A 115,343-nucleotide genomic window follows, 5' to 3' on the forward strand; every position below is an offset into this window, starting at 1 on the left:
TTGAACAGGCCCGCCCCCGAACAAACGGGCCCGGATCAGCCGCTGATCCGCTGTCAGGGGCTGAACCTGCGCCGGGGCGCGACCCATGTGCTGGGCCCGATTGATCTTGGCATTGCCCAGGGCGCGATCACCGCGATCTGCGGCCCCAATGGCAGCGGCAAGACCACGCTTCTGAACGCCCTGACCGGGGTGCTGGCGCCGCATTCGGGCCAGGTGCTGTTTGCGGGCCAGCCGATTGGCCGTCTGAGGGGCCGCGCCCTGGGCCGTCAGATCGCGGTTTTGCGCCAGCATCAGGACAGCGTCAGCGGCCTTTCCCTGCGCGAACTGGTGGCCTTTGGCCGCTTTCCCCATCGCGGGTTGATGCAGCGCCAGACCGCCGCAGACCGGGCCGCGATCACGGCAGCGCTGGAGATGTGCGGGCTTGAGACGCTGGCCGGGCGCGATATGGCCGCCTTATCGGGGGGCGAGCGGCAGCGGGCCTGGCTGGCGCTGGCGCTGGCGCAAGAGCCGCGCGTGCTGATCCTGGACGAGCCGACCTCTTACCTCGATGTGCGCTACCAGGTTGAGATCCTCAGCCTGCTGAAAGGGCTGAACCGCGACACCGGGCTGACCATCCTTGCCGTGCTGCATGATCTGGACCAGGTGCTGCAGCTGGCAGATGCGGTGGTTTTGCTGCGCAAGGGGCAGCTGTTTGCGGCAGGCCCCGCGCCCCGCGTCATGACGACCGAAATCCTGCGCGAGGTTTACGACCTGCCGCTAAGTGTCGAGACCACCGCCCCGGGCCGCGCATCGGTGCGTATCGACTGGCTGGGGGCGCTGGCGTGAGCACGAGGCCATCTGGCGCAAAACGTCTGGCCGGGCATCCGCTGCTGCTGGGCCTTGCCGCCGGGTCTGCCGTGCTGATCCTGGCGTTTCTGGCGCTGTTTGTCGGCAGCGAGGGGCTGATCCAGGCGGGTGATGTGCTGGCAATGCCGTCACGCCCCGACACCCTGGCCCAGGTGCTGATCGAGACCAGCCGCCTGCCGCGCCTGGTGGCGGCGCTGGCGGTGGGGGCGGCGCTTGGGCTGGCGGGGGCGGTGATGCAGACCCTGCTGCGCAACCCGCTGGCCGCGCCCGATATCCTGGGTGTCTCCAGCGGGGCCTTGCTGGCTATGGCGGTCAATGCGCTGATCCTGAACGAGATATTTCCGCCGCTGCTGGCAACCGTTCTGGGCGGAGCAGCGGGCGGCGGGCTTAGCATCCTTCTGGGCGGCGGGCCCTCTGCCGGGCCGGTGCGCCTGGCGCTGGCGGGGGTTGCGGTTTCGCTTTTCATCTCGGGCCTGTCGAGCCTGCTGATCCTGCTGGCCGATCAGCGTGCCTCGGGGCTGATCCTGTGGTCGGCGGGGATGATGGATCAAAGCGACTGGCCGCAGCTCTCTGCGGTTTTGCCGCTGATCGCGCTGGCCTGCGCGGTGATGCTGGTCTGCGCCCGCGCCCTGGATCTGCACGCGCTTGGCGCCGGGCTGGCAAAGGGGCTGGGGCTGTCGCGCGGGCCTGCAATTCTGGCGGGGCTGGCGGCGCTGATCTGCGTCGGCGGCTCGGTGGTGATTGCCGGGCCGGTGGGCTTTGTCGGCCTGGCGGTGCCCAATATCCTGCGCTATCTGGGGCTGCGGCGGCATCTGGTCGTTTTGCCTCTGGCGGCGCTTTTGGGGGCTATGCTGGTTCTGGGCGCGGATGTGCTGGCCCAGGGGCTGGGGCGCAATGGCGCCTCGCTGCCGACCGGAACCGTGCTGGGCCTTTTGGCTGCCCCGGTGGTGATCATGATCCTGCGCCGCAGCCGCGATCTGCGCCCCGAACCAAACACCAACCCAGGCCCCGGGCCAGCCGCGCTGCCCGCCCGCCGCCATTCCCTGGCGCGGCCCATGATCTTTGCTCTGCCTCTGCTGGGCCTTGCGGTGCTTGCGGGCCTGATGTTCGGCGACGGCACTTTGGGCCCGGGCGAAATCATCGCCAGCGGTTTTCAGACCCGTGGCCCGCGCCTCTTCATCGCCCTGGCTGCGGGCGCAATGCTGGGCGTGGCGGGGCTTTTGGTCCAGGCCCAGCTGCGAAACCCCCTCGCGGCGCCAGAGACCCTGGGCCTGCAGCAGGCGGCATCCCTGGCCTCGGTGACGGCGATGCTGGCCGGGGCGGCACCCGGCGGCACACCGATGCTGATCGCCGCCCTGGCGGGCACGAGCGCGACCTTTGGCGCGGTGACGGTCCTGGCGCGAAACAGCGCGGGCGCCAGGCTGCCGCTGATCGGGATCGCGCTTTCGGCCAGCCTGGCGGCGCTGACATTGCTGATCGTGATCCATATGGATCTGCACGCCGCCGAGGCGCTGCACTGGATCAGCGGCACCCTGCATGGGCGCGGCTGGCCCGATCTGGCGCGGCTTTTGCCCTGGCTGTTGCTGGTGCTGCTGGCGGCACGGCTGCTGGTGCCGATGCTTGATATTGCCCAGGTCTCAGACCGGCTGCTGGCCGATCTGGGGGGCCGCCCGCGCCTTTTGCATCTGCTGGCGGGCGCGGTTGTGGTCTGCGCGGTTGCCGCAACGACCTCGGCGATCGGGGCGATTGCCTTCGTCGGCCTGCTTGCGCCCAATGCGGCCAGAATGCTGGTGGGGGCGCGCCATCGCCAAAGCCTTTGGCTAAGCGCGGCGATTGGCGCGGTCACGCTTTGCCTGGCGGATACGCTTGGCCGCGCGATCATGCCGCCCTTCGATCTGCCGGCGGGGGTGATTGCCACGCTGATCGGTGCCCCGGCCTTCCTTTTGCTGCTGGCAGGCCGCCGTAGCTGAGCGAAAAGTGAGCAAAAAGGGAGGCGGCCGCGATGCCCCCTTTGCCGCACCGCATCGGACGGCGCAGTTCGGTGGAACAGGCTGATCTTTTTTCGCGCCGAATTGAAGGTTCTGTGCCGAAAACACGATCCCGCTGACCATTCTCTTCCCCGAACGCTTTAGCCCAGGTTGCATTGCCATATGATGGGGCTGATGGGGGCATGTCAGTTTGATTTAAAAATTACCCAGATATATCAGTACATTATATTAGGTTTGTGGCGTTCGTATTCGCCTTTTCTCAGGCGTCTGGCCATGCAATTTCCGCCCGCAGCGCAGCCCGTGTCTGCGTCTTTGGCCCGGATAGATCCGCCCTTTGATTCCCTGCTAGGAGAGATCCCCGGGACGGCCCCGGCAGGTGCGGCTCCGTATTTTTAAGGCCGGAATCAGGCGCGAGCGGACCAAAGAGAGAGTTAATGTGATGAAATTTTATGCAGCGTCAGAGTGGCCTGTCACCCCTGCTGAAACAGGCCGTCATGGCCTGTCGGGATGGCAAAAATCGGGTGGACGCAAATGACCGTCGCCGAGGCTGATTTCATCACATTGCAACAGGGCAGCCAGGTGTCTGGCCCTGCCGCCCAATCTGCCGACGCCCAATCTGCCGCCATCCGGCTGGAGGGCGTCTCGAAACGCTTTGGCGGCGCAGAGGCGAGGCCCGCGCTGCACAATATCAACCTTGAGATCAGGCGCGGAGAGATCTTCTGCCTGATGGGCACCTCGGGCAGCGGCAAGTCGACATTGCTGCGCCATATCAATCGGTTGATCGAGCCGGGCGCGGGCCGTGTCGCGGTGAATGGCCGCGATATCGGCAGCCTCTCTGCGCCAGAGCTGCGGCAGTTACGCAGCCATCAGGTCGGCATGGTGTTCCAGAATTTCGGCCTGTTGCCGCATCGAACCGCGCTGGAAAACGTGGCTTTGCCGCTGGAATTGCGCGGTGCCCCGCAGGAAGAGGCGCTGTCGGTTGCCCGCAAACAGCTGGCCCTGGTCGGCCTGGCCGAGGCTGCAGGGCGCTATCCGTCAGAGCTGTCGGGCGGCATGCAGCAGCGCGTCGGCCTGGCGCGGGCGCTGGTCGGCGAGCCCGATATCCTGCTGATGGACGAGCCTTTCGGCGCCCTTGACCCCACCATCCGCCGCGATCTGCAGGAACAGGTGCGCGAGCTGGTGCGCGCGCGCGGCATCACCACGGTGATCGTCACCCATGACCCGGCCGAGGCCATGCGGCTGGCCGACCGCATCGCGCTGCTGCGCGAGGGCGAGATCGTCCAGCTGGGCAGGCCGCAAGAGATCCTCGATGCCCCGGCGGATGCCTGGGTGGCCGATTTCTTCCGGGGCTTCGCAAGTGACGGCGCGGGGCCGCATCAGCCGCCTGCCGCCTCTGTGCCCGTTGAGACACCCGCCGCCCCAACCGCCGAAGCCCCCACCGTCGCTGCTCAGCCGCCGCTTGCGGGCTGGCAAAGGCTGCTGGCGGGGCCTGCTCGTTTCGCGGGCGCGGCCTGGGGGCTGTTCTGGCTGCTGGCCGCCGCCGAGGCCACGGGCATTGCGCTGCTGGCCGGTTCCGCCGTCGCGCCCGAGGGGGCTGCGGGCGGGCTGGTCGCGGGGCTGCTTTTGCTGCTGGCCAGCCGGCTTTTCTGCCTCTTTGGCCGCGCCACCATGGTTCCGGGCAGCCGCCAGTTTCTGACCGCCACAGCTGTTCTTCTGGCGGTCTGGGGGCTGGTGATCTGGCGGGCGGTTTACGGCGACCCGGGCGAGGCGCTCTTCGGCCCGCTGGCGGATCGTAGCCTCGCGATGAAGGTCAGCGCCCTGTTGGACAGCGCGATTTCCTGGATGCAGACCTCATTCCAGTCGGTTTTCACGCTGATCGTCATCGGGGTGCGCAGCGCCATCGAGGCGGTCGAGTGGCTGCTGACCTGGCTGTCCTGGCCGGTGCCGGTGATTGCGCTGCTTTACGCGGCCTGGCAATTCGCGGGGCGGCAGGTGGCGCTGCTGACGCTGGTCTCCTGCGCCTATCTGGTCTTTTTCGGCTTCTGGCCGCAGACGGTTTCGACGGTCTCGCTGGTCGGGGCGGCGGTGCTGCTGACGGTGCTGATCGGCATTCCGGGCGGGATCCTGCTGGCACGCAGCCCGGTTGCCGCGCGGATCGTCTCGCCCTTGCTGGACATCATGCAAACGCTGCCCAGCTTCGTCTATCTGATCCCGGCGGTCGCCTTCTTTTCGGTCGGCAAAACCCCCGCCGTGCTGGCCACGATCATCTTCGCCCTGCCGCCGATGATCCGGCTGACCGCGCTTGGCATCACCCAGGTGCCCGCAACCGTGACCGAGGCCGCGCTGGCCCATGGGGCCACGCCCCGCCAGGTGCTGACCCGGGTCGAGCTGCCCCTGGCCAAACCCTCGATCCTGCTGGGCCTGAACCAGACCATCGTCATGAGCCTTTCGATGGTCGTGGTCTCGGCGCTGATCGGCGCGGGGGGGCTGGGCTATGACGTGGTCAATGCGCTGCGCAATATCCAGGGCGGGGCAGGGTTCCTGGCCGGAATTGCAATCGTCATCTGCGCGATTGTCCCCGACCGCATCCTGCAAGGCGCCATGAAAAAGAACCAAAGCCATTCGCGCCCCTGAGGCAGCGAATGAAACAGAAACTGCATAATAAACTGAGATGGTAAAACAATGATCAGAAAACTTATCGCCACAGTCGCCGTCAGCGCGACCCTGGCAAGCCCGCTTTACGCCCAGTCAAAACCAAAACTGGTAATTGGCGAGCAAAACTGGACCGGCGCAATCGTCATCGGCAACCTGATCGCCGAGGTCGTCCGCACCCGGTTTGACGCAGATGTTTCTTTGCTGTCGGCAGATCTTCCGGTGCTGATGTCCAGCGCCGGAAAGAATGACGGCTCGGTTGATGTGCTGCCCGATATCTATCTGCCAAATCAAGCCACCGCCTGGGGCAAATATGTCGCCGCCGGCAGCGCGGAAACCCTGGTCCCCAACGCAAACCCCTATATCAGCGAGCAGGGCTTCTATATCCCGGGATATATTCAGGATGAATATGGGGTGACCTCGGTCGATGACCTGAAACGCCCTGAAATTGCTGAATTGTTCAAATCGCCTGCGGGCGGCAAGCCCGAGTTTCTGATTGGCCCTGCGGGATGGGAATCCACCTATATCAGCCAGATCAAAGCCAAGGATTACGGCTTTGCCCCTTTGTTTGAGGATGTCTCGACCGAGGCCTCTGTCACCTATGCCCGGATCGACGCCGCCTTCAAAGCAAAGACCGGGGTACTGTTTTATGGCTATACGCCGGACTGGATTTTCGTGAATTACGACCTGCGCCTTTTGCAGGAGCCGGAGTTCGACGGCTATGCCCAGGACAATAAAAAGGACGACCCGCTTTATAACCCCGATGGCAAATGGCTTTACGTCAGCCCGACCGAAGATCCCGACTGGCTGAACAAAAGCCGCATTACCAGCGCTTTCCCGCCCTCAAAGGTCTATGTTTTGCACGCCAAACGGCTGGAAACCGATGCGCCTGAGATTGCCGCTTTCCTGACCAATATCACAATCGACCCGAAGGTTCTGAATGAGCTGATCAAACAGGTCGAGAAAGACAAGGAAACGCCCGAGGCCGCCGCGCGCGCCTGGGTTGCCGCCAATGCCGCGATTGTCGATGGCTGGGTCAAAGGCACGCCTTAAGCCTGAAAAATACCATGCCCGCCTTACTGCCCCTGCGCAGTAAGGCGGGCATGGTCAGTAAGGGGCACCACAGACAGGCCGGTCGCAGGAAAAAAGTCATATGCCGGTTGAACTGAGACCTTCGGGGCAGGATGTTTTTGGGACGCCGGGGCGTTTTACAGGCAGCTGCCCGGCATCCTCGACAGCCGTGTCGGCTATGCGACCTGAACCGACGGCTCGACAAAGCCCGCCCGGATCGCGGTGGTCCAGGTCGATTTCGCCCCCGCGATCATCAGCTATGACGAGGTGCTTTCGCATTTCCGGGCGATCCATGATCCTGGATCCTTTGACGCCCAGAACGATGAGACGCGGCCTGGTGTAAGATCGGCGGTCTCTGTGCACAGCCCAGGCGCAAAGCGCCTCGCGGGCCAAAGCGGCGCTGCGCAGCCCGGATGCGGCCCCGAATTTGCATCCGGATCATCCCCTGTCAGACGATCGAACTGGCCGAGGAAAAGCACCCTAGGATCAGGACCCATTGATTGTGCTGCTGTTCGGTGATTCAGCAGGTGTCAGGAGCCCCTTCTGATGAGCAATCTATTCTGGCTGACTGACGCGCAGATGGCGCGGCTCGAGCCGTTTTCCCCACGAGCCATGGCCGTCCACGCGTCGATGATCGCCGTGTCTTGAGCGGCATAATCTTCATCAATCGCAATGGGTTGCGCTGGTGTGATGCCCCTCGCGAGTATGGTCCATCAAAGACGCTCTACAACCGCTGAAAGCGCTGAATCCGGATGGGGGTGTTCACCCGAATAATGCACGGCCTGGCTTCGGAGGCTGCCGACAAGAAGACCATCATGATCGATGTCGAGCCGGGGCAGCGCCACTGGTTCGAGCGCCCCGGCGAAGGGTACCTGAAAGCTCATCGCACGGCCTCCAGCTTGCGGGTGAAAAAGGGGGGCGTGGTCGCCTGATCGGTCGCACGAAGGGTGGTATGAATACCAAGCTTCACGCCGTTGCCGATGCCCAAGGCCGCCCGATCAGCCTGTTTGTCACAGCCGGTCCGGTCAGCGACTACTGCGGAGCCGCTGCACAGCTCGCGCAGCTTTCCAAAGGCAGAGTGGATGCCGGCGGATCGGGGATATCGAGCCGGTGACGCGCCACCGGTTCAAGCGAACCGGCGAGGGCCGATTGGTTCAGAGAGGCGTTGAAAGACAAAGGCATAAGCACCTGTATCCCGGGGCGGAAAACCCGCAAGAAGAAAGTTCGATACGACAGGTGCCCCATTGTCTTCCTCCCGGCCATAGCCCTCGCAGCAACCGTCCTCTTCTCGTTATAAAGTTAATGAGTCTAGAGCCTAGCAAAAACAAAAAGGGCGCCACCGGGGTTTATGATGTCAGCTGGAATGGCGAGACGGCTGCCCTCGATCTGGTTGCCCCGGCCGCCGCGCAGGATCCGCCTGAAGAGCCGCCTGCCCGGTAGCCCGCCCGCCAGTCCGGGCCAGGCAATTCTGGGCCAGACAATTCCGGCCCGGGTTTTGTCTGCTTTTGCTTAAAGGCGGATATGGCCCACATCTTTCTTCGCGGCCTCATCCAGCGCATCGCTATAGCCCGCATCGGCATAGCGGATCACCCCAAGCGCGGTGTCATTGGTCAGCGCCAGCTTCAGCCGCTGATCCGCCGCCGCCGTGCCATCGGCGATCACCGTCACCCCCGATGAGGTCATATAGCCCGCATAGCCGCCGCCGCCCGAATGCACCGCCACCAGGTCGGCACCCGAGGCGCAAAGCGTCATCGCGCTGATCAGTGGCCAGTCGGCAATCGCATCCGAGCCGTCGCGCATATTTTCGGTCATGATATTCGGATGGGCCATCGCGCCCGCGTCCAGATGGTCGCGCGAAAAGGCCACGGGGCCGGACAGCCTGCCATCCGCCACCATCTGATTGACCGCCCGCGCCAGCGCCGTTCGCTCGCCATGGCCCAGCCAGGCGATGCGGGCGGGCAGGCCCTCAAAGGGCACATGGGCGCGTGCCAGCCGGATCCAGTTGGTGACGATGGCATTGTCGGGGAACATTTCCAGCACCAGATCGTCGATCTGCGCGATATCACCCGGATCACCTGACAGCGCCATCCAGCGGAAGGGGCCGATGGCGCGGGCAAACAGCGGGCGCAGATAGGCCTCGGTGAAGATCGGGATGTCGAAAGCATGTTCGATCCCGCCCTGTTTCGCCTGGGTGCGGATCAGGTTGCCATTGTCGAAAACCTCGGCGCCCCGGGCCTGGAATTCCAGCATCGCCGCGACGTGATGGGTGATGCTTTCGCGCCCGGCCTCGATCAGCTCTTCGGGGTTTTGCTCACGCAGGCGGCGGACGCGGTCCAGGTCATAGCCTGCGGGCACATAGCCATAGACCAGATCATGCGCCGAGGTCTGATCGGTGACGATATCGGGGGTGATGCCGCGCCGGGCGATCTCGGGGTAGATTTCCGCCGCATTGCCGATCAGCGCGACTGAAAGCGCCCGCTTTTCCGCCTGTGCGGCGCTGATCATCGCAAGCGCCGTGTCCAGATCGGGGGCGATCTCATCGAGGAAGCCGATCTCTTTGCGCATCCTGGCCCGGGCCGGATCGACATCGACGCAAAGGATCGCCGCCCCTGCCATCCGCCCGGCCAGCGGCTGTGCCCCGCCCATGCCGCCAAGGCCTGCCGTCAGGATGAACCGCCCCGCCAGCGCGCCCGCAAAACGGCGCTCGGCGATGCGCATGAAGATCTCATAGGTGCCCTGGATCACGCCCTGGCTGCCGATATATTGCCAGGCCCCGGCGGTCAGCCCGCCCCAGCAGATCAGGCCCTTGCGTTCAAGATCATAGAAGTTTTCGGCCTTTGCCCATTGGCCGACGATATTGCAATTCGCCATGATCACCATCGGCGCGCCCGCATGGGTTTTCAGAATCCCCACCGGCTTGCCGGACTGGATGATCAGGGTCTCATCCTCGTCGATCTCGGTCAGGCTTTTTACGATGGCGCCATGCGCGGGCCAGTTGCGGGCCGCCTTGCCAAGGGCTGCATAGACGATCAGCTTTTCCGGGGCCTCGCCCACGGCCAGCACGTTTTCCAACAGGCGCAAAAGCCCCTCGGTCCGCCAGGATTTCGTGCGCAGCTCTGGTCCGCCGGGGATCGGAAAGTCGGGGTGACGCGGATTTGCCTCAGGCATTTGTTCCCTCCAGGGCGTATTTCGCCAGCTCGATCCCCATGGCCCGTTCGCAGGGCGGATAGACGGCGGGGTCAAGCACACCCGCGCCCAGCGGGATCACCGATTTCGGCACATGCAGCAGATGGATGCGCATCCCTTCATGCAGCTGGCCGACGGACAGCGGCTCTGCCGTCTCGGAGAGCGTTGTGATCACATCGGGGAAGCTGGCGATCCGGCGGCCCCCGGCATCATCAATCGCCATATATTCGTTCATCACATGCAGCGTCAGGGCGCGGTCGCCCTGGCCCAGGGTGACGGTGCCGATGTCAAAGGCCTCATTGGTATAGCGCACATCCTTTTTCGTGATCACACCCTCGAAAAGGATCGCGCCTTTGGTGCCCTCGACAATCGCGTCGATCACCGCCGCGGTGCCTTTGGGTTCAGCCGCCAGGATCGCATGGCCCAGATCCAGCGCCATCGAGATGCCGCCAAGCGCCGCATTCTTCGCCACGTAAGAGGCGGGCAGCGGGTTGCGGGCCGAGGCGATGAACCCCCCCGACATATCCGAGGCGGTGCGCAGAATGGGCGAGACTTTGGCCGTCGCGCCGCGTGTCACCAGCTCGATATAGCGGTGTTGCCCGCGGTTGCCGCCAACGGCGGTCTGGATCATCTGCGCATTGCTGCCCGCCATCCCGATCGAGCCCATATCGCCGGTCGGATGGGCGCGGATATCGCCCACCGCATCCACCACCTTGCAGCCAAGGATCGAGGCCGGAAGCCAGCCATTCAGCGTCGAGGATTTGCCGTTTTGCCCCACCATCAGCCCGGCAACCGGGGTGCCAAGCGCCTCATTCAGCAGCTGCACGGCCTTGATGTAATCGGTGCCGCGCATCTCCCAGGGGGTGGTCGAGGCGGGGGCGCCGATGGCGGCGGCGGTGGCGACCCAGTCTTCCTCGCGCAGCTCGTCGATGCTGACCAGTTCCGGCTGGCCCGCACCAACGGCGGCATAGCCCAGCTTGCGGCCATGATCGGCCCAGCCGCCGCCCCCGGCGGCATAGACCGATCCGCCGCGCACGGCGGGCTCGACATCTTTTTCGGTCAGAATACGGCGCATGTCTCTCTCCTTATCCTTGCGCATCAAAGGCGAGGATGGCCTCTGCCATCACCTCGGCCCCCAATGCTATGTCACTGATTTCACTAAACTCTTCCGGGCAATGCGAGCGCCCGTCCAGGCTGGGCACGAAGATCATCGCGGCAGGCGCGATCCGCGCGATAAAGGCCGCATCATGCCCCGCCCCCGAGGCCATGCGGATCCGGCTGGCCCCCAGCCTGTCGGCCGCGCCCTCTGAAAGCGCGATCAGGCCCGGATCCATCGGCGTCGGCGGGTTGTCCGACAGGATCTGATGCGCGGCGGTGATCCCTTTGGGCAACTGGCCCAGCCGCGCCTGCAGCCAGGCGATGAAACCCTCGATCCGGGGGCGCTCGACCGCGCGGGCGTCGATCAGCAGCCGCACGCTGCCCGGCACCACATTGGCCGCGCCCGGGGTGATCGAAAATTCGCCCACGGTGGCGGTGAAATGGCTGCCCAGCTGCGCAAGGCGGCCTGCCTCGGCGGCGATATCGGTGACAAGGCCCGCGCCCGCCACCAGCGCATCGGCCCGCAGGTCCATCGGCGTGGTGCCCGCGTGATCGGGGCGGCCCGTCAGCGTAACCTCGATCCGGGTGATGCCCGCAATGGCGGTAACGAGGCCCAGATCGGTGGCCGCATTTTGCAAGACAAGGCCCTGCTCGATATGCAGTTCAAAAAACGCTTTGACATCATCGGCTTTCGCGCTGACATCGGGATCGCCGCCGACATCGCGGATCGCCTGGGCAAGGCTGCGCCCCTGATATTCCAGCCCGCTCCAGGCGTCTGGGCGCACCCCCGCCATCGCACGCGAGCCGATGCAGGACACCCCAAAGACCGAGACCTCTTCCGCCAGGAAATCCGCCACGCAAAGGTCATGGCGCAGGCGCAGGCCGTGCTCGTTCAGCATCCGCGCCACCTCAAGGGCTGCAACCACGCCCGCGACGCCGTCGAAGCGCCCGCCATCGGGGACGGTGTCGGAATGGCTGCCCAGAAGGATGGTGCCCAAAGCGCCGGACCCGGCCCGCCGCCCCAGAAGATTGCCGCCCGCATCGGTTGTGACCGCCAGCCCGGCCGCGGCAAAGCGCGCCGCAAGCCAGCGCCGCCCCTCATCGAAACGGGGCGAGAAGGCGCGGCGCGTCCAGGGGCGGCCCGGGTCGGTGATCGCGGACAGGGCGGCCAGGTCATCGGCGATGCGGCTCTGGCTGATGCGCAGGTTTCTCATGCGCCAGATCCATTCTGCCAGTCATGATTCTGCCAGTCATGCAGGCTTTGGCGCAGGCCCAGCGGGTATTGCGGGCGCTGGAATGTCCCTGTGCCGGGCGGGGCGAGGGTGCTTCCGTCAAACACCTCCTGGCCGCGCAGCCAGGTGCCCGCCACCGTCCAGGGCAGCGTGATCCCGTCATAGGGCGACCAGCCCGCGACCGAGACGCGGCTGGCCTTCGCGTCATAGGTTTTCGCCACCGGCTCCAGCACGGTCAGATCGGCGTCGCGCCCGGTCCGGATGCCGCCCTTGGCGTGATCAAGGCGGAAATGCCGCGCCGGGTTTTCTGCCAGCAGTCGCGCAGCCCAGGTCAGGGGCACGCCGCGCTCGATCGCGCCTTTGACGAAAAGCGGCACCATCACCTCAAGCCCTGGCACGCCCGAGGCGTTTTTCAGCATATCGGGGTTGGTCTTGCGATCTTCCGACCAGCTGACATGATCGGTCGACACCATCGAGACATTGCCCGCCGCGACGTGACGCCAGAGCGTTTCAACCTCGGCGCGGGGGCGGATCGGCGGGTTGATTTTCGCCTTGCCGCCAAGGCGGGCGACGTCGTTTTCCTCATCCAGCACCAGATAGTGGATACAGGCCTCGATGCTGGCGAAATGCCCCTCATCGCGGTAGCGCCGGGCGATCTCATAGCCGCGCCCCAGCGAGCAATGCACCACATGCGCCGGACAGCCGGTCGCCGCCCCGGTTTCATAGATCTGCAAAAGCGCCAGGATCTCGGTCATCGGCGGGCGCGACAGACCATGCGCGCGCCAGTCGGTGATGCCTGCGGCCTCAACCGCGCGGATCGCATCGCGGACGAAACTGTCATCCTCATTGTGCACCCCCGCCGCCAGGCCGGTCTTTGCCACCTCGGCGAAACAGGCCAGCAGCAGCGCGGGCGGGATGCGGGGGAAGCGTTTGGGATCGGTGCCAAAGGTCGAGAATTTGAAGCCGCAGACCCCGGCTTCGGCCTGTTCGGCGATGCGGGTGGGGCCTTCTTCGGGGTGGATGGTGCCGTAAAGGGCCACATCCACCCGCGCTTCGGCCTCGGCCTCGGCGGCCTTTTGCGCCACCGCGCGGGCCGAGGCGACCAGGTTGCCCTCATCATAGGGCATGTCGACGATGGCGGTTACGCCCCCGGCGGCGGCGGCGGCGGTCGAGGCGGCAAAGCCCTCGGCGCCCTTTTGCGACAGCGAATGCACCTGGGCATCGACCGCGCCGGGCAGGATCAGCGCCTGGCCCAGATCATGGCGAGTGCGGGCGGCGGGCGCGGGGCCCTCGCCGATCAGCGCGACACGGCCATCGCGCACCGCAACAAAGCCCGCCTCGATTTCATGCGAGCAAAGGATCACTCGGCCCGAAAGGACCAGATCGAAATCTGACATCTGTTTACTCCGTTAATCCTGCAGCGCCTGTTAGTCTGACAGCCGCTGGCCTGTGCGGCGTGCTGCGGCACTTTCGGCCAGTTGAAACCCTTCATAGATCAGGACTGCGATCAGCCCGACGATCAGCCCGCCCTGCACCACAAAGGCGGTATTGGCAGACAGCAGCCCGGCGATGATCACCTCGCCCAGCGTTCGCGCCGCCACCGTCGAGCCGATGGTCGCCGTCGCCAGTGAGATCACCGCCGTCAGCCGCACCCCCGCCAGGATCACCGGCAGCGCCAGCGGCAGCTCGACCTGGAAAAGCCGCTGGCGGCGGGTCAGGCCCATGCCCCGCGCGGCCTCGGTCACCGAGGGCGGCAGGTTTTGCAGCGCGGTCAGCGTGTTCTCAAAAATCGGCAGCAGGCCGTAAAGGAACAGCGCAACCAGCGTTGGCCCCGCGCCGAACCCCATCGCAGGCACCGCCAGCGCCAGAACGGCCACCGGCGGGAAGGTCTGCCCGACCGAGGTGATCACCCGCGCCAGCGGCAGGAACTCGGCCCCGGCGGGCCGGGTGACCAGCACCCCCAGGCCCACCGCAACGATGGTCGAGGCCAGAACCGCCAGTGCCACCAGCCCCAGATGCGACAGCGTCAGGCTTAACAGCGCGGTCTGGGTATAGATCGGCGGGGCGCCATTCTTTGTCAGCGGCTGAAAGAGCGCGGCAAAGCTTTCGGGGCTAAGCAAAAACGCCACCAGAAACAGCGCCGCCAGCGCCAGTAAAAGGCGTGCGATCATCTCACCGCTCCTTCGGCGCGGGCCTGCAGTGCGGCAAGCGTCACCACGCCGCCCCCTTCCACCGCGAGGCGGTCACGCCCGTTCCACAGGCATTCGGCCAGGGCGTCGCGCAGGCTGGTTTCGGGGGGTAGGGCCGGGCCTTCGGCTGAACCAGGCTCGGCGATATCGGCGATGGGGGTCAGCGACAGCAGGCGGAAGGGCCGCTCGGATTTGCCGATCAGCGCCTCGACAAAGGGGGCGGCGGGGCGGGTCAGGATCTCGGCCGGGGGGCCATATTGCAACAGCACGCCCTTATCCATCACCGCGATTCGGTCGCCCAGCGTCACCGCCTCTTCCATGTCATGGGTCACGATCACCAGCGTGGTGCCGAGGCGGCGCTGGATCTCGCGCAGATCGGCCTGGGCGCGGGCGCGGATCACCGGGTCAAGCGCGCCGAAGGGCTCGTCCATCAAAAGCACCTCGGGGCGTGCGGCCAGGGCGCGGGCCACGCCGACGCGCTGCTGCTGCCCGCCTGACAGCTGATGGGGCATGCGGTCGCGGAACTGGCCGGGATCCAGCTGGAAAAGATGCAGCAGCTCTTCGACGCGGGCGGCGATTTCGGCAGGTTTCCAGCCCAAGAGCTGCGGCACGATGGCGATATTCTGGCCGACGGTGTAATGCGGGAAGAGGCCATGGCCCTGGATCGCATAGCCGATGCGGCGGCGCAGAAGATGCGGCGGGATGGTGGCCGCATCGGTTTCCCCGATATGGATCTGGCCCGAGGTCGGCTCGACCAGGCGGTTGATCATCCGCAAAAGCGTGGTCTTGCCAGAGCCAGAGGTGCCGACCAGCGCCGCGATCTGGCCCTGATCGACCGTCAGCGAGACATCATTGACGACGGTGTTGCGATCATAGGTCTTTGTCAGGTTCTGAATACGGATCATGTCTGATTACCCTTTTTGGGGCTGACCGCCTCGACCAGCAGATCAAGCGCGACGCCGGCCACCAGGGCCAGCATGATGGTGGGCAAAGCGCCCAGCAGGATCAGGTCCATCGCGGTCTGGTTCAGCCCCTGGAACACGAAAGAGCCAAAGCCGCCGCCGCCGATCAGCCCGGCAATCACCGCCAGCCCGATATTTTGCACCAAAACGATACGCACGGCGGCCAGGATCACCGACAGGGCCAGCGGCAGCTCGGCCTGCAGCAGCACCTGGCGGCGCGTCAGGCCAAGGCCAAAGGCCGCATCGCGCACCGCCGGATCAACCGCCGTCAGCCCGACCAGCGTGTTCGAGACGACAGGCAGCAGCGCGTAGAAAAACAGCGCCATCAGCGCCGGGAAGATCCCGATCCCGGCAACGCCGATCTGCGCCGCGCCGGGCACATTGGCGGCGATCCAGCCGAAAATCGGGATCATGATGCCAAAAAGCGCCAGCGACGGAATGGTCTGCAACAGGTTCAGCGCCCCCAGCACCCCGCGCCGCAGGGCGGGCGTCAGGAAGATCGCAATCCCGATCGGCAGCCCGACCACCAGCGCCATTGCCAGCGAGCCGAAAGCCAGCGTCAGATGCTGGCCCAGGCTGCGGCGAAACAGATCCGCCCGCGCGGCATATTCCACCATCACCGAGGTCTGGTCCAAAACCCCCGAGCCAAGGCAAAGCGCGATCAGCGCAAGGCTCAGCCCAAGCGCCAGCCAGCGGGCCGGGCGCGACAGCCCCATCCGGCTAAGCGCATCGGCCGCCATCAGCGCGAAGGTCAGACAAAGCAGCCAGAACCCCGCCGCAGGGGCTGCGCGGGCGATGGTATTGCCCTGGGGCACCAGCCCCTTTGCCGCAAACCCAAGCGCCAGCACCGTGCCCGCCAGCCCCAAAAGCGCCAGCCCAAGGCGTGGCATCAGCGGCAGCCGCTGCCACAGGGCGGTGCCCAGGATCAGCGCCAGCAAAAGGGCAATCGCCCAGCCCACGTCCGGCAGGGCTGCGGGCAGCAAAAACCCCTCGCCCAGCACGATACGATTGGCTTTGAACTGCACCAGCGGCAGGCAAAGGCCTGCGACGCCAAGCGCCAGGAACAAAAGGCCCGTCCGGCTAAAGCCCGGCTGGGATCGGGTTTTGGGGGGCCGGATCTGCGGGGGCAGCGAGGTCGTGATATCCGGGGATCGAACAGGATCGTTCACGCGAGGCCTTTCGGTTTTGGGTGAAAAGGCAGGTGAGGAAATGGCAAAAGAACAACAGCCGGGGCCGGGTGGCTGGAGGGCCGGGGGGGGGGGGGGGAGGCCGCAGAGAAAGGGGCAGGTGAGAGGCCTGGGGAAAGCACCTCTCACCTGCAAGGTTCGGTTGCAGGCTTACTGCAGGAACCCTTTGCTGGTCAGATAGTCACGGGCGACGGCCTCGGCAGGCTCGCCGCCCACCTGAATGCGGCCATTCAGCTCTTGCAGGGTGGTAAGATCCAGCGAGGCGAAGATCGGGGCCAGCACCTCGGCGATCTGCGGATGCTCGGCCAGCACCTCTTCGCGCACCAGGGGCGCGGGCGCATAGACGGGCTGCACCGCCTTGTCATCCTCCAGCACCACCAGACCCACCGCCGAGATCGCGCCATCGGTGCCGTAAACCATCGCGGCATTCACGCCCGAGGTCTGCTGCGCCGCCGCCGCAATCGTGGCCGCCGTATCGCCGCCCGCCAGCTGCACCAGCTGATCGGGGGTCAGGGTGAAACCATAGGTGGTCTGGAAGGCCGGAAGCGCTGCAGGCGCGGTCACGAACTCGGTCGAGGCCGCCAGTTTCACCGTGCCGCCGCCTGCCACCCAGGCGCCGAATTCGGTCAGGGTTTTCAGGTTGTTCGCCTCTGCCACGTCGCCGCGCAGCGCGATGGCCCAGGTGTTGTTGGCCGGGGCGGCGGGCAGCCAGACGATCTTGTTCGCGGCCAGATCCAGCTCGGCTGCGCGGGTATATCCGGCGGTGAAATCCTTCCAGACCGGGCTGTCGGCCTCATTGAAGAAGAAAGCCGCATTGCCGGTATATTCGGGATAGATGTCGATCTGCCCGGCGGTGATCGCATCGCGCAGGATCGGCGTGCCGCCCAGCTGCAGCTTGTTCTCGACCGGGATGCCGGCGTTTTGCAGCGCCAGATAGATCACATTGCCCAAAAGCCCACCCTCGGTGTCGATCTTGGATGAGACCACGACATCGCGGGCGAATGCGGCAGGTGCGGCCAGGGCAAGCGCTGCACCCAAAAGGGTTGCCCGCATCGCCGCGCCGCCGGATTTCGGTGACAATATATTGAAAACACTCATTTACATCTCCTGTCGGGAAGGGGTCAGGTGGTTTCTTTGTGTTATTGGATCGTCTCGCCCGGGGCGATTGTCTTTGCAGGGTCGAAAAGAGCAGAAAACTCTCCGCCATGGGTGGCCGACGGAAAGGCCATCTCCTGGTCGAAGGGCGCGAAGGGGGCCTGGGCGCGCATCATCGCGCGGCTGTCCGCAGCGGTAAGGCTGGCACGCAGGGCGGTCAGGGCGGCGGAAAGCGGCAGGTCGGCGGTGAAGGGCGGAATATGGCGGCGCACAATCGCGGTCTGAGCCTGGGCCAGAGCGCCCAGGTTCAGAGCCCCCGGATGCAGGCTCCCCGACTGGCCGCCCGATTTCTGACTGCGCAAGGCCAGGGCCTGGACGGCCAGCAGCGCCTCGATGGTCAAAAGCCAGTCCATCGCTTCCAGCTGGTCGTGCAGCCGCTCGGCGGCAAGCGGGATCAGCAGCGCCTCATCCTCAAGGCCCGCCGCCAGCGTCAGGTTCAGCGGCGCGACCGGCTGCGCGGCAAGGGTGATGCGCACCGTCTGTTCTTGCGCCAGTTTCATCAGCGGGCCATAGCCGGTGCCGACAACTCCGGCGGGCACCAGGTTCACAGGCAGCCCCGCCAGCCCGCCATTGACCAGCATCAGGCAGCGGTTGAAGATATTGCGCCCCAGCTGCGCGATGGCCAGTTGCAGCGCCGCGATCCGGGCTGACAGATCAGACAAAAGGCTGCCCCCCGAGGGCACGACCCGATCGCCGCAGATCACCGGATTGTCGTCGATCTGGGCGGTGTGGCGGATGACGGACTGCGCCGCCTCGCGCAGGGCGGTGACGCCCGCCGCCAGGATCTGCACCAGAAAACGCCCCGAAAGCGCATCATGAACAGAGGTCCGGGCGGGCCAGTCCGTCTGATCGGCCAGCGCGGTTTCCAGCCAGGCGGCCATCTCTGGCTCGCCCGGGATGTGGCTGGCGCGGGCCGCCTGCCAGACGGCGCGATCAAGGCCCCAGGCGGTGGCAGTCACCGCTGCCTGCGCCATGGTCTGGCGGATCGTATCAGCGGCGCGGATCACCGCCTCAGCCGCGCGTGCAAGGCCGAAGGCATTGGTGCTGACGGCGGCCAGCGCGTCACGGGGTTGCATCATGAAAGGGGCAAGCCCCGCGTTTTGCAGCGCCTTTGCGGCGGGCATCGGCTGCGCCTGCAGCAGGGCAGGGCCCTCGCCCGTCATGACGGCGGCCAGCTCGCCCATCTGGCCCAGATCGGCGCAACCGACAGAGCCGCGCCCATGCAGCAGCGGCAGGAGATCATGACCCAGCATCGCGGCCAGATGGTCGGCAAAGCCTTCGCTGACGCCGACCCGGCCGGAAAGCACGGTGTTCAGCCGCAGCGCCATGGTCAGCCGCGCAACGCCTGCGGGCATTTCCTGACCAACGGCGATCTGATGCGCAGGCGGCAGACCCGCATTCAGCGCCATGATCGCGGCATCGCTGTGGTGAAGGGTGTTTTTCATCGCGCCGACGCCGGTGGTCGCGCCATAGATCGGCTGCCCCGCCGCAATCGCCTGCAAAAGCACCTGGCGCCCGGCCGCCACGGCCTGCCGTGCCGCCGGGCTGATCTTTGGCTGCACCGGGCCCGCCAACAGGCTGCGCAGCGCTGCCATATCCAGCGGCGTGCCGTCGAACGCGATGATGCGGGGCGCTTTGGTCATTGGTGTCTCGCTTGATCCTGAAAGCAGGCTAGCGGAAAAGAACCAGCCGCAGTATATGCCTTTTTATGAACAGGTGATGCGGGAAAATCATGCGCAGCTCGACCCTGATCCTGGCGGGCCTGGTGATGCGGCATGGCGGTGTGCGGGCGGCGGCGCGGGCCATGGGGCAGCCGGTCTCCAGCGCCAGCACCGCCATCGCCCGGCTGGAGGATGCCCTTGGCGTGGTGCTGTTGCGCCGCACCGAAGAGGGGCTTGCCCTGACGCTGGAGGGCCGTCGCTGCCGCCCCGCCATTCAGCGGATCGCGGATCTGATGCAGCAGATCCATGCGGGCGCCTTTGGCAATATGGGCAATAGGGACAGCGTGCCAAAGGCCTCGGTCGGGATTGAGGCGCTGTTCCGGCTGGCCGAGGTGCTGCGCACCGGATCCATACGCCGGGCCGCGCTGGTGCTGGGGATCGGCCAGCCGCAGCTGACGCGCCAGGTCGCGCTGATCGAGCGCAGCCTTGGCGTAAGCGTTGCGCAGCGCAGCGCCTCGGGGCTGGTCCCGACGCCCGAAGGCCAGCGGCTTTTGTCGCAGATCGCCCGGCTGCAGGATGAATGGCGCAGCCTGACCGCCAGCCTGAAGCCCGAAACCGGGCGGCCTGCCAGTCTTGGCGCGATGATCCCGGCCTCGGCCGATGGTGATCTGTCGCGGATGCTGGCGCGGCTGGGCGCGGGGCTGCATCTGCGCCATGGCCTGCGGTTCTCGCTGGTCTCGACCCTGGCCGAGGATCTGCTGCTGGGTCTTGATTCGGGGCGTTTCGACTGCGTTTTCCTGGACGCCCGCCTGCGCGAGGCCGCTTATATCCAGGCCGAGGTGATGCGCGGCCCGGTGGCGCTTTATGGTCGCGCCCTGGCCGCTGCCCGCCCCACGCGTGAGGGGTTGCAAAAGCTGCTGCGCCACACGCCGCTGGTGCTGCAGTCGCGCCGCAGCGGGCTGCGCCAGCGGGCCGAGGCCTATTTTGAGGCCCGTATCGGCCAGGACTGGCGCAAAAGCGCCCGGCTGATCGAGGTGGAATCGCTGCCCGTCATCGTCTCGATGGTGCAAAATGAGGGGATGCTCAGTGTCTTGCCGGCCCATCTCAGCCCGCATCTGCACGATCTGCCGTCATTTGCGCTGCCGCCGGATCTGGATCAGCGGGTGCTTTTGACATGGCGCCGGGGGGCGCGTGCGACCAGGATCGCCGATCTGGTGCTGCGGGAACTGGGCTGCGCACCGCCTGGGCCCGCCTGACCCGCGGCTGAAAGGGGGCGGGCTGCGGAAATGGCTTGTGGATTGCCCGCCCGGGTTGCATCGTAACGCCCAGGGGGCATGATGCTGGCGTCAGGGGAGGGGCACCAATGCTGGAGACCGCGCTGCTGCACGATGGCCAGGGCCAGCCGCTTTTGCAGGGCAGGCTGAATGACAGCCGCGATTGGGCGGTGGTCAATGATTTCTGCGCCCGTGCCTATATGCCACTGACCAGCCGCCCTCTGACCCATGGGCTGGACCCGCGGGCGACGATGCGGATGCTGAAAATCGGCCAGATCACCTTCAGCCGCTTTTGCTTTGGCACCCCCACCCGCGCCGATGAATTCGACCCCGATTCCGGCAATATCATCGTGGTGAACACGCTGCGCGGCTCGGTCCGGCATCCGCTGGGCGGCAATGACGCCTTTGATACCCGCCCCGGTGACAGCTATGTGGTCGATTGCAGCCGCACCGATTACTGGAACATCGCCGATGGCCATGATCTGCAGCTGAACCTGACCATCCCGCATCGCCTGATGGAGGACACCGCCCTGCGCTGGTATGGCTTTGTGCCCGGCGATGAGCTGTGGCGCAAACGCATGGTCTTCGGCGTCGGGCAAAGCGCCTGGCTCTCGCTGCTGGACTATGCCACCCGCTCGCTGGATGCGCGGCGCGATGCGATCCCGAACCCGCTGATCGAGCGGCGCGTCGAAGAGACCATCTGCCTTGAGCTGCTGCGAAACTGGGCCGAATGCGCCGATCTGAACCTGGAGGCAGGCGCCCGCGCCGCCGCCCCTCATTACGTGCGCGAGGCCGAGCGGCTGATGACCGCCCAGGCCACAGAGGCGCCTGGCATCCTGCAGATCGCAGCGCAGCTGGGGATCAGCGCCCGCACCCTCTCAGAGGGGTTCCGCAGGTTTCGCGGCTTTTCCCCGCATGAGTTTCTCAGCCGGGCGCGGCTGCAGGCGCTGCAGCAGGCGCTGGTGGCGGCGCGGCCGGGGCAGACTGTTTCGCAGATCGCCACGGCGCATGGCTATGTGAACCTTGGTGCGCTGGCGGTGAAATATCGCCGCCAGTTCGGCGAAAGCCCGGGCGATACGCTGGCCCGGCGCAGGCGCGTTATATCATAACGCATCAGGGCGGTTTGCCAGCCCCAACACAGCCCCGCCTGCAATTTGCTGCCGTTTTCGAACGCGGATTGCCGATTGCGATACCTGCCCGGCATACCGCTGCATGCATTGCCCTCTTTCCCGCTGCTAAACCCATGGCACAGGGCCCGCAAAGCGCAGGCCCCGCGAAACGCAGCTGGCAAGGAGGAGGCCCGTCATGAAAGCGCTCGTATATCAGGGACCAGGCAAGAAAGACTGGATCGAGAAGGAAAAGCCCGGTCTGAACAAGCCGACCGATGTCATCGTCCGGGTGACCAAAACCACCATCTGCGGCACCGATCTGCATATCCTGAAGGGCGATGTGCCCGCCGTGACCGAGGGCCGGACCCTGGGCCATGAGGGCGTGGGCATCGTTGAAGAGGTTGGCTCGGCGGTGCGCAACTTCAAAAAGGGCGATCCGGTGCTGATCTCCTGCGTGACCTCTTGCGGGTCATGCGCGAATTGCAAACGCCAGCTTTACGCGCATTGCGCTGATGGCGGCTGGATCCTGGGCCATAAGATTGATGGCACCCAGGCCGAATATGTCCGCATCCCCTATGGCGACAACTCGCTTTACCACATCCCCGAGGGCGCCGACGAAGAGGCGCTGGTGATGCTGTCGGATATCCTGCCGACCGGGCTTGAGATCGGCGTCCAGGCGGGCGGCGTGAAGCCGGGTGATACGGTGGCGATCATCGGCGCGGGCCCGGTGGGGATGTCGGCGCTGCTGACGGCGCAATTCTACTCGCCCGGGCGGATCATCATGATCGACACCGACCCGGCCCGCCTGGCGCTGGCGCTGCAATTCGGCGCGACCGATACCGTCCAGGTCGGCGAGGCCGATGCGGTCGCCAGCGTGCTGGAGATGACCGGGGGCCTGGGCGTTGACGTGGCGATCGAGGCGGTGGGCGTGCCCGCAACCTTTGACGTCTGCCAGAAGATCGTGGCAGCGGGCGGCGCTATCGCCAATGTCGGCGTGCATGGCAAACCCGTAGAGCTGCATATCGAAGAACTGTGGATCAAGAACATCAATATCGCCATGGGTCTGGTCTGCACCAGCACCACGCCGATGCTGCTGAAAACGCTGCAGGCGGGGCGGATCAACGCAAAACAGCTGATTACCCACCGCTTTGATCTGCATCAGATTTTGTAGGCCTATGATGTCTTTGCGAATGCCGCGCGTGAAAAGGCGATGAAGGTCATTCTGACCGCCTGATCCCGGGCGCAGACAGCCCGATAGATCCCGGCCCCGGACAGCGTCACTGATGCCGTCCGGGGCCTTTTCATCTCTGCCGCCGCCGCCCATTCGGGGCGACCCGGGCGCAGGTTTTGGGGCGGCAAAAACGCCTGTATTTCAGGGTCCAGGAAAAAGCTTGACAGGTAATATTTCATATTCAAATGTTTTGAACATAAAGTAATGTAACGAGGACGCCCAGATGACCGAGTTGAAGCCGCCGCCCGTCTCTTTACTTGATCCCTATGAAGGAACCGAGGTTTTGCCGGTCTATACGACCAGCGTGACGGTTACCGGGGGCGCCGCCGGGCATGGCCGCGCCTCGGGTCATGCGCTGTCTGATGACGGCGCGACCGATCTGGCGCTGCGGCTGCCAAAGGCCATGGGCGGCCCCGGTGGCGGCCCCAACCCCGAGCAACTGCTGGCCGCCGGATATGCGGCCTGTTTCCACGGTGCGCTTGGGCTGATTGCGATGAAGCGCAAGATCAAACTCGACCCCGCCACCAGCATCCGCGCCGAGGTCAGCTTTGGCCGCGACCCCGAGGATGGGCTTTATGTGCTGACCGCCCATGTCACCGCGACGCTGCCCTCGCTGGACCGGGCGCTTGCGCAAGAGTTGGTCACCGAGACGGAAAAGATCTGCCCCTATGCGAAAATGGCCCGTCAGGGCATCCGGCATGAAACGGTGCTTGGCTAAGGGCCAGGCCTGACAGCGGCGCGGTTTCACGCAGCCCCGTGCCAGCCCGCCGTCGCTGTAAAGGCCGAAAAGGAGGTTCCGCCATGCCTGGTCCGTCAGGTCATATCGACACATTCACCCGCGACCGCCTGCCGCCTGGCGACAGCTGGCCAGAGATGCACCTTGCGGGGTTTGACTATCCCGACTGGCTGAATGTGGGGGTAGAGCTGACCGACCGCATGGTCGAACGCGGCTTTGGCGATCATGTCGCGCTGATCGGAAATGGCCGCAGCCGCACGTATAAGGAACTCAGCGACTGGACCAACCGCATCGCCCATGTGCTGGCGCAAGACTATGGCGTCAGGCCGGGCAACCGGGTGCTGATCCGCTCGGCCAACAATCCGGCGATGGTGGCCTGCTGGCTGGCGGCAACCAAGGCTGGCGCGGTGGTCGTCAATACCATGCCGATGCTCCGGGCGGGCGAGCTGGCGAAGATCGTCGACAAGGCGCAGATCAGCCACGCGCTTTGCGACACTCGCCTGATGGATGAGCTGGTCGCCTGCAGCCGCGAAAGCGCCTTCCTGGAGACGGTGATCGGCTTTGACGGCACCGCCAATCATGATGCCGAACTGGACCGCGCGGCGCTGAAAAAGCCGGTGCGCTTTGAGGCGGTAAAGACCGGGCGCGATGATGTGGCGCTGTTGGGTTTCACCTCTGGCACCACCGGAGAGGCCAAGGCGACGATGCATTTCCACCGCGATCTGCTGATCATCGCCGATGGCTATGCGCAAGAGGTGCTGGGCGTCACGCCCGAGGATATCTTCATCGGCAGCCCGCCGCTGGCTTTCACCTTTGGCCTCGGTGGGCTGGCGATCTTCCCGCTGCGCTTTGGCGCGACGGCGGCTTTGCTGGAACAGGCCAGCCCCGCGAATATGATCGCAATGATCGAAGAGCACCGCGCCACCGTCTGTTTCACCGCCCCCACCGCCTACCGCGTGATGCTGAAGGCGATGGATGAGGGGGCGGATCTCTCCTCCCTTCGCGCCGCCGTTTCGGCGGGCGAGACCCTGCCTGCCCCGGTCTATGAAGAATGGCAGGCGAAAACCGGCAAGCCGATGCTGGACGGGATCGGCGCGACCGAGATGCTGCATATTTTCATCTCGAACCGTTTTGACGATCACCGCCCCGGCTGTACCGGAAAACCCGTCACCGGCTATCAGGCGAAGATCGTCGATGAGGCGATGCAGGAAAAGCCGCGCGGCGAGACGGGGCGGCTGGCGGTGCGCGGCCCGACGGGCTGCCGCTATATGGATGACCCGCGCCAGAGCGTCTATGTCCGCGACGGCTGGAACCTGACGGGCGATGCCTTCTGGCAGGATGACGAGGGCTATTTCCACTTTTCCGCCCGCACCGATGATATGATCCTCTCGGCGGGCTATAATATCGCGGGCCCCGAGGTCGAGGCGGCGCTGCTGTCCCATCCGGCGGTGCAGGAATGCGCGGTGATCGGCGCGGCTGATCCTGAGCGCGGCCAGATCGTTCAGGCCCATGTGGTGCTTGTGCCAGGCCAGACGGGCGACGCGCTGATGGTGAAACTGCTGCAAGACCATGTGAAAGCGGTGATTGCGCCCTTCAAATATCCGCGCAGCGTGATCTTTACCGCCGCCCTGCCCAAAACCCAGACCGGCAAGATCCAGCGCTTTCAGCTGCGCAGCCCCCCTGCCGCCCCCGATCCGGGCTGACCCGCCCGCCGCGTGCGTGGGGCGGTGCCGGGGGCGTGCTGACATCCTCAAACATGCGATTGCATGTTCATCGATTCCCTGTTAGGCAGATCGCAGCCAGGAGTCTCTCTCAGCCGCATTGCCGACAGGAGATATTCATGGCCCCTTCCCGTAATTTCCGCCCCATCCTTGCAGCCCTTCTGGCTGGCAGCGCGATGGGACTTGCCGCCCCCGTCCTTGCGCAAGAGACCGCCGCCCAGGATGAGGATACCGCGCTTGGCACCATCTATCTGGACCCCGCGCATAGCCGAGCCCAGGACCCCGATGGCAATGCCGCCGACCGCGCCAGCAGCCAATATGTCGCCGAGGCTGAACTGGACCGCGCCCGGATGGGCGATCTGAAAGATCTTTTCGCAGGCATCGCCTCGGTCTCGGTCGGGGGTGCCATTCCGGTGGCGCAAAAGATCTATGTGAACGGTGTCGATATGCTGAACCTGGCGGTGCAGGTCGATGGCGTGGCGCAAAACAACCGCATCTTCCACCATGTCTCTGCCAATGCCTTTGACCCGGGGCTGATGAAATTCGTGCGCGTTGATGCAGGCGCCGCACCCGCCGATGCCGGGCCGCATGCTCTGGCGGGCGCGGTGGTGATGGAGACGGTCGATGCCGCCGATATCATCGGCGAGGGCCGCAATTTCGGCGGCAATTCGCGCCTGTCATATACCGGAAACGGCCAGACGGCGGCGGGATCTGCCACGCTGGCGGGCCGTCACAACGGTTTTGAATGGCTGCTTTACGGCAAACGGGCCAGTGGCCAGGATTACAAAACCGGCGCGGGCGACCGGATTGTGGGCAGCGCCGCCGATCTGACCTCGGCGCTGCTGAAGCTGGCCTATGAAACCCCCGACGGCCATCGGTTTGAGCTGTCTGGCCAGCGGATGGATGACGACGCGCTGCGCCCCTACCGCGCCAATTTCGCCAGCGACTCGGATGTGACCACCGCCCAGCCGCTGCGCCGCTATGACACGCAGCGCCAGACCGTCTCGTTGTCCTATGAGAATACCCAGGCCGAGGGCATCTGGGATCCGCGCGTCGTGCTGGGCTGGTCAGAGATGGATATCGCCGTCGATCAGCCCGATATCGGCCGCATCCAGGGGCTTGTGACCAGCCGGGGCCTGAACAAGACCTTTTCGGCCAAAATCGAGAACCGCTTTCACCTCTCGGACGTGAACACCATCACCGCGGGCGTCGATTTCTATGACAAGGAAAGCACCTACCGCGATGCGAGATGGGGGCCATATACCGAATCCGCCCGCAACCTGGGCCTTTACGTCCAGGCCCGGCTGGAACCGACCGAGCGGCTTTCGACCTCTTTCGGCCTGCGGTGGGACGATCAGCGCTTTACCGGGATCTCGGGCTGGAAGGGCAGCTTCTCTGGCCTCAGCGGCAATGCCTCGGTGTCTTATGCGATCACCGATGCGTTCAGCCTGCGCGGCGGGGCCTCTTCGGTGTTCGGCGGGCTGATCCTTGAGGACAATTTCGTCTATGACGACGCCTGGAATTACGGCAACCTGCGGGCCTCGCGGGCGACCAATTACACGCTGGGCTTTGATTATGAGGCCGGGGATCTCAGCCTGAACGGCGAGCTGTTCGTCACCAAAATCAACGATGCCCGCGACCGCCAGATCGTCAATGACATGGAAAGCCGTGGCTTCAATATCGGGCTGGGTTACGGCTGGGATGGCGGCTATCTGCGCGCCAGCTATTCGCACAGTAAGATTACCGTGAACGGCGCGGGCACCGACAGCTGGAGCGCGGTCGATCTGGGCATTCCGTTGGGCGGCGTGCTGGCGCTTGAGGCGCAGCATACCCCCGAGGGCAGCGATTTCACCTTTGGCGGCTCGATCGAGGCGGCCAAAAGCTATCGCCACACCGATGCCTGGGCCGATCAGCGGATCCCCGGCTATGCGGTGCTGAACCTCTTCACCGAATATCAGGCGCCGCAGATCGAGGGGCTGGTGATCCGGGCCGAGGTCAACAATCTCTTCGACAAGACCTATGCCGACCGCGCCACCTATGGCCAGGATTTCCGCTCGATCACGCCGCTTTATGAGCCGGGGCGCTCGGTGCAGATCGTGGCTTCGATGAAGTTCTGAGAGGCTCTGAGACCTGGGACAATGCAAAGGGGGCGGGTTTTCCGCCCCCTTTTCAGTCATACAGCCGGTTCAGCATCCGCAACACGGTATAGGCCTCGCCCGGCTGCAGGCGCGGGCCCAGGGCGCTTTGGATCTTTTCGACATAGACCGCCCAGATGCCATCCGCGATCCCCGTGCCCGCCGGGGCCAGCCGCACGATCTGGGCGCGTCCTGCATCGCCTGAGGCCTCGCGCTCGATCAGCCCGGCTTTCACCATCCGCGAGACATGGCGCGACAGCGCATATTGCGGCACGAAAAGCCGCTTTTGCAGCGCCAGCATCCGCACCCCCTCGGGGCCTGCCTGCTCGGCGGCCTCAAGGATCTCATACCAGATCGGATCCTGGATCCCGAGGGCGCGCAGGCTTTTCTCGATCTCTGGCATCAGGGTGCGCTGGATGCGCTGCAGCGCGAAATAAACGCGGTTATAGGCGATCGAGCTGTCGTCATCGCCGAAAAAAGCGGCCCCCTCTTCGGCGGTCAGAACCAGGTCCGTCGGATCTGTCACGGGCACTCCTGCTGGTGGCTGCGCGGCTGGCGGATCATAGGCCGGATCGCCCCCCAAAGCGAGAGCAACTAGCCGTAGTAAAAGGCAAATCGGTGGCCGTCGATCTCTTGCACTGTGATTTCCATATCGTAAACATCGCGCAGGATAGCGGGGGTGATGATCTGGGCGGGCGTTCCGGAATGGATCACCCGGCCCGCCTTCATGGCGATGATGCGGTCGGAATGGACCGAGGCGAAATTGATGTCATGCAGCACCATGACCACGGTTTTTTGCAAGGCCTGCACCGCCTGCCGCAGGGTCAGCATCATGGCGCGGGCGTTCTTCATGTCCAGATTGTTCAGCGGCTCATCCAGCAGGATATAGTCGGTCTCCTGGGCCAGCGTCATGGCGACAAAGGCCCGCTGGCGCTGGCCGCCCGAAAGCTGATCCAGAAAGCGGTCGGAAAGCGCGGTCAGGTCCAGCCAGGTCATCGCATGATTGACCGCCTCGCGGCAGGCCGGGGTCAGGCGGCCCTTGCTGTGGGGATAGCGACCAAAGCTGACCAGCTCTTTCACGGTCAGCCGGGCGTTCAGGTGATTGTCCTGGCGCAGCACCGCCAGTTTGCGGGCAAGCTCTGGCCCGGCTGCGCGGAAAATATCCTGACTGTCGATGGAAACCGCGCCGGAATCGGCGGTCAGAAGCCGTGAAATCACCGAAAGCAGGGTGGATTTCCCGGCCCCATTGGCACCGATGATGCTGGTGATCCCGCCGCGCGGCAGGGTGAGGCTGACCTCATCCAGCACAAGGCTGCTGCCATAGCTTTTGCGCAAAGCCCTGGTCTCGATCATCTGCGGCCGCCTTTCAGCAAAAGGATCAGGAACACCACACCGCCAAAGAACTCGATCACGATGCCAAGCGCGGTGTTGAAGGCGAAAAGGCGCTCCAGCAGGGTCTGGCCGCCGATCAGCAGCAGCATCGCGGTCAGGCTGGCGGCGGGCAGCAGCACGGCATGGCGCGTGGTGCCAACCGCAAGACGCGCAAGGCTGGCCGCCAGCAGGCCAAAGAAGGTGACCGGCCCGACCAGCGCCGTCGAGACCGCAACCAGCACCGAGACCAGCGCCAGCACCAGCAGCACATCGCGCCGCCAGCGGATGCCCAGATTGACCGCGACCGGACGGCCCAGCCCGATCACATCCAGCCGCGCCAGGTTGCGGGCCAGCCAGAGCGTGACCGCCAGCACCAGCGCCCAGCCAATGCCCATCAGCACCGGGTCGATTTTGGTGAAGCTGGCGAAAAGCATGTCGGACAGCACCATGAATTCATTCGGATCCAGCATGCGCTGCACGAATTCTGCCAGTGTCCTCAGGAAGATACCAAAGACCACGCCCGTCAGCAGCAGGCGGTGCAGGCTTTGCTCTTCGCCCAGAAACAGCCAGCGGTATAGCGCCATCGAGAAGAGGGTCATCACGATCAGCCGGGCTGCGAACAAAAGCCGCGGATCCAGGCCGGACAGCTGGACCGAGCCCATGAAGGCGATCAGCAGCGTTGAGGACAGCACGAAAAGCGCGTCAAACCCCATGATCGAGGGGGTCAGGATCCGGTTCGCAGTCACCGTCTGGAACAGCACGGTTGATACGGCGACGGCATGGGCGATCAGGATCAGCCCCAGCAGTTTCATGCCGCGAAACTGCAGCACAAAGGCCCAGCTGCCCCTGGCCCCCAGTGTCATGAAAAGCGCTGCCGCCAGAAAGACGCCACCGCCCAGCAGGATCAGCGCCAGTTGTGCCCGTGTTTCAGACTGGGCCGGTGTTACAGGCAATATCCGGGCCTCAGGCTGCATTGCGGCGGCCTTTCAGGATCAGGATCAGGAAGGTCAGACTGCCGATCACCCCCAGAATGGTGCCGACCGGGATCTCATAGGGGGCGCGCAGGATGCGGCCCAGGATGTCGCAGGCCAGCACCAGACCCGCGCCCGAAACCGCCACCCAGGGCACCGCGCGGCGCATATTGTCGCCAAGCGCCAGGCTGACCAGGTTCGGCACGATCAGCCCCAGAAACGGGATGATCCCCACCGTCACCACCACCACCGCCGTCACGCCGGAGACGATGCTCAGCCCAAGCGCCAGCACCCGCCCATGCGCCAGCCCCAGCGAGGTGGCCATATCGCGCCCCAGCCCCGCCAGGGTGAAGCGATCCGCCGCGATCCAGGCGACCGCCGCCATGGCCGCGCCCAGCCACAACAGCTCATAGCGGCCGCGCAGCACGCCAGAAAGGTCACCCTGCGTCCAGGCCAGCACCGTCTGCATCAGATCGGCGCGATAGGCGAAGAAGGTGGTGGCGGCATGCAGCACCCCGGTCAGGATGATGCCGATCAGCGGCACTATCATCTGATCGCGCAGCGGCACCCGGCGCAGGACCAGCAAAAACAGCCCCGTGCCACCAAGCGCGAATACCGCCCCCACCGCCATTTTCACGATCACCGGCGCGCCAGGCGCCAGCAGCGTCATGACCAGCAGGCCAAGGCCCGCCGCCTCAACCGTGCCGGTGGTTGAGGGCTCGACAAAGCGGTTGCGGATCACGATCTGCATCAACAGCCCCGCAATCGCCATCGAGGCCCCGGCCAGCAGCAGCGCCAGCGTGCGGGGCACCCGGCTTTCCCACAGGATCAGCCAGTCGCGCCCATCTCCCGCCAAAAGCCGCGACAGGCTGAGGCCGGAAACCCCCACCGTCAGGCTGATCGCGGCCAGGGCCGCAACCAGCAAAAAGGCCAGCCCCAGCCGCAAGGTCTATTCGGCCGCAGCCGGGGTGGCGGTTGCGTCAGCAGAGAGGGCCGCGCTGATCTGATCCAGCAGCGTCGTCACCGCCGTATAGCCGCTGAAGGTGATATAGGCGGCCTGCGGGTTCAGATAGACCAGATGGCCGTTTTTGACCGCGCTGGTCTCGGCCATCAGCGCATTGTCCAGCACCGCAGCCGCGCCGCCGTCCTCGCCCACCGCCGCGCTGCGGTCGACGACGAAGATCCAGTCGGGATCGCGTTCCAGGATATATTCAAATGAGATCACATCGCCGCCGTGAAAACGATCATCGAAGTTCTCTTCGACCGTGGCAAAGCCCAGCTCGTTATGGATCCAGCCCAGCCGCGAAGAGGCACCATAGGCGCCCAGCTTGTCGCCATTGACCACCAGGATCAGCGCCGTGCCCGCCGTCTGGGCCAGCGGTTTCAGCCGCGCGAGCTTTTCGTCAAGGCTGGCCACCAGCGCCGCCGCCTCTTCATTTTTGCCGAAAATCTGCCCGACCTTTACGATGTTCTCGCGCACTGAGGTCAGATGCGTTCTGTCAGGGCTGAGATCGACCGTCGGCAATAGCTGCGACATCTGCGGATAGCTTGGCGCGGTGCGCGAGCCGATGATCATCAAATCCGCGCCCGAGGCGGCGATGGCCTCATAATCGGGCTCGAAGATGGTGCCGACTTTGGGATAGCTGTCGGCGGCGAATTGCTGCAGATAGGGCGGCAGATTGGTGCCCAGAACGCCTGCGGGCTCTGCCCCCAGTGCCGCAGCGATATCCAGCGCACTTGGGTCCAGGATCAGCACTTTGGCGACCGGGGCCTCGATGACCAGCTCGCCCTGGGCGTGGGTCAGGGTGACCGGATCGGCCAGGGCCGCGCTGAGGGGGGCAAGGCAAAAGGGCAGGGCAAGCGCGGTGCAGGCCAGCAAAGAGGGCAATGTAAGGCGCATTCCGGGTCCTTTCGGCAGGAGAAAGAGCATTGGCTCCGTTTATCCTGAGTAAAACAATAAGACAATCCGCCCGAATGTCGCGCATTGTCGCCCTTGTTGTGTTTCACATATAAAAATAACCTGCGTCAGCAAATCTCATTGACCGGGGCGCTTTTGCGTGTAGCATGCAGTGGGATTTTACAGGTGAAATAATGAGCGACGCTGAGGAAGAAGGCCGTTACCGCGCCCCTGCGCTGGACAAGGGCCTTGATATGCTTGAGTTGTTGGCCGCCCGCGAAGAGGGGATGACGCTCAAGGAAATCGCGACGGCGCTGGATCGCTCTCCGACAGAGCTGTTTCGCATGCTCGACCGGCTGGCGCGGCGCGGCTATGTCACCCGCGAAGGCGACAGCTATCAGCTGACGATGAAGCTGTTCCTGCTGGCCCATATGCGCCCGCCGATCCGCCGCCTGGTCAATCAGGCGATGCCGGTGATGCGCCGCTTTACCAATACAGCCGAACAGGCCTGCCATCTGGTGAAATATGATCGCGGCGATCTGGTGGTGATCGCCCAGGTCGAGGCGCCGGGATATTGGGGCGTGACGATCCGGGTGGGGGCGCAGATCGGGCTGGTCAATTCCGGCTCGGGTCATGTGTTCCTGGCCTTTGCCTCGGATGAGGAGCGGGCGCTGATGTTCGAGGAACACGACCCGATGCCCCATGAGACCCCCGGCCCCGGGCTTGAGGCGCGGCTGCAGGCGGTGCGGGCCCAGGGTTATGAGGCGATGGAAAGCCATCAGACGCCTGCGGTCTGGAACCTTTCGGTGCCGATCCTGGGGGCGAATGGCGCGGTGCTGGCGGTGGTGACCTGCCCCTTCGTGCGCCGCCTGGAAAACCCCAATGCCCCCGACCGCGACCGCGTGCTGGAACATCTGCTTGAGATCAGCCGCGAGCTTTCGGCCCAGCCCGCCAACCCCTGATCGTAGCGCTCAGGGCGCTGAGGGGCGCAGAACATCCTGTTCGCCGATGCAACACCCGGGCCCTGCCTGGGTGTTTTCTTTTGGGCGACAGCAGAATCCGGCTTGCAGGCTTGTTCCATAAATGAAAACATTCTTTACTGACGAAACAGGCCGGAAGGCGGCGTTTTGCCCGATCCGGGGGGAGAAGAATGATGACTGACGCGACCGATCTGCCGCTGGACGGGCTTTTGGTGCTGGATATGAGCCAGTTCCTCTCTGGGCCCTATTGCTCATTGCGGCTGGCGGATCTGGGGGCGCGGGTGATCAAGATCGAGCGCCCCGATGGCGGCGATCTCTCGCGCCGGCTCTATCTGTCTGACACGGAGATCGGCGGCGACAGCACGATTTTCCACGCGATCAACCGCGGCAAGGAAAGCCTTGCGATCAATATGAAAGACCCCGGCGATCTGGCGGCGCTGAAAAAGCTGATTGCCCGCGCCGATGTGCTGATCCAGAATTTCCGCCCCGGCGTGATTGAACGGCTTGGCCTGGATTACAATGCCGTGCGGGCGATCAATCCGGGCCTCGTCTATGCCTCGATCTCTGGCTACGGCGATGAGGGGCCCTGGGTGATGCGCCCCGGCCAGGACCTGCTGGCGCAGGCCCGTTCGGGGCTGATGTGGCTGAACGGCGATGAGGGGCAGGGGCCGGTGCCCTTTGGTCTGGCGGTGGCCGATATGCTGGCGGGGGCGGCCTGCTGCCAGGGCATCCTGGCCGGGCTGGTGCGCAAGGGCCTGAAAGGCCAGGGCATGCATGTGCAGACCTCGCTGATGGAGGCGCTGATCGACTTCCAGTTCGAGGTGCTGACCACCCATCTGAACGATGGCCGCCGGGTGCCCAAACGCTCGGAATTCCGCTCGGCCCATGCCTATCTGTCGGCACCTTACGGGGTGTATCAGGCCAAAGATGGCTGGCTGGCGATTGCGATGACGCCTATTGCCCGGCTGGCCGATCTGATGGGGATCGAGACGCTCGCCCCCTACTGCGATGATCCGAAAGCGGCCTTCGCGCAGCGTGACACCATCAAGCGGCTGATCGCTGATAAGGTGGCGACGGGCACCGTCGATCACTGGCTTTCCTTGCTGGAGCCCGCCGATATCTGGTGCGCCAAAGTGCTGGACTGGCCAGAGCTGCTGGCGTCCGAGGGGATGCGCGTCCTTGACATGCTGCACACCGTCACCCGCGAGGATGGTGTCTCAATTGAGACCACCCGCCTGCCGATGCGCCTGAACGGCCATCGCCCCGCCCGCCCCGGTGCCGCACCGCTGATCGGTGCACATAGCACTGCCATCCGCAAGGAGTTCGACCTGTGACCCAACTTAAAGGCATGACCTGGAGCCACCCGCGCGGCTATGATCCGATGGTGGCCTGTTCGGACATCTGGGCGCAGCAGACCGGGGTGCAGATCGACTGGGAAAAGCGCTCGCTGCAGGATTTTGAGACCTATCCGGTCGAGGATCTGGCCCGCGAATTTGACCTGATCGTCATCGACCACCCCCATGTCGGCCAGATCACCGATGAGGGCTGTCTGGCCCCGCTGGACCTGCCAGGGCGTGAGGCGGCGCTTGCCGCGCTGGCGGCGGGCAGCGTCGGCAAAAGCTTTCCCAGCTACAACTGGCAGGGCCGCCAATGGGCCTTTCCGATTGATGCGGCGACGCAGGTGCTGGCCTGGCGGCCCGATCTGATCGACGCCCCGCCCACGACCTGGGATCAGGTGGTGGCGCTGGCCAGGCAGGGCAAATGCCTTTTGCCGCTGCGCCCGCCGCATTCGCTGATGTCGATGTTCACGCTGGCCGGAAATCTGGGGGCGGGCAATCTGGGGCGGGCCTGCGCGGTCAGCGGCGATCAGATCATCGACGATCAGACCGGGGCCGAGGTCTGGGCGCTGTTGCGCGAGATGGCCGATCTGGTTGACCCGGCCTGCGCGGGCCAGGACCCGATTGCGGTCTTTGAGGAGATGGCAAAGCCGGGCTCAAAAATCGCCTGTGCGCCGCTGATCTATGGCTATGTGAATTACGCGATTGCGGGTTTCCGCGACCATCTGATCCGTTTCGCCGATATTGCGACCATTGGCGCAGGCGGCCCGGTCGGCTCGGCGCTTGGTGGCACCGGGATCGCGGTCTCGGCCTTTTCCAAAGACCGCGATGCGGCGGTCGATTTCGCCTATTGGATCGCCAGCGGGGCGGTGCAAAAAGGCCCATTCGCGGCTGCCGGGGGCCAGCCCGGCCATGCGGATGCCTGGGAGGATGCGGGCGTCAATGCGGCGACTGCGGGCTTTTATCAGGACACGCGGGCCACGCTGGAGGGGGCCTGGCTGCGCCCGCGCCACAATGGCTATATGGGCTTCCAAAGCGCGGCATCCGAGCTGATCACAGCAAGCCTCGTGGAAAAACGCGCCGCCGCCCCGGTGATTGATGAGATCAACCGCCTGTTCCGCGAAAGCTTCGCCAAAACCTGAGGCGGGAAAGAAAAAAGGCGGCAGGATCAACCCTGCCGCCTTTTTCATTGCATGAAAACCCGCCTTCAGGCGTCGTTTTCGCAGATTTGACGCTGGGTGCCGAGGCCCTCGATCCCCAGCTCGACCACATCGCCCGCCTTCAGATAGCGCGGCGGCTTCTGGCCCAGACCCACGCCCGGAGGCGTTCCGGTCGAGATCACATCGCCCGGATGCAGCGTGAAGAACTGCGACAGGTAAGAGATCAGGAACGGCACCTGATAGACCATCGTATTGGTCGAGCCGTTCTGGAACGTCTCGCCGTTCACCTTCAGCCACATGTTCAGATCATTGGGGTTCGCCACCTCGTCGCGGGTCACCAGCCAGGGGCCGATTGGCCCGAAATTGTCAGAGCTTTTGCCCTTCGACCACTGGCCCGAACGCTCGATCTGATAGGCGCGTTCTGAGACATCGTTGCAGACGCAATAGCCTGCGACGTGATCCATCGCATCGGCCTCAGAGACGTATTTCGCGGGCTTGCCGATCACCACGGCCAGCTCGACCTCCCAATCGGTTTTCTCGGAGCCGCGCGGGATCAGGATCGGGTCATTCGGCCCGCAGATCGCGCTGGTATATTTGGCGAAGATCACCGGCTCTGGCGGCACCGCCATGCCGCTTTCGGCGGCGTGGTCGGAATAGTTCAGACCGATACAGATGAATTTCCCGGTCTGGCCGACGCAGGCGCCAAAGCGCGGGTTGCCCTCGACCAGCGGCAGCGAAGCCGGGTCGATTTTCGCCAGCACCGAGAGATCTTCAAGCACCGGGCCCGCGATATCAGCGACATGCGCCGAGAGGTCGCGGATGCGGCCATCAGCGTCGATCAGGCCGGGCTTTTCCTGGCCACGTTCGCCATAACGAACAAGTTTCATCGTTTTCTCCTCAGATCGTCCAGCCGCCATCCAGCGCGAACAGCTGGCCGGTGGTATAGGCGGATTCGGGCGCGGCCAGATAGGCGACCATTGCGGCGATTTCCTCGGGCTTGCCGATGCGGCCCATCGGCTGGCGGGCGATAAAGGCCTCCATCGCGGCCTCATAATTCCCGGTGTCTTTCAGGCGCTGGTGCAGCGAGGGGCTGTCGACGGTGCCCGGGCAGACCGCGTTGCAGCGGATGCCTTGCTTCACATAGTCCTGGGCCACCGATTTGGTGATGCCGCCCACCGCCGCCTTGGACGCCGAATAGATAAAGCGGTTCGGGGGGGCAGTCAGCGGGCCCGCGACCGAGGCCATATTGATGATCGAGCCACCGCCCTGCGCCACCATCCCCGGCAGCACGGCGCGGATCATGCGATACATCGCCTTGCAGTTCAGATCGAAAGCAAAGTCCCACTCGGATTCGGTCGAGGCCATGATATCGCCTGCATGAACCACGCCCGCGCAGTTGAACAGCACGTCGATGCGCCCGGCCTCGGCCACGGCGGCGGTGATCGCCGCGCCGTCCAGCACGTTCAGCACGCGGGTGGTGACGCCTTTGACGCCTGCCAGATCCGCCAGCGCCGCCTCATTGACGTCGGTTGCGATGACCTCGGCGCCCTCTTCGGCAAGGCGCAGCACGCTGGCGCGGCCAATCCCCTGGCCTGCCGCGGTGATCAGGGCCCGTTGTCCCAACAGTCTTTGCATCTCTCTCTCCTCAGGCCGCGCCCGGCAGACAGGCCGGGCCGATTGGCTCAAATGATTTATAGGTCAGGATGAATTCCCGATGACCCAGTTCCTCGGATTTGGTCTGCTGGCCTGCGGCCACGGCGACAACCAGATCGCGGATTTCCTGCCCGACCTCTGCGATCGAGCGGACCCCTTCGATGATGTCACCCGCGTTCACATCCATATCCTCGGACAGGTTGCGATAGGTGTCGGGGTTGGCGCAGATCTTGATGACCGGCGAAATCGCCGAGCCCACAACCGAGCCGCGCCCGGTCACGAACAGCGTCATATGTGCGCCGGATGCGATCATCTCGACGATCTCGGCATTGTCCGAGATATTCGGGAAACCAAAGCGCACATCGCCATCAGGCACGACATCCATCAGATAAAGCCCAGCCCCGGGCGGTATATCACCGGGTTTGATCAGGCCCGAGATCGGGCTGTCACCCGACTTCACATAGGCCCCCAGCGATTTTTCCTCAATCGTCGAAAGACCGCCTGCGGCATTTCCGGCTGCAAATGACCCATAGCCCAGGGTTGCATAGTAGCGTTCGGCCTTTTGCACGCTTTCGCGCAAAAGATTGCCCAGCTCGGGCGTCACCGCGCGTTCGGCCATGATCTCTTCGCAGCCGATCAGCTCTCCGGTTTCCTCAAAGATGCAGGCTGCGCCCTCGGCCACCAGCAGGTCAAAGGCCTTACCCGCCGCCGGATTGCCGGAAATGCCGCTGGTCCCATCCGATCCGCCGCAGACGGTGCCGATGATCAGCTCATCAACGCCCATCTTCACCCGTGGCACCGCGGCGATCTGGGCCAGCGTCTGGCGCACCCAGTCGGCCCCCGCCCGGATGGTCGAGCGCGTGCCGCCAGTGCGCTGGATCACCAGCGTCCTGACCGGACGGCCAGAGGCATTGACCGCATTCGCGGCGCGAACCTTGTCGAAGCTTTCGCAGCCAAGGCTGACAAACATCACCGCGCCCACATTCGGATGGGTGCAAAGCTTTTCCATCATCTGCGCGGCATATTCATTCGGATAGCAGCCGGGAAAGCCGATCAGCTGCACCTCGCCCTCATGGGGGGTATTGCGGAACTGCTGCACGATCTCGGATGCAACGAAATGCGCGCATTCGACCAGATAAGCCACGACCAGCGTGTTGCGGATGCCCTTGCGGCCATCATTGCGCAAAAAGCCCTGAATATCGCTCATAGGGACACTCCTGCGCTGCGACCATCGGCGTCCTGCAGCATATGCGTGGGCGTATAGGCCGAGCGGATATTGTGCACATGAACATGCGCGCCGGCGTCGATTGCCTCGGTCGCAATGCCGATCGGCATGCCGTATTTCAGGATCACATCGCCCGGGGCAATGTCATGGCGGGCGATCTTATGGGCCATCGGAATGTCGCGGCCAAGCTGCACCGGGCCGCTTTCCAGCGCAACCTCCAGGCCTTCGGGGGAATTGGCGCGGGCCACCAGCACATTGTCTTTGTCGGACAAAAGCAGGAAGGGGCCGAAGGATGATTTCCCGCTCATTTCCGGCACTCGACCATATAGATGTGGTCGGCGACCAGCGCGGTTTCGCCGGTGTGTTTGGTGACGGTAAGGCGCTCGGTCACGCGGCCATAGCCGGGGCGTTTTTCCATCAGCTCTTTGGCGATGATCTCAACCCGCGAGCGGATCGTGTCGCCGATGAACACCGGTTTCACAAAGCGCATCCGGTCGTAACCATATGAAAAGGCGACCGGATTGATGATGGTGGCGGTCAGGCCGACGCCGATGGTGAAAACCATGGTGCCATGGGCGATGCGCTGGCCAAAGGGCAGCGTCTTGCAAAATTCGGCATCCAGGTGATGGGGGAAGAAATCGCCCGAGTGACCTGCATGGACGACGAAATCCGTCTCGGTGATGGTGCGCCCGACGGTGTCGCGGCCCTCGCCGATCTCATAATCCTCAAAGTATTTTACCTGTTCAAGCATTGGGTGCGGTCCTTATCGGATGCGCCGGAAGGGCGCTGGATTCATAAGCGGCCTCGACCAGGGCCATGGTGTGCCAGGCGTCCTCGGCGCTGCCCTGAAGGGTTGCGTCCTCGCCCGTGGCAAAGCGCATCACTTGCGTGATGCGGCCGACGAAGGCCTCGATGAACCAATTGCCGATCAGCGGCACCTGCCGCCATTCGCCGTCTGCGTTTAGCCAAAGCTCATCGGGCTCGCCGCGCGGGTAATCAAGGTTAACGCCCAGTTTCAGGTAAGCCGCGCCTTTGGTGCCGCAGATGCGGAACTCACAGGCCTGGAATTTGCGGCCAAAGGCGTGATTGTGGTTGATCGACAGGCTGGCCCGCGCCTTTTGCCCGTAATCAAGGATCATCGAGGTGCGGGTGTTCGACACTGACGATCCCGGATGCCCCATGGTTTTTGCATGAACGCCCTGGGGGTTGCCCAGAATATCGCGCACAAAATCAAGGTAGTGGATCGAGTGCAGCAGGATCTCGACCCGGGGCAGATCCTTCAGGAAGGCCCAGAGATGCCAGGGCGTATCCAGCGCCAGCCAGGCGTCGAAATCGACCAGATCGCCCAGCAGCCCCTGGTCAATCGCATCCTTCAGGGCCAGCGACATCGGCGCGAAACGCAGCTGGAAATTCACCGCCGCACGGATGTTTCGCGCGCGCAGAATGGCGATGATCTCATCGGCGGCGGCCAGATCCGCGCCCAGCGGTTTCTGGATCAGCGCCACCGCGCCTTCGGGCAAAGCCTTCAGCACCGAAGGGATCGCGGCGGGCGGCAACGCCAGATCATAGATCGCGCCGGTGCCCAGGGCGACCGCCTCTTGCGCATTGGCATAGGCCACAGCCCCGGGCGGCAGGATCGCGCGGGCCTTTTCCAGATCCGGGTCGCAGATGCCCGCCACCTGGAACCCCGCCTTCGCATAGGCGGGCAGATGCGCGTCCGAGACGATCGAGCCCGCGCCGAAAATCACAATCGGCAGCGCGGTTTTCGGCGGCGTGATGACCTGCCTCAGCTTAGTCATGATGGAAGATTTCCGTCATATCGGCCCACCATTCGCCCTCGGCCCGGGTGTCCAGCGGGCGCTGCAGGGGCTGGTTCACCGCCCACCATTTCTGCGTCTCGGGGTCTGCGGCCATCTTCGCCATATCGGCCGCGTAATCGTCGCCGATATATTCGAAGTAAGAGAACAAGAGGTTCTCTGGCTCTTTCAGAAAGATCGAGTAGTTGCGGATATTGCACTCTGTGATCTTTGCCAGAACCGCAGGCCAGACGGCGGCATGCAGCTCTTTATATTCCGCCTTGCCCTCTTCCGAGAGGCCCAGAACCGATCCATAGCGTTTCATGCCATTTTCTCCGTAATGCTGATGTAAGAGCCCGCCGTGGTCCTGGCCGCCAGCGCCTGATGATCCCAGTCAATCCCGAGGCCGGGGGTGGTGGGCGCCAGCGCCATGCCGCCATCGCGGGCCATGGGGGCTGCGATATCGTCAAGCTGCGGGATGTATTCCAGCCAGGGCGCATTGGGAACGGCGCAGACCAGCGACACATGCAGCTCCATCAGGAAATGCGGGCAGATCGTCAGGTTATGCGCCTCGGCCATATGGGCCACTTTCAGCCAGGGCGTGATGCCGCCGATCCGCGCCACATCGGCCTGAACGATGCCACAGGCGCCCGCATGGATGTAATCGGCGAACTGGCCGGGAGAATACATGCTTTCCCCCACCGCAATCGGCACGCGGGATTGCCGGGTCAGGCGGGCATGGCCGGCGATGTCATCGGCGGGCAGGGGTTCCTCGAACCAGGCGATATTCAGACGCTCCAGCAGGTTCAGACGGCGCGAGGCCTCTGGCTGCGTCATCGACTGATTGGCGTCGGTCATGATCTCATAGTCATCGCCTAAGGCGGCGCGAACCGCCTCAAGCCGGGCTGCATCACCGGCGACGGTGGGCTTGCCGATCTTGATTTTTGAGCCGCGGAACCCCGCCTCGCGCATCGAAAGCGCGTCGTCGACCAGGGCCGCAGGCTCCAGATGCAGCCAGCCTCCCTCGGTCGAATACATCGGCACGGCGGTTTTCGCGCCACCCGCCAGCATATGCAGCGGCAGGCCGGTTTTCACCCCGCGCAGATCCCAGAGCGCGGTGTCAATCGCGGCCTGGGCCAGCGCCATGATCGGGCCGACGGCGGTGGCGTGGCTGGCGAAAAGCAGATCCCGCCAGATCGCCTCTATCATGCCCGCCTCGCGCCCGATCAGGCGCGGCAGGAAGCTGCGGCGCAAAAGCTCCAGCACGGAATGGCCGCCATCGCCGATGGTATAGCTATAGCCAAGGCCCGTCGCGCCGTCGCTGTCGGTCAGGCGGACGAAGATCGTCTCCTGGCTTTTGAACGACTGGATCGCATCGGTGCGTTTCACCTTTGGGATCAGATCGACGATGAAGGCCTCGGCCCGCTGGATCAGCGCCATGGGTTACGCTTTCAGGCTGAGGCCGGTGTCAGCGTCGAAGAGGTGGCATTTGTCCAGCGCGATGGCAAAGCGCAGCACCTCGCCGGTTTGCACCGGGCGCGGGTTCAGCATCTTGGCCTGGACCTCGGTGCCGGAAAGCTGGGCATAGACCACGGTCTCGGTGCCAAGGGGTTCCGACAGCGTCACCTTCATATCGACATGGGCCATATGGGCGGTGGGCGGCAGCGCGTGGCCCTCGGGCATGATATTGTCGGCGCGGATGCCCAGCTGGATCCTGCGCCCCTCGGCCAGCTTATAGCCCGGCGGCAGCGGGATCGCGGTGCCATCCGCCAGCACGATCTGGCCGTCTTTCGCCACGCCCGGCAAAAGGTTCATGGGTGGCGAGCCGATGAAGGTTGCCACGAAGGTATTCACCGGGTTTTCAAACACCTCAAGTGGTGTTCCGACCTGGACGATATGGCCGTCGCGCATAATGACGATGCGATCTGCCAGCGTCATCGCCTCGATCTGGTCATGGGTGACATAGATCACGGTCGAGCCGACCTTCTGGTGCAGCTTCTTGATCTCAACCCGCATCTGGGTGCGCAGTTTCGCATCCAGGTTCGAAAGCGGCTCATCGAAGAGGAAGACATCCGGGTGGCGCACAATGGCGCGGCCCATGGCCACACGCTGGCGCTGGCCGCCCGAAAGCGCACCTGGCTTGCGATCCAGAAGCGGCGTCAGCGCCAGGATTTCAGCGGCCTCATTCACCGCCGCGTCGATCTCTCCTTGCGATTTTTTGGCGATCTTCAGCGAGAAGCCCAGATTTTCGCGCACCGTCATATGCGGGTAAAGCGCGTAGTTCTGGAACACCATCGCAAGGTTACGCTCGCGCGGGGGCAGGTCGTTGACGACGCGGTCGCCGATCACGATCTCACCGCCTGAGATGTCCTCCAGCCCCGCGACCATGCGCAGCGTGGTGGACTTGCCGCAGCCCGAAGGGCCGACCAGGACGACGAACTCGCCCTCGGCAATATCAAGGTTGATCCCATGGACGACACTGAGTGCGCCATAGCTTTTGACAAGGTTTTTCAGATGGACCTGGGCCATGGCTTATCCTTTCACGCCGCCGAAGGTCAGGCCGGCGATCAGATGTTTCTGAACGAGGAAGGTCAGGATCAGGGCGGGCACGATCATCAGAACCGCAAGCGCACACATCCCCCCCCAGTTCAGGGTAAATTGCGAGGTGAAGTCTAAAAGGCCGACCGGCATCGTCTTGGACGAGACCGAGCGCGTCAGCTGGCTGGCCAGCGCATATTCATTCCACGACGTCAGGAAGGCAAAGATCCCGGCGCTGGCGATACCCGCGCGTGCCACCGGAAATTCCACCTTCCAGAAGGCCTGCCAGCGGGTGCAGCCGTCGATCTCGGCGGCCTCGGCCAGTTCTTTGGGGACCTGGCGGAAGAAGCCGTCGATCAGCCAGATGGTGAAGGGCACATTCAGCGCCACATAGACCAGGATCATCCCCAGATGGGTGTCGATCAGCCCGGTGCGGCCAAAGATGATAAAGACCGGCAGCGACAGCGCCACGCCAGGCACGGCGCGCGTGGCCATCAGCATGACGAAGGTCATGGCCTTGCCCTTGAACTTATAGCGGGCAAAGGCATAGCCCCCCGCCATGCCGATCAGCAAAGCGATCAGCGTCGAGGTGACCGAGATGATCAGCGAATTGCGGAAATAGGTCCAGACCGGGATGCCGCCCTCGCCCGCGCCGCCGAACATGGCGCGGTAATGGTCAAGGTTCAGCTCATTGGGGATCCAGACCGGCGGTTTTGCCATGATCTCGACCGTCGGGCGGAAAGAGTTCAGCACCACCCAAAGGCCGGGGATGCAGATCACGCACATGGCCAGGAACAGGCCGATGAAATGGCCCCATTTCAGCAGGCGTTTGCGCAGACGGTGCTCTGATGCGGATGCCATCTCAGTCCTCCATGCCCAGCTCACGCCGCGCGCGCTGCAGCTTGAGGAAGAAGTAAACGGTGAAGGCGATCGACAGGAGAATTGCGATATAGCCCATGGCATTCGCGTAACCCATGCGGGCATCGACATAGCCGGTGCGCCCGATCATCGTCCACAGCAGTTCCGTGCGCTTGGCGGGGCCGCCGCCGGTCATCACCTGGACGATGTCATAGGCGCGGGCCACGTCCAGGCTGCGGATCGCCATGGCGATATAGATGAAGGGCATCAGGAAGGGCAGCGTGACATAGCGAAAGCTTTGCCAGGGCGTGCAGCCGTCAACTTTGGCGGCCTCAAGCGGATCCTGGGGCAGGGCGTAAAGGCCCGCAAGGATCAGGATCGCAAAGACGGATGTGCTCATCCAGACCTCGGCGCAGATGATCGCAAACAGCGCCAGATTGCCGTCCACCAGCCATGGGATCGCGGTTGACGCGAGCCCCATCGACTGCAGCGCGTTGTTCACCAGCCCCACATTGTCGTTGAAGATGAATTTGAACATGAAGCCCACCAGAATGGGCGAGAACATCATCGGAAACATCATCATGGTGCGCAAAGTGCGCTGGCCGCGCTGCACCTTTGACACCATCAGTGCCAGGCCCAGACCCAGCAGCATCTCAAGGTTCAGCGCGATGGTCAGCAGCAAAACCGTGCGGCCAAAGGCCTTCCAGAAGCCCAGGTCCGTCAGCGCCTTCTCATAGTTGAAGGGGAAGTTGATCTTCCACAGCGTTTCGGGCCGCGTCAGGTGATAGGGGGTGAAGCTGGAATACAGCGACAAAAGCAGCGGCACCAGCACCACAGCCGCCAGGATCAGAAAGGCGGGCATGAGCAGGAGAAGCCAGGGCGGAAGCTTGGCGCGGGTCATTGGATTTCCGGGCTGGATGTCCCGCAGCGGGGACAGTTGCACAAAGGGGGCGGCACCCGCCGCATGCCGGGGGTGCCGCCTTTGGATCTTTCGGGATCAGTAGACGCCGTTTTCGCGCATCAGCTCATCCACGGCGTCCGAGGCATCCTGCAGCGCCTGGTCAACCGTCTTATCGCCCAGGATCGCGGCCTGCAGTTCCGGGAAAATCAGATTGCCGGATTCGATCCAGTAAGGGGTCGGCGGCACCGGAACGGCGGTTTTCGCGGTTTCCTGGAAGGCGGCCAGAACCTCGGACTTATAGGGATCGTCCTTGGCCTGCTCGATGATATACTCCCAGACGGCGGTGCGCGAGGGCAGGGGGCCTGCGGCCGATTCCAGCTTTTGGCTGTCTTCGTTGGTCAGGAAATCAACCAGCGAGGCGGCGGCCTCTTTGTTCGCGCAGGATTCGGTGATCGAGAACCCGTGGAAGCCAGACCAGCCGGTGCGGATCCCGGCCGAGCCTTTGGGCGCAGGTGCCACGCCGACATTGCCCGCCACTTTCGAGGCCGCCGGATCATTGAAGAAGCCCGACCAGCCCGGCCAGTCCAGGTTCAGCGCGATGGTGCCAGAGGCAAAGCCATTGCCCAGATCGTCCCACAGATAGTTGGTGGTGCCGGGGGGAACCGCGCCTGCCTTGTAAAGGTCGACGAACCATTGCAGCGCCTCTTTGCCCTCGGGCGAGTTGAAGGCGGGCGTCCAGTCGTCGTTGAACATCTTGCCGCCATTGGCGACGACCAGCTCATAGAAACGGCCGTTGATCGCCTCATCCTTGCCGGCATATTGCGTGCCGTAGAAATTCGGCGGATCGGCGAAGAAGATCGCCTGATCGCGGAACTCATCCCAGGTTTCCGGCGGGGCCAGATCCTTGCCGGTCTGGGCCTTCCAGGCCTCGGCCTTTGCCGGATCGGCATAGAGCGACTTCTGATAATAGAGCGCCGAGACATCGAATTGCGCGCGCGGCAGCATCGCCAGCTTGCCGTCAATCGTGGCCGCCGAGATATTCGAGGGCACGAAGGCCGCAATCGTATCCGCCGCCAGCAGCGGCGTCAGATCGGTGAAAAGCGCCGGATATTGCGACGAAAAGGACGAGTGGTTCGACCCCACGCACCAGCCGGTGGTGCCCGCCGCGATATCGGCCTTATATTCCTTGTCCAGCTCGAAATGGTTCTTCTGGCTGATGATTTTGACCTTGGCCCCGGTCGCCTTTTCCCAATCTGCAATGCGGGAATAAAGCGCCTCATATTGCTGGCCGCCGATCAGCTTTGCCTCAACGGTGACGCCTGCAAATTCGCCCTCGGCCATGGCCATCGGCGCGAACCCCAGACCCGCCACCAGCGCCAGCACAGAGCCGGCTGCGTAATTCTTCATGATATCTCCTCCCTAAGGATGTTCATGCACTGCCGTGGCAGTCATAGTATTTCATATTCAGAACATCTTTTCATAGTTAAACGTGACAGCGATCCGCGAGTCAAGTAACACTGATATCCGGGCGCCAGATTCATCGTGCAGATTGTCGGCGTGAAACTGGTTGGGATAAGCTGCGGCAAAGCCCGCTGACGGGCCGGGAGGGCGCCTATGATCTTCGATACCCATCTGCATCTGATCGACCGCGAAAAGCTGCGTTATCCCTGGCTGGCGGATGCGCCTGCGCTGGATCGTGACTGGCTATATGCCGATTATGCCAGCACGGCGCAGCGGATCGGCATCACCGATACCCTGCATATGGAGGTGGATGTCGCCGAAGATCAGATCGGTGCCGAGACCGATTACATTGCCGCGCTGATGGCGCAGCCGGGCAGCCTGATCCGCGGCGCGATCTCTGCCGCGCGGCCCGAGGCGGCAGGCTTTGCCGCCTGGCTTGACGCGCTTGACCGCCGCGTGGTGCGGGGGCTGCGCCGGGTTTTGCATGTGATGCCCGATGCGCTGTCTGAGGATGGGCTGTTTCGCGAAAACATCCGCAGGCTGGGCCCGGCGGGGCTGCCTTTCGATCTGTGCCTGCTGGCGCGTCAGCTGCCGATCGGGGCGGCGCTGCTGGATGCGGCCCCCGATACGGTCTTTGTGCTGGATCACTGCGGGGTGCCTGATATCGCGGGCGGCGCGTTCGAGCCATGGGCGCGCGATATGCGGGAACTGGCGGCGCGGCCCAATCTGCATGTGAAACTTTCCGGCCTCACCGCCTATACCGCTGGCGGCTGGAACGTGGAAAGCCTGCGCCCCTGGGTCGATCTGGTGCTGGAGGCCTTCGGCCCGGGCCGGATGGTCTGGGGCTCTGACAGCCCGGTCTGCACGCTGCAATCGGATCTGGCGGAATGGGTCGCGGCCTCGCAGGCGCTGCTGGCCGATCTGACCAAAGCCGAGCGGGAGGCGATTTTCCACGGCAATGCCAGCCGCCTCTGGCTGGGCTAAGACCCCTTTTTCCCCCAGGTTTTTCCCGAGCTTTCCCCGTGCGGCGCGGCTCAGCCCGTAAAACGGCCCCGCGCCGCGCGGATCGCACCATGGTTCTGGTCGGCCCAGGCGACCAGCGCCTTCATCGGCACCAAAAGCGACTGCCCCAGATCGGTCAGCGCATATTCGACGCGCGGCGGCACCTCGGCATAGATGGTGCGGGTGACGAAACCGTCCTCTTCCATCCGCCGCAGCGTCCTGGACAGCATCTGCTTTGAGATATCGGCAATGCCGCGCGACAGCTGGTTGAAGCGCAAAACCTGGCCATCCAGCGCCTCAAGCACCAGAAGCGTCCACTGATCGCCCACCCGGTCCAGCACATTGCGGATCGGGCAGTCGGCGGGGTCAAACCCCAGCTTTTCGGCGGAACTTATGGCCATCTCTGTGCCCCTTCTGTTGATCCATGGTCAGCGCGATGTGACCATGTCTGCGAAAAATGCCTTCTTGCGGCGTCACAATTATCTTGCACATATACGGTATGAGTTAAAGACCAGATCACCAAAGCAGACCATCGTCCCCGGTGATCCCCCTTATGGAGTGAAAGCTATGGCAAAAATCGCGCTGATCGGCGCATCCGGCAATGCCGGGGCCCGCATTCTGAAAGAACTGTCTGACCGGGGCCATCAGGTCACTGGCCTCGCCCGCAATCCCGAAAAGATCGCATCGCTGCCCGGCGTCACGGCTGTGAAGGTCGATGCCAATGACCGCGCCGCGCTGGCGGCAGCCCTGAAGGGCCATGATGCGGTGATCTCTGCGGTGCATTTCACCGTTTCTGACGCTGACACGCTGATCGGCGCGGTGCGCGATGCGGGCGTCAAACGCTATCTGGTGGTCGGCGGCGCAGGCAGCCTGCTGGCACGCGGCAAACGGCTGATCGACAGCCCCGACTTCCCCGAGGCCTACCGCCCCGAGGCGACCGCAGGCACCGTTTTCCTGGAAAAACTGCAAGCGGTCAGCGACCTCGACTGGACCTTTCTTTCGCCTTCGGCCGAGTTTGTTCCCGGCACGCGCAGCGGCAAATTCCGGCTGGGCAAGGATGATCTGCTGGTCGGGCCGAACGGCTCTTCGATCTCTTTCGAAGATTACGCCATCGCCCTTGTGGATGAGCTGGAGACCCCCGCCCATATCCGCAGCCGTTTCACTGTTGGTTACTGAGGTTTATGATGATCAAAGCTCTTAAAGCCGCCGCTATCGGCGCAACCCTGGCCCTTGGTGCCATTCCCGCCCTCGCGGAAACTCGTGATCTGGCCCAGGAAGAGGCCAACCGCCAGCTGGTCGTCGGTTTCTACGATAAATTCTTCAACGACCATGACATCAGCGCCGCCGATGTGGTCGCCGAAGGGTATATCCAGCACAACCCGCATGTGCCCGATGGCAAAGCGCCTTTTGTCGGCTATTTCACCGGCTTCTTTGCTGAAAACCCGCAGTCGAAGGCAAAGATCGTGCGTTCGGCGGCTGATGGTGATTTGGTCTGGATCCATGTCCATTCCACCAATGGCGAAAGCGATGCAGGCCAGGCGATTGTCGACATCTTCCGCGTCGAAGACGGCAAGATCATCGAGCATTGGGACGTGATTCAGGACGTCCCGGCCGAGGCCGCCAATCAAAACACCATGTTCTGAGCAAGACTTGCAACAGTCTGGCGGCAGGGGCGGATCATGCGCCCCTGCCACAATTTGCGGCCCCGCAACCGCGCCGCGACATCCATCTCTGGCATATCCCTCTGGTTTCACGCTAAACTTCGGCGCGACGGAGAAATCCGGCCGCAACGTATAAAGAATGCCCCAACCGCCCGCCTGCCAGCCGCCCCTCTGATCGCCAGCAGCATGATTTCCCGGGGCATTTGCCACAAACCCGACCGGAGACACTGAATGCGCCGCTCGCTGCTGATCGTCCTTTTCCTGCTGGCATCGGGGGGACTGGCCTGGGCCGGGTGGCGGGCCTCGCAATCGGGTCAGGCCGAGGCGCTGGCCCCGGAAACGGTGGCGGTGCGCAAAGGCGCGATCCGCCAGACGGTGCGGGCGACGGGCGTGATCGAGGCGGCAAGCCTGGTCTCGGTGGGGGCGCAGGTCGGCGGGCAGATCCAGTCGCTTCCGGTGCAACTGGGCCAGCAGCTGGCGGCGGGTGACCTGGTCGCCCAGATCGACCCCGAGGAACAGCAGACCGATCTTTTGCGCGCCGAGGCCTCGCTGGCGCAGATCGAGGCGCAGATACTCGCGCTGAAGGCGAATATTTCCGAAGCCGACAAGGCGCTGACCCGCCAGCGCCAGCTGAGCGAGCGCGGCCTTGCCACCCTGAAAGACCTGGAACCCGCGGAGGCGCAGCTGGATGTCACCCGCGCCAATCTGAAATCCGCCGAGGCGCAGCGCAACCAGGCCGAACTGTCGGTGCAATCGGCCCGTATCGCGCTTGAACGCACGCGGATCACCGCCCCCGCCGCCGGAACCGTGGTCGCGGTCGTCTCGCGTGAGGGGCAGACGCTGAACGCAAACCAGTCCAGCCCGACGGTGATCAAACTGGCCGATCTGAACACGATGGTTGTCACCACCGAGATTTCAGAGGCCGATGTGATCCATATCCGCCCCGGCCAGAAGGCCAGCTTTACCCTGGCGGGGGCCCCCGATATGCGTTTTGAGGCAGTCTTGCGCGGGGTGGAACCCGCCCCCGCCTCGATTGCGACCGCCGATAAGGTGGATACCGGAAAGGCGATTTATTACAACGCCTTGCTGGACGTTCCTAACCCCGAAGGGCTGCTGCGGATCGGCATGTCGGCTGAGGTCTCGATCGAACTGGCCTCTGCCGATGATGCGCTTTTGATCCCGGCCTCTGCGCTGATCCGCGACCAGGAGGGCCGCGCGGCGGTCGAAATCTGGCTGCCCGCCCGGGCCACGACGGAACGCCGCGCGATCGAGACCGGCATCATCACCACCCATGACATCTCTGTCCTCTCGGGGCTTGCCGAGGGCGATCTGATCGTCACCAGCGGCCAGATGGGCAGCCAGACGGGCAGCGGCGCGGGGCGTCCGCGCCCCGCAATGGGCCTGTTCTGAGGCCTGGTCATGAGCGTTTCCCCCAATCCGCCCCCGCCGAAGCCGCCGCTGATCGAGTTGCGCGGCCTGATCCGCCGTTTCACCTCGGGCGATGAAGAGCTGACGGTGCTGCATGGCATCGACCTGACCATCCGGCGCGGCGAAATGGTGGCGATCATCGGCACCTCTGGTTCTGGCAAATCGACGCTGATGAATATCATCGGCTGCCTCGACCGCCCCTCTGGCGGGCAATATCTTTATGATGGCCAGGATGTAGGTGCGCTGGATGAGGCGGGCCGGGCCCGTCTGCGCCGCGCGCATTTCGGCTTTATTTTCCAGCGGTATCAGCTGCTTCCCGATCTGGATGCGATCAGCAATGTCGAGGTGCCGGCGGTCTATGCCGGGGCCGGGCGGGGCGAGCGTCGCCTGCGGGCGCGTGATCTTTTGCAACGCCTTGGCCTGGGGCAGCGGCTGGATCACCGCCCGAATGCGCTGTCGGGGGGGCAGCAGCAGCGGGTCTCGGTCGCGCGGGCGCTGATGAACGGCGGCGAGGTGATCCTGGCGGATGAGCCAACGGGCGCGCTTGACAGCCGTTCAGGCCAGGAATTGCTTACGCTGCTGGATGAGCTGCACGCCGCAGGCCATACGATCATCATCGTCACCCATGACCGCGAGGTTGCCGCCCGCGCAGGCCGGGTGATCGAGATGCGCGACGGCCAGGTGATCGCCGATACCATCAACCGCGCCCCGCCGCCAGAACCCGCCCCCCCCGCCGCCACGCCGGAAGGGCATGGGCTGTTCGCCCGTCTGGGCCGGGTGCGCGAGGCCTGGGCCATGGCCTTCAGCGCCCTGAAAGCGCATCCGATGCGCAGTTTCCTGACCATGCTGGGGATCATTATCGGCATTGCCTCGGTGGTCTCGGTGGTGGCGCTTGGCACCGGGTCACGCGAAAAGGTGCTGGAACAGATCTCGGCGCTTGGCACCAATACGGTGACGGTGCGGCCCGGATCCGGCTTTGGGGATCGGCGGGCGGATGCGGTGCGCTCGCTGGTTTCGGCCGATGCCGATGCGATTGCGGCAGCGCCCTTTGCGGTTTCGGTCTCGCCCGAAATCAGCTCCAGCGGGCTGGCCAGCCGGGGGGCGGTGTCGATGACGGCCTCGGTCACCGGGGTCGGCCCCGAGTTTTTCGACGCCGAGGGGCTGCGCCTGTCGCGTGGATCGCTGCTGAACCGCCATCAGGTTGCCACGGCGGCGCAGGTGGTGGTTTTGAACGAGGCGGCGGTGAAAACCTTCTTCCCGGGCGGTGAGAATCCGCTGGGCCAAAGCCTGCGCCTTGACCGCATGCCCGCCGAGGTGATCGGGGTAATCGCCGATGACGGCTTCGGTGCCTCAAGTCCGCGCTTTTTCGTGCCCCATACCACGGTTACAAAACGCATCAACGGCCAGAACTGGGCGCATGAGATTTTGGTGCGCTTCCGCGATGATATCCCCCGCGCAGAGGCCGAGGCCGCGATTGAAGAGCTGCTGATCCGCCGCCATGGCAAGAAGGATTTCTTCATGACCAGCTCGGCTGCGATGCAGGAAAGCCTGGATGCGACCACGCGCACCCTGACCATGCTGATCTCGTCGATTGCGGTGATCTCCCTGGTCGTTGGCGGCATCGGCGTGATGAATATCATGCTGGCCTCTGTGACCGAGCGCACCCGGGAAATCGGCGTGCGCATGGCGGTGGGGGCGCGGCGCTCTGACATCGTGGCGCAGTTCCTGATGGAGGCGGTGGCGGTCTGCCTGACCGGCGGGCTGATCGGGATTGCGCTGGCGCTTGGCGGCGGCGCGGTGATGGGTGTCTTGCAGGAAGAGATCCGGCTGTCCTATTCGACGGCGGCGGTCCTGATCGCCTGCCTTTCGTCCAGCGTGATCGGCATCGCCTTTGGCTATCTGCCCGCAAGGGCGGCGGCGCGGCTGGATCCGGTGGTGGCGCTGGCCAGGGACTGACAAGGCGGCATCGCCCCGCTATGTCAGCGTAAACCCTTGCCGAGATGAGCGCACCCGTGACCAGCCGCGACACCGAAGATCACCATCCCGCGCCCGGCGCGGCGCTTTGGCCGCTGTTGTTTGTTCTGCTCTGGAGCACCGGGTTCATCGGCGCCCGTTACGGCCTGCCCTATGCGCCGCCGCTGACCTTTCTGGCGCTGCGCTATGCGATTGTGATCGTGATCATGCTGGCGGTTGTCGTGCTGGCCCGCGCCCCCTGGCCCGGATCGCGCCGCGCCGTGGGGCATATCGCGGTCTCGGGCCTTTTGATCCATGGCGTCTATCTGGGCGGCGTTTTCATCGCCATCGACCACGGCCTGCCTGCGGGCGTCACGGCGCTGGTGGTGGGGGTGCAGCCGTTGATCACCGCGCTGCTGGCGGGCTGGCTGTTTGCTGAACGGGTCAGCCCCCGGCAATGGCTGGGGCTTGGCCTGGGGTTCCTCGGCGTGGCGCTGGTGGTGCAGACGAAGATCACCGCTTTCGCGGCAGAGCAGGTCTGGATGATGCTGCTGCCTGCGGTGGTGGCGCTTTTGGGGATCACGGCGGGCACGCTTTATCAAAAGCGCTTTTGCCCGGCCTTTGATCTGCGCAGCGGGGCGGTGATCCAGTATCTGCCCTGTCTGATCGGCACCGCTCTGCTGGCGCTGGCCTTTGAGGATATGGTGATCGACTGGAGCGCCGATCTGATCTTCGCCCTTGCCTGGCTGGTTCTGGTGCTGTCGATCGGGGCGATTTCGCTTCTGAACATGCTGATCAGCCGGGGCAGCGCGGTCAATCTGGCCCGGCTGTTCTATCTGACCCCGGTCTCGACCGCGCTGATCGCCTGGGCGATGTTTGATGAGAGGCTGGGGCCGGTGGCCCTGGCGGGAATGGGGCTTGCTGCCAGTGGGGTCTGGCTGGCGCGGCGCTGATCCGCGCCGCTACGCCGCCCGGTTCCGCGACCAGCTGCGGATCAGATGATCCACCGCCAGGCCCAGGAAGGCCACCGCCAGCCCCAGCACCATGCCCTTGCCCACATCACTGGCGGAAAGCGCGCGCTGCAGCTCCTGGCCCAGGTCCTGGGTGCCGATAAAGGCCGCGATGATCACCATGAACAGCGAGAACATCACCGACTGGTTCACCCCCACCATCATCACCGGCAGCGCCATCGGCAGCTGCACCTGCCACAACAGCTGCCGCCTGGTCGCGCCGCTCATCTGCGCGGCCTCGATCAGCTCTGGTGCGACGCCGCGCAGGCCCAGCGTGGTGTAGCGGATCAGTGGCACGGCGGCAAAGGTCACCACCGCCATCACCACCGCCACGTCATTGACGCCAAACAGCATCACGACCGGGATCAGATAGATAAAGCTGGGGAAGGTCTGCAGCGTGTCACAGATCAGCAGCATCCTTTGCGCCCGGGCCTCGCCCCGCGCGGCCCAGATGCCCAGCGGAAAGCCGATCAGCGCCGCAAGGCAGACCGAGAAGCCGACCATATAGACGGTGATCATCGCCCTGTCCCACCAGCCTGAAACCGCAATCAGCGCGATAAAGCCGCCAACCACCAGCGCAGAGCGCCAGCCGCCGATGGCCCAGCCCGCCGCAGCCACCGCCAGCAAGATCGCGCTGAAGGGCAGGAACTGGATCGCATCGCGCAGCGGAATCAGCACCCATGTAATCAGGAACCAGCGCAGCCAGGTGGTCAGCGGATCGACCAGCCGGATCACCTGATCCATCACCAGATCAATCGGGGCCGCGATGCTGAGCGCCTCACGCCGTGGCACCTGCGCGAGGATCGGGAAGATCTGCGCCAGCGCAAAGGCCAGCACCACCGCCAGCGCCCAGGCCAGCAGCACCGGATGGCGCTGCCACCATCTCAGCCCCCCGGCATGGTGCTGCGGCTGGCGCATCGCCCAGGCCCGGGTCAGCCGGTCCAGCACCACGGCGATCAGCACGATCGTGATGCCGATCTCGACCGAAAGCCCGATTTTCAGCGCCTGCAACAATTGCAAAAGTTTCTGCCCAAGGCCCGGCATGCCGATGAAACTGGCCAGCACCACCATCGCCAGGCATTGCATGATCACCTGATTGACGCCGACCAGGATCTCTGTCCGCGCGGTCGGCAGCCGCACTTTGCGCAGCAGCTGAAAGGGCGTAGCCCCCCCCATCCGCCCTGCCTCGACCACCTCATCGGGCACTTTGGCCAGGCCAAGCGCCGTCATGCGGATCATCGGCGGCACCGAGAAGATGATCGTCACAATCGCGCCTGCCTTCGGCCCGACGCCGATAAACACCACGACCGGGATCATATAGGCGAAATGCGGCAGGCTTTGCGCGATGTTGAGCACCGGATCCAGCACCCGCGCCACCAGCCGGAAGCGCCAGGCCGCGATGCCCAACAAAAGCCCCGTTACAATCGAAAAGGGCGCGGCGACCGCGATCACCGAAAGCGTCTCCATCGCCCATTGCCATTGGCCCATCACCGCGATCCAGGTGAAGGTGCCGCCTGCCAGCACGGCCAGCCGCCAGCCACCCAGCCAGGCCCCAAGCGCCGCCATAGTAATCGCCACTACCGACCAGGGCAGCGGCCCCAGCCTGGGCCAGCGGCTCTTGCCGTAAAGAATATTCGCAGTCACATCCAGCAGCCATTCCACCATGCCCGCAAAGGCGCGGGTCAATGCCATCAGCCCCAGATCATCACGCAGAAAGGTAAAGACTGTGTTGACCCAATCGGCGAAGGGCAGGATCAGCCAGTCCGGCGGGCGGATCAGCCCCTCGGGCAGGGCGGCGCGTGTCAGCACCAGCACAGCGGCAAGGCCGATCAGCAGCATCGCAATCTGCGGGCGCGGCGCGGATTTGGGCAGGCGGATCTGATCTGTCATGCTCATGCCGCATCCCCAAGAAGGATGTCGAGGGCGCGGGCGCGTTCCAGCATCGCGGTCACCCGGCCCGTGTCATCGGCCAGCGGAATCCAGTCGCGGCGATCATTGACCAGGCTGCGGGCAAGGCTGCGCAGGGTCTGCCCGCCTGGCAACGCTGCGCCCTCAGTCACCGCACCCGCCGTGACCGCATCGGGCGCCACCCCAAGGCCAAAGGCGTGCAGCACCCGTGCCCGGTCTATATCGGCGGTAAAGCGGGCGACATATTCGGTGGCCGGGGCCAGCACGATGCGGTCGGGGGTGTCGATCTGCTCGACGCGGCCGTCCTTCATGATGGCGATGCGGTCGGCAAGGCGCAAAGCCTCGTCAAAGTCATGGGTGATGAAGATGATGGTCTTTTTCAGCATCCCCTTCAGGCGCAAAAACTCATCCTGCATCTCGCGCCGGATCAGCGGGTCCAGCGCCGAGAAGGGCTCGTCGAGGAACCAGATATCGGGTTCCACCGCCAGGCTGCGGGCGATGCCGATGCGCTGTTGCTGGCCGCCCGACAGCTCACGCGGGAAGTAATTCTCGCGCCCCTGCAGCCCGACCAGCGCCAGCATCTCGCGGGCGCGGGCGATGCGGGCGGCGCGGGGCTCTCCACGCATCTCCAGCGGAAAAGCCACGTTTTCCAGCGCGTTGCGATTGGGAAGCAGGCCGAAACTTTGGAAGACCATGCCCATCTTGCGCCGCCTGAGGTCAATCAGCTCGGCCTCGGACAGCTGCGCCAGATTGCGCCCCTCGACGAGAATCTCGCCGGCAGAGATCTCATTCAGCCGCGACAGGCAGCGCACCAGCGTCGATTTGCCGGAACCCGACAGGCCCATCACCACCAGCATCTCGCCCGCCATGATGTCCAGCGATACGTCATGGACGGCGCTGACATGGCCATCGATGCGGGCCAGGGGGTCTGCTTTCAGGCGCTCAATCGCGGCCCCGGGCCGGGGGCCGAAGACCTTCCAGACATTGCGGCACGAAATTACGGGCGGGGTTGCGGTCGCGGGCGGGGCGGTATTTGGCAGGGTCATGCGGCACTCCGGGCTGGAACGGCCCGCACCCGTTTCGCCAGAGGGGGTGCGGGCCTCAGAGGGTCAGGTCAGGAAAGGCGGCCTATTCCAGCCAGGGTTTCCAGACCGCCTCATTCGCGGCAAGCCAGGCGCTTGCGGCATCTTCGGGCTCCATGCCGTCGATATCGACCAGCTTCGCCATTTCCGCGATCTGCGGGTTGGTAAAGCTGACCTTTTGCAAGACCGCATAGGCGGCGGGCCATTTTTCCGGCATCCCGTCCCAGGCGGCGATTTTCAGATAGCCATCGGCGGGATTGCCGCAGTCATAGACCTTGTCGGGGTAAAGACCGACCGCCGGATCGGTGTCGCAGCCCGCCTCCCATTTCGGGAATTCCACGAATTCACCGGGCCAGACGGCCTCGGCGAAATTCGGGGTCCAGTTGAAGATCACGATCGGCGTTTTGTCCTTTTCCGCCGCCGCCAGTTCGGCCCAAAGCGCGGCGGCCGACCCGGCGTTGACGACGGTGAAATTCATATCCAGCGCCTCGACCTTTTCGGCGTCATGTTTCAGCCAGTCGACCGGGCCACCAAGAAAGCGGCCCTTCTCGCCGGTTTCCGGCGTGGCGAAAACGGCGGCGCAATCGTTCAGCGCCTTCCAGTCGGGCAGGCCGGGGCAGGCCTCTTTGGTCCAAAGCGGATACCACCAGTCCTCGCGGGTGATGGCATTGTGGTTCCCGGCCTCATGAATGCCGCCCTTTTCCAGCGCCGCGGTGAAAGAGGCCCCGAAGGCGCCCTCCCAGACTTCGACCTCAAGCGTGGCATCGCCGAGGCGGATCGCCTCATAGACCGCCTGGCTGTCGGTCGAGACATATTCGACCGAATTGCCCAGGCCTTCAAAGATCTGGCCGATGGCATGACTCATGACGATCTGGCTGGACCAGTTGTGGATCGGAATGGTGATCGGATCGGCGGAGTCTTCGGCCTGCGCCGCGCCTGCAAGGCTGGCGGCAATGAAAAGCGGCGCAAGCGAAAGCCTTGCAGCCCAGGACAGGCGGCTGGTTCTGGTCATCTGAATTTCCCTGTTGTGAGAGCCGCGCGGGTTTTCCCGCTGCGGAAAGGGGCCCGTGACGGCGGCACCCTCTGCCCAAAGGCTAGGCAGCGGTTGTGACGCGGTAAGCCCCTTTTGGCGAACAGGCTGGATTAAATTGTGAAAGATTGTTAACAAAATCATGCAACCGCAGCTTGCAGCCCTCTGCCGAGTAACGCCAATGTCCGCCAATCCGCCCAAAGCCGGACGCCCCGCGCATATCCTGATCGTCGAGGATGAGCCGGTGACGCGCAAAACGCTGGCCAGCTATCTGGACAGTTTCGGCTATCGCATCTCTGAGGGCGACACCGCCGAAGAGGCCGAGCATATCCTGGCCCATGATCCGCCCGATCTTTTGCTGGTCGATATCAACCTTTCGGGCCGCGACGGGCTGGAGATCACCCGCAATCTGCGGGCCAGGTCCGAGATCGGCATCATCCTGATTTCGGGCCGCACCGATGAGCTGGACCGTATCATCGGGCTGGAGCTGGGCGCGGATGATTACGTCTGCAAGCCTTTCAACCGGCGCGAATTGCTGGCGCGGATCAAGAACCTGTTGCGCCGCACCCAGGCGCTGCGCCAGCTTGAACGCAAAAGCCTGCGCTTTGAGGGCTTTGGCTTTGATCTGGCCACCAGGGCGCTGAGCGGGCCGGATGGGGCGGCCATCCCGCTGACCCGCGCCGAATATGAGATGTTGCGCCTCTTTGTCACCTCGCCCGGGCGGGTGCTGGACCGGGACCGCCTGGCGGCGGCGATTGCGACGCGGCGCGGCGGCGTCAATATCCGCAGCGTCGATGTGCTGGTCAGGCGGCTGCGCGCCAAGCTGGGCGATGACCCGCGCCAGCCGCGCATTCTGGCCACCGCGCATGGCGAGGGCTATCTGTTCACCGCCGCGCTGGACTGATCCGGGGTGCTGATGACCCGCGTTACGGATCGGCGTCATCGGCCCGTGTTGGTGACGCGTGTTGGTGACCCGTGTTAGCGATCCGTGTTACTGGCCCGCGTCAGCCGCCAGTTCCGTCAGCACCGCGTCCCGCGCCTGATCGGCCAGCCCCCGCAGGCGAGCAAGCGCCGGGCCTGGATCACCGCCCGCCCGCGCCTGACGCTCGATTTCTTGCAGGCAGGCGGTCAGGGGGGCGAGGCTGAAATTCGCCGCAGCCCCCGCCAGCTGATGGGCCTCATGTGAAAGCGTCCGGGCGTCACCCGCCTTTGCCGCGCCGAAAATCAGTGGCAAGGCCTGGTCAAGCCTTGCCACAAACAGCCGTGCCAGCGCGGTCACCACATCGGGCGACAGGTCGGCCCTTATCTTCCCCAGCACGGATGGCGCGGTCCCAGTCAGGCTGGCGATCTCAGTTGGGCTTGGGGGCACAGTTGGGCTTGCGGGCGCAGCGGCCGCCGCTTTGCCCATCCCCGTGACGCTCGCCAGCACAGAGACCAGCGCGGAGATCAGGGCCCGGGGCGTCACCGGCTTTTCCAGCATCACCGCCATGCCCGCCTGCAGGCTTTTGGCAACCTCGGGGCCGCCGACATGGGCCGATATGCCGATCACCGGCACGTTGGCGCGGCGCGGATCGGGCAGGGCGCGGATATGGCGCAGGGCCTCGGTGCCGGGGATATCGGGCAGGTTCAGATCCATCAGCACGGCGTCATAATCGCCCGTCGCCGCCAGTGCGACGGCGGCCTCTCCGGTTTCGGCCATCTGCAGCTGATGCCCGGCGGGGCCGAGGATGGCCGAGATCACCATGCGGTTGATCGGATGATCCTCGACCACCAGCAGCGACAGGGCGGGCAGATCGGGCAGAGGGGCGGGGGCGTCAGGGGCCGGGGCCCTGGCCTGCGGCAGATCCAGCCGCAGCGTGAAAACAGATCCCCTGTCCGAGCTGCTTTCCAGGGCCAGCACCGCCCCCATCTGATCGGCAAAGCGGCGGCAGATCGCCAGCCCCAGACCCGTGCCGCCGAACTGGCGGGCGCCGGAGGCCTCGCCGCGCTCAAAGGGTTCAAATATGCGGGTCCGGGCGTCCGGCGCGATGCCGGGGCCGGTGTCGCTGACGCGAAACAGATGATGCGGGCCGCGCGCGGTGATCTCCAGCGTGACCTGACCCGCCGCCGTATAGCGCACCGCATTCGACAGCAGATTAACGAGGATCTGGCGCAGGCGGCCCCGATCCCCCGTGACGCGATCCCCCGTTATGCTACCCCTCGTGACGCTACCCCCCGTAAAACGCTCACCCGCCGCAGGTTCACTCGCCGCGCCGTCATCCGGGCGGGTGATGATCCTTAGCGCCAGCCCCTTTTCCGCCGCTGCCGGGGCCAGCAGCCATTCCACATCGCCAATCAGCCGCGACAGCGAGAAATCGGCCTGTTTCGCCTGATCTGCCCCCCGCTCGGCACGGATGAAGTCGAGGATATCGCCCAGGATCACCATCAGCCGCTCGCCGGATTTTTCCAGCGCGGCCAACTGATCCAGCTGTTGCCCGCTTAGCCCCTCGCGCGGCAGCGAACGGATCATCCCCTGCATGCCGTTCATCGGCGTGCGGATCTCATGGCTCATCATCGCCAGAAATTCGGATTTGGCGTGATCGGCGGCCTCGGCCTTTTCGCGGGCGATGTCATGGGCGGCGACCTCTTCGCGCAGCTGGGCGGTCTGCGCATCGACCAGGCTTTGCAGGGCGCTGCGATGCTGGTGCAGCTCATCGAGGTGGCGGATGCGTTCCTGTTCCAGGGTGGCGTTATGGATGGCCTGGGCGCGAAAGACGCTGACGGCCTGCTCCATGCCGGCGATCTCATCCCGGCCCTCGGGGCGGATCTCTTCGCCGATGTCGCCGCCCGCCAGCCGCCGCATAGACCGTGCCAGCCGATCCAGACGGCGGGTGATATTGCCGCGCACATAGAACCACAAAACCGCCAGCGAGACGATCAGCGCCGCCGCCGCGCCCCAGGACTGCAGGTTTTGCGCAAAGCGGATCGCATCCAGCACCCCGGCGCCCGCATCCGTCGCCCGCGCACTGACCGAGGCCGCAAGCCCGCCCGCCCCCTGCTCGATCCGCCCGGCAGCGAGGATCACGCTGTCCTGGGCCAAAGCGATGCGCCCCTCAAGCGCCAGCACCGCCGCCGTTGCATCCAGCGTGTCGGGGGCCCCCCGGGCCCGCGCGCCGGGCCTGCGCGGCTCGCCTGCGCGGATCACCGTCAAAAGCGCCAGCGCCCGGTTTGCCCGCACCGGATCGGTAATGCCCTGCACCCGGCGCGAGACGATCGACAGCCGCTCGGCCATTGCCTCGCGCAGCGCCGCCAGCTCCTGGGTTCTGTCATCTGCCCCATCCCCGGCCCGGTCAGGCAGATTGGCCAGCCGGTTCAGCAAAAGCCCCAGCTCTGAGGCATGGGCGCGCATCTCGAACATCAGGCTTAGCCGGAACAGATCCACCTCGATCAGCTTGTCCAGTGCGGCAAAGCGGGCCTCGGGGTCTTCCAGATCGTAAAGGTTTGAAATCGTGGCCGAGGCCCCGGCCTCGGCATTGGCGACCAGGGTGTCTGCGATGCCCCCCAGCTCGGCCGCGGCAGAAAGCCCCTCGTCTATATGCAGGCGCAGGGTCTGCCGTGCCAGGATCCGGCGCTGCACCACCAGATCAAGCACGCCAATGGCGCTGCGCAGATCGCGCACCCCGTCTTCCAGCACCGCAATCGCCTGGGCGTCGCTGTTGCGATAGCGCGTCAGCCTGGTGTTCAGCAGATCGGCCTCGGCAAAAAGCGCCGCCGTGCGCGCGCGCCGCGCATCCTCGCTTTGCACCTGCGCGAGGCCCGGCGCCAGCGCCATGATCCGGGCGCTGGCCTCGGTAAAGCCGCGCACCCCGGCCAGGGCGGGGATCGTCTCTTCGCTGGCGGCCCGCTGGCTGCGGATCGTGCTGCCCAGTTCCAGCGCGGAAAAGAGCGCGCTCAGGACAGGCAGGCCGGTGATCACCAGAAAGGCCAGCAAAAGCCGGGTGCCAAGCCCGCGCCTTTTGCCGCTTTCCGATGCGCCGCCTGTGCCATCGCTGGCCATGATGCGTGAAACCTCTTCCCCCGGGGCCGGGTTTTCCCCAGACTGACCGCAAGCATGCGGCATCGAACAAGGGTCAGGCCACCGAAAAATGCAACCAGGCGGCTATCTTTTGCGCCTGCTGGCCCAGAGTGCCTGGGTCGCAGGCATCACCCTGGGGGTCACGGTGGGGGCCACGGTGGGAAGCACGGTCGCGCTGCAGGCCCAGCCGTCAGAGCCCTGGCCCCTGCAGATGCACGCCACCGAAACCACGGGCAACCAGGGCGCGGAGGGCCACCAGGGCGCGGCGGATGCGGATAGCGGCAAGCCCATCGCCTATCAGCCGCTGGCGCGGGCCGAGGCACCCTGGCGGCTGTGCATCCTTTACCCGCATCTCAAGGATTCCTACTGGCTCAGCGTCAATCACGGCATGGCCGAAGAGGCGCGGCGTCTGGGCGTTGGTTTCACCTTATATGAGGCGGGCGGCTATCCCAATCTGCCCCGCCAGATCCAGCAGGCCCGGGCCTGCGCCGAGGCGGGCGCGGATGCGCTGATCATCGGCACCGTCTCTTATGACGGGATGACGCCCACGCTGCGCGAAATCGCCACCCGGATCCCGGTGATCGCCGCCGTCAATGACATCGCCCCCGAGGCGATCAGCGCCCGCGCTGCCGTGCCCTGGCGCGATATGGGCGCCGCCGCCGCCGCCCAGCTGGCGCGGCTGCATCCGAAAGGCTCGTCCCCTGTCAATATCGCCTGGTTTCCCGGCCCCGAGGGCGCGGGCTGGGTGCGGTTTGTCGAAGAGGGGTTTCGTACCGGGCTGGCTGACAGCTCGGCCCGGATCGTCGCGGTTCGCCATGGTGACACCGGGCGCGAAGAGCAGGTGCTGCTGATCGAGGACGTGCTCGACAGCCAGCCCGCGCTGGATTACCTGGTCGGCTCCGGGCCGATGGCCGAGGCGGCGGTCTCTATTCTGCGCGCGCGCGGGCGCGAGGATATCGGCATCATCTCGGATTACATGACCCATGCGGTGCATCGCGGTATCCTGCGCGGGCGGATCCTGGCCGCGCCCTCGGATTTTCCGGTGCTGCAGGGGCGGCTGGCGGTCGAGATGGCCGTTCGCGCCATTGAGGGCAAGCTGGAGATCCGCGCCGCCGGGCCAGACATCGTAACCGTCACCGCCGAGAACATCCGCGCCTATGACGGGGCCGAGACCCTGGCCCCCGCCGATTTCGCCCCCGTCTTTGCCATTGGCCCGCAATAGCCCGGTTTTGCAGCAGATCCGGCGGCGCATGTTTTCCTGGCCGTGAAATATATTGACATGTGGTTATGAGGCGGCGCTCATATTCCCAGCCCTGACCGGAGACTGCCTCAGCTTCCGCCCAGCTTCTGCCCAGCAGGAAAGCCATGCGAAACAGCCCTGCCACCGTCCCCCTTTGTTGCCCTGCGGCTGCCCGCCGCCGCCTTTTGCAATCGGCGCTGGCGGCGGCTTTGGCGGGCCTGGTGCCGGGGCGGGCAAGGGCCCGCGAGGATGTGGTGCGCATCGGCTATCTCGGGCCGCTCAGCGGTCCGGTTGCCGCCTGGGGACAGCCCGGGCTGGATGGCAGCAGGCTTTGGGCGGATTGGGTCAATGCGGCGGGCGGGCTGCAGATCGGTCAGCGCCGCCTGCAGGTTGAGATCCGCGCCTTCGATGATGAATATGACCCGGCGCTGGCGCGGATCGGGGCCGGGCGGCTGATCCGGCGCGAGGGGGTCAGCCTTCTGATGATGCTGGGCGGCGACAGCTGGCCCGGCGCAGCCCAGGTGGTCAGTGAAACCGGGATGCTGGCGACGACGCTGATGCCCTCAGACCTCAGCCCTGAGACGCAGACCCTGATCGCCCCCGCCGAGGTGCATCCGATCTACAATGTCACGGGCGTTGACTGGCTGGCGCGAAACCGGCCCTGGCTGAAAAGCGCGGTGATCTGCGCCCAGGATGATGTGTTCGGCCTGCCATCCATCGCTACATATGTGGCGGCTTTTCGGGCGGCCGGGATCACCCTGACCGATGAGCCGCTTTTGTTCGACCCCGCCACCCGTGATTTTGCGCCCCTGGTGCGGCGGATGCTGGCTGGGTCTGGTGGGGCGGGATCCGGGGGGGCGGGAATTGGCGGCCAGAGGCCCGATATTGTCTGCCTCGACACCTGTTACCCCGATTACATCCTGCCGATCTGCGAAGAGCTGCATCGCCAGGGCTTTGCCGGGCAGATCCTGTCCTGCACGCTGGATTTCCACGACCGCATCATCGCCCGCACCTCGCCCGATTTCCTGGAAGGCGCGATCTTTCAGTTCCCCGATTTCGACGACCCGGCGCTGGCCTCGGGGGCGGTGAATTTCCAGGATCCCGCCCGCTTTCATGCCGAATATGAGGTGCGGTTTCCAGGCAGCTGGAGCTCGGTCTCCTGGCAATATGCCGCCGTGCTGGATCTGTGGAAGGCTGCCGCCGAGGCTGCCGGATCGGTCGCCCCCGAGGCCGTGCTGGCGGCGCTGAAATCGGGGGCAGAGCTGGCCCATGTCTTTGGCCCGGCGCGGTGGTGGGGCGCCGAGCTGTTCGGCATCCCGAATGCGCTGGTCGGCAATTGGCCGGTGGTCGAGATCACGGGCGGGCGGGCGCGGATCCGCGAGTTTGTCTCTGTGCCCGACTGGTATGACCGCCACGGCCCCCTTTTGCATGAGGAGATGGCGCGATATGGCCAGCTTTGGTCGCAGCGCAGTTAGGCGCTGGTGGCGCAGGACAATCGCCCGCCTGCGCCGCCTGTCGGGCATCAAAGCTCCGCCCGTGCCACAGCAGATCGCCCGCAGCTCGCTTTATCATCTGCGGGTCGAGACCGGCCGCCGTGCCGGGACGTATGGGGCCCCGCCAGCCCCCCGCCTGCCAGCCCCCCGCCTTGCCACCCCCCGGACTGGCAGACCCCGGACAGGCGGGCGCTGCCCGGATTAGCGGCGCTTAGCTTTCAACCGCGCCGATCTGCCAGATAAAGACCGGCTCGGTGCCATTGACGGCATGATCGCCAAGGATGCGCTCTTTGTAGATCAGCGGGTTGTGGCTGGCGGCCACCCGCGCATTGCGCCAGTAGCGGTCCAGCGCCAGCGCGGTATCGGTCGCCGATGCGCCAAGCGCGTTGAAAAGATCCGAGGTCGCCCGCAGCGCCAGATCTGCCGCCGCCACCTGGGCCTCGGCCGAGGCCAGTTCAGCGGCGATATTGGCGGCATCATCGGCGGCTTTGTCGCCCGCCAGCGCGGTCTCATGGGCGCGGTCTGCGGCGCGGGCGGCCTCAAGCGTGGCGGCGCGGGCGGCGAAGGCAAAGGCACGCGCCCGGCCCACCACCTGCAGGATCTGCGGGTCACGGGCCACCACCGTGCCCGAGCCATGCGAATAGGCGCGTTTGCGCTGGCTGACCTTTTCCGCCACATCCTGCACGGCCGCCAGTGCCGCCCCCGAAAGCACCGCGTTCAGCACCAGCTGGTAGAAGGCGGTCTGATAGCGGAACCGGGTCTCGAAGGGCACCAGAGCATCGGCCCCCAGTTTCGCATCTTTGAAGGTGGTGGTGCCGGTTCCGGTCAGCTTCTGGCCAAAGCCCTTCCAGTCATCGGCGCGGGTGATGCCGGGCTGATCGGCGCGCAAAATCGCCACCACCGGCGCCCCATTGTCAGAGCGCACCGCGTAGGTGTCGATCCAGTCTGCGAAAATCGTGCCGGTGGAATAGTATTTCTCGCCATCGACGCGAAAGCCGTCACCCTCGGGCGTGACTTTGGTCAGGGTCTCACCCAGTTTCACATTGCCGACCTCTGACCAGGCATTGCCCGCCGTCTCGCCCGCGCCGAAGCGTTTCAGCCAGGCCTCGCCCTGGGCCTTTGGCGCGACCAGACGATCCTCGACCAGCGCGAAATGGCCGCGCAGCGCCTGGACGATATTGGTATCGGCGGCGGCAAGGTCGATCAGCAGATCGAAAAGCTGCTCCAGACTTGCGCCCGCGCCACCATATTCAACCGGCACCCGCAGGGCGGTAAAACCCGCCTCTTTCAGCCAGGTGATTTCCTCAAAGGGCAGGATCCGCTCGCGTTCGCGGTGGGTTGCCCCTTCGCGGATACGGGCAAACAGCGGCGCGAAACGGGCCTTCAGCGCGGCAGTATCGGGAAGGGCGGGGGCAATGCTGCGCTCTTGCAGGGTCATGGTCGGCTCTTTCTTTGCATGTCTGAAAGGGGGCGGGGCGGCCTTATTCAGCGGCCACAGCCTTTTGTGCAGGAGGGGGGGCTTTCGCCCGCGCGGCCTCGATCTCGCGGATCAGCGGCAGGACGTGTTCGCCGAAAGCGGCAACCTCTTCCTGGAAATGCAGGAAGCCCAGCAGGACCAGATCGGCCCCGGCCTCTTTCAGCGCGACGATCCGTTCTGCCACCTGCTGCGGCGTGCCGATCAGGTTCGGGCGGAAGCCGTCGTTATACTGCACCAGATCCTCAAAGGTGGATTTGGCCCAGTTGCCCTCGCCCTCGGGGCTGGCGGCGCCTGCGTTTTTCACCTGGCCCGCGAAACCTGCGACCGCCTCGGGATTGGCCTTGTCGAGGATCTCCTGGAGGACGGCTTTCGCCTCTTCCTCGGTCTCGCGCACGATGGCAAAGGCGTTGATGCCGATCTTTACCCTGCGGTTGTTCAGGGCCGCTTTGGCCTGGATATCCGCGACCTGGGCGCGCAGCCCTTCGGGGGTATTGCCGTTGGTGAAATACCAGTCAGAGACCCGCGCCGCCATGTCTCGCGCCGCACGGGACGAGCCGCCCTGGAAGATTTCCGGCTGCGGATCAATCGGTTTGGGCTTCAGGCTGTAGTCGTTGAAACGGTAGAAATCACCGCGGAATGTATAGCTTTCCTCGCCCCAGATGCCGCGCAGCGCCCGGATGAATTCCTCAGAGCGGCGATAGCGTTCGTCATGGTCCAGCCAGTGCTCGCCGATCGCCGCGAATTCGCCCCGGAACCAGCCCGAGACGATATTGACCGCGATCCGCCCGTTCGAGAGGTGGCTGATGGTGGCGATCTGCTTGGCGGCCAGCGCCGGGTTCCACGGCCCCGGCAGGATCGCGGCAATCACCTTCAGCTTTTCGGTATGGGCCAGCAGATCCTGGCTGAAAGTGACCGATTCATGCTGATTGTCGGCACCATATCCGGCGGTGAAACGGATCTGGCTGAGCGCATAGTCAAAGCCCGCCTTCTCGGCGATCTGCGCCAGTTTGCGGTTGTATTCGGGTGTCCAGCTGGTGCGCTGTTCGATGTTCGAGATCACCAGCCCGCCCGAGACATTGGGCACCCAATAGGCGAATTTCAGGGCGTCATCGGCAGTCGACATCTGGGGCAACTCCTTTGGGTGGGCCAGGTGCTCGCTGGTCCTGACAGGGGGATAGGATGGGGACGGTCTTTGTTCTTTCCCGAAAAACCGGGCGCGAGCCTGGCCGATCATGCCGGGATAAGGCCGACACTCTGGCTCGGGCCATTCCAAATATATCTGTGGCGGCGACAGGATTATTCTTCGCGCCGCGCAGGCGGGCATGGGCCAGCCCGGGGCTGCCGGGCGGGATCGCGGGTTTTCTGCTGCGAAAGGGGCGGGGCGGGGGCGAACTTTGCCCCGCGCAGGCCCGGCAAGAGAACAGCCGCATGCTTTCGGGCAAGAGAAGGATTTTGCCCCTGATCGCCGAAACCCGGCGCGACTGCCCGCAGAAATCACCAGGGCGGCCTGTAAAAATCAGGCCTCCTGGCGAATTACAGGCATTTCCCCGGTCTTTTCTTCGGGCTCAGGCCTCTTTGTCCAGCGCCAGCGGCCCCAGCTCTGCCCAAAGATCGCCAGGCCCGGGATTGGCCGGATCCGAGCGCCCGCCCAGATGCGTCATGATCCCCCAGACCGCATTCAGCGCGGTCTGCACCGCGCCCTCGACCCAGGCGGGCGTCCAGCTGATGCCATCGCCGGCCAGGAAGATGCCGCGCTGATCTGCGGGCATCTCGGCTTGCATGAAATGCCCATACATCCGCAGGTTATAGCGGTAATGGCCGGGCAGGGCGCCTTTGAATGCGCCCAGGAAATTATCGTCCGCCTCCCAGCTGACGCAGATCGGATTGCCCCGGATATGGCTGCGGATATCGACGCCGGGATAGATCCGCTCCAGCGCGGCCAGCGCCAGCTCGACCCGCTTTTCGGGGCCATAGGGCAGCACTTTCAGCGCATCCGTCATCCAGCTGTAGGACAGGCAGATGACGGCGGGTTTGTCGGGGCCATTGTCGAAGAAATAGGTGCCGCGCGTGTTGCGATCTGTCAGCGTCATCGACAAAAGCGGGCGGCCATCGGCCCCCTGGTCTTTCCAGAACGGGCGATCCACCATCACAAAGGTTTTCGCCGCCTGCATATAGCGGGTGCGGTCCAGCGCCATCCACAGTTTCTGGTCAAACAGCGCCTCATTCACCGCGACAGAGGTGGTCAGAAGATGGCTTTGGCAGGTGACCAGCACCGCCGCATAATCCCGCGCCACGCCCCAGAGATCGGTGACAGTAAAACCGCCCTGCGCATTTCGCGCGATCTTTGTCGCCCGCCCCAGCGTCGCGCCGCCGTTCAGATCGGCAAGCGTCGTGCCCTTTGGCCAATGCGCGCCTGCGCCCGGATGCCGCCAGAGGCGGTGCAGCACCCCCTCGACGCCCCCGACGATATAGCGCTGGTGGTCGTCCAGCTCCAAAAGGTTGACGCGCAGGATCTCAAGCATCGAATTGGGGAAATCGCTGTCCCAGCCGCCGGTGCCGAACCCCACCTGGCCAAAGACCTCACGGTGGCGAAAGCCAAGCGCCTGGAAGGCCTTTGATGAGGTGACGAAATCGTAAAACGTCCGCTCATCCCATTTGGCGATCAGCGGATCCCAAAGCGCCTTTAGCCGCCTGGCGTCACGGTCGCGCAGGGCCTGGGTCAGGGCGGCAAAATCGGTATGTTCCTCAAGTGCGGCGCGGTAAGCGGCGGCGACCTCATGGTAAAGCTGCGGCAGATCCTCCAGGGTGCGGGCGAAAGAGGTCTCACCCTCGAGATCGATCACGGTCGAGCCTGCGGCCTCGGTCAGCGGGTTGGGGAAGGGGCGGCTTTCCAGCCCCAGCAGGTCGACATAATGGTAAAAGCCGCGCGAAGAGACCGGAAAGCGCATGCCGCCCAGCTCTGCGATCACGTCCTCGGTGCCCTCAAACAGCTCTGAGCGCAGGCGGCCACCGAATTTGCCGGATTCGTAGATCTCGGGGCGCAGGCCAAGGCGCATCATCTCATATCCGGCGATGATCCCGGCCGCGCCCGCCCCGATCACCGCGACCCTTTCGCCATGCCGCGCCGCCGGAATGGTGCCCAGGCCCGCCGGATGCTGCAGCCAGTCATCATAGGCAAAGGGGAAATCCGGGCCAAAGGCGGTGACGGGTTTGACAGGGGTCATATGGCAAAGGCTTTCGCGCTGGTGAATTGCGGATCGTGGCAGGATAGGGCAGTTTCATCGCAACATTAGCGTGCAGGAGGTTCAGATGAAGGTGGCACTCTGGCAGGCAAGCCCCACGAATGGCGAAATAGAGACAGTATTTTCGGCAATTTGTCAGCAGTTGACCGCGGCGGCGGCTGCCGGGGCGCGGCTTTTGCTGGTGCCAGAGCTGATCCTGCCCGGCTACAACCGCCCCGATCTGCATGCAAAACTGGCGCAGCCGCTGGATGGGCCCTGGATCACCCGGCTGCGCGAAATGGCCGCGCGGCTGGATTGCGGGATCTGCCTTGGCTGGGCGGAATGTGACGGCGATCGGGTCTATAACGCCGCCACCACCATCGGCCCTGACGGGGCGGTGCTGGCGCATTACCGCAAGATCCAGCTTTACGGTGGGGTTGAAAAGTCCAGCTTTATCCCCGGTGACCAGCTTTGCCCGATCTTCACGCTTGAGGGGCGGAAGATGGCGATGCTGATCTGCTATGATATTGAGTTTCCAGCGCATTCCGCAGCCCTTGCCCGCGCCGGGGCCGGGCTGATCCTGGTGCCCACCGCCAATCCGGCGGGGTTCGAGCATGTGCAGCGCCTGCTGGTGCCCGCCCGCGCCCATGAGGGCAACTGCACCATCGCCTATGCCAATCTTGTTGGCCCTGAGGGTGATCTGATCTTCGGCGGCCTTTCCGTGATTGCCGGGCCTGACGGGCAGCCGCTGGCCATGGCGGGCCCGCGCGGCGAGGCGCTTTTGATCGTCGATCTGGCGGCCTCAGATGCGGTGCCCGAAGGTCTGCGATCCGCGCAGGAGCGCGACTATCGGCCCGCAGGCTTGCCCCCGCCTGGCTGACGGCGGCAGGGCAGGGCCGCTATTCATCCGCAAGACAAGAGCGTGCGGTCTGGCTGGGCGTTTCGTGCCACTGGGCCGCATAGGCGCGTGAGAAATAATTCGGATCCCGAAAACCGCAGCGCCAGGCGATCTCGGCGATGCGGGTCGGGCCGCTGGCCGAGATCAGCATCTCTTGCGCCACCTGCAACCGGCGCAGCAGCAGATATTCCCGAAAGCTGGTGCCATTCTCGCGCAACAGCCGCTGCAGATTGCGCGGATGCAGATCCATCGACATGGCAATCTCGCCCAGGGTCAGCCCGGCGCGGCCAAGACTGGCATTGATCAGGAATTTGAACCGCTCGAACAGGCTTAGCGGGCTGGCGACGGTGCCGCTGTTCAGATCCCCCGCGACATGGTTAAGCGTCAGCAGGAACTGCTGTTTCAGCTGAGCCAGACGCCCGGGCGGATGCGGCGCACAGCGCAGAAGATAGCCCGCAAGAAACGCCAGATGATGGCCCGAGGGCACATTGGCCGCCAGCAGGGTAAAACCCTCAAAATGCACGGGCGGATTGTGGATCAGCGCCAGATCGCAGCGCCCGCCATGGGGCAGCGACAGTGTGACCGCCCGCTGCAGCGGCAAAAGCGCGATCTGCCCGGCAGGCAGATCGGTCAGCACATCGTCGCCCATGTCCAGATGCCCGCCCCGGATCATCCGCAGCAATATCAGCGCCGCGCCCGGCTGCAATTGCGGTCGCAGATCCGGCTGCGGTGCCAGCCGCCAGCCGATGCGGCCCGGCCCCAGATCCAGCGTCGAAAGCAACATATCGCCCATCTCCAGCGCGAGAAACTGGCCCTCGCTGTCCTGGCTTTTATGGCCTGTGCTTTCATGCTCCAGGTCTGCCACCGTGATCAGCCGCCCCCAAAGCCGCGCGGCCAGCTGGCGGGCCTGCCGCAGGCGGGCGCGGGCGAAATTGCGCCGCGTCAGCCGCTCGGTCTCCCAGGGCGGCGGGGTGTCGGTCTGTCGTGTTTGTCCAGAAGGATGGTGCATGGCTCCAGAGGATAACAGCAGCGCGGGGCGGATAACCAACTATTTTTATCAGCAAAGTTGAATTGCCGATCTGGCTCCCGAATCTGGCCCCCCGAAGCGAATGGAATCCCGATGTCAAAACCGCATGTCTTTGTTGCACGCAAATGGGCGCTGGCTGTGCTTTTGTCCGGCACTGCGCTGGTCACTGGCCTGGCCCGCCCCGCTTTCGCCGAAGAGGAGGAGCAGCCCACCCCGCTGGGCACCCTGATTCTGACCGCCAACCGCGCCGAGCGCCCCGTCTCGGCGGTGCCGGGCGCGGTGCAGGTGATCGATGAGGGCCAGATCGCCGACCAGCTGGCGCAAAGCAATGATGCGACCACGCTGCTGGCGCGTCTGGTGCCGGGCTTTACCTTCTCGAACCAGACGCTTTCGGGGGCCTCGGAAAGCTTTCGCGGCCGTGGCGTGCTGATCATGGTCGATGGTGTGCCGCGCAATACGCCGCTGCGCGATGCCTCGCGCACGCTGTCGCTGATCGACCTTTCCACCGTGGCGCGGGTTGAGGTGATCGGCGGGGCCTCGTCGCTTTATGGGGCGGGCGGCACCGGGGGGGTGGTGAATTTCATCACCAAAAGCGGGGCTGATGCCGATGCCGCGCCGCGCATCACCATGGAGACAAAGCTGCGCGCCTTTACCGCGGATATCGGTGCCTCGGTCGCGCCGGAACTGTCGCTGGGGGTGACGCAAAAGCCCGGCGCCTTTGACTATGCCATTGGTCTGAGTGTGAAAAAGACCCGCGAAACCTTTGACGGGCGTGGCAATCTGCTGTCGTCAGATCCGATGCTGGGGCAGGGCGGCGGCGATCATACCCAGGCGCTGAATGGCACGCTCCGCCTGGGCTATGACATCGACGAGGGCAGGCGGGTCGAGCTGTCTTTCGAAAAGGTCGATCTTGAGCAAAAGCCGAAATATTTCACCAATTACCTGTCGGACCCGGTCTCGCCCAATCTGGCCGCGCCCTATTACGGCCTGCCCGTGGCCGAGGAGTCCAGCTATCTGACCCTCTCTTACAGCGATGAGAATTTCGCGCTTGGCAAGCTGCGGGTCAGCCTGTCACGCAATGATGTGACAAAGCGCTTTGCCTTCAACGTCTTTGACCCGCTGGTCAATTCCATCGTCTATTACAGCGGCGATCCGGCCAATCCGACCGCCGATTTCAACCAGTCAGAGCTGGACAGCCTGCGCGATACGCTGACGGTCAGCATCGACAGCCCGCTGACGATCCTTGGCCGCGATGCCAGCCTCAGCTGGGGGATCGAGGCGGGGCGCGACCAGACCTCGCAGGTGGGGATCAATGGGGCGGCGATCTCAACCCCGCTGGATAACCGCTGGCGCTCGGCCTATGCGCAGCTGAACCTGGATGTGAATGACACGCTCAGCCTGTCGGGCGGGCTGCGCTATGACCATTTCGATCTGCAGGTGGGCAGCTTTACCCGCCCGACCGTTTATTATGTCGGCTATGTGCTGCCGGCGATCAGCGTGACGGGGGGCGATTTCACCTTTGAGGAGATCACCGGAAACCTTGGTTTCACCTATGATCTGGCGGCGCAGACCCAGGTGTTCGGCGGCTGGTCGCAGGGCTATTCGCTGACCGATATCGGCAGCTTTACCCGCCGCGCCGGGCTGAACTCGGCCGCAGAGGCCTGCGCGGCCTATGGCACTTCGGTGCCGATCGTCGCCTATCTTTACGGCTGCACCCTGCCGGGATCGGGCACGCTGTCCTATGCCGAGATCGGCCCCAAAGCCCAGGTCGTCGACACATGGGAGCTGGGCCTGCGCCATGAAGGGGATCGCTGGGGCGGCCAGGTCTCGGCCTTCTATTCCACCTCGGATGAGGGGGTGAATTTCGATCCCACCACCAACCGCGTCCGCCAGAGCCGTGAGGAAATCTGGGGCATCGAGGCCCAGGGGAATGTGGCGCTCTCAGACAGCACAGTGCTGGATGGGATGATCGCCTTCCGCGAGGGGCGGGTCGACAGCAATGGCGACGGGCGGGTGGATGCCTGGCTGGGCAACAACCGCATCGCCTCGCCCCTGCGGGTGCGGCTGGGGGTCAGCCATGAGTTCGCCAATGGGCTGATGCTGCGCGGTGAGGCGCTGCATCTGTCGGGCCGCGACAAGGTGCCAAATGAGGTAAAGCTGGACGGGGTGACGCTGGTCAATGCCTCGATGGCCATGCCTCTGGGCGCGGGAATGGTCTCGCTTTCGGTCGAGAACCTGCTTGATCGCGGCTATGTGAACCCGACCGCCACCGCCACCCGCAACACCCATGCGATGGGCTGGGGGCGCACGGTCACCATCGGCTACAACCTGACCTTCTGACCCCCGATGATCCACTTCGGCCGCCACGCGGCGCGGCCAGGGCAAACCGCCCTGGCCCTGCGCTTCCAGCCACCCCAGGACCCCGCAGACAGCGCCGCCTATCTGGCGCTGTTTGAGGTGCTGGCCCGCCACCCTTGCCCTTTCGTGCTTTATTCCGATCTGCGCGGCTTCCGGCTTGATCACGCCGAAGAGGTCGCCCAGAATCAGATCGCCAGAGCCACCCGGGCCGCCATTTCCCGCCAGATCCGCGGCATGGTGCTGTTCAGCCCCGGCCCCAGCGAGAAAAAGCGCGCCGCCTTTTCGAAATTCTGGTCGATCCCTGTCGAGGTTTATGATGACGCAGAACGTGCCGGGGCCGCCTTCCTCGCCCTTCATGACCGGATCTTCGCAGGGGGCGGTGACTGACAGCCCCCTCAGCGCGGCCAGCCGCCCGCGCCGCTATGGGGTGCTGGCGATGCTTTATCTGGCGCAGGGCGTGCCCTCTTATGTGCTGGCCGCCGCCGTGCCGCCGATCCTGCGCGAGCAGGGGGTCTCAAAGACTACGATCGGCTTTCTGGCGCTTTTGCTGCTGCCGCTGGCGCTGAAATTCCTCTGGGCGCCCTGGATCGACCGGCTGCGCTCGCTGCCCATCGGGCCGCGCCGGGCCTGGATCCTGCCGATGCAGTTGGGCACGGCGCTGGCGGTTTTCGCCCTGGCGCTGATCGAGCCGACCGATATTGCCGCGCTGGCGGTGATCGGGCTGGCGCTGGTTTTGCTGACCTCGACGCAGGATATTGCCACCGATGGCTATGCGGTGCTGACGCTTGCGCCCGAGGAACGGGCCAGCGGCAATGCGATCCAGGGCGGCGCGGTGGCGCTGTCGGTTATTATCGGCGGCACGCTGACGCTGGTGCTGTATCACCGGATCGGCTGGCAGGCGACGATGGTGATCATGGGCTGCATCACGCTTTTGCCGCTGCTGGTCCTGCCCATGATGCATGAGGATCAGGCCCGGCCCGCGCCGAAAAACCGCCCCTCGATCCGTGCGTTTCTCGCCCGGCCAGAGGCGGTCAGCGTGCTGGCGCTGGCGCTGTTTTACCGCGCCTCCGAGGGCCTGGTGAAGTCGATGGAGGGGCCCTATCTCGTCGATGCCGGGATGCCTTTGGACTGGATCGGCTATCTCTCGGGCGCGGGGGCGGCGACGGTGGGGCTGGGCGGCTCGTTTCTGGCGGCGATCAGTGTGCGCGGGCGTGGGGCGCATCAGACGCTGATCTGGCTGGGCAGCCTGCGCAGCCTGTGTTTTGCGATCTTTGCGCTGCATGCCTTCGGCGTGATGGGTGGGCTGTGGCCGGTGGCGGCGGCGGCGGTTTTCCAGACGCTGATCCGCTATATGGAGATCGTCGCGCTTTACTCGCTTTTCATGCAGGTCAGCTCATCCGAGCAGCCGGGCACCGATTTCACCCTGCTGGCCTGCGCGCAGATGGTGGTCTATCAGTTTGGCGGCATGGCCTCGGGGGTGATTGCCGACCGGATCGGCTATGGCGGGCTGTTTCTGATTGCCACGCTGATTTCGGTGGTGGCGACCAGGGCGACACGGGCCCATGCAGGCCGCCACCAGCGGCTGTTAAACCGGGCCGGGGTTTAGCGCCGCCCGGCCCGGATCAGAGGGGCGATCAGAGGGGCAGCTTTGCCAGATCAAGGCGCAAAACCGCATCGGGCTTGCCCTCAACCCAGGTCGGGTTCTGCTTGTTGAAGGGCATTTTCACCGTGACAAACAGCAGCTGGCCATCGGCGGACAGCTCCAGGCTGTTGGGGTGGGGCGGCAGGTCCAGCTGCGCTTTGATCGCATAGCTTTGCGCATCGATCACCGCCAGGCCGCCTGTGCCCATCGGCTCGGCATGCGAGGCCCCGCGCCAGCTGACGTAAATCTCGGCCCGTGCCGGATTATAGCAGACATCCAGCGCCCCGAGGCCGATATCCACCCGCGCCAGCTGATCGCCACTGGCCGCGTCAAAGGCATAAAGCGCCCCGGTTTTGGAATCGCTGGCGAAAAGGCGTTGGCCCGGCTGATCCAGCACGAGGTTCAGGAAGAAATGCTGCGAGGTCTCTGGCGCGTCCTCGGCGCTTTCGCCGGTCGAAATCGCCCCCAGCCGCGCCCCGTCCGGGGACAGCACCAGGATCTCTTCGCGCCCGCTGCCGCTGACGTAAAGCCGCCCGGCCTGGGCATCAAAGGCTGCCCCCGTCGTCCAGAGCCCGGCCGGAACGCTGTGCAAAAGCCGCAGCTCTTTGGTGTCGATGATCCAGACCAGGCTTTGCGGATTGCCGGGGCTGGTGACAAAGGCCAGCCCCCGCGCCGGATCCAGCCGGATCATCCGCGTGTGCTGCATATAGTTCTTCTCGCCCGCCTTCTGGCCCAGCTGGATCATGCCCAGCACATCGCCCTGACGCGCGTCCAGCACCGTCAGCGAGCCATCCATCGTATTGCCGACGTAAAGCCGCCCGGCCGCGCGGTCCAGCGTCAGGGCAAAGGGCCGCCGATCCAGCCGGAACTGGCGCAGCGGGCTGAGATCATCGGCCTTCAGCACATGGACAAAGCCCTCTGTGCCCGCCTCAAAGGAAGGGGCCGAGGCCACGAAGACCAGGCCCTCTTCGGCCCAGTGCACCAGCTCATAGGCGCCGGGGATGCTGTCTGTGCGGATCAGGGCGGCGCCGATTTCGGCGGATGTCAGGGGTGCGGGTTGGGATGCGGGGGTGGTCATGGGGGTGGTCATGGACGGGCCTCCTGCGCCGGGGGCGCTGTCAGAACGGGGGATCGTGTGGCGAGGATTGGCTGGTCCCTGCTTTGCACAAAAAAGGGCGGCTTGCCAGCCGCCCCGGATGTCATTCCGCCAGTGTCATTCCGCCAGTGTCGGCCTTCAGGTGGCAGCCCGCCCGTTGACGCCCACCTGTGGCCGCCCTCCAGCGGCTGCGGATAAGTGGCTGCGGATCAGTGGGCCCCGCCCGGCTGGTCGATATTGCCATGCAGCAGCGCCCGGCTTTCATCCAGGCCGCCCGATTGTTCCAGCACCATCCGCTCGGCGTCGCGGGTGCGGATATCGGCCATTGTATCCTCGACCAGGATCGGATCCTCGCCCAGCCGCAAGAGCGCCTCGCGCCCCATGACCATCGCCGATTCAAAGGTCTCGCGGATCTGGAAGGCCGCGCCATCGGCCAGCAGCTCCTGGGCGTGCTGGCGTGACAGGGCGCGGGCCATGACCGGAACCATCGGAAACTCATGCCGCGCCAGGCTGACAATATGCGAAATCGCTTCGCGCTCAGAGGCTGCGACCAGGATCAGGCTGGCGTGCTGCGCCCCTGCCGCATGCAGGATATCCAGCCGCGAGCCATCGCCGTAAAACACCCTGAACCCATATTGCCCCGCATCGCGGATCGCCTGGGGATCGGTGTCGATGATCGAGACCGAATAGCCCCGCGCCAGCAGCGGCTGGCTGACGATCTGGCCAAAGCGGCCAAAGCCGATCAGCAGCACCTGGCCCGCCAGCCCCTCGGGCGTGTCGAGCCCCTCCAGCGAGGGGGCGGCTTTGGGGGCCAGCCGGCCATGCGCGATGATCATCAGCGGCGTCAGCACCATCGAGATGATGATGATCGCGGTCAGAGTGGCGTTCCATTCCGCGGTCAGGATGCCGAATTGCGTGGCGCTGGCGTAAAGGACAAAGGCGAATTCGCCACCCTGGGCCATCAGGACCGCGCGTTCCAATGCCTCGGATTTCGGGGCTTTGGTGGCGCGGGCGACGCCGTAGATCACCAGCATTTTCAGGATCATATAGGCCGGAACAGAGATCAGGATGATCGACCAGTTGCTGGCGATGATCTGCAGATCCAGCGCCATGCCGACGCCGATGAAAAACAGCCCCAGCAAAAGGCCGCGAAACGGTTCGATATCGGCCTCAAGCTGGTGGCGGAAACTGGATTCCGAGAAGAGAACCCCGGCCAGAAACGCCCCCATCGCCATGGAAAGCCCGCCCGCATTCATCAAAACCGCTGCGCCCAGCACCACCAGAAGGGCGGCGGCCGTCATCACCTCGCGCGCGCCAAAGCGCGCCAGCAGGCGAAACATCGGGTCCAGCAGGTAGCGCCCGGCCAGCACCAGAACGAGGATCGCGCCCAGCCCGATGCCCACATTCGCCAGGCGGTCAGCCAGCGTCGCCTCTTCGGCACCAGGCGCCAGGAAAGCCACCAGCGCCAGCAGGGGCACAATCGCCAGATCCTCGAACAGAAGGATCGCAATCATCCGGCGGCCCTGGGGTTTGGCCATCTCGCCGCGTTCCTGAAGCATCTGCATGACGATGGCGGTTGAGGTCAGCACAAAGCCGGTGCCCGCCACGAAACTGGCCGCCACCGGATAGCCAAGCGCGATGCCCACCCAGACCAGCGTTGCAATCGCAAGGCAGACCTGCAGCGCACCCAGGCCGAAAATCTCGCCCCGCATCGCCCAAAGCCGCGAGGGCTGCATCTCAAGCCCGATGATGAACAGGAAAAGCACGACGCCCAGTTCGGCGATATGGATCACCGATTGCGCGTCGTGGAAAAAGCCAAAGCCCCATGGCCCGATTGCCAGCCCCGCCGCCAGATATCCCAGCACCGAGCCAAGGCCGATCCGGCGAAAGAGCGGCACCGCCAGCACCGCAGCCGCCAGCAAAACGACCACCGGGATCAGATCGAAACTGGCATGCGCGGCCCCGGCCGCCTGAGTTGGATCCGCCATTCGCGCAGCCTTTCCCGGGTCGAACATACCCGGCGTTACCAGTGACAAAACCGGCCAGGCAAATGCGCCAGCCGGGCGCGGTTTTGGGCCGCTTTCCCAGCCTTTATTGCGCCTTTTGGTCCCGATCAATCCGGCAATTATGATCAGATCATCTGACAGCCGCGCACAATAGCGCAGCGAGGGCGCATCGGGGCCGCATCGGTGGCGCAGCGCAGCGGGCGGGCCGCAAAATGCGGCAGATCAGCGGGCGGCGGCGCCGCGTTCCTGGGCGCGCGCCGGGGTGACGCCGAAGGTGCGCTTGAAGGCGGTCGAGAAATTCGCCGGGCTGGAATAGCCCGCCAGATGCGCTGCCTGCGCCACATTCACCGCGCCCCGGCTAAGGGCGGTAAAGGCCGCATCCAGCCGCTGGGCGCGGATGAACTCGCCGGGGCTGCAGTCAAGCTGTCTGCGGCACAGCCGCTGCAGGCTGCGCAGCCCAAGGCCACAGGCCCGCGCCAGCGTCTCTGGCGCAAGCGCCGGGTCGTCAAGATGGCCCGCGATATAGCCAGCCAGCGTCGCAATCCGGGGGTCAGACAGGTTTTCGCCCAAAGGCGCCAGGCTGTGGGCATCATCGTCCGCGATATCCTGGCCCGCGCAATCATGGCCCGCGATCCCGGCGCGAAGGGCGGCGGGGGGCGGTTCGGCGGCCTCAAGGGCGGCGCGGTAAAGCTCGATCCCGCGCGACATCAGCAAAAGGCTGCCATGGCCGGGCCGGCGCGAATCAAAGGTGCCGCCGCGATGGGCCTCGGTAATGCTTTGCGCCAGCCGCAGCATCGCGGCATCGGGCGTCCAGATGCGATGTGAGATGCCATTTTGCACCCCCCGCCCAAAGCCCGCCGCCACCCCGCGCACCTCGCCCGCATGATCCAGCCAGTCGGGATCGGTGGTGATCGCAATCTTGACCAGCGGATGGCCATAGCTTTCGAAATACTGCAGCTGCGCCTCGGCCCCGATGCGCAAAAGCAGCGCCTTTGGCCCCGGATCATCGGGCATCACGGTGGAAAGCGTGATCTGGGTCTGGTTGACGCGAAAGCGCTGATGGCCGTTCAGCAGCAAAAGCAGCATCTGCTTTGGCGCGACCATGCCCGCGCTGAGATCCTCTACGCCGGTCACCCGCTCATGCATGACGCCGATGCGCAGATTTCCGGGATAGCGAAAGACGGTCATGACGGGCTGCGCATGGCTGATGACGCCCGGGCAAACAAGATTGTCGCCATAACAAAACCCCAGAAAATGGTGCCGCCGTCCCGCCTCATATAATACCTGCCCAAAATACTCAAGAACTCGGCAATCCGGTCTGACAGCCGTCAGGCGGCCTTTTGCCGGGGTTGTGAAAGGATGGATCATGGCAGGAAAAATGACGCAGGGGCTGTTGCTGGCGACCAGCGCCTGGATGGTGCTGGCCCCGCTGGCACAGGCGCAGACCACCGGCGAGGGCGCGGCCCAGGACAGCAAGAGCCTGGGCACGATCCATCTGGATGGCACCAAAGGCTATGTGGCCGGCAAATCGCGTGCGGGCACCAAGACAGACACCCCGCTTGAGGAAACCCCGGCCTCGGTCTCGGTGGTGACAGAGGCGCAGATCGCCGATCAGGGCGCGAAATCGGTGGCCCAGGCGCTGCGCTATACGCCGGGCGTCTCGGCGGAATATCGCGGCGCCTCGAACATCAGCGATGAGGTCTATATGCGCGGCTTTGGCTATGCGCCGCGCTATGTGGACGGGCTGGCTTTTGGCGGCTCTGGCCAGCAGATCGACGCCTGGGCGCTGGAAAGCGTGGCAGCGGTCAAGGGCCCGGCCTCGGTGCTTTATGGTCAGGCCAGCCCCGGCGGGCTGATCGATTCCACCACCAAAAAGGCCGATGGCCGCACCATCAACCACATCGGCATGTCGACCGGATCGCATAGCCGCGCCGAGGCCCGTTTCGACTTTGCCCGCCAGATCGAGGGCACCGATCTGGCCTGGCGTTTTGTCGGCAATGCCGCCCAGGCCGATACCCAGGAAAAAGGCCTGCAGACGCGCCGCCTGATGCTGGCCCCCTCGGTCCGCTGGACCCCCGATGATGCCACCAGCCTGACCGTCTTTGCGATGTATCAGCGCGAGCCCGATGCCGGTTACCGCAATTTCCGCGAATATCTGGGCACTGTGGTCCCCACCACCTATGGCTATATCCCCGCCGATTTCCTGGTGGGTCAGGCCGATTTTGAACGCTCCAGCCGCACTGCCCATTCGCTGGGCTTCGATTTCGAACATAAACTCAGCGAGACCCTGACGCTGCGCAGCAAGGGCCGGATCTCGCAGGGCGACTGGACGCAGCGCACGCTGGTCTGGGGCAGCCTGGCCGCCGATGAGCGCACCATCTCGCGCAGCGTGACGGAAAGCTATTCCGAGACCCGTCAGGCCACGCTCGACAATCAGGCAGAGCTGAAGTTCCGGACCGGGGCGGCCGAGCATACGCTGCTTGCGGGCTTTGATGTGCAATATACCAGGGGCCGTTCGTCCGGGACCTCGGGGGCGGCGGTCAATCCGATCGACTGGACCAATCCGGGCGCCAGCACCATCGGCACCATCGGCGCACCGCGCAATACCAATGACAGCACCAGCCATACCCGCCAGCATGGGCTTTATCTGCAGGATCAGATCGCCTGGAACGGGCTGAACGTGCAGGCCGGGCTGCGCTATGACTGGGCGACCAGCGTCTCGCAAAACAACATCAGCGGCAATCGCACCCATATCGATTCAGAGGCGCTTTCGGGCCGCCTGGGCGCGCTTTACGACTGGGGCAATGGCTTTGCGACCTATGCCAGCTATTCGACCTCTTTCGAGCCGGTCAATCAGGTGCCGCAGGCCGGGGAATCCGCCTTTGATCCGACCGAGGGCAAGCAGCTAGAGGTTGGCGTGAAATGGGCCAACAGCGATGACAGCCTGACGGCGACGCTGTCGGTCTATGACCTGCGCCAGACCAATGTGATGAAATCGGTGCCCGGCACCTCGCCCGCCCGCTATGAGCAGGTCGGCGAGATCCGCAGCCGTGGCGTCGAGCTTGAGGTGCAGGGCCAGGTGACCGAGGCCTTCTCGATGATCGGCTCTTACAGCTATAACGACTCGCGCATCTCGAAGTCGAACAATGCCGCAGAGGTCGGGCTGCACAATGACCGCGTGCCGATGCATCAGGCGGCGCTTTGGGGCAAATACAGCTTTGAAAGCGGCTGGGATCTGGCGCTTGGCCTGCGTTACATGGGCACCAGCTTTGACCGCACCAATCAGTGGAACGCCCCGGCGGTGACCCTGGTCGATCTGGCGGTGGGCTATGATCTGGGCCGCTTCGACAGCCGCTATGACGGGATGCGCGCCCAGCTGAACGTGACCAACCTGACGGATGAGTTCTATACCGCCTCTTGCGCCAGCCGCTTTGCCTGCTTCGTCGGCAATGAGCGCAACGTCACCCTGGCCCTGGACTACCAATGGTAAAAGCATCTGATCGCATGACGGGGGGCCTGGTGGCCCCTCAAACTGCCGCCAGACAGATCTCCCGGGCCGTGGTCCGGGATTTTCTGCATCTGTGTGCCGGCCATATCCGTATGGGTCTGCTGGCGTTTTCAGTGACGGCTTTGCTGGCCGCGCCGGATCTGGCCCGCGCCGATCTGACGCAACTGCAGCCCGGCCAGGCGTTGCGCACGGAAATCGGGGCGCAAAGCGCCGATTTCGCGCTGGAAACCAGCCCCGGCGACTATCTGGCGGGCCGGATCAGCGGCGCGGGCCAGGCGGTCAGCGCCGATCTGCTGTTCCCCGATGGCCGCCATTTCCGCCGCCTCAGCGCAGGTTCAAGTGGCGAGATCCGCTTTCAGCTGGTCTCCGAAAGCGAGGGGCTGATCCTGCGCCTTGGCGGCGAAGGCCCGGTCACGCTGCTGCTTGAGACCCGGCTTGCCCTGCAGATGCAGACCCCGCCCGCGCCGGAATGGCTGAGCCCGCGCATCGCGCAGATGGCGGCGGAGCTTGCCGCCGGCGGCACGACCGGGGCTTTCTGGCAAGAGATCACCGCCAATGGCACGCCCCTGATCGAGACGGTTGAGGGCAAGACTATAATGACCTTCCTCTGGCGCGGGGCCACGCGCAATGTGCGGCTGATCGGCGGCCCTTCGAATGACCATGAATGGCTGGCGCGGCTGGGCGAATCTGACATCTGGTTCAAAAGCTTTGAGGTGCCGCCGGGCACGCGCCTGTCGTATCAGCTGGCCCCCGATGTGCCCGATATCCCCGGCACCGCGCGGGCCAGACGCGGCGCGCTTTCCGCCACCGCCCAGGTCGATCCGCTGAACAAAGCGCCCTGGCCCGCAGACGCGCCGGACCGTTTCAGCCAGGAGGCCAGTGTCGCGCTGCCCGATGCGCCGCTGCAACCAGGCTGGCCGCCCGCACCTGATGCCAGCCCGCAGATCAGCCGTTTCGCCTTCGACAGCCCGGCCCTTGGCAACAGCCGCGAGATCACCATCAGCCAGCCGCAGGATCTGGACCCCACCGACCCGGATCTGGTCCTTCTGTTTCTCTTCGATGGCGAGCGGGCGCAAAGCGATGTGCAGGCCCCGGCGCTGCTGGATGGGCTGACCCGCGCAGGCCGCCTGCCGCCGGTGGTTGCGGTGATGATCCCCTCGATCGACAGCGCAACCCGCGCGCGCGAGCTGCCAGGAGACAGGGTTTTCGCCGATGTTCTGGCCGATGACCTGCTGCCAGAGGTGCTGGCCCGCGCCGGGATCCGCGCCAATCCCGCCCGCACGGTGCTGGCGGGGGCCAGCTATGGCGGGCTGGGGGCGGCGCGGATCGCCATTCAGCGCCCCGATGCCTTTGGCAATGCGCTGTCGATGTCGGGCTCTTTCTGGTGGGCGCCCGAGGGGGTGGACACCGATGGCACACCCTGGGTCGCCTCGCTGATCGCGGGCGGTGAAAAGCTGCCCCTGCGGGTGTTCCTGTCGGGGGGGCTGTTTGAAACCGGGCGCGACGGCACGGCGGGGATCCTTGAGACTTCCCGCATCCTGCGCGACACGCTGCGCCTGAAAGGCTATGAAACCCATTGGCGCGAATATGCGGGCGGGCATGACTATGTCATCTGGCGCGGTGCCCTGGCCGATGGGCTGATTGCACTTTTCGGCAAGTGATGGCGAGGCCCGGGCGGGGGACGGCGAAATATCTTGCCGCATATCCCGCCCGGGAATAGTAAGGGAAAAATTCCTTCGGTGAGCCATGATCGCAGATAAAATCACGCTTTGCCTGACCATGGGCCGCCGCCCCGATCTGCTGCGCCAGACGCTGCAAAGCCTGAAAGGCCTGCCCCCCATGGCGGTGCTGGCGATCAATGATTTCGGCGATGAGGAAACCAATGCCGTTTTCCGCGAGATGTGCCCGCATGGCCGCCTGATTGATGCGGGGCGGCACCTCGGCCATCACGGCGCGGTCGATCTGATGTATGCCGAGGTGAAAACCCCCTATATCTTCCATTGCGAGGACGACTGGGGCTTTACCCGCACCGATTTTCTGGAAGATGCGGTTCGGCTGTTGCATACGGATCCGCTGATCTCGGTCGTATGTCTGCGGGCCAGCGGTGATATTCCGCTCTCTGATGCTGATCGCAAGCTGGTGCAAAACGAGACCCGCGACGGCATCGCCCTGCAACGGATGGAGGCGGTGCATCCGCAATGGCACGGCTTCAGCTTCAACCCGCATCTGGCCGAAAAGCGGCTTTGGGAAGAGCTGGGCGGCTTTTCGCAATTCGAAAAAGAGCGCTATGTCTCGCGGTTTTTGCGGGCGAAAGGGCGCTATGTGGCGTTTCTTCTGCCCGAGGCCTGCCGCCATATCGGCGACAATCGGTCAAACACGCCGGGCCGCGACAGCCTGTTCCGCCGCGTCAAGAAATGGCTGCGCGGGATCAAAAGCGTCAGCTAAGCCGCATCAGCGGGCCTTGCCGCATATCGGGGGCAGGGCCCTCAGCCCTTAAAGGTCGTCGGCATCTGAAAGATCGGCGACCGGGGCGGCAGCGGCCCCGACGCGCCAGCGGCGATGCATCCAGATCCATTGATCGGGATGTTTGCGCACCTGTGCCGCCAGGCTGTCATTCAGGGCCTGGGTGGTGACCAGCGGGTCCCCCGCCGGGATCGGGGCCTCTGTGATCAGGTCAAAGCCCAGGTCGGGGCGGCGAATGCCATAGGCCGGCACGATCAGCGCGTTGTATTTCAGCGCCATCTCGGCCACCGACAGCGAGGTCATCGCCTGGTGCCCCATGAAATCAAGCGGCACGCCCGAATACATATGCTGATCCAGCACCACCCCCAGCATGCCGCCGCCTTTTAAAAAGCGCAGCATCTCGGCCATGCCATTGCGGTTGCGGGGGAAAAGCGGCTCGCCGATCCGCTCGATGGTTGAGACGTAGTGATCGTTGAAAAAGCGGTTCACCATCGGCTTGTAAAGCCCGCCGACCGGATAGCCCCGCGCGATCAGCGCGGCGCGCATGGCGTCGTAATTGCCGATATGGCCGGTGACCAGCAGGACCGGGCGGCCCTGGCGATGCGCCTCTTCCAGGGCAGCGATGCCTGGGCCCTGCAGCGGCTCGGCAGCGATGCGGCGGCTGAATTCCTCGGGCGAGTAAAGCTCGATCATGGTGCGGCCAAAGCTGGCGGGCACCTCGCGCTGCAGGCGGCGGATCTCGGCCTCTGGCAGGTCGGGCATGATCAGCTTCAGGTTCTCGCGGATGCGCCCGCGCCAGTTGGTGAAACGCGACAACAGCCGCAAAAACCAGGCCGCAATCGCCAGCCGCTGCCGCCAGGGAAAGCGCAGCATCAGCCAAAGCGCCGCCCGCAGGATCCGGTCGGTGACCCAGTCAAGCGCGGTCTCAAGGCGGTTGCGGCTGTGACCGCTGGATTTGTTGATCGGCGATTTCATTCCGGCCCGTCCATTGCGCCAGTTTCAGAGTTTTCCGGTCCCGGCCTAAGGTTCAGCAATGGCAGCAAAAGGGCAAGGCTGCGCTGGCTGGCCCCCTGATGGCGGCTTTGCTCGGCCCGGGCGGCGCTTTGCATATGGTGCAAGAGGGCCGGATCGGCAAGCAGGCCCGCCACCGTCTGCGCAAGGCTGGCGGCATCGGTGACCTCGCGCATCGCCCCTGCCGCGCCAAGGGCCTGATAGGCGGCAGCGGCATTGCGCAGATAGGGGCCCGCCAGAATCGGGCAGCCTGCGGCGGCGGCCTCATAGGGGGTATGGCCGCCAGGCCCGGGGCGCAAAGAGCCGCCGATCAGCGCCAGATCGGCGGCCGCATAGACGCTGCCCATCAGGCCAAGCGTGTCGATCAGATGCACAGCGGTATTGGCGTCAGGCTGCTGGCCAAGGCTTTGACGGGTAAAGGAAATCCCGCGACGTTTCAGCAGATCCGCGACGCTTTCGGCCCGCGGCGGATGGCGCGGGGCCAGCAGCAAAAGCCCCGGCTGATCCAGCGCGGAAAGCGCGTCGAGGACGATTTCCTCTTCGCCCTCATGGGTTGAGGCGGCGGCCCAGATCGAGCGCGGGCGGGCCGCCTGCTGCCAGGCCTGGACCAGCGCCGGATCGACTGCGGGCGCGGCGATATCGGCCTTCAGATTGCCCGGCGCATGCAAGATCCCCGGCGCGACGCCCAGGCGCAAAAATTCATCGCGCAGGCTGTCTTCCTGCAGGGTGATCAGGTGCATGGGGCGCAAAAGCACGGCAAAGCTGCGCGGGGCGCGGCTGCGGGTTTTTGAGGGCCGGGCGTTCACAAGCGCCGCCGGGATGCCGCGGACGGCCAATGTCTGCATCATCCGGGGCCAAAGATCGCCCTCGACGAACAGCGCCGCATCGGGGCGCCAGTGATCGAGAAAGCCCGTAACGGCGGCAGGCGTGTCGATGGGCGCAAACTGATGCAGCGCACCTGGAATACGGTTGGCCACCACCGTCGCGCCGGTGGCACTGGTGGTGGTGATCAAAACCCGCAGGCCGGGCTGCGCCAGCAAAAGCCCTGCCAGCGGGATGATTGAGACCACCTCACCGACCGAGGCCGCATGCAGCCAGATCAGCCGTCCTTCCGCCTGCAGGTCGGGGCGTGGCAGGCTGGCCTTGCCGAACCGCTCGCCCAGGCGGTCGGGCGGGGCCTGCATACGCCTGTGCGCCCGCGCCGCAAGGTGGCTCAGAGCGCAGGGAAAGGCCCAGGAAAACCCCAGCCAAAGCCGCAGCAAAAGGGGGGTCACGGCCGCGCCCCTGCTGTCAGGGCCGGGTTAATTGCCACGCCGAAAGGCACGCTGTTTGAACCAGGCGATGATCTTGTTGCGCCACAACCGCTGTTGTTTTGCCCAGCCATAATACCAGCTGCGCCCGTTTGCCTTGCGCAGGGCCCCATTGCCGTCGATATCGCTTTCCACCCCGGTCTGGCTGGTGATCGGCGGCCAGATCGCATAGCCAGAGCCGCGCTTGACCATGATCTCGCGCAGCTGGGTGTCGATGGGCATCGTCACGACCGAGTGGTTCTGGCGCACATTCTGCGCCCCCTCACGCGTCCACAAAAGCGCGGTGGTCAGCATCGGGAAATAATGCGCCCGCACCAGATCATGGCCGCCCGAGAGGTGATCGGTCGGCGTGTAGATCTTCATCTTGTTCGGCCCCAGATGAACGATGTCCCAGGGCTGGCCTTTGGCCTCAAGCGCGCGAAGCGCCTCGTCGATCACGGGGACGAAATCGGGGGCGATCTGCGCGTCATCCTCAAGCACGATACCATAGGGCTGACCCGAGGCCAGAAAGCGGTCGATACACTCAAGATGACTGCGATAGCAGCCATATTCCGCCCCGCGAAGTGGCCGCCCCAGGAACCGATGCGCCTTTTTCAGATCGCAGTCCTGGGCGGTGACAAGGTCGATTTTGCGCCCGTCAAAGGCGGGGACACGTTCAGCCCAGGTGATGCCGACGGCACTCAGCCCGGCCTCGATCGAGGCGCGGCGCTCATCCGAGCTGTCGAGGTTGATGTAATAGACGGGGATGTCACCATTCATCATGAAGCACCTTGCTGACGAAGCTTTCGGCCGGGAAAACCCCGTTGTATTTTTCATTTACATAGCGGGTCAGATGGCTGCCCCAAAGATGCACCGCATAGGCCTCGGGGGGCGCATCGGCGGCGCTATAGCTGCCGGGATCGGCGAAAAGCGGGATTCCTGACATCGGAACCGGATAGAACGTATTCAATGGCCTGATATGCGCAATCTCTTCGCTGCGCTTCAGCTCGGCGGTGAAAAGAGCGGGACCAATGGAGCCCCAGGGCCATCTTTCGATCGGCAAACCACCCGACAGAATGTTTTTCACATGATACTTAAACCGCTTAAATCCCTCCAGCCGCGGCGGCATGCCCCTGGTTTCGGCCGAAAAAGCCGATAGCGCTGCAAGGGCGGCTGATCCTTTGGGCAGTTTCAGAACCGCAGAACCGGCAGAATCCTTCGCCTCATATCCGAAAACATTATCATCGGGAAAGTCGAACGGTCTTAGCGCAATGACATCCAGATCGACCCAGGTGAAATCGGTCTTTGCAACCATGGCGTAACGGAACAAATCCGAATGCAGGGCCGGACTTTTGGTCCGACGATGCAAAACGATACGACCCAGATCAAGCACAGTCCGTGCATCGGCCTGGATTACATCCGGCGGGCAATTGACAATCGGATCATAGGAAAACAACGTAAATTCATGGCCATGGCGCTGAAAAGACCGGATCGAGGCCAGCTCAATCGGCCCAAGGCTTTTGCCGATCCACAGGCTCGCAATAGTTTTCAGCATGCTTCATACTTTCCCGTAGCCATCAGCCTGCTCCGGCTTGCCACTTACTGCGGATACTTCAGCGTCATAGCCCGCCTGCAGCGCCTGCCAGTCCTGGGGTGACCAGTGCAGCCCGGCCACTTTGCCCTGTTCCTTGACCAAAGAGCGGTGCAGGCGCGAGAGGTTCTCTGCCTGCCAGCCACCGGGCCTCCGGCGGGCGCATTTATCGAAATCGATCAGCCAGACCTTCCCGGCCTCATCCAGCAGGATATTGCGGCAGTTCAGATCGGTGTGATCGACGCCTGCGACATGCATCTGCGCAATCACCTGCCCGATTTGCCCCCAAACCGCCGCCGACAAAGGTGCATCACGCAAAACCTCGGCCAGGGTGCGGCTTTGGGGGATGCGCTCGGTGATCAGATCGGCGCGGTAGAAAAGCCCCGCAGGCTGATAGCGGGCCATGATCGGGCGCGGCACGGGCAGGCCCTGTTCGCGCATCCAGTCGAGCAGCATGAACTCTTCCATCGCACGGCTTTGTGCGGCGGGGCGGCGCAGGTATAGGTCGCGGTTTACACGCCCCACCAGCCCGCCGCGCCAGAAGTGCCGCCAGACCAGCTCCAGCCCGTTATAGCGCAGAAACCAGGCCTGATTGCGCCCGGTTGAACTGCCCGCAAGATGGCCGTTCTCGCGCAGCCAGGCCAGGTCGAAAAGGCGCGGCTCGCCCTGGGGCAGGGCTGTGCTGTCATACCACAGGACGCAGCCTTTTTCCTGGCTTTTGGTCAGTGTCACCGGCCGGGCCCCCTTAGCGCCAAAGCTCGTCTACCCAGGCGACGGGCAGCACGCGCCGATACCATTTGCCAGAGCGCCCGATGATCGCGTCAGGCGGGTTGGGCTTGCCGTGGAAGACCACGACCTTTGCACCCTCGGGGATGCGGGCGGGGCGGAAAAAGCCCATCAGCCCGCGATACATGCAATGGCGCTTGAAGCTGACGCACCAGCCCTTCGGCCAATAGTCCATCTTGCCCTGGCGCGAGAAATAGGAGGTCACGAATTCCTGCTCATTGCGGTAATCGGTCTGGGCGGACTGCAGCCCTCCTGCCAGATGCGCGATCAGATCGGCATGCGCACCCGCGGTGAAGCGAAAGACCGAGGTATTGCCGGTTTCATCGCGCTTGTCCCATTCCTTGATCACGAGGAATTCGCCGGGCGGATCGAAGAAGGCATCCAGCGGCCCGGTGATGACGATATCGACATCAAGGAACAGCACCGGCCCGGTCAGATCATGCAGGGGGGCGGCAAAGACGGTGGCCTTCAGCCAGCCGTGCAGACGCGTCCAGCCGGTGGCGGCGTCAAACTCGGGGATGCCGATTTTCGGCAGCGGATCGGTTTCGATCCCGGGGGCGATGCCGGTGGCATCATCGGTGAAACAGACGAAACGGTAAGGGCGCGACATATTGCGCTGCACCATATTGTGCAGCTTGTTCACATAGTCCGGCCCGTATTTGGTGCCCCATTTGACGCAGATGATATTGACCAGTTCCATGCGTTTGCCCCGCAAATGATGCCCAACCACCCCCAGCCACATCCGGTGCCAGCCCTGTGCCACCTGGTGCCGCGCCCGGGGCGCAGAGGTCCCGTCTCTGCTATCGGGGCAGAGGCGGCGAAAGTCAATTCCGGGGCCGGGATAGGCCCCGGAATGCGCGGAACTGGGGGCCAGGCACGGCTTTAATGCCGGAATTGCGCCGGGTTGATGCCATGGCGGGCCATTTTATCGTAAAGCGTCTTGCGCGGCAGCCGCAGCTGCACCAGCGCCGCCGCGACAGAGCCGCCAGCCCGGCGCAAAGCGGCGCGGATCAGCTCTGCCTCATAGGCGGCGACCTGTTCGGCCAGGCCCGCCTCTGGGGGGGCGCCATCCGGATTGCCCCCCTGGCCGTCCGCGCCCCAGGGGGCAGGGGGCCCGAGTGTTGTCAGGCCAAAGGCCACGGCTTCGGCGAATTGCTGCAACTCGCGCAGATTGCCGGGCCAGTCATGCGCCGAAAGCCGCGCGGTGATCTGCGACGAGAGCGGCGGCACCGCCAGATTGAGCCGGCGGCAGGTCTGCAGCAAGAGGCGGCGGAACAGCGGCGGCACATCCTCGCGCCGCGCGGCCAGCGGCGGCACCCCGATCACGATCCCCGACAGGCGGTAAAGCAGATCGGCGCGAAATCCCTGCCCGGATTGGGGGCCGGATTGCGGGCCGGATTGCGCCAGCACCGACAGCTCGGTCGCGCTGCCGGTCAGCACCCGCATATCCAGCGGCCGGGGCGCGGTGCCACCTGCGGGCGTGAACTCATCCGCGCCAAGGATCGCCAGCAGCCGCGCCTGCAAGGGGGCGGCCAGCATGTCGATCCCTTCCAGAAACAGCGTGCCGCGATGGGCCTTTTCCAGATAGCCCGGCACCCGTCCGATGCGCGGTGCGCTGGCGGCCTGACCGAAGAAATCGGCGTCAAAGCGGGCCGGATCCAGCGCCGCGCAAACCACATGCACAAAGGCGCGGCCCCGCCTTGCGCCTTTGGCATGCAGCGCCCGCGCCACCGCCTCTTTGCCAACCCCGGTCTGGCCGATGATCAGCGCATCCACCCCCGCCTCGGCCACCCGGGCGATGGTCTGGCGCAGATGGGTCATCGCAGCGCTGTCGCCTGAAAGGCGCAGATCGCCCTCATCTTCGTCATCAAGGGGCCGCGCGGCGCGCAGCTGGCGGTTTTCCAGCGTCAGCTGCCGCGCCTGGCCTGCCCGGCGCAGGGCCGCCGCCAACACATCCGAGCCGACAGGCTTGGTCAGGAAATCCCAGGCCCCCGCCTTCAGCGCGGCCACCGCCATCGGCACATCGCCATGCCCGGTCAGAAGGATCACCGGCAGATCCGGGTCCATCGCGCGGATGCGGCGGTGCAGCTCGAAGCCGTCGATCCCGGGCATGCGCACATCCGAGAGGATGACGCCGGGATAATCGGGGCCCAGTCCTTCCAGCGCCTTTGCGGCATTGTCAAAGGGCTCTGTCCGAAAGCCCGCAAGCCGCAGCGCCTGGGTCTGGGCGGCCAGCAGATCGGTGTCATCCTCGATCACCCGCACCAGGGGCAGATCTGCGCCCGGCCCGGCGTTGGCTGCGCGGGCAGTCAGATTGCGGCTCATGTTGAAGACCCTTCTGGCAGGGGCAGGGGCAGGGTCAGGCGAAAGACCGCGCCCTGGCCGCTGATCGGCGGGTCTGCCCGCAGATCGCCGCCGAAATCGCGCAAAATATCCTGGGCGATCACCAGGCCCAGCCCCAACCCGCCGGGCTTGCTGGTCAGGAAGGGCGTGAAAAGCTGGCCCGCCACCCCGGGATCAAGGCCCGGCCCATTGTCGCTGACGCTGATCTCGACCTGATCCGGCCCGAGCGTCACGGTGATGGTGATCTGCGGATCGGGGCGGCCAGACAGCGCCTCTTGCGCGTTCTGGATCAGATTGACCAGCACCTGTTCCAGCCGGACGGCCTCGACCGCGACGCGCAGATCGGGATCGGGGTTTTCGATCAGGATCTCTGCCCCTTCGGCGCGGCGGCGGCTGGCGGTCAGCAGGACCGAGGCCTCGATCACCTCGCGCAGGATCACCGGGCGGGTTTCTCCGGTTGCTTTGCGGGCAAAGCTGCGCAGTTCGGTGGTGATCTGGGCGATACGATCGCTCATCCGCACGATCGCAGAGAGATTGTCGCGCATCTCTGCCGGGCCGCGTTTGGGCATCAGCGCCAGCGCGTTTTCGGCCAGCAGGCGAATGGTGGCCAGCGGCTGGTTCACCTCATGCGCAAGGCCCGCCGTCACCTGGCCCAGCGTCGCCAGCTTATTGGCCTGGACCAGATCGGCCTGCATGCCCGCCAGCCTTGCCTCGGCGCGGCGGCGCTCGGCCATCTCATCCTGCAGATCGCGGGTGCGGGCGCTGACGGCGGCCTCCAGCTCGTGGCGGTGACGGGTATCGGCGGCAATCCGTGCCTCGATCCGCGCGCTTGCCCTGCGGCGCGCCATCAGCACGCGGTCCAGCCCGAAAGCCAGCATGAAGAAAAGCGCCCCGATCCCGCCCGCCGCCGAAAGCGCCGCCTGCATTGCCCCTGCCGCCGGCACCGCATGGATCAGCTGCCAGCCCGGCGGCGACAGCGGCAGGCGCACCACCAGCCGGTCAGCGCCGATGGGTGGCGGTGGCGCGAAACGGTCCCCGGGGCGGTTCGAGATCACCACCTGCCCGGTCTCATCGGTGACCCATGTCTGCACAGAGGTCATATCGGGGGTCATATCGGGGGCCAGATCGCGGGCCAGATCGGGGGGCTCATCGGTAATCTGCTCCGGACGGGCGGCCCAGCTGCTCTCCAGTGCGTCAAACTCGACCTTGACCGCCACAACCCCCAGGGCCGCATCACGGCCACCGCCCCCCGTCGCGTCAGAGACCGCGCCAGCGATCACATGCGAGAGATAAAGCCCGGGCCTTTGGCTGACTGTGCCGAGCGCGAATTCCAGCGCCACCCCCTGCCGCATCGCCCCGGTGAAATAGCCGCGCCAGGCATAAGAGCTGCCGACAAAAGAGGCCGGCTCGTCCCAGTTCGAGGCGGCAATCGCCACCCCCTGGCGGTCCAGCAGATAGATCACCGCGCCATGGGTTTCCGCGCGCAGACGGTCCAGCTTGCGCGAGACCGCCTGATGCCCGCTGATGCCCCCGACCAGCAGCGCCTGGCGCACCGCATCATCATCCGACAGGATCGCCACCACGGCGCGTTGCTGCACAAGCGTGCTTTCCAGCATCTGCGCCCGGGCTTGCGCCCCCGCCTGTGCCTCATCGGTCAGCCGATCCGTCGCGGTCTTATGGGCCAGCCAGCCCAAAGCCGCCATCGCAGCCAGGATCAGGCCAAGCGCCAGCGCCCAGAACGCCGCCCGCGCCCGCAACTGCGGTATCACCCGCGCCCCGGCAAAGACATCTTTGGGCGAAGAACCTGTCACTCGGGCGCTTTCGTTTGTGTGGGTTTCCACATTACATAACATAGATTGTGCGAATTTCCACACAAAATTTCACCCGCTTCCCGGCCTGTTTCCTATGAAATCAACACATTGCCGCAAGGTGCTGAAAGACAAGGCGGCGCTGCACGATCCTGTATCACTTCCTTCACATATCTGTCGCTTGCCTGCCTGGAGGAGGAATCATGCAACCCGACACCACGATGCCGCAGCCTCATGCGGAGCGCCCCTTCTACCGCCATCTCTACTTTCAGGTGCTGGTCGCCATCGTGGCGGGCGCGCTGCTGGGCCATTTCTGGCCGCTGGTCGGCGAGGCGATGAAACCATTGGGAGATGGCTTCATCAAGCTGGTTAAAATGATCATCACCCCGGTCATTTTCCTGACAATCGTCACCGGGATCGCGGGCATGACCAGCCTGCGCGGCGTCGGATCTGTGGTGGGCAAGGCCTTCGCCTATTTCCTGTTCTTCTCGACGCTGGCGCTGGTGGTTGGTCTGATCATGGCCAATCTGGTGCGCCCCGGCGCGGGGATGAATGTCGATCCGGCGACGCTGGATGCCTCGAAAGTGGCCACCTATACCGAAAAGGCCCATGAAAGCACGCTGACCGGCTTTGTGATGGATATCATCCCCGACACGATGACCTCGGCCTTTGTCGACGGCAATATCCTGCAGGTGCTGTTCGTGGCGATCCTGTTTGGCGTTTCGCTGATCATGATCGGGGAAAAGGCGCGGCCGGTGATCACGCTGTTTGAATCGGCGGGGGCGGCGGTCTTTCGCGTTGTCGATATCCTGATGAAGGCCGCGCCGATCGGCGCTTTCGGGGCCTTTGCCTTTACCATCGGCAAATATGGCATCGCCTCGATCATCAACCTGGCGCTGCTGGTGGGCACCTTCTATCTGACCGCATTTCTGTTTGTGGTGGTGATCCTGGGGGCCGTCTGCCGGGCCAATGGCTTTTCGATCTTCCGCCTGATGGCCTATCTGAAGGCCGAGCTGCTGCTGGTTCTGGGCACCTCTTCCTCGGAATCTGCCCTGCCCTCGCTGATGGAGAAGATGGAGCAGGCGGGCTGCAAACGCTCTGTCGTGGGGCTGGTGGTGCCGACGGGCTATTCCTTCAACCTGGATGGCACCAATATCTATATGACGCTGGCGGCGCTGTTCATCGCCCAGGCCACCAATATCGACCTGACGCTGCAGCAGCAGATCCTTTTGTTGCTGGTGGCGATGCTGTCGTCCAAGGGCGCGGCGGGCGTGACGGGCGCGGGCTTTATCACCCTGGCGGCGACGCTTTCGGTGGTGCCTTCGGTGCCGGTGGCGGGGATGGCGATCATCCTTGGCGTGGATCGGTTCATGTCGGAATGCCGCTCGCTGACCAATTTCATCGGCAATGCGGTGGCCACCATCGTCGTCAGCCGCTGGGAAGGGGCGCTGGATACCGAAAAGCTGCATGCAGCGCTTGGCGGCGAACCCATCGACGCCGCGCGTCCGATCACCACGCTGAACGCGGCCCCTGCCGGGCTGAACCTGGGCGAGGCCAGCGCCGACTGAGCCAGCCTGACCACTGATCCGGCAGCGCCCCCCTTTGCGGGGGCGCTGTCATTTTCAGACGCATGTTTCTGCGCCGCCCCTTTTTTCTGGCCCCGCCTTCTGGCCGCCATTTCAGACCAGGCTGTCGCGCGCCTTCGCGGTCGATTGGTGAAATCACGAACAGATCCTGTGTGCGGATCGCTCTTTCCATTCGGGTCCGGCGGCCAGATATTCCGTGCCAGACACACGGCGGATCAACTGGAGATCAGGGTCCGATCCGCTTTCGCCCAGGAGACCAGAGATGCTTGTGAATGGCAAATGGACCGAAGACTGGCAGCCCGTCCAGGCGGTCGATGGCAAGGGTGCCTTTGTGCGCCAGACCTCTGGCTTTCGCAGCTGGGTCACCCCCGATGGCAGCGCAGGCCCCAGCGGAGACGCAGGCTTTCGCGCCGAGGCGGGGCGCTATCACCTTTATGTCGCGCTGATCTGCCCCTGGGCCAGCCGCACGCTGATCGCCCGCAAGCTGAAAGGCCTCGAAGAGGTGGTCTCGCTTTCCATCGTCGAGCCGGAAATCTCTGACCAGGGCTGGCGCTTTGCCACCCCCGACCCGGTCAATGGTGCCGAATATATGCACCAGATCTATACCAAAGCCGATCCGCAAATCAGCGGCCGCGCCACCGTGCCCGTGCTGTGGGACCGTGAGACGGGAACCATCGTCAACAACGAATCCGCCGAGATCGTGCGGATGTTCAACACGGGCTTTGGCACCCTGGCCTCTGGCCCCGACCTCTATCCCGAGGCCCTGCGCACCCGCATCGACGCCCTGAATGAGCGGATCTATCCGCGCCTGAACAATGGCGTCTACCGCGCGGGCTTTGCCACCACGCAAGAGGCCTATGAAGAGGCCTTCCACGGCGTCTTTGCCGAGCTGGACCAGCTGGAGGCCGAGCTGTCCGCCGCAGGCCCCTTCCTGACCGGGGCCGATTTCACCGAGGCCGACATCCGCCTGTTCGTGACGCTGGTGCGCTTTGACGTGGCCTATTTCGGGCTGTTCAAGACCAACCTGCGCCGGATCGCCGATTACCCGGCACTGTCGGCCTATATGGCGCGGGTGCTGGCGCTGCCGGGCGTACGTGAAACGGTCAGCATTGAGCATATCAAGCGCGGCTACTACTCGATCAAAAAGCTGAACCCGCTGGGGATCGTGCCGCTGGGGCCAGAATTGGGGCCAGAGTTGGGGCCAGAACTGGGAGCAGAATTCGGCTGACACGCGCCTGAACTGACACCCGCCCGCCAGAACGGGGCCGCACTGGTACAGGCGCGGCCCCGCTTGCGTCCTTTGGTCGCCCCTATATGGGTGGGCTGAAACGGGCGCGGCCTGCGCCCTTACGCCCGGTTGTATCAGGGCGGTGACTGTGGCTAGTCTCGGATCAGCCCCTTTCCCGTTCCGAGATCATGATGCCCGAGGCCCGCCTGCAAAAACCCTCGCCTTTCCTGCTGCTTGCCGCCTTTGGATCAGGGGCGCTGCTGTCGCTGATGATCCTGTGCAATGCGACGGTCACCGCCCATACCAATGGCCATTTCTCTTCGCTGGCGGCGCATGGCAGCGGCATGCTGGCGGCGCTGATCGTGCTGGCGGCGCTGCCTGCGGCACGGCGCAGCTGGCGGGGCGGTGCGCCGCTCTGGGCGTTCAGCGGCGGGCTGATGGGGGCGGTGACGGTGGCCCTGGGCACGGTTGCGGTCAATTCACCGCTGGCACTTTCGGGGATGATCGCGCTCGGGCTGCTGGGCCAGGTGGTCTATAGCCTGCTTGCCGACCGTTTCGGCTGGTTCGGCCTGCCAAAGCGCCGCCCCGATGGCCGCGACGCGCTGGTCGTCGGGCTGATCCTGGCGGGCTGCCTGCTGATCGTCTGGGGGGGCGCAGCATGAGCCTGATGATCTTTTTCGCGCTGCTGGCCGGAGTGCTGGTTGGCAGCTCGCGCTCGGTCAATGGGCGGCTGGCGCTGACGACTTCGGCGCTGATGGCCTCATTCTGGAACCATGCGGTGGGGTTCGGGGCGCTGGTGCTGGCGGGGCTGGCGGGCTTCAGCCTCTGGCCCGAGGGGGTGGGCGCGATCCCGCTCTGGGCCTGGGTCGGCGGGCCGCTGGGGGTGGTGTTCATCGCCTCGGGCAGCTGGCTGGTGGCGCGGCTGGGCGCGGTCGTAACGGCGATGATGGTGATCGCCGGGCAGATGGTCTCGGGCGTGGTGATCGATCTGATCCGGGGGCTGCCCGGATCGGGGATGATGCGGCTGGCGGGCGTCTTGCTGATCATCGCCGGGATGGTGATCGCCCAGGGGCGCAAACGCTGAGCCACCCTTGCCGGGGGCCGGCCCCGGCCCTGCAGTTTCCATTCCCGACCCGCCTGCCCTATAAGCGGCCCAGCCCAATGCCAGACAAGAGCGCCCCCATGCAGATCCCTGCCCCCGTCACGCCGCTTCCCACAGGCAAGATCCGCCGTGGTGACGTGCGCCGCCAGGAGCTGTTGCAAGAGGCCGCCCGCATCCTGCTGCGCGACGGGATCAGCCGCACCAGCATGGATCTGATTGCCACCGAGGCGCGGGCCTCAAAGGCAACGCTCTACCGCCATTTCGGCGACAAGCACCGGCTGGTGGTCGAGGTGGTCGCCTGGCTTTGCGAGGATTTCGTCCAGGATGTGCCGGTGCCCGGCCCCGAAATCGGCATGTGCGCGGCGCTGATGCAGATCCTGGAAGGGCTGACCCGGGTGCTGGACAAGCCGGGCCACCCCGATTTCTTCCGCCTGGTGGTCGAGGGTGCCCGCATCGACCCCGCCATCGGCCGCGCCTGGTATGACAATGGGCCGCAATTCTGGCACGGGCTGTTGCGCGACGTGATCACCCGCGCCCGTGCAAGCGGCGAGATCCCCGCCACCGCCCGGACCGAGCGCTATCCCGAACTGCTGTTCGACGCCGTCTTTGCCGACCGCATCATCCGCACCGCCGTCCTGGCCCCGGGCGATTCCGATGCGGTGCCGAATGTCGAAGGCTCGGTCCTCGAAACCCTGGTCGGCGCGGTCGAGGCGGCCATTCGCGGCGGCACCCCATTCCCCCCCATCCCTGCACAGGACCAGCCATGAGCACCGCGCTTTTCTGGTTTGACGGCCATAACGACACGCTTTTGCGCCTGTGGGAAGATCACCGCGGCAATGAACCCGCGGCCTTTTTGCAAGGCGCGCCAGAGGGGAAATCACAGGGCCATATCGACCTGCCAAAGGCCCGCGCGGGCGGGCTGGCGGGCGGGCTTTGCGCAATTTTCATCATGCCCGACCCGGATCGGCCAGACAAAAGCGCCAACGCGCCCCGCGTCGGCCAGGACCGGGCGCTGCGCGACACCCATGAGATGCTGGCCACGCTGATCCGCCTGGACCGCGCCGCCCCCGATGCCCTGCGCCTGTGCAAAAGCCGGGCCGAGGTCGATGCCGCCATCCGTGACGGTGCCTTCGCGGCCATCGCCCATATCGAGGGGGCCGAGATGATCGGCCCCGATCTTGACGCGCTTTATGTGCTGCATGCGGCAGGGCTGCGCTCGCTTGGCCCGGTCTGGAGCTCGACCAATATCTTCGCGCATGGGGTGCCGTTCGCCTTCCCCTCAACGCCTGATATCGGGCCGGGGCTGACGGCGGCAGGGCGCGATCTTTTGCGCAGCTGCAATGAGCTGGGGGTGCTTTTCGACCTCTCGCATCTGAATGAGGCGGGGTTCTGGGATGTGGCCCGCCTCAGCCGCGCGCCGCTGATCGCCAGCCATTCCAACGCCCATGCCATCGCGCCGCATTCGCGCAATCTGACCGACCGCCAGCTGGACGCGATCCGCGACAGTGACGGGCTGGTCGGCATCAATCTGGGCGGCGGCTTCCTGAACCCCGAGGGCATCCGCACCGCCGATCTGCCCCTGGATCTGATCCGCCGCCATGTCGATTACATCGCCCGGCGCATCGGCATCCGGCACCTGGGCCTTGGCTCTGATTTCGACGGCACGGTGATTCCCAAAGATCTGGCCGGGGCGCAGGATCTGCCCAAACTGGCTGCCCTGTTGCAGCAGGATTTCAACCCTGACGAGCTGGCGCAATTCGCCCATGGCAACTGGCTGCGGATGCTGGAACAGATCTGAGCCCTCTGCCCGCGCCCGCCCAGGTAACGAAACGCTGAAGTATCGCTATTCGCTGGAAACCGATCCGTGCCCGGGCTATCACTGAAGCTGCGGCAGCTCGTCGCAACGCCGGGCATTGGTGCCCCGCGTTTGCCAGTGATGGAGATGAAAATGGCCTGGATCACGCCCAAATACTTCGACACGCCGGTTGGCATGGAAATCAACATGTATGCCTGCGCTGAAGAAAAGTGATGACCAACCCGGCCGCCGCATCCGCCAGGGGGGATGGCTTGCATATCCTGATCCTCGGCGCGGCGGCCGGAGGGGGCTTTCCGCAATGGAACTGCGCCTGCCCCGGATGCCGGGCGGCGCGATCCGGCGGGGCCCCCGGCTCTGGCCAGTTCTCAATGGCGCTCAGCGCCGATGGCAGGGACTGGGTGCTGATCAATGCCGCGCCAGAGATCCTGCAGCAGATCCGGGAGACCCCCGCCCTGCACCCCCACGCGGGCCAGATCCAGGGTGACGGGCTGCGCCATTCGCCCATCAGCGCCGTGGTGCTGACCAATGCCGAGATCGACGCGGTGGCCGGGCTTTTGTCGCTGCGCGAGGGGGGCCGTTTTGCGCTTTGGGCCAGCGAAACCGTGCATGAGATCCTGGTGCAAAACAGCCTTTTCGCCGTGCTGCGCCCTGAAAACGTCAGCCGCCCGCAGCTGGTGCCGGATCAGCCCTTCACCGTGGCCGGGCTGGAGATCACCGCCTTCACCGTGCCCGGCACCCCCGCCTGGTATCTGCGCGACCACAAGGCCCCCGATGCAGGCGATACCCTGGCGCTGGAGATCCGCACAGCCGGGCGTCGCGCCGTGATCATCCCCGCCTGCGCGGGCGTGACCGGGGCGATGCGCGACCGGATCGAGGGCGCCGATATCCTGTTCTTTGACGGCACCCTTTGGCGCGATGATGAGATGATCCGCGCGGGCCTTGCGCAAAAGACAGGGGCCTCGATGGGGCATATGTCGATTTCTGGCCCGGATGGGGCCATCGCCGCGCTGTCGGATCTGCAGATCGGGCGGCGGGTCTTTGTCCATATCAACAACTCGAACCCCGTCCTTTTGCCAAGCAGCAGCGAGCGCAGAGCCCTTGGCCAAAGCGGCTGGGAAGTCGGCGAAAAAGGGGCCCGTTACACGCTATGTTCGATCTGATCCTTGACCCCGACCCCCGCCCCCTGACCAGCGCCGACCAGCTGGAGGACAGGCTGCGCCAGATCGGCGCCACCCGCTATCACAACCTGCATCCCTTCCACCGCCTCTTGCATGACGGGCAGCTGAACCGGGGCCAGGTCGCCGCCTGGGCCTTGAATCGCTATTATTATCAAAGCTCTATCCCGCTGAAAGACGGCATTGTGCTGTCGCGTTTCCGCGATCATGACCTGCGGCTGGCCTGGCGGCAGCGGATCGAGGATCACGATGGCGACACCCTTGGCGAAGAGGGCGGGATCGAGCGCTGGCTCTTGCTGACCGATGCGCTTGGGCTGGGGCGCGACTATGTCACCTCGACCAGGGGCATCCTGCCGGGCACCCGTTTCGCGGTCGACGCCTATCTGAATTTCGTGCGCGAGCGCAGCCCGCTTGAGGCCGTCGCCTCGGCCCTGACAGAGCTTTTCGCCCCCGGCATCCACAAAGAGCGCATCGCGGGCATGCTGGAGCATTATGACTTTGTGAACCCGAAAGTGATGTCCTATTTCACCCGCCGCGTTTCCCAGGCCACGAATGACGCCGATTATGTGCTTGATTTCGTGCGTAAAAACGCCACCACGCCCCAGGATCGGCAAAAGGTGGTCGAGGCGCTGATCTTCAAATGCAACTGCCTCTGGGCGCAGCTGGATGCGCTGCACCATGCCTATGTGACCGGGCTGATCCCGCCTGGCTGCTTTGACCCGAAAGAGCTGCCCGATGTCTGAACGTATCACCCTGACCGAGGCGATGGTGGTGCGGCTGAAACGCTCCAGCCGGTTGCGGTTTGACAAGGCGCGGGGCATCCACACGCTTCTGGTGCCCGAGCGCGTGGTGGTTCTGAACGAAAGCTCGGTGATGATCATCGAGGCGCTGGATGGCCGCAGCATCGGCGCGATCCTGGATGATTTCGCTGTCAAATTCACCGCCCCGCGCGAGGTGATCGCCGCTGACCTGCTGAAAATGCTGCAGGATTTCACCGACAAGGGCTATCTGGACATCACGCCGTGAAAGACGCGCCGCAATCTGAGGGCCAATCCGCGCCAAAAAGCCAGTTCGCGCTTTTGGGCGCGGCCAGCCCGGATCGCAGCTATGGTCTGCCGCTGGCGGTGCTGGCCGAGCTGACCCACCGCTGCCCGCTGCAATGCCCCTATTGCTCGAACCCGATCCAGCTGGAGCGCGCCTCGCGCGAGCTTTCGACCGAAGACTGGTGCCGCGCCATGGATCAGATGGCTGATCTCGGGGTGCTGCAGATCCATTTTTCGGGCGGCGAGCCCTGCATCCGCAAGGATCTGGAGGATCTGGTCGCCCATGCCACAAAGGTCGGGCTTTATCCAAACCTGATCACCTCTGGCGTGATGATGGACCGCGAGCGGATGATGCGGCTGGCCGATCTGGGCCTTGCGCATGTGCAGATCTCGATCCAGGGGGCGCGGGCGGGCACCTCTGACCGGATCGGCGGTTTTAAAAACGCGCTGCCGAAGAAGTTCGAAACCGCCGCCTGGGTGAAAGAGGCGGGGCTGGCGCTGACCATCAATGCGGTGATGCATCGCCAGAACCTGGATGAGCTGCCCGAGATCGTCGATATCGCCGTCCAGATGCGGGCCGAGCGGATCGAGGTTGCAAATGTGCAATATTACGGCTGGGCTCTGAAGAACCGCGAGGCGCTGATGCCGACCATCGCCCAGCTGAAAGAGACCACCGCCTTCGTCGAGGCCGCCCGCGCCCGCCTGCAGGGTATCCTGTCGATTGATTACGTGATTCCAGACTATTACGCGAAACGGCCAAAGCAATGTATGGGCGGCTGGGGGCGGCAGTTTTTCAATATCTCGCCCTCGGGGAATGTATTGCCCTGCCATGCGGCCGAAACGATCACCGGGTTGAAATTTGACAATATCCGCGAGCATTCGCTGGAATGGATCTGGCACAATTCAGACGCCATGAGCTGCTTTCGCGGCACCGGTTGGATGCCCGAACCCTGCCGTTCATGCCCGCTGAAAGAGGTGGATTTCGGTGGCTGCCGTTGCCAGGCCTTTGCACTGGCGGGCCGGGCCGATGCGACCGACCCGGCCTGCGAGAAATCGCCGCTGCATGCCTCGGTCTTTGAAACCGCGATGGCGGAATCGACCCATGGCCATGACCGCCTGATCTACCGCAATTTCAGCGGCACCAAAGAGGCGCCGCTGCCGCAAAAAGACTGAAATCAGCCCGGCTTCGCCGCCTCGGCCTCTTCAAAGCTGCGGGTCAGCGCCGGGTAGTCGATCTTGCCCGAGGCCAGCAGCGGGATCTTTTCACGCACCAGCACCTGGGCGGGCAAGAGGATGCTGCCAACCCCATTGTCGCGGGCATATTGCACCAGTTTCGGGCGGTCTGCGGCAGGCTCGGTCACGCAAAGGATGACCTGTTCGCCCGTGCGCGGATGCGGGCGCGAGATGGCGGCAACCGTCGCCCCCGGCCACAGCTTTTGCGCAAGGATTTCAACCGATTGCAGCGAGACCATCTCGCCGCCGACCTTGGCGAAACGCTTGATGCGCCCGGTGATGCGGATCAGGCCCTTCTCGTCGATCGTCACCGCGTCGCCCGTGTCATACCAGCCCTCGGGCGGCGGCTGCAGCACGCCGGGTTTGTCGTTCAGAATATAGCCTGCCATCACATTCGGCCCCTTGACCATCAGGCGGCTGCCGTCGATCCCGGCCATCTCGACCAGGCGATATTCCATCGCGGGCAAAAGCCGCCCGACGGTGCCGATATCGGGCTCTGCCGGGGTGTTCAGCGACAAAACGGGCGAGCATTCGGTCGCGCCATAGCCTTCCAGCACGCGCACGCCAAAGCGTTCCGCCCAGATCTTGCGGGTGCTTTCCTTGACCGCCTCGGCCCCGGCGACCACCGCCCGCAGCGTGGCGAAATCGCTGGGATCGGCGCGACGCGCCCAGCCGTTCAGGAAAGTATCCGTGCCAAAAAGCAGCGTTGCCTGCACCGAATAGGCCAGCTCGGGGATGATGCGGTAATGCAGCGGCGAAGGGTGAACCCCGGTGCGAATGCCGCAGACCAGCGGCAGGATCAGCCCCGCCGTTAGCCCGAAGGAATGGAACACCGGCAGCGCCGTGCAGGAAATATCCTGCGGCCCAACATTGGCCCGCGCCCTGATCTGCGAGATATTGGCCAGGATATTGCCGTGGCTGAGGACAACGCCCTTCGGCGCGCCCTCGGTCCCCGAGGTGAAAAGGATCGCGGCGGGGGTGTCGCGGGTCACATCCTTTGGCAGGCGGTTCAGGCTGAAAAGCGCGCCGAGTTTTGCGCCGGTGGTCAGCCCCGCCTTCAGGTCTTCCAGCCACAAAAACCGCACGCCCTCGGCCTCAAGGCCTGCGACGAAATCGGTCAGCCTGCCCTTTTCGACAAAGGTGCGGCTTGAAAGGATCATATCGGCCTTCACCACGCCCAAGGTGGTTTTCACCGCCGCGACGCCGACCGTATGGTTAAGGATCGCAGGCGTGACGCGCAGCTGCCACAGCGCATTCAGCACCGCCACCGCGCCAGGGGCCGTGGGCAGCAAAAAGCCCAGGTTGCTGTCTTTCTTCACATGCGGGCCGATCATCGCCACCAGCATCGCCGAGGTCAGCCGCAGCTTGCCGCGCGACATGGTCGTGCCCAGCACATCCTCATAGGCTATGGCTTTGCTGCCATGCACCGCCCGCGCCTCTGCCACGGCCTCGGGGATATTGTTGTGGCGGTCAAGCGCCTGATATCGCAGGGTTTCGGTGATTTCGCGCAGCGCCATCGTGGCGCGTTCACGGCGCAGCTTGCCGCGCAGATCCGGGTCAATCTCCAGCCGTTGCGGCGGCGCGACGCAGACCCGCACCTTGGGGAACCAGACCTTGCGCCAGCCATTTCCGGCCTTTGCCAGCTTTGAACGCTCCAGCCCTTCGATATGGATGGCGATCACATCGGCGCGGGCGGTATCGACCATCCAGGCCGCGCCGCCGGCGATTTTCATCGGCGCACCCGTGGTGGTGATGCGGCCCTCGGGGAAGATCAGGCAGGCCTCACCCTCAGAGACGCGCCGCGCCATGGCCTTGGCCGACATCGGGCGCTGCGGGTCAATCGGAGAGATGTCAAAGGCGCGGCCAAAGGCACGCAGCATCAGACCTTTGGCCCAGGTCGTATAGACCACCACATTCAGCCGCCGCCTGACCAGCGCCAGCACCAGCGGCCCGTCAAAGAGGCTGACATGGTTCGAGACATAGACCGCCGGGCCTTGGCTATCCAGATGCTCGGCGCCCTTGACCTCAACCCGGAACAGCAAAAGCGTCAGCCGGAAGATCCCCCGTGTCACCGCCCGGGGCGCGATGGCCCAGGCAACAACCAGGGCCAGCAACAATGCAAGAAGGCCAAGCACAAGGCCTGCGACAATCGTCAGAAACATGGGGCACTCCGGGAAATCTGGCTTGCGGGGGGATGGCTTTCATCCGCCCCGGCAGGAAAGACACGACCATTGCAGGAAATCCCGGCGGCGAAAGCCTCAGGATCCGGCGCGGGCAGACCCGCCGCGAGGGGCGCAATGTTACAACCTGTCATCAGGGCCGATAGTAACGCAGCCAGAGGCCCGGGCAAGGGCTTGTTGCGCCCCTGGCCGCCAGCACGCTTTTATGTGCGCTTTGGCTGCGGATAGCCGGGGATGCGGGCCCAGTATTCATCGGCCCGGCGCTCAAATGTGGCGGCGTCGCGGGCGTCGCTTTGGTAAAGGCTGCCGGGGGGAAGATGCGAATAGCTTTGCTCAACCCAGCCGCGCGGATCGTCATGGGGCAGCCTGTAGCCCACATGCCCAAGCGCCTCGGCCCCCTTGTAATGGGTGTCGCGCAGATGCAGCGGCACCTGGGCCGGGGCCTCGCGGGTGACATAGCTCAGGGCCTGGGCAATGCCGCGATAGGCCGACATGGATTTGGGCGCCCGCGCCACATGCAGCGCCGCGTGGGCCAGCACGATCTGCGCCTCGGGATAGCCGATCTTTTCCACCGCATTTGCCGCCGCCACCGCCGTTTGCAGCGCGGTATTATCGGCCAGGCCCACATCCTCGGAGGCGTGGATCATGATGCGCCGGGCGATGAAACGCGGATCCTCGCCGCCATGGATCAGCCGCGCCAGCCAGTAAAGCGTTGCATCCGGGTCTGAGCCGCGCATGGATTTGATAAAGGCCGAGACCACATCATAATGCGCATCGCCCGAGCGGTCATGGTTATCCGGCGCGGCGGCATAGGCCTCGTCGATCATAGCCGCGCTGACCGGGCCGTCATGGCCCAGAACTAGGCTTTCCAGCGTGGTCAGCGCCCGGCGCGCATCCCCGCCAGAGCGTCCGGCGATCTGGCGGATCTGGCCCGCATCCAGCATGGCGCCCGCGCCCTCGGCCTGCAGATGGGCAAGCCCGCGGCGGATCACCTCTTCCATCCCCTCAATCGTCAGCGGCTCCAGCTTCAGGATGGTCGAGCGCGAGACAAGCGCCGGCGTCAGCACGTGATAGGGGTTGCCGGTGGTTGCGCCGATGAAATCGACCGCCCCCTCTTCGCAGATCGCCAGCAGGTCATCGGTCTGGGTGGCGGAAAAGCGCTGCACCTCATCGACGAAGATCAAAAGCGGGCGCATCCGCGCCTCATCGGCCAGTTTGCGGATGTCGGCGACGCCTGCGCGGGTGGCGTGCAGGGGGCGGAACTCTTTGCCAAGGGTTGCACCGATGGCGCGGGCGATACTGGTCTTGCCGATGCCGGGGGGGCCGTAAAGGATCAGGCTGCCCAGCCGCCCCGCCGCGATCCGCCGCCTGAGGATAGAGCCGGGCGCCAGGATCGGCTGGCCAATCACCTCATCCAGGGTCTTTGGCCGCAGCGCGGCTGCCAGCGGCAAACGCCCATGCGGCCCGGCCTTGTCGAAAAGATCGCTCATCCGGGCTGGCCGTTCGGGGGCGCAGGCTGTCTGTTGCCGTTACCGTCAAACCAGTGAATTTCGGCCTCGATCTCGGCCATGCGCGTGCCATCGGCGGGGGGCTGGCCCTGGCGAAAGCTGCGCAGGCAGCGCAGGCCGGCAATCTGCATCTCGCCCGCCACGCCATGGCCCAGATGCGCGGTCATCACCCGGTCGATCAGGCGGGTGGTCAGCTCTTCGGGCAGGGCCACCGACGGGTCGGCGATGATCGCGGTCTCACGGCTGCGCCGCGCCTCATCTTCGTGCAGGATCCGCGTCACCTCGGCCCGGAAGGTGGCCTCGGTGGCGATATAGGCCTCAAGCGCGGGAAGGGATTTTCGCGCGGGCTTTTTCAGCTTCAGATGGCCGCTTTTATACAGCATCAGCAGGATCCGCGCGCCCACGGGCGAGGTCAGCGGGATATGCGCGTCGTGAAAGGCCAGCTCTTTTTCCTCACGCGTCAGGCGCAGCGAGAGGGGCCGCCCCTCCATCACGGTGCGGCGCAACAGGGCCTGGGCAGGGCTGCGGTGGACGTTCGGGATCATGTCGATCACCGAAAGCGCGGGCCTCATCAGCGCACGGATATCCCAGAGCATCACATTCCCCTTTCAGCCTGGCCACCGGATCGGCCCACCGGATCGGCCCACCAGACTGGCCACCGGATCGGGGCCTGGCAGGTCTTGGCCGTTCCGTCTTATTCATGCCCTCTTACCCGGCGCAAAGGCGCGGCGTCCAGTCGCAGCGCAGGGTTCATGCTGGCAGCCCGGCGGTCTTTGCGCCTTTGGGCGCTATTCGTCCCCGGTGCTGGCCACCGTGCTGGCCACCGTGCTGGCCTGGCGAAACCGCTCCAGCGCGGCATGGGCGCGGGTGCGGCCCCCGGATATGCGGTCGGGATCCCCGGCGCTCCAACGCGGTGCGGGCGACCAGGACAGGGGGGCTGCGTTCAGAAAAGCGGTGGCCTCTTCGCCCGTGGCGCCCTGATATCCCGCCAGCCAGCGGCGACGGTAAAGCCCCTTCGGGTCGTAGTCTGCCGCCTGTTTTTCGGGGTTGAACACCCGGAAATAGGGCGAGGCATCGGGGCCACAGCCCGCCACCCATTGCCAGTTCATCGCATTGGCGGCCGGATCCCAGTCGGTCAGGCACGCCTCGAAATGGGCAAGCCCGTGGTGCCAATGGGTCAAAAGATTCTTTGTCAGCCAGCTGGCCACCACCATCCGCACCCGGTTGTGCATCCGCCCCGTCACCCACATCTCGCGCAGGCCCGCATCGACCAGCGCCACGCCCGTTCGCGCCTGCACCCAGGCATCAAGATCGGGGCCAGGACCGCGCCAGGGGAAATCGGCCCATTCACCGCGCCAGGGCGCATGGGGCATATCGGGAAAGCTGATCAGCAGATGCCAGGCAAATTCGCGCCAGATCACCTCGGACAGGAATTTGCCGATGGCGCTTTCGCGGCCCGGATCGGCCTCGGCCTGGATCTGCGCACGGGCCCAGATGCTGCGCGGGCTGATCTCGCCCAGGGCCAGATGCTCTGACAGGCCCGAGGTTGCGTCTATATCGGGGCGGTCGCGGGTGCTGGCGTAATCGCCGACCCGGTCAAGGAAATCCTCCAGCCGCGCGAAAGCCGCATCCTCGCCCGCAGGCAGCGCGTGACGGGCCAGAACCGGGCCACCGCGCCGCATATCGGGGGCCAGAGCCAGCGCGGCGATGGGAATGGTCGGGAAGGGCAGCGGCGGCGGCGCATATCCGGTGATGCGGGCGGGCGCGTCGGGGGCGGGGCGCTCTGCCCCAAGGCGGCGCAGCGCATTGGCGAAGGGGGTGAACACCTTGTAAACGCCGCCCTGCCCGGTCCGCAAAGCGGCCGGATGCGCCAGCAAATGGCCCGGATGCAGCACAAGACCCGCGCCGATCCTGGCCCTCAGCCGCGCCTGCTGGCCGCGCGTCTGCGGCTCTGGCCAGTCGGCCTGATGCACGCGCGCCGCACCGACGGCCTGCATCAGCGCCGGCAATGCCTCTTCGGGCTCGGCCGCGACAATCAGAACGCCGCCAGCGCCGCGTTTTTTCAGACCCGCATCAAAGGCCTGCAGCGCCCGCTGCAGCCGCCAGCGCGGTGCAGCCCCAAGCGCCTTTGTCCGCGCATCAAGGCAAAACACCGCCAGAAGCGGCCCATCCGCCAGCGCCGCCAGCAGCGCCGGATTGTCGGAAAAGCGGAAATTGCGCGACAGCCACAGAAGACCCGCCGACATCTCAGCGCGGCCTGTGGCAAAGGCGGAGGGGCACGAAAGGCGACGAAATAGGCATGTCAGGTCCGGTAAAATGGCGCAGGCCGCATGGGCTGCACCACCTTACAATGCAGGCGACAGGGGCAAAAGGGCGGCTTTCGCCGTATCTGCCCCCTGTCAGAGCCGCTCCAGCGCGATGGAAATGCCCTGGCCCACACCGATGCACATCGTCGCCAGCGCATAGCGGCCGCCGCCCGCCGCCAGCTGCAGCGCCGCCGTTCCGGTGATCCGGGCCCCCGACATGCCCAGCGGATGGCCAAGCGCAATCGCGCCGCCATTGGGGTTCACCCGCGGATCCGCATCAGCAATTCCCAGCTGGCGCAGCACCGCCAGACCCTGGGCGGCAAAGGCCTCATTCAACTCGATCACCGACAGCTGATCCGCGGTCAGCCCCAGCCGCGACAACAGCTTTTGCGTCGCAGGAACCGGGCCCATCCCCATGATGCGCGGCAGAACCCCCGCCGTAGCCCCGCCCAGCACCCGCGCAATCGGGCGCAGGCCATGGGCTTTGACCGCCGCCTCTGATGCGATGATCAGTGCCGCCGCCCCGTCATTGACGCCCGAGGCATTCCCCGCCGTGACCGTGCCGCCCTCTTTCGCAAAGGGCGCCGCCAGCCCGGCCAAAGCCGCAAGCGAGGTCTGACGCGGATGCTCGTCCCGGGCCACCACCAGCGGATCCCCCTTGCGCTGCGGGATGGTGACGGGGGTGATTTCCTGCGCCAGCCGCCCGTTTTCCTGCGCCGCCAGCGCCAGTTCCTGCGAGCGCAGCGCGAAGGCGTCCTGATCCTCGCGGCTGATGCCGAACTCGCGGGCGACGTTTTCGGCGGTCTCGGGCATAGAGTCGATGCCGTATTGCGCCTTCAGCAGCGGATTGACAAAGCGCCAGCCGATGGTGGTGTCGTGGATCTCGGCCTGGCGCGAAAAGGCCGCGGTGGCCTTTGGCATGACGAAAGGCGCGCGGCTCATGCTTTCGACGCCGCCTGCGATGACCAGATCGGCCTCGCCCGTGCGGATCGCCCGGGCCGCCATGATCACCGCATCCATGCCAGAGCCGCAAAGCCGGTTCACCGTCGTCGCCGCCACATCAACCGGATAGCCCGCCAGCAAAACGCACATCCGGGCCACATTGCGATTGTCCTCACCCGCCTGATTGGCGCAGCCGAGGATCACCTCATCGACCGCCGCCAGATCCAGCCCCGGATTGCGCAAAGCCAGCGCCCTGAGCGGCACCGCCCCCAGATCATCGGTCCGCACCATCGCAAGGCTGCCGCCAAAGCGGCCGATCGGGCTGCGGATATAGTCGCAGATGAAAGCGTCCTGCATCGGGGTCTCCGGCATGTGAAATGGGCGTTTAAAAGAGATATCTCAGGCGGGAATGACGGCGGTGGCCTCGATCTCGACTTTGGCGCGATCCTCCATCAGGGCCACGACCTGCATCACGGCCATGGCCGGATAATGCCGCCCGATGATCTCTTTATAGACGCTGCCCAGCCGTTTCAGATCGGCGAGGTATTCCTCTTTGCTGGTGATGAACCAGGTCAGGCGCACCAGATGCTCTGGCTTTGCGCCCGCCTCGGCCAGCACCGCCACGATATTGCGCAGCGTTTGCGCGACCTGATCGACGAAATCATCGCTTTCGAACGCGCAATCGGCATTCCAGCCGATCAGCCCCCCGGTCACGACAAGACGCCCCTGGGCCGCCATGCCATTGGCATAGCCTTTGGCGGGTTTCCATCCGGGGGGGTGCAGGGTCTGAATGCTCATGTCGCCTCCTGAAATGCGATGAGTTTTGTGCGAACCGCCTGCGGCCAGGGCTGCGGGCGGCCATTTTCATTAACGAAAACCAGCGTCAGATCGCAGGTCAGGCGGTGAATGCCCGCGCCATGCGCCTCAATATGCAGGCTGGCCGAGCTGGAGCCCAACCGCACCAGCGAAAGCCGCCAGTCCAGCACCTCACCCAGCCGCGAGGGCGCGTGAAACACCGTCTGGATCTGCGCGGTCGGAACGCCGGTGCCCGCCGCCATCATCTCTTCATAGGGCCAGCCGGCAATCTCGCGGAAGAAATTTTCGACGACGGAATTGGTCATCTCGAAATAACGCGGGTAAAAAACGATCCCGGCAGGGTCGCAATGATTGAACTCAATGCGGATCGGGCGGGTATAGGTCATGACAAAAGGCTCCGGGCGATGACGACGCGCTGCACGTCGGATGCGCCTTCGTAGATACGCAGCGCCCGGATGTCACGATAGAGCTCTTCGACCTTGCTGCCGACCCGCACGCCGTCACCGCCATGCAGCTGCACCGCGGCGTCAATCACCTGCTGGGCGGCCTCGGTCGCGTAAAGCTTGGCCATGGCGGCCTCACGGGTGATGCGGGCCGCGCCCTGGTCTTTGGTCCAGGCGGCGCGGTAAACCAGCAAAGCGGCGGCATCAATCTTCAGCGCCATATCGGCCAGATGCCCCTGCACCATCTGCAAGGACGCCAGCGGCGCCCCCTGGATCTGGCGCGCCTGCGTGCGCGCCAGCGCCTCATCCAGCGCACGCCGCGCCAGCCCAAGCGCCGCCGCCCCGACCGTCGGGCGAAACACATCCAGCACCGACATTGCCAGCTTGAACCCCTCACCCGGCTTGCCGATCAGGGCGCTCTCAGGCAGGAACACATCGTCCAGCCGCAACTGCGCCAGGGGATGCGGCGCGATCACCTCAATGCGCCCCGCAATCGTCAGGCCAGGCTTGTCGGCGGGCATCAGAAAGGCCGACAGCCCCTTCGCGCCCGCCGCCTCGCCCGTTCGGGCGAAAACCACGTAAACATCGGCAATGCCGCCATTCGAGATATAGGTCTTCTCGCCCGAAAGCCGATATCCCCCCTCAACCCGCCGCGCCAGCGTCGCCGTATTGGCCACATCCGAACCCGCCCCGGGCTCCGTCAGCGCAAAGCCCGAAATCGCCCCGCCCGTCCGGGTCCGCTCCAGCCATTCGCGCTGCGCAGGCGTGCCGAACAGCGAGACCGCCCCCATCCCCAGTCCCTGCATGGCAAAGGAAAAATCCGCCAAAGCATCATGCCGCGCCAGGGTCTCACGGATCAGACAAAGAGAGCGCACATCCAGCCGCTCCCCCTCGCCCGCGCCTGAGTGGCGTAAAAAACCCGCCGCGCCCAGATCCCGCACCAGCCCCCTGCAAGCCTGATCGACATCCCCGTGATCGACAGGCAGATGCGCCCGCGCCCATTCCTCCAGCGCAGCCGCCAGCTCATGGTGACGCGCCTCAAAAAAGGGCCAGTCCAGAAAACTGCGATCACTCATTTCATCTGTCCCAAAATATCCTCGGGGGTCCGGGGGCAGACAGCCCCCGGCGGCATCCATTTCACACAGCCCTCAGTCGCCCTGGAAAACCGGCTGCTCTTTGGCGACAAAGGCATGATAGGCGCGCTCGAAATCGCGGGTCTGCATACAGATCGCCTGGGCCTGGGCCTCGGCCTCGATGGCCTGCTCAAGGCCCATATTCCATTCCTGGTTCAGCTGCGTCTTGGTGATCCCATGCGCGAATGTCGGCCCCGCCGCGATCCGCGTGGCCAGCTTCCAGGCCTCGGCCTCCAGCGCATCCGCGCTGTGCAGCCCGTTCCAGAACCCCCATGCCGCGCCCTCATCCGCGCCCATCACCCGGCCGGTGTACAAAAGCTCTGCCGCCCGGCCCTGGCCGATGATGCGCGGCAGCATGGCGCAGGCCCCCATATCGCAGCCCGCCAGGCCAACGCGCGTGAAGAGAAACGCACATTTCGCCTCCGGCGTGGCCAGCCGCAGATCCGAGGCCATGGCGATGATCGCCCCCGCCCCCACACAGACCCCATCGACCGCCGAGATGATCGGCTTGCCGCAGCCGATCATCGCCTTGACCAGATCCCCGGTCATGCGGGTAAAGGCCAGCAGGTCTTTCATATCCATACCGACCAGCGGCCCGATAATGTCATGCACATCCCCGCCCGAGCAGAAATTCCCGCCGTTCGAGGCAAAGATCACCACATCGACATCGGTTGCATAGACCAGCGCGCGGAAGGTGTCGCGCAGCTCGGCATAGCTTTCAAAGGTCAGCGGGTTTTTGCGGTCGGGGCGGTTCAGGCGGATGGTGGCGATCCGGTCCTTAACCTCCCAAAAAAAATGCTCGGGCTGCAGCTCGGCCAGTTGGGTCTTTGTCAGCACGCTCATCGCTTCATCGCCTTCTTCAGAATTTCGGTCAGAGTATCGACATCCGCGTCATCCAGCCCCTCAAAGACCCGCGCCACCTCGGCCTCATGCCCCACGGCAAGGGTCTCGAATTGCGCCAGCCCCTCGGGCGTCAGGCCGACATAGACAGTGCGCCGGTCGGTGTCTGAGGGCCGCCGCGCCACCAGACCGTCTTTTTCCAGCCGGTCAACCACCGTCGTCGCATTGCCGTTTGAGACCAGCAGCAGGCGACTCAGCTCGCTCATGGTGCAGCCCTCACGGCGGCGGTAAAGCGCGGCCATCACGTCGAAACGCGGCAGGGTGGTGTCATGGGTCAGGCGCAGAAATTCGCGCAGGTTCGATTCCGCGCTGCGCGTGACCGCCAGCATACGGATCCACAGTTTCAGCCTGCGCTTTGAACTTTCGCTCACACCTCACCCCCTGCAATGGCCAATGCCTGACCATTGATGCCCTCGGATCCCGGCGCGCACAACCACAGTGCGGCCGCAGTTACCTCATCCGGGCGGATCAGCCGCTTTTGCGGGTTGGTGGCGGCAAGCGTCTTGCGGGCGTCATCCGCGCTCATCCCGGTTTTTTCGACGATATTGGCAACCGAGCGGTCGGTCATCTCGGTATCCAGAAACCCCGGGCAAAGCGCATTGACGGTGACGGGCTTCTTCGCCACCTCAAGCGCCAGGCTTTTCACCATGCCCACCACACCATGTTTCGCCGCAGTATAGGGCGCGACATAGGCATAGCCCTTCAGCCCGGCGGTCGAGGCCACGGCAATCAGCCGCCCCCAGCCGTCAAACTGCGCCAAAGCCTGGCGGAAGGTCAGGAAAACCCCGGTCAGATTGACCGCCAGCATCGCGTTCCATTCCGCCAGCGAGGTTTTCGCCAAAGGGGCCGAACTCGAGGCCCCGGCATTCGCCACCACGATATCGCAGCGCCCGGCCTCGGTGAAAAGGCGCTGCACATCCGCCTCATCCGTCACATCGGCCAGCAGCGCACGGGCGCCAATCGCTCCCGCCACCGCCTGCAAGGGGGCCTCGCGGCGACCGCAGATCACCACCTCGGCACCCCGGGCCGCAAAGCCATGGGCAAGGTCTGCCCCCACCCCGGTGCCACCGCCGGTGATCAGCACGCGTTTGCCGTTCAGATTGTCCTGCCGCAGATCGCTCTGTCTCGGGTCGCTCTGTCCCGGGTCGTTCTGTCTCGGGTCGCTCATGCGCGGATGGCCTCTTGCTGACGTTGATGCAGCCGGGTCAGTGTGACCTGACCGTGACGGTAGGGGGCGGGCCAGGTGGCTGCAGCCTCGCCCTGATCGATGGCGGCATGCAATGTCCAGTAGGGATCGGCCAGATGCATCCGCCCGATCATCACCAGATCGGCGCGGCCCGCCATCAGGATGCCATTGGCCTGATCCCAGTCGGTGATATTGCCGACCGTCATCGTGGCCAGCCCGGCCTCATTGCGGATGCGGTCGGAGAACGGCGTCTGGAACATGCGGCCATAGATCGGGCGCTCGGCCGGGTCGGTCTGGCCAGAGGAAACGTCAATGATATCCGCCCCCGCCGCGCTGAACTGGCGGGCGATTTCCACCGCCTCCTCGGGCGTCACGCCACCCTCGATCCAGTCATTGGCCGAGATCCTGACCGACATCGGCTTATCCGCGGGCCAGACCGCCCGCATGGCGCGAAACACCTCCAAAGGATAGCGCATGCGGTTTTCAAGGCTGCCGCCGTATTCGTCGGTGCGCTGATTGGTGATCGGGCTGATGAAAGAGGCCAGCAGATAGCCATGTGCTGCGTGCATCTCAATCATATCGGCCCCGGCCCGCGCGGCCATTTCCGCACCGGCGACGAACTGGGCCCTGACCTCTGCCAGATCGGTGCGGTCCATCGCCCTGGGAACCGCATTATCCGCCTTATAGGCAATCGCCGAGGCCGAGATGATCGGCCAGTTGCCCGATTTCAGCGGCGCATCAATGCCCCCATCCCAGGGCACACAGGTCGAGGCCTTGCGCCCGGCGTGGCCGATCTGGATGCAAAGCTTCGCATCGGTCTCCTGGTGAATGAAATCCGCCAGCCGCTTCCAGGCGGCCTCATGCTCGGGCGCGTAAAGGCCGGGGCAGCCGGGCGTGATGCGGCCAATCGCCGAGACGCAGGCCATTTCCGTGTAGATCAGCGCCGCACCGCCCTTGGCGCGCTCGGCATAATGGATCAGGTGCCAGTCGGTCGGGCAGCCATCCACGGCCTTATATTGCGCCATCGGCGACATCACGATGCGGTTCTTGAGGCGCATATCGCGCAGGGCGAAGGGCGCGAACATCGGGCGGCTGCCCGGCTTGCCACCCGCCTGTTCCTGGAACCAGTCTTCGGCGCTGGCCAGCCATTCCGGGTCGCGCAGGCGCAGGTTTTCATGGCTGATCCGCTGGCTGCGGGTCAAAAGCGAGTAGGCAAACTGGACGGGCGGCATATCGAGATACCGCTCGACCTGTTCGAACCATTCCAGGCTGTTGCGGGCCGCCGATTGCAGGCGCAAAACCTCGACCCGGCGCTCTTCCTGATAGCGGGCAAAGGCCGACTGCATATCAGGCTCGGAATGCAGATATTCCGCCAGCGCAATCGCGGAATCAAAGGCCAGCCGCGTGCCAGAGCCGATCGAGAAATGCCCGGTCGCCGCCGCATCGCCCATCAACACGACATTCTCATGATACCAGCGCTCGCAGATCACCCGCGGGAATTGCGACCATACCGCCGAGCCGCGCAGATGCGCCGCGTTCGAGATCAGCTCATGCCCGCCGAGGTGACGTTCAAAGATCTGGCGGCAGGTCTCGACGATTTCTTCCTTCGACATATCGACGAAGCCGAATTTCTCCCAGGTCTCGGGCAGGGTCTCAACGATGAAAGTCGCGGTATTGTCGTCGAACTGATAGACATGCGCCCAGACCCAGCCATGCTGGGTTTTCTCAAAGATGAAGGTGAAGGCATCGTCGAATTTCTGATGGGTGCCCAGCCAGATGAACTTGCATTTGCGCAGGTCGATATCGGGCTGGAATACGTCCTTATATTCGTTGCGCACCACGCTGTTGATACCGTCACAGCCGACAACCAGATCGTAATCCCTGCGATACTCCTCAGCCGATTTGAAGATGGTCTCGAACTGCAGATTGACGCCCAGCTCGCGGGCGCGGTTTTGCAAAAGGATCAGCATCGCCTTGCGCCCGATCCCGGCGAAGCCATGCCCGCCAGAGACAGTGCGCACCCCGTCATGGACCACCGCAATATCATCCCAATAGGCGAAATCGGCGCGGATCGCCTCTGTGCTGACGGGATCGTTTTTCTGCATCCGCCCCAGGGCGTCGTCTGACAGCACCACCCCCCAGCCGAAGGTGTCATTGGCCTTGTTGCGTTCCAGCACAGTGATGTCATGCGCGGGGTCACGCAGCTTCATCGAAATCGCAAAATAAAGGCCCGCCGGACCTGCCCCGAGGCAAAGGATCTTCATCACCGAAACTCCCTGATTTGGGATGATCCTTGCCGCTTCGCCGATAAATTTCAAGTTTAAAATTTTGTGACTTGAAATTTATCGACGAAGGCGCATTGTGCAGCCTATGGAACATCTGATCGAGACTGATGAGGGCGGCTGGACCCGGCTGCTGATCAACCGCCCCGGCGCGAAAAATGCGCTGAACACTGCGCTGCTGGCCGACCTGGCGGCGGCGCTGACGCGGCTTTCGGGCGATGACAGCTGCCGCGCGGTGATGATCGCGGGCGCTGATGGCAATTTCGCCGCCGGGGCCGATATCGGCGAGATTGAGGGCAAAACCAGCACTGAGGCGGCGGCGGATCCGCGCAAAGCCCAATGGGCCAGCATCCGCGCCTTTCCAAAGCCGCTGGTCGCCGCGGTTGAGGGCTTTGCCCTGGGCGGCGGGTTAGAGCTGGCGCTGATGGCCGATCTGATGGTGGTGGGCGACAGCGCCCGGCTGGGGCTGGCGGAAACCAATCTGGGCATCATCCCCGG

The 115,343-nt window shown here is 64.8% G+C and carries 100 protein-coding genes and 2 pseudogenes (2 of these 102 cut by a window edge); 44 read left to right on the top strand and 58 right to left on the bottom strand.

Annotated elements, in window-relative coordinates:
* Window positions 1–4, top strand: partial view of an AraC family transcriptional regulator gene (locus HOY34_RS05905; protein ID WP_216654660.1) — the 3' end only. It extends 887 nt beyond the left edge of the window; only the last 4 of its 891 coding nucleotides appear in the window; the start codon falls outside the window, past its left edge; it ends in the stop codon at window positions 2–4.
* Window positions 1–825 carry an ABC transporter ATP-binding protein gene (locus HOY34_RS05910; RefSeq protein WP_172360824.1) on the top strand — a complete coding sequence of 275 codons (825 nt, stop codon included), beginning with the start codon at window positions 1–3 and terminating at the stop codon, window positions 823–825. Before HOY34_RS05905 ends, HOY34_RS05910 begins: the two co-directional genes overlap by 4 nt.
* Complete coding sequence (locus HOY34_RS05915; protein WP_172360826.1) at window positions 822–2,816, top strand: iron ABC transporter permease; 1,995 nt, start codon at window positions 822–824, stop codon at window positions 2,814–2,816. The genes HOY34_RS05910 and HOY34_RS05915 overlap by 4 nt, the downstream gene beginning before the upstream one ends.
* A gap of 549 nt (window positions 2,817–3,365) precedes the next feature.
* The gene (locus tag HOY34_RS05920; protein ID WP_172360828.1) at window positions 3,366–5,468 is read left to right on the top strand and encodes an ATP-binding cassette domain-containing protein; all 2,103 of its coding nucleotides are present in this window, start codon (window positions 3,366–3,368) and stop codon (window positions 5,466–5,468) included.
* Between the two features lie 48 nt (window positions 5,469–5,516).
* The gene (locus HOY34_RS05925; protein WP_172360829.1) at window positions 5,517–6,539 is read left to right on the top strand and encodes an ABC transporter substrate-binding protein; all 1,023 of its coding nucleotides are present in this window, start codon (window positions 5,517–5,519) and stop codon (window positions 6,537–6,539) included.
* A gap of 129 nt (window positions 6,540–6,668) precedes the next feature.
* A pseudogene (locus HOY34_RS22370) lies at window positions 6,669–7,076 on the top strand (peptide-methionine (S)-S-oxide reductase); the annotation flags it as partial.
* Window positions 7,077–7,103: 27 nt separating this feature from the next.
* A pseudogene (locus tag HOY34_RS05940) lies at window positions 7,104–7,854 on the top strand (IS5 family transposase).
* 212 nt (window positions 7,855–8,066) lie between these two features.
* Here the strand turns inward: HOY34_RS05940 and ertB are convergent.
* The 9 genes from ertB to HOY34_RS05985 form a co-directional block, all read right to left on the bottom strand.
* Window positions 8,067–9,725, bottom strand: coding sequence for a thiourocanate hydratase (gene ertB / locus HOY34_RS05945; RefSeq protein WP_172360833.1), 1,659 nt, complete (start codon window positions 9,723–9,725; stop codon window positions 8,067–8,069).
* Window positions 9,718–10,818 carry a thiohydantoin desulfurase gene (gene ertC, locus HOY34_RS05950; RefSeq protein ID WP_172360835.1) on the bottom strand — a complete coding sequence of 367 codons (1,101 nt, stop codon included), beginning with the start codon at window positions 10,816–10,818 and terminating at the stop codon, window positions 9,718–9,720. Before ertC ends, ertB begins: the two co-directional genes overlap by 8 nt.
* 10 nt (window positions 10,819–10,828) lie before the next feature.
* Entirely contained in the window at window positions 10,829–12,055 is a 1,227-nt protein-coding gene (locus HOY34_RS05955) for a Zn-dependent hydrolase (protein ID WP_172360837.1), read from the bottom strand.
* Window positions 12,052–13,470, bottom strand: a complete 1,419-nt coding sequence (gene ertD, locus HOY34_RS05960) for a hydantoin-5-propionate amidohydrolase (RefSeq protein WP_172360839.1) — start codon at window positions 13,468–13,470, stop codon at window positions 12,052–12,054. The genes HOY34_RS05955 and ertD overlap by 4 nt, the downstream gene beginning before the upstream one ends.
* Window positions 13,471–13,500: 30 nt before the next feature.
* A complete protein-coding gene (locus HOY34_RS05965; protein WP_172360841.1) occupies window positions 13,501–14,244 on the bottom strand; it encodes an ABC transporter permease in 744 nt (247 codons plus the stop codon).
* Window positions 14,241–15,167, bottom strand: a complete 927-nt coding sequence (locus tag HOY34_RS05970; RefSeq protein ID WP_172360843.1) for an ABC transporter ATP-binding protein — start codon at window positions 15,165–15,167, stop codon at window positions 14,241–14,243. The genes HOY34_RS05965 and HOY34_RS05970 overlap by 4 nt, the downstream gene beginning before the upstream one ends.
* Entirely contained in the window at window positions 15,164–16,393 is a 1,230-nt protein-coding gene (locus HOY34_RS05975; protein ID WP_366926918.1) for an ABC transporter permease, read from the bottom strand. Before HOY34_RS05975 ends, HOY34_RS05970 begins: the two co-directional genes overlap by 4 nt.
* A gap of 168 nt (window positions 16,394–16,561) precedes the next feature.
* Entirely contained in the window at window positions 16,562–17,464 is a 903-nt protein-coding gene (gene osmF, locus HOY34_RS05980; RefSeq protein WP_172361160.1) for a glycine betaine ABC transporter substrate-binding protein OsmF, read from the bottom strand.
* Window positions 17,465–17,550: 86 nt separating this feature from the next.
* Window positions 17,551–19,209 carry an aromatic amino acid lyase gene (locus HOY34_RS05985; RefSeq protein WP_172360845.1) on the bottom strand — a complete coding sequence of 553 codons (1,659 nt, stop codon included), beginning with the start codon at window positions 19,207–19,209 and terminating at the stop codon, window positions 17,551–17,553.
* Between the two features lie 89 nt (window positions 19,210–19,298).
* On the opposite strand from HOY34_RS05985, the gene HOY34_RS05990 reads away from it, so the two are divergent.
* The 6 genes from HOY34_RS05990 (at window position 19,299) to HOY34_RS06015 (ending at window position 27,415) form a co-directional block, all read left to right on the top strand.
* Window positions 19,299–20,483, top strand: a complete 1,185-nt coding sequence (locus HOY34_RS05990) for a LysR family transcriptional regulator (protein ID WP_172360846.1) — start codon at window positions 19,299–19,301, stop codon at window positions 20,481–20,483.
* 107 nt (window positions 20,484–20,590) lie between these two features.
* Entirely contained in the window at window positions 20,591–21,610 is a 1,020-nt protein-coding gene (locus tag HOY34_RS05995; protein ID WP_172360848.1) for an AraC family transcriptional regulator, read from the top strand.
* A gap of 196 nt (window positions 21,611–21,806) precedes the next feature.
* Window positions 21,807–22,781, top strand: a complete 975-nt coding sequence (locus tag HOY34_RS06000) for a zinc-dependent alcohol dehydrogenase family protein (RefSeq protein WP_172360850.1) — start codon at window positions 21,807–21,809, stop codon at window positions 22,779–22,781.
* A gap of 283 nt (window positions 22,782–23,064) precedes the next feature.
* Window positions 23,065–23,559, top strand: coding sequence for an Ohr family peroxiredoxin (locus HOY34_RS06005; RefSeq protein ID WP_172360852.1), 495 nt, complete (start codon window positions 23,065–23,067; stop codon window positions 23,557–23,559).
* 83 nt (window positions 23,560–23,642) lie between these two features.
* Entirely contained in the window at window positions 23,643–25,280 is a 1,638-nt protein-coding gene (locus HOY34_RS06010) for an AMP-binding protein (protein WP_172360854.1), read from the top strand.
* A 137-nt stretch (window positions 25,281–25,417) separates the two neighbouring features.
* A complete protein-coding gene (locus HOY34_RS06015) occupies window positions 25,418–27,415 on the top strand; it encodes a TonB-dependent receptor plug domain-containing protein (RefSeq protein ID WP_172360856.1) in 1,998 nt (665 codons plus the stop codon).
* 52 nt (window positions 27,416–27,467) lie between these two features.
* Here the strand turns inward: HOY34_RS06015 and HOY34_RS06020 are convergent, their stop codons facing one another.
* The 5 genes from HOY34_RS06020 to HOY34_RS06040 form a co-directional block, all read right to left on the bottom strand.
* On the bottom strand, window positions 27,468–27,959 hold the full coding sequence (locus tag HOY34_RS06020) for a MarR family winged helix-turn-helix transcriptional regulator (RefSeq protein ID WP_366926919.1): 492 nt from the start codon (window positions 27,957–27,959) through the stop codon (window positions 27,468–27,470).
* A gap of 68 nt (window positions 27,960–28,027) precedes the next feature.
* Window positions 28,028–28,786 (bottom strand): iron ABC transporter ATP-binding protein, encoded by a 759-nt coding sequence (locus HOY34_RS06025; protein WP_172360858.1) that lies wholly within the window; start codon window positions 28,784–28,786, stop codon window positions 28,028–28,030.
* Window positions 28,783–29,778, bottom strand: a complete 996-nt coding sequence (locus HOY34_RS06030) for an iron chelate uptake ABC transporter family permease subunit (protein WP_172360860.1) — start codon at window positions 29,776–29,778, stop codon at window positions 28,783–28,785. The genes HOY34_RS06025 and HOY34_RS06030 overlap by 4 nt, the downstream gene beginning before the upstream one ends.
* The gene (locus tag HOY34_RS06035) at window positions 29,768–30,721 is read right to left on the bottom strand and encodes an ABC transporter permease (protein ID WP_172360862.1); all 954 of its coding nucleotides are present in this window, start codon (window positions 30,719–30,721) and stop codon (window positions 29,768–29,770) included. The genes HOY34_RS06030 and HOY34_RS06035 overlap by 11 nt, the downstream gene beginning before the upstream one ends.
* Window positions 30,722–30,724: 3 nt before the next feature.
* Complete coding sequence (locus HOY34_RS06040) at window positions 30,725–31,675, bottom strand: siderophore ABC transporter substrate-binding protein (protein WP_172360864.1); 951 nt, start codon at window positions 31,673–31,675, stop codon at window positions 30,725–30,727.
* Window positions 31,676–31,866: 191 nt separating this feature from the next.
* On the opposite strand from HOY34_RS06040, the gene HOY34_RS06045 reads away from it, so the two are divergent.
* The 3 genes from HOY34_RS06045 (at window position 31,867) to HOY34_RS06055 (ending at window position 35,131) form a co-directional block, all read left to right on the top strand.
* A complete protein-coding gene (locus HOY34_RS06045) occupies window positions 31,867–32,634 on the top strand; it encodes an IclR family transcriptional regulator (protein ID WP_172360866.1) in 768 nt (255 codons plus the stop codon).
* Between the two features lie 191 nt (window positions 32,635–32,825).
* The gene (locus HOY34_RS06050; protein WP_172361164.1) at window positions 32,826–33,986 is read left to right on the top strand and encodes a CaiB/BaiF CoA transferase family protein; all 1,161 of its coding nucleotides are present in this window, start codon (window positions 32,826–32,828) and stop codon (window positions 33,984–33,986) included.
* Window positions 33,983–35,131: an extracellular solute-binding protein gene (locus HOY34_RS06055; protein ID WP_366926920.1), complete on the top strand. Its 1,149-nt coding sequence runs from the start codon at window positions 33,983–33,985 to the stop codon at window positions 35,129–35,131. The genes HOY34_RS06050 and HOY34_RS06055 overlap by 4 nt, the downstream gene beginning before the upstream one ends.
* Before the next feature lie 65 nt (window positions 35,132–35,196).
* Here HOY34_RS06055 and HOY34_RS06060 read toward each other — a convergent pair whose 3' ends face one another.
* The 12 genes from HOY34_RS06060 to HOY34_RS06115 form a co-directional block, all read right to left on the bottom strand.
* Window positions 35,197–36,036: a fumarylacetoacetate hydrolase family protein gene (locus tag HOY34_RS06060; RefSeq protein WP_172360868.1), complete on the bottom strand. Its 840-nt coding sequence runs from the start codon at window positions 36,034–36,036 to the stop codon at window positions 35,197–35,199.
* A gap of 10 nt (window positions 36,037–36,046) precedes the next feature.
* Complete coding sequence (locus tag HOY34_RS06065) at window positions 36,047–36,784, bottom strand: SDR family oxidoreductase (RefSeq protein ID WP_172360870.1); 738 nt, start codon at window positions 36,782–36,784, stop codon at window positions 36,047–36,049.
* A 10-nt stretch (window positions 36,785–36,794) separates the two neighbouring features.
* Entirely contained in the window at window positions 36,795–38,009 is a 1,215-nt protein-coding gene (locus tag HOY34_RS06070; protein ID WP_172360872.1) for a UxaA family hydrolase, read from the bottom strand.
* On the bottom strand, window positions 38,006–38,335 hold the full coding sequence (locus tag HOY34_RS06075) for a UxaA family hydrolase (protein ID WP_172360874.1): 330 nt from the start codon (window positions 38,333–38,335) through the stop codon (window positions 38,006–38,008). Before HOY34_RS06075 ends, HOY34_RS06070 begins: the two co-directional genes overlap by 4 nt.
* Window positions 38,332–38,778 (bottom strand): MaoC family dehydratase, encoded by a 447-nt coding sequence (locus HOY34_RS06080; RefSeq protein ID WP_172360876.1) that lies wholly within the window; start codon window positions 38,776–38,778, stop codon window positions 38,332–38,334. Before HOY34_RS06080 ends, HOY34_RS06075 begins: the two co-directional genes overlap by 4 nt.
* Window positions 38,771–39,826, bottom strand: coding sequence for a Gfo/Idh/MocA family protein (locus HOY34_RS06085; protein WP_172360878.1), 1,056 nt, complete (start codon window positions 39,824–39,826; stop codon window positions 38,771–38,773). The genes HOY34_RS06080 and HOY34_RS06085 overlap by 8 nt, the downstream gene beginning before the upstream one ends.
* Window positions 39,819–40,148 carry an L-rhamnose mutarotase gene (locus HOY34_RS06090; RefSeq protein ID WP_172360880.1) on the bottom strand — a complete coding sequence of 110 codons (330 nt, stop codon included), beginning with the start codon at window positions 40,146–40,148 and terminating at the stop codon, window positions 39,819–39,821. The genes HOY34_RS06085 and HOY34_RS06090 overlap by 8 nt, the downstream gene beginning before the upstream one ends.
* Window positions 40,145–41,263, bottom strand: coding sequence for a mandelate racemase/muconate lactonizing enzyme family protein (locus tag HOY34_RS06095; protein ID WP_172360882.1), 1,119 nt, complete (start codon window positions 41,261–41,263; stop codon window positions 40,145–40,147). The genes HOY34_RS06090 and HOY34_RS06095 overlap by 4 nt, the downstream gene beginning before the upstream one ends.
* A gap of 3 nt (window positions 41,264–41,266) precedes the next feature.
* A complete protein-coding gene (locus HOY34_RS06100; RefSeq protein ID WP_172360884.1) occupies window positions 41,267–42,352 on the bottom strand; it encodes an ABC transporter ATP-binding protein in 1,086 nt (361 codons plus the stop codon).
* A gap of 3 nt (window positions 42,353–42,355) precedes the next feature.
* Window positions 42,356–43,222: a carbohydrate ABC transporter permease gene (locus tag HOY34_RS06105; RefSeq protein ID WP_172360886.1), complete on the bottom strand. Its 867-nt coding sequence runs from the start codon at window positions 43,220–43,222 to the stop codon at window positions 42,356–42,358.
* Window position 43,223: 1 nt separating this feature from the next.
* Window positions 43,224–44,120 (bottom strand): carbohydrate ABC transporter permease, encoded by an 897-nt coding sequence (locus HOY34_RS06110; protein WP_172360888.1) that lies wholly within the window; start codon window positions 44,118–44,120, stop codon window positions 43,224–43,226.
* A 96-nt stretch (window positions 44,121–44,216) separates the two neighbouring features.
* Window positions 44,217–45,527 carry an ABC transporter substrate-binding protein gene (locus HOY34_RS06115; protein WP_172360890.1) on the bottom strand — a complete coding sequence of 437 codons (1,311 nt, stop codon included), beginning with the start codon at window positions 45,525–45,527 and terminating at the stop codon, window positions 44,217–44,219.
* 207 nt (window positions 45,528–45,734) lie between these two features.
* Between HOY34_RS06115 and HOY34_RS06120 the strand changes: the two genes are divergently transcribed.
* Window positions 45,735–46,565, top strand: a complete 831-nt coding sequence (locus HOY34_RS06120; RefSeq protein WP_172360892.1) for an amidohydrolase family protein — start codon at window positions 45,735–45,737, stop codon at window positions 46,563–46,565.
* A 50-nt stretch (window positions 46,566–46,615) separates the two neighbouring features.
* On the opposite strand, the gene HOY34_RS06125 is transcribed toward HOY34_RS06120, so the two are convergent.
* On the bottom strand, window positions 46,616–46,984 hold the full coding sequence (locus tag HOY34_RS06125; RefSeq protein ID WP_172360894.1) for a winged helix-turn-helix transcriptional regulator: 369 nt from the start codon (window positions 46,982–46,984) through the stop codon (window positions 46,616–46,618).
* Window positions 46,985–47,150: 166 nt separating this feature from the next.
* Between HOY34_RS06125 and HOY34_RS06130 the strand changes: the two genes are divergently transcribed.
* From HOY34_RS06130 to HOY34_RS06150, 5 genes are all read left to right on the top strand, one after another.
* A complete protein-coding gene (locus HOY34_RS06130) occupies window positions 47,151–47,759 on the top strand; it encodes an NAD(P)-dependent oxidoreductase (protein WP_172360896.1) in 609 nt (202 codons plus the stop codon).
* A gap of 8 nt (window positions 47,760–47,767) precedes the next feature.
* Entirely contained in the window at window positions 47,768–48,226 is a 459-nt protein-coding gene (locus HOY34_RS06135; RefSeq protein WP_172360898.1) for a nuclear transport factor 2 family protein, read from the top strand.
* A 249-nt stretch (window positions 48,227–48,475) separates the two neighbouring features.
* Entirely contained in the window at window positions 48,476–49,654 is a 1,179-nt protein-coding gene (locus HOY34_RS06140; RefSeq protein ID WP_172360900.1) for an efflux RND transporter periplasmic adaptor subunit, read from the top strand.
* A gap of 9 nt (window positions 49,655–49,663) precedes the next feature.
* Window positions 49,664–51,628 (top strand): MacB family efflux pump subunit, encoded by a 1,965-nt coding sequence (locus tag HOY34_RS06145; RefSeq protein ID WP_172360902.1) that lies wholly within the window; start codon window positions 49,664–49,666, stop codon window positions 51,626–51,628.
* 56 nt (window positions 51,629–51,684) lie between these two features.
* Window positions 51,685–52,578 carry a DMT family transporter gene (locus HOY34_RS06150; RefSeq protein ID WP_366926921.1) on the top strand — a complete coding sequence of 298 codons (894 nt, stop codon included), beginning with the start codon at window positions 51,685–51,687 and terminating at the stop codon, window positions 52,576–52,578.
* 9 nt (window positions 52,579–52,587) lie between these two features.
* Here the strand turns inward: HOY34_RS06150 and HOY34_RS06155 are convergent, their stop codons facing one another.
* From HOY34_RS06155 to HOY34_RS06165, 3 genes are all read right to left on the bottom strand, one after another.
* Complete coding sequence (locus HOY34_RS06155; protein ID WP_172361168.1) at window positions 52,588–54,525, bottom strand: ABC transporter permease; 1,938 nt, start codon at window positions 54,523–54,525, stop codon at window positions 52,588–52,590.
* 2 nt (window positions 54,526–54,527) lie between these two features.
* On the bottom strand, window positions 54,528–55,589 hold the full coding sequence (locus HOY34_RS06160; RefSeq protein WP_172360906.1) for a quaternary amine ABC transporter ATP-binding protein: 1,062 nt from the start codon (window positions 55,587–55,589) through the stop codon (window positions 54,528–54,530).
* A gap of 82 nt (window positions 55,590–55,671) precedes the next feature.
* The gene (locus tag HOY34_RS06165; RefSeq protein WP_172360908.1) at window positions 55,672–56,637 is read right to left on the bottom strand and encodes an ABC transporter substrate-binding protein; all 966 of its coding nucleotides are present in this window, start codon (window positions 56,635–56,637) and stop codon (window positions 55,672–55,674) included.
* Between the two features lie 199 nt (window positions 56,638–56,836).
* Here HOY34_RS06165 and HOY34_RS06170 point away from each other — a divergent pair, with 199 nt between their 5' ends.
* A complete protein-coding gene (locus HOY34_RS06170) occupies window positions 56,837–57,559 on the top strand; it encodes a response regulator (protein WP_172360910.1) in 723 nt (240 codons plus the stop codon).
* An 87-nt stretch (window positions 57,560–57,646) separates the two neighbouring features.
* Here HOY34_RS06170 and HOY34_RS06175 read toward each other — a convergent pair whose 3' ends face one another.
* Complete coding sequence (locus HOY34_RS06175; RefSeq protein WP_172360912.1) at window positions 57,647–60,691, bottom strand: ATP-binding protein; 3,045 nt, start codon at window positions 60,689–60,691, stop codon at window positions 57,647–57,649.
* An 88-nt stretch (window positions 60,692–60,779) separates the two neighbouring features.
* On the opposite strand from HOY34_RS06175, the gene torT reads away from it, so the two are divergent.
* A complete protein-coding gene (gene torT / locus HOY34_RS06180; protein WP_172360914.1) occupies window positions 60,780–61,931 on the top strand; it encodes a TMAO reductase system periplasmic protein TorT in 1,152 nt (383 codons plus the stop codon).
* A 143-nt stretch (window positions 61,932–62,074) separates the two neighbouring features.
* On the top strand, window positions 62,075–63,424 hold the full coding sequence (locus HOY34_RS06185; protein WP_172360916.1) for an ABC transporter substrate-binding protein: 1,350 nt from the start codon (window positions 62,075–62,077) through the stop codon (window positions 63,422–63,424).
* Between the two features lie 229 nt (window positions 63,425–63,653).
* On the opposite strand, the gene HOY34_RS06190 is transcribed toward HOY34_RS06185, so the two are convergent.
* The 3 genes from HOY34_RS06190 to HOY34_RS06200 all read right to left on the bottom strand — a co-directional run bounded on the left by HOY34_RS06190 (window position 63,654) and on the right by HOY34_RS06200 (window position 68,143).
* Complete coding sequence (locus HOY34_RS06190) at window positions 63,654–64,880, bottom strand: acyl-CoA dehydrogenase family protein (RefSeq protein ID WP_172360918.1); 1,227 nt, start codon at window positions 64,878–64,880, stop codon at window positions 63,654–63,656.
* Window positions 64,881–64,923: 43 nt separating this feature from the next.
* Window positions 64,924–66,042, bottom strand: a complete 1,119-nt coding sequence (gene sfnG, locus HOY34_RS06195; protein ID WP_172360920.1) for a dimethylsulfone monooxygenase SfnG — start codon at window positions 66,040–66,042, stop codon at window positions 64,924–64,926.
* 442 nt (window positions 66,043–66,484) lie between these two features.
* Window positions 66,485–68,143, bottom strand: coding sequence for a flavin monoamine oxidase family protein (locus HOY34_RS06200; RefSeq protein WP_172360922.1), 1,659 nt, complete (start codon window positions 68,141–68,143; stop codon window positions 66,485–66,487).
* An 85-nt stretch (window positions 68,144–68,228) separates the two neighbouring features.
* Between HOY34_RS06200 and HOY34_RS06205 the strand changes: the two genes are divergently transcribed.
* Complete coding sequence (locus HOY34_RS06205) at window positions 68,229–69,020, top strand: nitrilase-related carbon-nitrogen hydrolase (RefSeq protein ID WP_172360924.1); 792 nt, start codon at window positions 68,229–68,231, stop codon at window positions 69,018–69,020.
* A 19-nt stretch (window positions 69,021–69,039) separates the two neighbouring features.
* Here HOY34_RS06205 and HOY34_RS06210 read toward each other — a convergent pair whose 3' ends face one another.
* Entirely contained in the window at window positions 69,040–70,047 is a 1,008-nt protein-coding gene (locus tag HOY34_RS06210) for a helix-turn-helix transcriptional regulator (protein WP_172360926.1), read from the bottom strand.
* Between the two features lie 111 nt (window positions 70,048–70,158).
* Between HOY34_RS06210 and HOY34_RS06215 the strand changes: the two genes are divergently transcribed.
* From HOY34_RS06215 to HOY34_RS06225, 3 genes are read left to right on the top strand one after another with little or no spacing between them, the layout of a single operon-like run.
* Window positions 70,159–72,405 carry a TonB-dependent receptor gene (locus HOY34_RS06215; RefSeq protein ID WP_172360928.1) on the top strand — a complete coding sequence of 749 codons (2,247 nt, stop codon included), beginning with the start codon at window positions 70,159–70,161 and terminating at the stop codon, window positions 72,403–72,405.
* A gap of 6 nt (window positions 72,406–72,411) precedes the next feature.
* On the top strand, window positions 72,412–72,810 hold the full coding sequence (locus HOY34_RS06220; protein WP_172360930.1) for a hypothetical protein: 399 nt from the start codon (window positions 72,412–72,414) through the stop codon (window positions 72,808–72,810).
* Window positions 72,803–74,029: an MFS transporter gene (locus HOY34_RS06225; protein WP_216654662.1), complete on the top strand. Its 1,227-nt coding sequence runs from the start codon at window positions 72,803–72,805 to the stop codon at window positions 74,027–74,029. The genes HOY34_RS06220 and HOY34_RS06225 overlap by 8 nt, the downstream gene beginning before the upstream one ends.
* A gap of 28 nt (window positions 74,030–74,057) precedes the next feature.
* On the opposite strand, the gene HOY34_RS06230 is transcribed toward HOY34_RS06225, so the two are convergent.
* From HOY34_RS06230 to HOY34_RS06240, 3 genes are all read right to left on the bottom strand, one after another.
* A complete protein-coding gene (locus tag HOY34_RS06230; RefSeq protein WP_172360932.1) occupies window positions 74,058–75,155 on the bottom strand; it encodes a YncE family protein in 1,098 nt (365 codons plus the stop codon).
* 215 nt (window positions 75,156–75,370) lie between these two features.
* The gene (locus HOY34_RS06235) at window positions 75,371–77,149 is read right to left on the bottom strand and encodes a monovalent cation:proton antiporter-2 (CPA2) family protein (RefSeq protein WP_172360934.1); all 1,779 of its coding nucleotides are present in this window, start codon (window positions 77,147–77,149) and stop codon (window positions 75,371–75,373) included.
* 240 nt (window positions 77,150–77,389) lie between these two features.
* Window positions 77,390–78,355 carry an AraC family transcriptional regulator gene (locus tag HOY34_RS06240; protein ID WP_172360936.1) on the bottom strand — a complete coding sequence of 322 codons (966 nt, stop codon included), beginning with the start codon at window positions 78,353–78,355 and terminating at the stop codon, window positions 77,390–77,392.
* Window positions 78,356–78,533: 178 nt separating this feature from the next.
* Here HOY34_RS06240 and HOY34_RS06245 point away from each other — a divergent pair, with 178 nt between their 5' ends.
* From HOY34_RS06245 to HOY34_RS06255, 3 genes are all read left to right on the top strand, one after another.
* Window positions 78,534–80,657 (top strand): TonB-dependent siderophore receptor, encoded by a 2,124-nt coding sequence (locus tag HOY34_RS06245; protein WP_172360938.1) that lies wholly within the window; start codon window positions 78,534–78,536, stop codon window positions 80,655–80,657.
* A 68-nt stretch (window positions 80,658–80,725) separates the two neighbouring features.
* On the top strand, window positions 80,726–82,336 hold the full coding sequence (locus HOY34_RS06250) for an alpha/beta hydrolase-fold protein (protein ID WP_172360940.1): 1,611 nt from the start codon (window positions 80,726–80,728) through the stop codon (window positions 82,334–82,336).
* An 85-nt stretch (window positions 82,337–82,421) separates the two neighbouring features.
* Entirely contained in the window at window positions 82,422–83,120 is a 699-nt protein-coding gene (locus tag HOY34_RS06255; protein ID WP_172360942.1) for a glycosyltransferase, read from the top strand.
* Between the two features lie 48 nt (window positions 83,121–83,168).
* Here the strand turns inward: HOY34_RS06255 and HOY34_RS06260 are convergent, their stop codons facing one another.
* From HOY34_RS06260 to HOY34_RS06295, 8 genes are all read right to left on the bottom strand, one after another.
* A complete protein-coding gene (locus HOY34_RS06260; RefSeq protein ID WP_172360944.1) occupies window positions 83,169–84,113 on the bottom strand; it encodes a lysophospholipid acyltransferase family protein in 945 nt (314 codons plus the stop codon).
* Window positions 84,110–85,423, bottom strand: coding sequence for a 3-deoxy-D-manno-octulosonic acid transferase (locus tag HOY34_RS06265; RefSeq protein ID WP_172360946.1), 1,314 nt, complete (start codon window positions 85,421–85,423; stop codon window positions 84,110–84,112). Before HOY34_RS06265 ends, HOY34_RS06260 begins: the two co-directional genes overlap by 4 nt.
* A 27-nt stretch (window positions 85,424–85,450) precedes the next feature.
* Window positions 85,451–86,221, bottom strand: a complete 771-nt coding sequence (locus tag HOY34_RS06270) for a glycosyltransferase family 25 protein (RefSeq protein ID WP_172360948.1) — start codon at window positions 86,219–86,221, stop codon at window positions 85,451–85,453.
* Window positions 86,208–86,993, bottom strand: a complete 786-nt coding sequence (locus tag HOY34_RS06275; RefSeq protein WP_172360950.1) for a hypothetical protein — start codon at window positions 86,991–86,993, stop codon at window positions 86,208–86,210. The genes HOY34_RS06270 and HOY34_RS06275 overlap by 14 nt, the downstream gene beginning before the upstream one ends.
* A gap of 3 nt (window positions 86,994–86,996) precedes the next feature.
* Window positions 86,997–87,761, bottom strand: a complete 765-nt coding sequence (locus HOY34_RS06280; RefSeq protein WP_172360952.1) for a 3-deoxy-D-manno-octulosonic acid kinase — start codon at window positions 87,759–87,761, stop codon at window positions 86,997–86,999.
* A gap of 13 nt (window positions 87,762–87,774) precedes the next feature.
* Complete coding sequence (locus HOY34_RS06285) at window positions 87,775–88,515, bottom strand: glycosyltransferase (RefSeq protein ID WP_172360954.1); 741 nt, start codon at window positions 88,513–88,515, stop codon at window positions 87,775–87,777.
* A gap of 182 nt (window positions 88,516–88,697) precedes the next feature.
* Window positions 88,698–90,140: a sigma-54-dependent transcriptional regulator gene (locus HOY34_RS06290; protein WP_172360956.1), complete on the bottom strand. Its 1,443-nt coding sequence runs from the start codon at window positions 90,138–90,140 to the stop codon at window positions 88,698–88,700.
* Window positions 90,137–91,969, bottom strand: coding sequence for a sensor histidine kinase (locus tag HOY34_RS06295; RefSeq protein WP_366926923.1), 1,833 nt, complete (start codon window positions 91,967–91,969; stop codon window positions 90,137–90,139). Before HOY34_RS06295 ends, HOY34_RS06290 begins: the two co-directional genes overlap by 4 nt.
* A 200-nt stretch (window positions 91,970–92,169) precedes the next feature.
* Between HOY34_RS06295 and HOY34_RS06300 the strand changes: the two genes are divergently transcribed.
* The 11 genes from HOY34_RS06300 to pqqE all read left to right on the top strand — a co-directional run bounded on the left by HOY34_RS06300 (window position 92,170) and on the right by pqqE (window position 101,089).
* Complete coding sequence (locus HOY34_RS06300; protein WP_172360960.1) at window positions 92,170–93,534, top strand: dicarboxylate/amino acid:cation symporter; 1,365 nt, start codon at window positions 92,170–92,172, stop codon at window positions 93,532–93,534.
* A gap of 280 nt (window positions 93,535–93,814) precedes the next feature.
* Window positions 93,815–94,780, top strand: coding sequence for a glutathione S-transferase family protein (locus HOY34_RS06305; protein ID WP_172360962.1), 966 nt, complete (start codon window positions 93,815–93,817; stop codon window positions 94,778–94,780).
* 191 nt (window positions 94,781–94,971) lie between these two features.
* Window positions 94,972–95,442 carry a DMT family transporter gene (locus tag HOY34_RS06310; protein ID WP_172360964.1) on the top strand — a complete coding sequence of 157 codons (471 nt, stop codon included), beginning with the start codon at window positions 94,972–94,974 and terminating at the stop codon, window positions 95,440–95,442.
* The gene (locus HOY34_RS06315; protein ID WP_172360966.1) at window positions 95,439–95,864 is read left to right on the top strand and encodes a DMT family transporter; all 426 of its coding nucleotides are present in this window, start codon (window positions 95,439–95,441) and stop codon (window positions 95,862–95,864) included. Before HOY34_RS06310 ends, HOY34_RS06315 begins: the two co-directional genes overlap by 4 nt.
* Window positions 95,865–95,962: 98 nt before the next feature.
* Window positions 95,963–96,649, top strand: a complete 687-nt coding sequence (locus HOY34_RS06320; RefSeq protein WP_172360968.1) for a TetR/AcrR family transcriptional regulator — start codon at window positions 95,963–95,965, stop codon at window positions 96,647–96,649.
* Window positions 96,646–97,680 carry a dipeptidase gene (locus HOY34_RS06325; protein ID WP_172360970.1) on the top strand — a complete coding sequence of 345 codons (1,035 nt, stop codon included), beginning with the start codon at window positions 96,646–96,648 and terminating at the stop codon, window positions 97,678–97,680. The genes HOY34_RS06320 and HOY34_RS06325 overlap by 4 nt, the downstream gene beginning before the upstream one ends.
* 66 nt (window positions 97,681–97,746) lie before the next feature.
* Window positions 97,747–97,911: a pyrroloquinoline quinone precursor peptide PqqA gene (pqqA, locus tag HOY34_RS22375; RefSeq protein ID WP_366926924.1), complete on the top strand. Its 165-nt coding sequence runs from the start codon at window positions 97,747–97,749 to the stop codon at window positions 97,909–97,911.
* Window positions 97,911–98,858: a pyrroloquinoline quinone biosynthesis protein PqqB gene (gene pqqB / locus HOY34_RS06335; RefSeq protein ID WP_172360972.1), complete on the top strand. Its 948-nt coding sequence runs from the start codon at window positions 97,911–97,913 to the stop codon at window positions 98,856–98,858. The genes pqqA and pqqB overlap by 1 nt, the downstream gene beginning before the upstream one ends.
* Window positions 98,846–99,616 (top strand): pyrroloquinoline-quinone synthase PqqC, encoded by a 771-nt coding sequence (pqqC, locus tag HOY34_RS06340; RefSeq protein WP_172360974.1) that lies wholly within the window; start codon window positions 98,846–98,848, stop codon window positions 99,614–99,616. The genes pqqB and pqqC overlap by 13 nt, the downstream gene beginning before the upstream one ends.
* The gene (gene pqqD / locus HOY34_RS06345) at window positions 99,609–99,899 is read left to right on the top strand and encodes a pyrroloquinoline quinone biosynthesis peptide chaperone PqqD (protein ID WP_172360976.1); all 291 of its coding nucleotides are present in this window, start codon (window positions 99,609–99,611) and stop codon (window positions 99,897–99,899) included. The genes pqqC and pqqD overlap by 8 nt, the downstream gene beginning before the upstream one ends.
* Window positions 99,896–101,089 carry a pyrroloquinoline quinone biosynthesis protein PqqE gene (gene pqqE / locus HOY34_RS06350; RefSeq protein WP_436645041.1) on the top strand — a complete coding sequence of 398 codons (1,194 nt, stop codon included), beginning with the start codon at window positions 99,896–99,898 and terminating at the stop codon, window positions 101,087–101,089. The genes pqqD and pqqE overlap by 4 nt, the downstream gene beginning before the upstream one ends.
* A gap of 2 nt (window positions 101,090–101,091) precedes the next feature.
* Here pqqE and HOY34_RS06355 read toward each other — a convergent pair whose 3' ends face one another.
* The 12 genes from HOY34_RS06355 to HOY34_RS06410 form a co-directional block, all read right to left on the bottom strand.
* On the bottom strand, window positions 101,092–103,311 hold the full coding sequence (locus HOY34_RS06355; protein ID WP_172360978.1) for an AMP-binding protein: 2,220 nt from the start codon (window positions 103,309–103,311) through the stop codon (window positions 101,092–101,094).
* A gap of 221 nt (window positions 103,312–103,532) precedes the next feature.
* Window positions 103,533–104,819: a replication-associated recombination protein A gene (locus HOY34_RS06360; protein WP_172360980.1), complete on the bottom strand. Its 1,287-nt coding sequence runs from the start codon at window positions 104,817–104,819 to the stop codon at window positions 103,533–103,535.
* Entirely contained in the window at window positions 104,816–105,433 is a 618-nt protein-coding gene (locus HOY34_RS06365) for a hypothetical protein (protein ID WP_172360982.1), read from the bottom strand. The genes HOY34_RS06360 and HOY34_RS06365 overlap by 4 nt, the downstream gene beginning before the upstream one ends.
* Before the next feature lie 192 nt (window positions 105,434–105,625).
* A complete protein-coding gene (locus HOY34_RS06370) occupies window positions 105,626–107,083 on the bottom strand; it encodes a cryptochrome/photolyase family protein (protein WP_172360984.1) in 1,458 nt (485 codons plus the stop codon).
* 153 nt (window positions 107,084–107,236) lie between these two features.
* Window positions 107,237–108,442 carry a 3-oxoadipyl-CoA thiolase gene (pcaF, locus tag HOY34_RS06375; RefSeq protein ID WP_172360986.1) on the bottom strand — a complete coding sequence of 402 codons (1,206 nt, stop codon included), beginning with the start codon at window positions 108,440–108,442 and terminating at the stop codon, window positions 107,237–107,239.
* Window positions 108,443–108,484: 42 nt separating this feature from the next.
* On the bottom strand, window positions 108,485–108,883 hold the full coding sequence (locus HOY34_RS06380; protein ID WP_172360988.1) for a RidA family protein: 399 nt from the start codon (window positions 108,881–108,883) through the stop codon (window positions 108,485–108,487).
* Entirely contained in the window at window positions 108,880–109,287 is a 408-nt protein-coding gene (locus HOY34_RS06385) for an acyl-CoA thioesterase (RefSeq protein WP_172360990.1), read from the bottom strand. The genes HOY34_RS06380 and HOY34_RS06385 overlap by 4 nt, the downstream gene beginning before the upstream one ends.
* Window positions 109,284–110,420, bottom strand: coding sequence for an acyl-CoA dehydrogenase family protein (locus HOY34_RS06390; RefSeq protein WP_172360992.1), 1,137 nt, complete (start codon window positions 110,418–110,420; stop codon window positions 109,284–109,286). Before HOY34_RS06390 ends, HOY34_RS06385 begins: the two co-directional genes overlap by 4 nt.
* 72 nt (window positions 110,421–110,492) lie before the next feature.
* A complete protein-coding gene (locus tag HOY34_RS06395; RefSeq protein ID WP_172360994.1) occupies window positions 110,493–111,320 on the bottom strand; it encodes an enoyl-CoA hydratase family protein in 828 nt (275 codons plus the stop codon).
* The gene (locus HOY34_RS06400; protein WP_366926925.1) at window positions 111,317–111,748 is read right to left on the bottom strand and encodes a MarR family winged helix-turn-helix transcriptional regulator; all 432 of its coding nucleotides are present in this window, start codon (window positions 111,746–111,748) and stop codon (window positions 111,317–111,319) included. Before HOY34_RS06400 ends, HOY34_RS06395 begins: the two co-directional genes overlap by 4 nt.
* Window positions 111,745–112,545, bottom strand: a complete 801-nt coding sequence (locus HOY34_RS06405; RefSeq protein WP_172360996.1) for an SDR family NAD(P)-dependent oxidoreductase — start codon at window positions 112,543–112,545, stop codon at window positions 111,745–111,747. The genes HOY34_RS06400 and HOY34_RS06405 overlap by 4 nt, the downstream gene beginning before the upstream one ends.
* Window positions 112,542–114,827 carry a bifunctional salicylyl-CoA 5-hydroxylase/oxidoreductase gene (locus HOY34_RS06410; protein WP_172361178.1) on the bottom strand — a complete coding sequence of 762 codons (2,286 nt, stop codon included), beginning with the start codon at window positions 114,825–114,827 and terminating at the stop codon, window positions 112,542–112,544. Before HOY34_RS06410 ends, HOY34_RS06405 begins: the two co-directional genes overlap by 4 nt.
* 106 nt (window positions 114,828–114,933) lie before the next feature.
* Here HOY34_RS06410 and HOY34_RS06415 point away from each other — a divergent pair, with 106 nt between their 5' ends.
* Window positions 114,934–115,343: the 5' portion of an enoyl-CoA hydratase-related protein gene (locus tag HOY34_RS06415; protein ID WP_172360998.1), read on the top strand. 346 nt of this gene lie beyond the right edge of the window; 410 of the gene's 756 nt are visible here — the first part of the coding sequence; its start codon is at window positions 114,934–114,936; the stop codon falls past the right edge of the window.

Origin of the sequence: Pseudogemmobacter hezensis, from assembly GCF_013155295.1 — a bacterium.
Taxonomy (GTDB): Bacteria; Pseudomonadota; Alphaproteobacteria; order Rhodobacterales; family Rhodobacteraceae; genus Pseudogemmobacter; species Pseudogemmobacter hezensis.

Bases quoted from the DNA above. Each gene is read 5' to 3' on its own strand.
- HOY34_RS05920 (WP_172360828.1), top strand. From the start codon at position 3,366: ATGACCGTCGCCGAGGCTGATTTCATCACATTGCAACAGGGCAGCCAG.
- HOY34_RS06355 (WP_172360978.1), bottom strand. From the start codon at position 103,311: ATGTTTCTGACGATTGTCGCAGGCCTTGTGCTTGGCCTTCTTGCATTG.
- HOY34_RS06275 (WP_172360950.1), bottom strand. From the start codon at position 86,993: ATGCTGAAAACTATTGCGAGCCTGTGGATCGGCAAAAGCCTTGGGCCG.
- HOY34_RS06210 (WP_172360926.1), bottom strand. From the start codon at position 70,047: ATGCACCATCCTTCTGGACAAACACGACAGACCGACACCCCGCCGCCC.
- HOY34_RS06145 (WP_172360902.1), top strand. From the start codon at position 49,664: ATGAGCGTTTCCCCCAATCCGCCCCCGCCGAAGCCGCCGCTGATCGAG.
- HOY34_RS06215 (WP_172360928.1), top strand. From the start codon at position 70,159: ATGTCAAAACCGCATGTCTTTGTTGCACGCAAATGGGCGCTGGCTGTG.
- HOY34_RS06070 (WP_172360872.1), bottom strand. From the start codon at position 38,009: ATGAGCGATATTCAGGGCTTTTTGCGCAATGATGGCCGCAAGGGCATC.
- HOY34_RS06270 (WP_172360948.1), bottom strand. From the start codon at position 86,221: ATGATGAATGGTGACATCCCCGTCTATTACATCAACCTCGACAGCTCG.
- ertD (WP_172360839.1), bottom strand. From the start codon at position 13,470: ATGTCAGATTTCGATCTGGTCCTTTCGGGCCGAGTGATCCTTTGCTCG.
- HOY34_RS06125 (WP_172360894.1), bottom strand. From the start codon at position 46,984: ATGGCCATAAGTTCCGCCGAAAAGCTGGGGTTTGACCCCGCCGACTGC.
- HOY34_RS06105 (WP_172360886.1), bottom strand. From the start codon at position 43,222: ATGGCATCCGCATCAGAGCACCGTCTGCGCAAACGCCTGCTGAAATGG.
- HOY34_RS06240 (WP_172360936.1), bottom strand. From the start codon at position 78,355: ATGACCGTCTTTCGCTATCCCGGAAATCTGCGCATCGGCGTCATGCAT.
- HOY34_RS06000 (WP_172360850.1), top strand. From the start codon at position 21,807: ATGAAAGCGCTCGTATATCAGGGACCAGGCAAGAAAGACTGGATCGAG.
- HOY34_RS06300 (WP_172360960.1), top strand. From the start codon at position 92,170: ATGCAACCCGACACCACGATGCCGCAGCCTCATGCGGAGCGCCCCTTC.
- HOY34_RS06050 (WP_172361164.1), top strand. From the start codon at position 32,826: ATGACTGACGCGACCGATCTGCCGCTGGACGGGCTTTTGGTGCTGGAT.
- sfnG (WP_172360920.1), bottom strand. From the start codon at position 66,042: ATGTCGACTGCCGATGACGCCCTGAAATTCGCCTATTGGGTGCCCAAT.
- HOY34_RS05985 (WP_172360845.1), bottom strand. From the start codon at position 19,209: ATGACCAAAGCGCCCCGCATCATCGCGTTCGACGGCACGCCGCTGGAT.
- HOY34_RS06030 (WP_172360860.1), bottom strand. From the start codon at position 29,778: ATGCAGCCTGAGGCCCGGATATTGCCTGTAACACCGGCCCAGTCTGAA.
- HOY34_RS06310 (WP_172360964.1), top strand. From the start codon at position 94,972: ATGCCCGAGGCCCGCCTGCAAAAACCCTCGCCTTTCCTGCTGCTTGCC.
- HOY34_RS06170 (WP_172360910.1), top strand. From the start codon at position 56,837: ATGTCCGCCAATCCGCCCAAAGCCGGACGCCCCGCGCATATCCTGATC.
- HOY34_RS06285 (WP_172360954.1), bottom strand. From the start codon at position 88,515: ATGGAACTGGTCAATATCATCTGCGTCAAATGGGGCACCAAATACGGG.
- HOY34_RS06200 (WP_172360922.1), bottom strand. From the start codon at position 68,143: ATGACCCCTGTCAAACCCGTCACCGCCTTTGGCCCGGATTTCCCCTTT.
- pqqC (WP_172360974.1), top strand. From the start codon at position 98,846: ATGTTCGATCTGATCCTTGACCCCGACCCCCGCCCCCTGACCAGCGCC.
- HOY34_RS05955 (WP_172360837.1), bottom strand. From the start codon at position 12,055: ATGAGAAACCTGCGCATCAGCCAGAGCCGCATCGCCGATGACCTGGCC.
- pqqB (WP_172360972.1), top strand. From the start codon at position 97,911: ATGACCAACCCGGCCGCCGCATCCGCCAGGGGGGATGGCTTGCATATC.
- HOY34_RS06165 (WP_172360908.1), bottom strand. From the start codon at position 56,637: ATGACCAGAACCAGCCGCCTGTCCTGGGCTGCAAGGCTTTCGCTTGCG.
- HOY34_RS06115 (WP_172360890.1), bottom strand. From the start codon at position 45,527: ATGAAGAATTACGCAGCCGGCTCTGTGCTGGCGCTGGTGGCGGGTCTG.
- HOY34_RS06305 (WP_172360962.1), top strand. From the start codon at position 93,815: ATGCTTGTGAATGGCAAATGGACCGAAGACTGGCAGCCCGTCCAGGCG.
- HOY34_RS06005 (WP_172360852.1), top strand. From the start codon at position 23,065: ATGACCGAGTTGAAGCCGCCGCCCGTCTCTTTACTTGATCCCTATGAA.
- HOY34_RS06325 (WP_172360970.1), top strand. From the start codon at position 96,646: ATGAGCACCGCGCTTTTCTGGTTTGACGGCCATAACGACACGCTTTTG.
- HOY34_RS06015 (WP_172360856.1), top strand. From the start codon at position 25,418: ATGGCCCCTTCCCGTAATTTCCGCCCCATCCTTGCAGCCCTTCTGGCT.
- HOY34_RS05925 (WP_172360829.1), top strand. From the start codon at position 5,517: ATGATCAGAAAACTTATCGCCACAGTCGCCGTCAGCGCGACCCTGGCA.
- HOY34_RS06160 (WP_172360906.1), bottom strand. From the start codon at position 55,589: ATGACCCTGCCAAATACCGCCCCGCCCGCGACCGCAACCCCGCCCGTA.
- HOY34_RS06090 (WP_172360880.1), bottom strand. From the start codon at position 40,148: ATGAAACGCTATGGATCGGTTCTGGGCCTCTCGGAAGAGGGCAAGGCG.
- HOY34_RS06260 (WP_172360944.1), bottom strand. From the start codon at position 84,113: ATGAAATCGCCGATCAACAAATCCAGCGGTCACAGCCGCAACCGCCTT.
- HOY34_RS06360 (WP_172360980.1), bottom strand. From the start codon at position 104,819: ATGAGCGATCTTTTCGACAAGGCCGGGCCGCATGGGCGTTTGCCGCTG.
- HOY34_RS06405 (WP_172360996.1), bottom strand. From the start codon at position 112,545: ATGAGCGACCCGAGACAGAACGACCCGGGACAGAGCGACCCGAGACAG.
- HOY34_RS06410 (WP_172361178.1), bottom strand. From the start codon at position 114,827: ATGAAGATCCTTTGCCTCGGGGCAGGTCCGGCGGGCCTTTATTTTGCG.
- HOY34_RS06320 (WP_172360968.1), top strand. From the start codon at position 95,963: ATGCAGATCCCTGCCCCCGTCACGCCGCTTCCCACAGGCAAGATCCGC.
- HOY34_RS06080 (WP_172360876.1), bottom strand. From the start codon at position 38,778: ATGCTTGAACAGGTAAAATACTTTGAGGATTATGAGATCGGCGAGGGC.
- HOY34_RS06085 (WP_172360878.1), bottom strand. From the start codon at position 39,826: ATGACTAAGCTGAGGCAGGTCATCACGCCGCCGAAAACCGCGCTGCCG.
- HOY34_RS06065 (WP_172360870.1), bottom strand. From the start codon at position 36,784: ATGCAAAGACTGTTGGGACAACGGGCCCTGATCACCGCGGCAGGCCAG.
- torT (WP_172360914.1), top strand. From the start codon at position 60,780: ATGCAACCAGGCGGCTATCTTTTGCGCCTGCTGGCCCAGAGTGCCTGG.
- HOY34_RS06095 (WP_172360882.1), bottom strand. From the start codon at position 41,263: ATGGCGCTGATCCAGCGGGCCGAGGCCTTCATCGTCGATCTGATCCCA.
- HOY34_RS05990 (WP_172360846.1), top strand. From the start codon at position 19,299: ATGCGCAGCTCGACCCTGATCCTGGCGGGCCTGGTGATGCGGCATGGC.
- HOY34_RS05965 (WP_172360841.1), bottom strand. From the start codon at position 14,244: ATGATCGCACGCCTTTTACTGGCGCTGGCGGCGCTGTTTCTGGTGGCG.
- HOY34_RS06120 (WP_172360892.1), top strand. From the start codon at position 45,735: ATGATCTTCGATACCCATCTGCATCTGATCGACCGCGAAAAGCTGCGT.
- HOY34_RS06100 (WP_172360884.1), bottom strand. From the start codon at position 42,352: ATGGCCCAGGTCCATCTGAAAAACCTTGTCAAAAGCTATGGCGCACTC.
- HOY34_RS06380 (WP_172360988.1), bottom strand. From the start codon at position 108,883: ATGAGCATTCAGACCCTGCACCCCCCCGGATGGAAACCCGCCAAAGGC.
- HOY34_RS06190 (WP_172360918.1), bottom strand. From the start codon at position 64,880: ATGACCCTGCAAGAGCGCAGCATTGCCCCCGCCCTTCCCGATACTGCC.
- HOY34_RS06290 (WP_172360956.1), bottom strand. From the start codon at position 90,140: ATGAGCCGCAATCTGACTGCCCGCGCAGCCAACGCCGGGCCGGGCGCA.
- HOY34_RS06230 (WP_172360932.1), bottom strand. From the start codon at position 75,155: ATGACCACCCCCATGACCACCCCCGCATCCCAACCCGCACCCCTGACA.
- HOY34_RS05995 (WP_172360848.1), top strand. From the start codon at position 20,591: ATGCTGGAGACCGCGCTGCTGCACGATGGCCAGGGCCAGCCGCTTTTG.
- HOY34_RS06130 (WP_172360896.1), top strand. From the start codon at position 47,151: ATGGCAAAAATCGCGCTGATCGGCGCATCCGGCAATGCCGGGGCCCGC.
- HOY34_RS06110 (WP_172360888.1), bottom strand. From the start codon at position 44,120: ATGACCCGCGCCAAGCTTCCGCCCTGGCTTCTCCTGCTCATGCCCGCC.
- pcaF (WP_172360986.1), bottom strand. From the start codon at position 108,442: ATGCAGGACGCTTTCATCTGCGACTATATCCGCAGCCCGATCGGCCGC.
- HOY34_RS06205 (WP_172360924.1), top strand. From the start codon at position 68,229: ATGAAGGTGGCACTCTGGCAGGCAAGCCCCACGAATGGCGAAATAGAG.
- HOY34_RS06075 (WP_172360874.1), bottom strand. From the start codon at position 38,335: ATGAGCGGGAAATCATCCTTCGGCCCCTTCCTGCTTTTGTCCGACAAA.
- HOY34_RS06315 (WP_172360966.1), top strand. From the start codon at position 95,439: ATGAGCCTGATGATCTTTTTCGCGCTGCTGGCCGGAGTGCTGGTTGGC.
- ertB (WP_172360833.1), bottom strand. From the start codon at position 9,725: ATGCCTGAGGCAAATCCGCGTCACCCCGACTTTCCGATCCCCGGCGGA.
- HOY34_RS06040 (WP_172360864.1), bottom strand. From the start codon at position 31,675: ATGCGCCTTACATTGCCCTCTTTGCTGGCCTGCACCGCGCTTGCCCTG.
- HOY34_RS06255 (WP_172360942.1), top strand. From the start codon at position 82,422: ATGATCGCAGATAAAATCACGCTTTGCCTGACCATGGGCCGCCGCCCC.
- ertC (WP_172360835.1), bottom strand. From the start codon at position 10,818: ATGCGCCGTATTCTGACCGAAAAAGATGTCGAGCCCGCCGTGCGCGGC.
- HOY34_RS06185 (WP_172360916.1), top strand. From the start codon at position 62,075: ATGCGAAACAGCCCTGCCACCGTCCCCCTTTGTTGCCCTGCGGCTGCC.
- osmF (WP_172361160.1), bottom strand. From the start codon at position 17,464: ATGCGGGCAACCCTTTTGGGTGCAGCGCTTGCCCTGGCCGCACCTGCC.
- HOY34_RS06365 (WP_172360982.1), bottom strand. From the start codon at position 105,433: ATGCTCTGGGATATCCGTGCGCTGATGAGGCCCGCGCTTTCGGTGATC.
- HOY34_RS06140 (WP_172360900.1), top strand. From the start codon at position 48,476: ATGCGCCGCTCGCTGCTGATCGTCCTTTTCCTGCTGGCATCGGGGGGA.
- HOY34_RS06370 (WP_172360984.1), bottom strand. From the start codon at position 107,083: ATGTCGGCGGGTCTTCTGTGGCTGTCGCGCAATTTCCGCTTTTCCGAC.
- HOY34_RS06235 (WP_172360934.1), bottom strand. From the start codon at position 77,149: ATGGCGGATCCAACTCAGGCGGCCGGGGCCGCGCATGCCAGTTTCGAT.
- HOY34_RS06245 (WP_172360938.1), top strand. From the start codon at position 78,534: ATGGCAGGAAAAATGACGCAGGGGCTGTTGCTGGCGACCAGCGCCTGG.
- HOY34_RS05970 (WP_172360843.1), bottom strand. From the start codon at position 15,167: ATGATCCGTATTCAGAACCTGACAAAGACCTATGATCGCAACACCGTC.
- HOY34_RS06045 (WP_172360866.1), top strand. From the start codon at position 31,867: ATGAGCGACGCTGAGGAAGAAGGCCGTTACCGCGCCCCTGCGCTGGAC.
- HOY34_RS06025 (WP_172360858.1), bottom strand. From the start codon at position 28,786: ATGATCGAGACCAGGGCTTTGCGCAAAAGCTATGGCAGCAGCCTTGTG.
- HOY34_RS06385 (WP_172360990.1), bottom strand. From the start codon at position 109,287: ATGACCTATACCCGCCCGATCCGCATTGAGTTCAATCATTGCGACCCT.
- HOY34_RS06010 (WP_172360854.1), top strand. From the start codon at position 23,643: ATGCCTGGTCCGTCAGGTCATATCGACACATTCACCCGCGACCGCCTG.
- HOY34_RS06220 (WP_172360930.1), top strand. From the start codon at position 72,412: ATGATCCACTTCGGCCGCCACGCGGCGCGGCCAGGGCAAACCGCCCTG.
- HOY34_RS06390 (WP_172360992.1), bottom strand. From the start codon at position 110,420: ATGAGTGATCGCAGTTTTCTGGACTGGCCCTTTTTTGAGGCGCGTCAC.
- HOY34_RS06395 (WP_172360994.1), bottom strand. From the start codon at position 111,320: ATGAGCGTGCTGACAAAGACCCAACTGGCCGAGCTGCAGCCCGAGCAT.
- HOY34_RS06135 (WP_172360898.1), top strand. From the start codon at position 47,768: ATGATCAAAGCTCTTAAAGCCGCCGCTATCGGCGCAACCCTGGCCCTT.
- HOY34_RS06155 (WP_172361168.1), bottom strand. From the start codon at position 54,525: ATGACAGATCAGATCCGCCTGCCCAAATCCGCGCCGCGCCCGCAGATT.
- pqqD (WP_172360976.1), top strand. From the start codon at position 99,609: ATGTCTGAACGTATCACCCTGACCGAGGCGATGGTGGTGCGGCTGAAA.
- HOY34_RS06060 (WP_172360868.1), bottom strand. From the start codon at position 36,036: ATGAAACTTGTTCGTTATGGCGAACGTGGCCAGGAAAAGCCCGGCCTG.
- HOY34_RS06175 (WP_172360912.1), bottom strand. From the start codon at position 60,691: ATGGCCAGCGATGGCACAGGCGGCGCATCGGAAAGCGGCAAAAGGCGC.